The sequence below is a fragment of the Brevundimonas fontaquae genome (genome assembly GCF_017086445.1).
Taxonomy (GTDB): Bacteria; Pseudomonadota; Alphaproteobacteria; order Caulobacterales; family Caulobacteraceae; genus Brevundimonas; species Brevundimonas fontaquae.
Window position 1 is genome coordinate 843,507 of record NZ_CP070968.1, and the last position, 110,840, is coordinate 954,346.

Sequence of the window (110,840 nt, forward strand, 5' to 3'; positions counted from 1 at the left end):
TCGCCGGGCTGAACCTGCCCATGCTGATCAAACTGGCCAGCGTGCGGGGGCGCGAGACGCTGGAATCCTGCGTGGCCCATGCGCAGGACGCCGGTCGCAAATACATCTCCGTCGCGTCCTGGGTGCTCGCAGGCGAAAAATGACCGTCACCGCGACCCTGAACATCTGCAATACGCGCGGCCTGCACGCCCGCGCGTCGGCCAAGTTCGTCAAACTGGCCTCCAGCTTCGAAAGCGAGATCCACGTCACCCGCGACGGCGTGACGGTGGACGCCCGCTCGATCATGGGCCTGCTGATGCTGGGCGCCGGCATCGGCTGCAGCATCGACGTCTCCGCCGAAGGTCCTGACGCCGAAGAGGCGATGGAGGCCCTGACCGACCTGGTCGCGCGCAAGTTCGACGAGGATCAATAGGCGGCGATCATCATCCTCGGATTTGATCCGATGGCGGAGGCTTCAGCGGTGTGGCACCCGACTCAAATGAGGCGATTGACCAACTCAGTGACGGATTATCATGGCCGACCGAAGCCGCACGGTTTCGACGCGCTCGTCACCAGTTAGGGTCACGATCCAAGACCTGGCGCCGGGTCCCGAGGTGTCGAACTCGACCTCGGCGGCGTTCCAGTTCTTCGGCGCGTCCGTCTGCACGAAGAGCCTCGGCCCCGGCGGCGTCGAAGCGTTACGCGGCGGCAACGGACGGCTTGGCTGAACTCGCAACAGCTTATCCAAGGGCAGCTCCGCCAAGGCCCGCCTTGGATCGTTGCAGGCCGTGGCCGACTCCTGCGGATCACACTCTAGGGCGAACGGCAGATCAGCTGTCCCAGCCGCCAGCCGCATCGTCTCTGTCAGCCGGTCGAGCGCCGCCAACTGGTTGTCCACCTGGCCCTGAGACGCGCCAATATAGCCGGTCAACTCGGCGCACCGCGCCTCTGTCGCCGGCTCGGGATAGGACGGTCCATACTGCACTCCCGAGCCCAGGTCGCTTACTGTCAACACGGTTTCAGGATTGTCCGGATTTCCGGGCGCGGTTGGATTGCCGGCCGAGACCAAATGAACCCGCCGCGCGCAGATTCCGTCTCGCTCAGGCAGAGACTTTTCCCAGAATAGCGCCTGGTACATCTGCCCGGGCGCCCAGTAGCGGCGCACCCAGCCGCCGGTGATCTGCTCCGACGTCTCAGGCGGCAACATCTTCGGAGCCAGCACCATAGGATCGGCTTGTTTGACCTCCGCCAGCTGCAGTGTTCGCTCGGGTCGTTGCACGGCGAGGGCCATCGCAAAAAGGAGTTCCATCATGGCGCACACCGTCGTGAGTTTCCGTCAGTATAGCTTCAATCGGTCGACTGACCACTGACGCCTTTGCCGGGGATGATGACGACAAGCTGCACACCCGAGCTCGACTTCCGGCCTCAAATCGAAGCTGCAAGGCGATGCCGGCCTGCACGAACCGCGCTCGCGGATGCAAGGAGACGGCGTCTAAAGCCCCAGCGCCCGGCGGATGTCGCGCCAGTCGACGTATTTGAAGTTCTGCGTGCCCACGTCGTTGACGTCGTCCTGGATGACGACGAGGCCGTCGGGGAAGGGGCCGGCCTGACCGCTGGCGGCCGCCAGGCCGTCGGTGCCGGTGACGCCGTCGACCGCGCCGTCCACGATCTTGAACCGGCCCTTGTACTGCGGCGCCGGGCCGTCGATGCGCCAGACGGGGAAGGTGGAGTCGCCCTGGCTGGAGGCGATCAGATAGCGGCCCGAGGCGTCGGCGATCGTGGTCAGGCCCTCGGCGTCGACGACCAGGATGTCCTTGGCGATGGGCTGGATCAGGGTGCGGGCCGCGCCGGACGCCGGGTTCAGGCCATAGCGCCACAGGCCGACGTTCTCCTCGTTGATATAGAGGGCGTCGGTGGCTTCGTCGGCGGCGCAGCCTTCGGAGATGGTTCCGATCTCGGCGGTGCGGACCAGACTCGCCGTGGGCTGGCCGGCGGCGTCCACGCCTAGGACGAACTGGCGAAGCTCGCCCTCGTGCCCGACCAGGATGGCGTGAACTTCGGCTCCGCGCCGCGCAAAGCAGAAGCCGTACGGTTCGACCACGTCGGTGGCGACCGCGCCCCAATAGCGCACGCCGTTCTGGCCGGTCCCGGCCGGGTCGAAGGTGTAGAGGGAGATCCCGGTCTTGCCCGGCGTGCGGTCGCTGGCGCCCAGCACCACCTGCGGACGGCCGCCGACTGAGAGGCCCTCGACCACATCGACGTTGTTCAGCAGCCCCTCGGGCAGGAACTGCAGGATCTGGCCGTCGAAGCCGTAGATGTAGAGGCCAGACTTCTTGTCCGTGCCGGCGACGAAGCCCGGGGTTTGTCGACCCATGATCGTGACCGGCGAAGCGCTGGCCCAGACGGCGGGGTCGTCGGCGGCGTCCTGACCCGCCGTGCCGACCGACGGGGTTTCCAGCACAGCCTGGACCGGGGCGCCGGGACCGACGAGGCCCGCGCCCTCGCCCTGATAATCGACCTCGTGCGTGGCGCAGGCGGCGAGCACGCCCAGGGCGGCGCAGGCGCTCAGCGAGCGGGCGAGGGAAGGGCGCATGTCGGTCTCCGGACGATCTGGACGCGTCCCTGTGGCCAAGCCGCGTGCGGGTCAACGGCGCGGGCGTGACGGTTCGGCGTCGGTTCGATGACTGATGGTCCGTCAAGGGATCAAGCGTCGCCGTTCCGTCGGAAAACCGCGAACGGGGCGTCGTGGAATCGTCGCTTTCGCGTCGCCGCCCAGGGTTAAGCGGCCCCTCCATCGGCTGAAGCGAAACGTCGCTCGCCGAAGGGGACCTGACATGAAAATGAACCTGCTGATGGGCGCCGCGATCGCGCCGATGATCCTGGCGCCGCTGGCCATGCCCGCCCATGCCGATGTCGACGCCGTGGCCTCGGCCTCAACTGCGGTCGCCGGCGACGTGATTTACGGCCGGGTGACCAACGCCGCCGGCGCGCCCCTGCCGGGCGCCGAGGTTCTGGTGCGCGGCACAAGCCAGCGGGCCGTGACCAACACCCAGGGCGAGTTCACCCTGCTGACCGCCAGCGGCGCCATGGTGCTGGAGGTCAACTATCTGGGCCTGCCCTCTGCCAGCCAGACGGTCGTGACCACGCCGGGCGAAGACGCCAATGTCGCCATCGTCCTGGGCGCCCAATCTGCAACGGACGTCGCCGATGTCATCGTGACCGGCGTCATCACCGACGGCGTCGCCCGCTCGCTGAACCAGCAGAAGAACGCCGACGGCACGGTCAACGTCCTGTCGGCCGACGCCATCGGCCGCTACCCCGACCCCAATGTGGCGGAATCGCTGCAACGCGTTCAGGGCATCGCCATCCAGCGCGATCAGGGCGAAGGCCGCTACATCAATGTGCGCGGCGCGCCGGCCGCCTTCACCGCCGTGTCGGTGGACGGGGTACAGGTTCCTGCGGTCGATCCCGGCACCCGTGCCGTCGATCTGGACACTCTGCCCAGCGACATCGTCGCGAACATCGAAGTCTCCAAGACGCTGCTGCCTAGCCAGGAAGCCGATTCCATCGCCGGCGCCGTCAACATCAAGACCCGTTCGCCGTTCGACCGTCGTCGCTTGGCCATCAGCGGCTATGCCGGCGGGAGCTATAACGACTATGGCGGCGAGGACGTTCGCGCCGGCGCCACCGCGTCCAACGTCTTCGCAAACGAGACCTTCGGCGCCCTGCTGTCCGTCAGCTATTCCGAAACCAACCGCCGGCCCGACAACGTCGAGAACGCCTGGGTCAAGGAAGAGCAGAACGGCGCCGATGTCTTCGTGCTCGAAGAGACTTTGTTCAAGGATTACGAGACCAAGCGCACCCGTCAGGCCCTGACCGGCGCTCTGGAATGGCGGCCTTCCGATGACGTCCGAGCCTATCTGCGGGGGTCGTTCGCCCAGTTCGAGGACGACGAATACCGAAACACTCTGGGGCTGATCTATTCGGACGGCACGCTGCAGCCGGGCGCGACGAATACGACGGCGACCTACACCGGTGCGCGCATCACCCGCCAGCTGCGCCACCGCACACAGAAGAACGACATCACCACCCTCGTCGCGGGCGGCGAGAAGACGTTTGCAAACGGCGCGGTCTGGGACGCCAGCCTGTCATGGGCCGACAGCGAGCAATCCTATCCGAACCGCAACGAGCTGCTGTACCGCTCCGGCGGCACGACGCTGAGCTACAACACCGGCGACCACTATATGCCGACCTATTCGGTGTTCAGCGATCCGGCGGGCTTCTACCGCGACCCGTCGCGGTTCAGCTTCCGCGAGAACGCCTTCCGCGAGAATACGACCAAGCAGGAAGACGTCGCTTTCAAAGCCAACTTCGAGCTGCCCAGCCAGCTCGGCGGCCGTGACGTGACCTGGAAGTTCGGCGCCAAGTTCAACACCCGCGAGATCAACGCCGACGAGCAGCGCTATCGTAACCGCGCCGCCGCCGCGAGTCCTGGCACGCTGGCTTCGATGCTGAGCGACCGTCCGTCGCGCAACTATGACTACGACCTCGGCTTCAAGTTCGACGCTGGAAAGGCCGACGACTATTTCGCGCGTGTGCGCGCCGCCTCGCCCATCCGGCTGCCGGATTCGATCGCGGCCGATTACAGCGCCCAGGAAGACATTCTGGCGGGCTATGCTCAGGCGCGCTTCGACATCGGCGCGACGAACGTCATCGTCGGCCTTCGTGTCGAGAACACCAAGTTCGACGGTGAAGCGGCGGCTCTGATCGACAACGACGGCAGCGCTCCATACCAGATGGCCAAGGTCAGCCGGGACGACACCGAGTTCTTCCCGAACCTGACGGTGCGCCACGCCTTTTCGGACAATCTGATCGGCCGTTTCGCCCTGACGCGGTCGATCTCGCGTCCGGAGTTCAGCGAGATCGTGCCGCGTCGCATCGAGGAAACCGATGGGTCCGACATCTCTTACGAGATCGGCAACCCGGATCTGCAGCCGGCCCTGTCGAACAATATCGACCTTGGCCTGGAATATTACTTCGCCTCGCTGGGCGTGGTGTCGGCGAACGCCTTCTACAAGGACCTGACTGACTATCGCTACACCCTGAAATACAGCGAGCCGGTGACCATCGACGGCACGGTGTACGACGCCGACTTCGAAACTCCGATCAATGCGCCCGAAGGCCATCTGGCGGGCCTGGAGCTGAACCTGCAACGGAAGTTTGATTTCCTGCCGGGCCTGCTGTCGGGCTTCGGCGTCTTCGCCAACTACACCTGGACCGACGCCGAGATCAAAACGGCCCAGTCCTATGGCGGTCGCGACACCTTTTCCCTGCCGGGTCAGTCAGACACGAACTACAACGCCGCCCTCTTCTACGAAATGGCCGGGTTCAGCGCGCGCCTGTCCTACACCAAGCGTGGGGACTATCTGGAAGAGATCAACGCCGACGACGCCGATCTGGACCTCTATGTCGAGGGCCGCGAACAATTGGACTTCACCGCCAGCTACGACTTCGGCAATGGGGTGGAGGTGTTCGGCGAAGCCAAGAACCTGACCGACAGCGCGGGCGTGCGCTACTACGGCGTCAAGGAGCGGACCTACGAATACGAGAAGTTCGGCTACAACGTCTTCCTGGGCGTGCGCTTCAAACTCTGAGCGCGGCGGTCAGACATGATCGAAGGGGCCGGGCGGCGACGTCCGGCCCTTTTTTCGTGGTTTCCGCCTCTCCAATTGGTCGAAACGCGGCCCCATATGGGCTCCAGCGGTTGACCCGTGCGGGGTCGGCGCTAGTGTCCGCGCGCCTTTCCCCGCGCGCCAGAAGACCAGAGGATACCATGGCCGAAGCCACCGCCGCCTACGACGTCGTCATCATCGGCGGAGGCCCTGGCGGCTATAACGCCGCGATCCGGGCGGGCCAGCTGGGCCTGAAGGTCGCCTGCGTGGAGATGCGTTCGACGCTGGGCGGCACCTGCCTGAACGTCGGCTGCATGCCGTCCAAGGCCCTGCTGCACGCCTCGGAACTGTGGAACGCCGCCAACACCGAGTTCGCCAAGATCGGCATCGAGGTCCAGCCCAAGCTGCACCTGGACCAGATGCACAAGGCCAAGGACGACAGCGTCACCGCCCTGACCAAGGGGATCGAGTTCCTGTTCAAGAAGAACAAGGCCGACTGGATCAAGGGCAAGGGCAAGATCGTTGGCAGGGGCAAGGTCGAGGTGACCGCCGCCGACGGCTCGGTCCAGACGCTGGACGCCAAGAACATCGTCATCGCCACCGGCTCGGAGCCGACCCCTCTGCCCGGCGTCGCTTTCGAGGATGGCAAGGTCATCGATTCCACCGGCGCCCTGTCTCTGCCGGCCGTGCCCAAGAAGCTGATCGTGGTCGGCGCCGGGATTATCGGCCTGGAGTTGGGTTCGGTCTGGCGTCGTTTGGGCGCCGAGGTCACGGTGGTCGAGTTCCTGGACCGGATCACGCCCGGCATGGACACCGAGGTCGCCACCGCCTTCCAGCGCACCCTGACCAAACAGGGCATGAGCTTCAAACTGGGCGCCAAGGTCACCGGCGCCAAGTCGGGCAAGGACGGGGTGGAATTGACCGTCGAGCCGTCGGCCGGCGGCGCCGCCGAGACGATCAAGGGCGACGTGGTGCTGGTCGCCATCGGTCGTCGTCCGTACACGGATGGTCTGGGCCTGGAAAGCGTGGGCGTGACGCCGGACAAGCGCGGCTTCATCGACCATGATCACTTCAAGGTCGCGGACGGCGTCTGGGTGATCGGCGACGTGACCCACGGTCCGATGCTGGCCCACAAGGCGGAAGAAGACGCGGTCGCCGTGATCGACACCATCGCCGGCAAATACGGCCACGTCGACTACGCCCTGGTCCCCAGCGTCGTCTACACCTTCCCTGAAGTGGCCTGGGTCGGTCAGACCGAAGACCAACTGAAGGCCGCCGGTGTTCAGTACAAGAAGGGCAAATTCCCCTTCACCGCCAACAGCCGCGCCAAGATCAATCACGAGACCGACGGCTTCGTGAAGGTTCTGGCCGACGCGGCGACTGACAAGGTGCTGGGCGTGCACATCATGGGCCCGCAGGCCGGCGAGATGATCCACGAGGCGGCCATCACCATGAGCTTCGGCGGCGCGTCGGAAGACATCGCCCGCACCTGCCACGCCCACCCGACCCGTTCGGAAGCCGTCCGCCAGGCGGCCATGGATGTCGAAGGCTGGATGATGCAGGCCTGATCCAGCGCCCGCGCCGAAAGGCGCCGGCTTTCAGGAAAAGAGAAAGGCCCGGTCGCGTCACAGCGGCCGGGCCTCTTGTCGTTCGGCGGTAAGGCGTCAGGCGGCCCAGGCGGTCTCGCGGCCGTGGGCTTCTCTGTGGTGGGATTGGCGGCCCTCGATGCGGAAGCGCGACACCAGTTCGGCCAGGGTCTCGGCCTCGTGGCTGAGGGCCTGGTTGGCGGCCGTGGTCTGTTCGACCATGGCGGCGTTCTGCTGGGTCGTCTGGTCCATCTGGTTCACGGCGACATTGACCTCGGCGAGACCCACGGCCTGTTCGCGCGCCGATGCGGCGATCTCGCCGGCCAGAAGGTTGATCTCCGCCACCTGGCCGATCAGGGCGGTCAGGGCGCCGCCGGTCTGGGCCACCAGGCGGGCCCCGTCGCCGACGCTGGCGCTGGAGGCGGCGATCAGGGCCTTGATCTCGCGCGCGGCCTCTGCCGAACGCTGGGCCAGGGCGCGAACCTCGGAGGCGACGACGGCGAAGCCGCGACCCGCCTCGCCCGCGCGGGCGGCTTCCACCCCGGCGTTCAGGGCCAGAAGGTTGGTCTGGAAGGCGATCTCGTCGATCACGCCGATGATCTCGCCGATCCGGCCCGACGTGCTTTCGATCTGGGCCATGGCGGCGGTTGTGTCGGCGATGATCCGCTCGCGGTCCGCGGCGCCGTCACGGGCCTTGGCGGTGATGCCGGCGGCGGACTGGGCGCCCTCGGCCGTCTTTTTCACCGTGACGGTGATCTGGTCCAGCGCGGCGGCGGTCTCTTCCAGGGCGGCGGCCTGCTGTTCGGTGCGGCGCGACAGGTCGTTGGTCGCGGTGGTGACCTCTGTCGTGCCGGAACGCATGGCGCCGACCAGTTCGATGATCTCGCCCATCGTGGCCGTCAGGGTGTCGGCAGCGGCGTTGTAGTCGTCCTTCAGCTTCCTGCTGCGCTCGGCGAAGGGCGCGGTGATGCGGTAGGTCAGGTCGCCGTTGGCCAGGGCCGCCAAGCCGTCGCCGAGGGCCTGGACCACAACGGCGTCTTCGGCGGCGAGCCGTTCACGGTCGGCCTCGCTGGAGATGCGAGTGGCGCGCGCGGTCTCGCGCATGGTTTCGGCCTCGGTCTCGATTTCCTTCTGGCGCACGGCGGCGTCTCGGAAGGCGATGACGGCGCGCGAGATCTGGCCGATGTCGTCGCCGCGCGAAATCCAGGGGGCGTCGAAGTCGGTGCGGCCCTGACGCAGGGCCTCCATCCGGTCGCACAGCCCCTTCAACGGCGAGAACATACGGCGCGACACATACAGGCAGGCGCCGACCGTCAGCAGGGCCACGACCAGGCCGCAGACGAACAGGGCGAGCATCATCTGGTTCACCGAGGCCATGAAGTCGGCCTTGGGGATGCCGACGTAGAGCACGCCGATGGTCTGGCCGGCGGCGGTCTTGATCGGGTCGTAGGCGACGAAATAGGGCTTGCCCAGGATGTCCGCCTGGCCGCGATAGGGTTTGCCGTTCTTCAGCACGGCGTCGAAGACCGGACCGGGCTTGAGCTTGGTGCCGACCGCGCGCGAACCGTCGTCCTTGACCACGTTCGTCGTCACACGCAGGTCGCCCATGAAGACGGTCGCCGTGCCGCCGACCAGCGTCTTGATCCGATCGACCGGGGCGGTGAAGTCGTTCATCGGCGTCGAGCCGACATAGAGCTTGCCGTCGCGGGTCGAGAAGCCGTCGCCATAGTCGGCCAGCACGTCCCAGGCGACCCGCATATTGGTCTCCTGACGCTCGGCCGCGCGGGCCTCGGCGTCCCGGGTCAGAAGGCCGGCGGCGACCGCCATCAGGGTTAAGGTCAGGGCGCCGAGCGCGGCGATGACCATCAGGGCTGTCTTGGCAGACAGGGATAGAGCGCTGATCTTCATGGTCTCGTTCGGTTAGAGCGGACGGGAGGGCGAGCCTCCAAACTGGTCGAACGAGGTTAAGATTTTCAATCTGTAAGGGTTTTTGCGTACTCGGCCTAGGTCAGCCCCTTGAGCTTATACAGGATTTCCAGCGCCTCGCGCGGGCTGAGGGCGTCCGGATCGACGTCCCGCATGGCGGTTTCCAGCGGCGAGGGGCCGCGTATCGGTTCCGGCTCGGCGACGGCGAACAGGGGCAGGTCGTCCAGGCGGGCGGCGGCGGCCTTTTCGCCTTCCAGCCGGTTCAGCACCGAGCGGGCGCGGGCGACGACGGAGGCGGGGACGCCGGCCAGTTTCGCGACCTGGACGCCGTAGGAGCGATCGGCCGCGCCGGGCGCCGCCTCGTGCAGGAAGACCAGCTCGCCGTTCCACTCGCGCGCGACCATGGACAGGTTGCAGACGTGGTCCAGCCGCGTCTCCAGCTGGGCCAGCTCGTGATAGTGGGTGGCGAACAAGGTGCGGGCGCGATTGGTCTCGTGCAGGGCCTCGGCCGTGGCCCAGGCGATGGCCAGACCGTCATAGGTGGCGGTGCCGCGCCCGATCTCGTCCAGAACGACGAAGCTCTTCGGCGTGGCCTGGGTCAGGATGGCGGCGGTCTCGACCATCTCCATCATAAAGGTGGAGCGGCCGCGGGCCAGGTCGTCGCCGGCGCCGACGCGGCTGAACAGCCGATCGACCACGCCCAGCCGCATCGACCGCGCGGGCACGAAGGCGCCGGCCTGGGCCAGGATCACCAGCAGGGCGTTCTGGCGCAGGAAGGTCGATTTACCGGCCATGTTCGGGCCGGTGACGATGGCCAGGCGCGGTCCGTCCTGACCCGAGCCGTCCAGTCGGGCGTTGTTGGGGGTGTAGGGATCGCCGCCCGCCTTGACCGCCGCCTCCACGACGGGATGGCGGCCGGCCTCGACGCAGAAGGTCAGGGTGTCGTCCACGATCGGCCGGGTCGCGCCGACTTCCTGGGCCCATTCGGCGAGGGCGGCGTGGGCGTCGAGTTCGGCCAAGGCTTCGGCGACGGCCTGCAGCGGCTGGGCCAGGCGGGCGGCATCGCGACGCCAGCCCTCGAAGGTTTCGCCCTCGATGGCCAGGGCGCGGTGACCGGCCTGGCTGATCTTGGCGTCCAGCACCGACAGTTCGACGGTGGTGAACCGGACTTGGGCAGCCAGGGTCTGGCGGTGGATGAAGGGGCTGTCGGGCCCGGCGCGGAGCAAGGCTTCGGCGGCCTTGGCGCTGGTTTCGAGGAAATAGCCCAGCACGGCGTTGTGCTTGATCTTGAACGGCACGCCGGACTCGGCGACGGCGCGGGCCTCCAGATCGGCGACGACGCGGCGGCTGTCGTCGCGCAGGGTGCGGGCGGCGTCCAGTTCGGGGCGATAATCGGGCCGCACATAGCCGCCGTCGCGGGCCAGATGGGACGGCTCGTCCACCAGACCGTCGATCAGATCGGCCTTCAGCCGCGAAACGTCGGGCGACAGGGTTAGGCGGTCCAGCGCCGAGGCGATGCGGCGCGGCTGGCCGGTCAGAGGATCGACCTGGCCCACGAACAGGCCGGCGACGCCCTCGGCGATCGACAGGCCGGTGCGCACGGCGGCCAGGTCGCGCGGGCCGCCGCGACCCAGCGCCAATCGCCCGACGGCGCGGGCGATGTCGGAGGAGGCCTTCAGCGCGTCGCGCAGGTCGCGGCGCAGGTCGCGGCGCTCCAGCAGCCATTCGACAGCGTCGAGTTGCTCATTGATGGCCAAGGGATCGCGCAGGGGCCGGGCGATGCGTTCGGCCAGGGCCCGGGCGCCGCCCGAGGTGACGGTGCGGTCGATGCAGGCGAGCAAGCTGCCCTCGCGCTCGCCGCGCTGGGTGCGATCGATCTCAAGGCTGGCGCGGGTCGCAGGGTCGATGGCCAGAAAGCCGCTTTCGCCCAGCCGGCGCGGCGGGGCCAGGGCGGGGACCTTGCCGGCCTGGGTCGTCTCCAGATAGGCGGCGATCAGGCCGAGCGCGGAGACCTCAGCCTCCTCGAAGGCGCCGAAACCGTCCAGCGCCGAAACGCCGTAAAGGCGTTCGACCCGCACGCGTGCGGCCTGGGGTTCGGCGATGGCCGAGGCCAGCGCCTGGACCACGCCGCCCGATCCGTCCAGGGCGTCGCGGGTGGTCTCGTCCGAATACATCCGGTCCGTGACCAGGACTTCGGACGGGCGGAAGGCGGCCAGGGCCGCGCCCAGATCCTCGATGGCGCAGGCGACGCTGTCGACCGCGCCCGACGACAGTTCCACCACGGCGACGGCGGCTCGACCTTTACGCACCGCGACCGCCGCCAGGCGGTTGGCGCCGCGCGCGTCCAGCAGGCTGTCCTCGGTCAGGGTGCCGGGGGTGACGACCCGGACCACGCCGCGATGCACCACGGCCTTGCCGCCGCGCTTCTTGGCCTCGGCGGGGTCTTCCAGCTGTTCGCAGATGGCGACCTTGTGGCCGATGCGGATCAGCCGGGCGAGGTAGCCCTCCATCGCATGGACCGGCACGCCGGCCATCGGAATGTCCTCGCCCTGATGCTTGCCCCGCTTGGTCAGGGTGATGCCGAGCGCCGCCGCCGCGACCTCGGCGTCCTTGAAGAACAGCTCGTAGAAGTCGCCCATACGGAAGAACAGGATGGCGTCCGGCTGGCCCGCCTTGGCCGTCAGATATTGCGCCATGAACGGCGTCGCCCCTTCCAGCGAGGCGGCGATTTCCGGGGGATGAGAGATGGGCGCGTTCATGTGGCCACAGGGTGACGGATCGCGCCCGGCGGCTCAAGGCCGTTGACCGGCTCTTGCACAGGCTTGTCGGCCCTGCGATAGGCCGCGTCAGGCGGTTAAGGGAACACGGTGTGACGCCGTGGCTGTGCCCGCAACTGTAGGCGGCGAGAGCGTCGTCCGTCCGGGGTTTCGATCCCGGCGCCACTGGGAAACTGGGAAGGCGAGGACGGCGGTTTACGACCCGCAAGCCAGGAGACCTGGCCGCCGACGTCGCTCGCTCCTGTCCGGGACCAGACAGCAGCGCGGTTTCTCCGTGGAAGCGACCCGACCTTGCGCCGTCCAGACCCTCAAGCGGTCTGGCGGGTCGGTTCGCTCATGACGGTCTCTCGCGCGCATTCGCGGGACCGAACACGGGGGTATCGCTCAATGAAGCGTTCCATTCTTCTTTCGACGGCGGCGATTGCGGCCGCCTTCGCCGCGCCTGCCTTTGCCGAGGACGCGACCCAGCTGGACGAGGTGATCGTCACCGCCACCCGCATCCCGGCCATCGTCGCCGACACGCCCGGCGCCCGCGTCATCGACGGCAAGACCATCGCGCAGCGCGGCGCGATCTTCGCCGCCGACATCCTGGCCGATGTGCCGGGTCTGTCGGTGACGCGTTCGGGCGCGTTCGGCGGCGTCGCCCAGGTGCGGATGCGCGGCGCGACGCCCGGCAAGACCCTGGTCCTGGTCGACGGCGCGCCGGTCAACGATGCGGCCGAGCCGAACGGAGCCTATGACTTCTCCAGCTTCGAACTGGCCGATATTGCGCGCATCGAAGTGCTCAGCGGCCCGCAGTCGTCGCTGTGGGGATCCGACGCCATCGGCGGGGTGATTTCGTTCACGACGCAAGAGATCGACGGCCTGCGCGCCGAGGCCGAGGCCGGCAGCTTCGACACCGTGCGGGGGCGGGTGTCGGCGGGTGTCGCCAACGAGACCTACGCCTTCAGCGCCTATGCCTCGCGCTTCGACACCGACGGGATTTCGGCGGCGGACGAGGCGGACGGCAACACCGAAGCCGACGGCTTCCGCAGCACGACGCTCGGCGCCAAGGGGCGATATGTCCTGTCCTATGCGGTCAAGGTCGATGGATCGGTGCGCTGGAACAAGTCCAAGGCCGATATCGACGGCTTCCCGGCGCCGAGCTTTACTCTGGCCGACACCGCCGATACCCAGGAAAGCGAGCAATGGTCGGGCTTCGGCCGCGTGACGGCCAAGGCGTTGGGCCTGACGCATCAGTTCAGCGTCTCGGCGTCGGATTTGGATCGCAGCTCGGTCAGCGGCGGCTTCGGCTCGACCTTCACCGGCGACCGTCAGGCTTATCGCTGGCAGGCGAACGGCCAGGCGCAGGACATCGACTATGCGTTCGGCGTCGAGCGGAACGAGGCCTCGGCGGCCCTGTCGTCGGGCCTGTCGCGCGACCTGTCGATCACTTCGGTGTTCGGCGTGGCCCAATACGATGTCGGAGCGCTGAACCTGACGGGCGGACTGCGTTACGACAACACCGACGATTTCGGCTCCAAGACGACGGGGCGGGTGTCGGCGGCCTATGACCTGGCCGGCGGCTTCATACTGTCGGGCGCCTACGGCACGGGCTTCAAGTCGCCGACGGTCAGCCAAGCGGTCTGCGACTTCTGCTTTGCGCCGCGGCCCTATCCCGAGCTGAAGCCGGAAACGGCCGACAGCGTCGAGATCGCCCTGGGCTGGGCCTCGGCCGACGGTCGGTTCGACGGGCGGGCGACCCTTTATCGCCTGAACGTCGAGGACCAGATCACCTATTCGGCCGGTCGCTACATCAACGTCGCCAAGACGCGTTCGGACGGGTTCGAGCTGGAAGGCCGCGCCCTGCTGGGCGGCGGGTTCGACCTGACGCTGGCCTATGCCTGGACCGACGCGACGGACCGCACGACGGGCGCGCGCCTGCTGCGCGTGCCGGAACACGCCGGTTCAGCGACCCTGGGCTGGACGGGCGATCGTCTGTCCGGCGCGCTGACAGTGCGGGCGGAAGGCGATCAGGACGACTCGGGCGGCTTCTCGACCGTGGCGCGCGACGGTTTCGTCACCGCCAATCTGAACGCGGCCTATGAACTGACCGACCAGGTCACCCTGACGGCGCGGATCGAGAACCTGGGCGACGAACACTATCAGCAGGTGTTCGGATACGGCGAGCCGGGACGGTCCGGCTATGTCGGGATCAGGCTGCGCTACTGATCCGGGCGCGGGCGTCGGCGGTGAAGGCCGCCGGCGCCTCGAGCGCCAGAGCCGCCCACTCCAGATTGGGACAGGGAGCGTGGGCGGCGGCCAGGATGGCGCGCAGTTCGGCGGCGGAGGCGACGCTGGCCACCACCTTGTCGACGCCGGGCAGGGCCAGGGCGTAACCCAAAGCCGCCTGCATCGGATCGCAACGCTGCTCGGCAAGACGCCGACGCGTGCGCGACAGGGCCTGGGCATGACTGGCCAGTTCGGCCGGAAGATCGTCGCCGCCCGCAAACAGCAGGCCGCCGGCGAAGACCGAAGACAGATGAACCGAGGCGCCCGTGTCGGCGATGGCTTCCAGAACGCCGTCCTGGGCCGCGCGCTGATCTAGCAGGCTGCACGGCACCTGGACCACGTCGGCTTCCAGACGGCGCGCCAGAAGCGCGGGGCCGTCCTCGATCGTGGCGCAGAAACCGATGCGGCGGAACAAGCCGCGATCCTTGAGGCTGCGGGCGCGATCCCACAGGGCGCGGCCTTCGGCGCCGGCCAGATCGGCGGCGTTGGAAATCAGCAGAACATCGCCGCGCGGCAGGCCCATCCGTTCCAGCGAGCGACGAGCGCGGGCCTCGACCCGGTCCAGACCTTCGCTGAGCGGCACGGTGCGGACCGTGACCTGGAAAGGCGAGGGGAAGGGCCAGGCCTGACCCAGCAGGCGTTCGCCGTCGCCCTCGGGCCGGGTGGCGATCAGCTTGACCCCGGCGTCGGCCCCGGTTTGCAGCAGAAAACGCATGGCGTCTTCGCGGGCGCCGGAGGGCGCGCTCATGAAGGCGCCGGGCGCGCGCTCGGGCTCGGTCACCACGGCGAGGGCCAGGCGATGGATGGGCGACGACGCCGAAGGTGTGGCGGGGGAATACGACACGCCCGACACTATGATCGCCAATGCTTAAGGGACGCTGAGCGAGACCTTAAGCGAACCCTACTTATCCACCGCTGATATGCGCACTGAGGCGAAAATCAGGCGTCGGCGTCAGGCTGCACGTCCGGGTGGGCCGAGGCGAAGGCGGGGTGGGCCAGGGCGGTCTGTTCGACCGCCAGCAGACGCGGCCAAGGCGACAGGTCCATGTTGAAGCGCCGTGCCGAATACATCTGCGGAATCAAATAACAATCGACCAGGGTCGGGGCGTCGCCGAAGCTCCAGCCGGCGCCGTGGCGGGCGACCAAAGCCTCCAGCGCGTCGAAGCCCGGCGCGATCCACCGGGCCGCCCAGGCGTCCACGGCGGCCTGATCGGCGTTGAATTCAGACCGGATGGCTTTCAGCACGCGCAGATTGTTGAGCGGATGAATGTCGCAGCCGATCAGCGCGGCCATGGCGCGCACGGTCGCCCGGTCGTTTGCCTCCTTCGGCAGCAGGGCCGGTTCGAGGCGGGTTTCCTCCAGCCATTCCAGAATGGCCGGGCTCTGGGTCAGTACAAGGTCGCCATCCTGGAGGGCGGGGACCATGCCCTGAGGGTTCAGCGCCACATAGTCGGGCGTCTTCTGTTCGCCCTTGCGCAGGTCGTGCGCGGCGTTGTCGTAGCTGATCCCCTTGAGATTTAAGGCGATGCGAACGCGGTAGCTGGCCCCCGAGCGCCAATAGCCGTGCAGGATCATGATTTGATCTCGAACGAGAGCGTCTCCAGACCGTCGATGGTGACGACGATACGGTCGCCCGGCTTGACCGGGCCGACGCCGGACGGGGTGCCTGTGAAGATCAGATCCCCGGGTTGCAGCGACCACAGGGCGGCGGCGGCCGCGACGATCCGGTCGGGGTTCAGTATCATGTCGTTCAGGACGCTGTCCTGTTTGGTTTCGCCATTGACGCTCAGACGGATGGCGCCGTCGGACGAAGGCAGGTCGCCCAGGGTGATGGGACCGCAGGGCGCGGATTGATCGAACCCCTTGGCGGCGTCCCAGGGGCGGCCGGCGGTCTTGGCCTCGGCCTGAAGATCGCGGCGGGTCAGGTCACAGCCGACGGCCCAGCCGACGATGGCGACCCCGCCGTCCTTGCCCGGCCCGATCGCGGCGACCAGTTCGGCCTCGTAGTGCAGGTTTGCGGTCGCCGAAGGATAGGACGGGTTTGCGCCGTCCGAAACGATGGCGTCGCCCGGCTTGGTGAAGAAGAAGGGCGTCTGCTTGTCGGGGTCCGACCCCATTTCGCGCGCATGGGCGGCGTAGTTCTGGCCCACGCAAAGGATGCGGCGAACGGGGAACCGCTGGTCCGATCCGACGATCGGCAAGGACGGGGCGGGGCGGGGCGCGAACAGCCATTGGGTCATGGCGACCGTTCTAGTGTGGCGAAAAGCCTGTGGCGAGAGGCGCACGCCCGGCCCACCTAAAGGAACCTCGTTGCGCATGTGGCGTTGCAACACGGGGTTCTCTATTCTACCGCCAAGCTTTCAACGGAGCGCGCACCATGGCCACCACCAAGGCTCGAGAAGATATCAAGGCCGACCTGAAGACCCTCAAGGAGGATCTGAAGACCGGCGCCCGCGAAGAGACCCAACGCCTGCGCGACAAGGCCGCCGAGGCGGAAGCCAAGCTGCGCGCCAAGAGCGATGAGGTCCGCGAGCAGGCCCGCAGCTATTACGACGAGGCCCGCGTGAAGGGTCGCGAATATTACGACGACGCGGCCGAACGCTTCGACGAGGCGCAACGCTATGTCGTCGAGCGCGTGCAGGAGCGTCCGCTGCAATCGACCGCCGTGGCGCTCGGCGTCGGCGTCATCCTCGGCATGCTGCTGGCCGGCCGCCGTCGCTGATGTTCAAGGGCATCGTCAAAAAACTGGTGGCGACGGCTGTCGTCGCCGCCAGTGCGTTCCTGGCCGTCGTCTTCCTGGGCGTGGCCATCTTCTATGCGCTCAGCCTGACGCTGACGCCGCTCGGCGCGGCGGCCGTGACCTTTGGTCTGTTCGCCCTGGTCGCCCTGATCGTGGCGCTGGTCTTCCTGAAGGGCGACAAGCATGACGACGCCGAAGAGGAAGATGAGCCTGAGGGCCTGCTGGGCAAGGTGATTCACATCGTTCGCGAGCGTCCGATCGTCGGCGCGGTGGGCGGTCTGGGCGCCGCCTTCCTGCTGCTGCGCAATCCGGCTCTGGCGGCGATCGTCGCCAGCATGGTCGCGGATCGCAAGATGGATCAGGGCGGCTATTCGCGTCGTCGTCGTCGATAGGCGGGGAACGGTCCGCTCAGCTTGACGTTGATGAAGCACACCGACGAACGGCTCTCGGGTCGCCGACGGCAACATCAACTCAGGAGAGCTAAACCCATGATGCGCTGGGCAATTATCTTCCTCGTCGTCGCCCTTGTCGCGGCCGTTCTTGGCTTCGGCGGCATTGCGAACTTCTCGTTCGAGATCGCCAAGTTCGTCGCCGTCGTCGCGATCATCCTGTTCGTCATCGCCCTGGTGGCCGGCGGACTGCGTGGACGGGGTTCGCCGCGACTATAGGCTTGCGGCCATAATATCGAGAGAGGGGCGGGGCTCAGGTTCCGCCCCTTTTTGTGTCTGATCGTGCATCAAAAAAGAACTTTACATCACAAAGTTTGTGGGTGATGCTGGCTCATCGGTTCGAGGAGGAGAGCATCATGACCCGCGAGACCCAAGCCATTCAGGACGACATCGCCTATATGCGCAGCCTGGCCCACGAAGGCCGCCATGCGCCGCTGTTGGCCGGCCCGATCCTGGTGACGGCCGGCATCGTGTTCGGAACCACCAGTCTGATCCAATGGGCCATCCAGTCCGGGCTCGTGCGGCTCAATCCCTGGTCCCAGCTGTGGGTTTGGATCGTCGCCGCGGTGGTGTTCGCCGTCGCCCTGACTTTCCTGATCGGCCGCATCAAGTCCAAGCCCGGCGTCAACTCGGCCGGCAACAAGGCGGTCAGCGCGGCGTGGGAGGGCGTGGGTTACGGCATCTTTGTGACCTGGTTGGCGCTGGTGGCCCTGTCGCTGAAGACCGGACAATGGTCTTGGATGGCAGTCATGCCGACCGTGGTCCTGGTCGCCTATGGTTCAGCCTGGATGATCGGGGCGGCGATGACGCGGACGCGCTGGATGTCCTACACGGCCTTGGCTGCCTACGTCGGCGCCGTAGCCGTCGCCTGGTTCATGGGCAGCGCGACGATCTATGCGCTGCTCGCCGTGATCCTGATGGCCGTGGCGCTGGTCCCGGGCATCGTCCTGATGCGTCAGGAACCGTCGGAGGTGGTCTGAGCATGGCCGACGACTTCGACATCAGCCGGATCGACGACGTCATTCACGGGCGCATCCGGCTGGGGATCATGGCCTTTCTGTCCGGGGCCGGATCGGCCGACTTCACCACCCTGAAGACCCGGTTGCAGACCACGGACGGCAATCTTTCGGTCCATCTGCGCAAGCTGGAAGAGGCGGGGTTTGTCGCCGTCTCCAAGCGTTTCAACGGTCGCAAGCCGCTGACGGAGGCCAGTCTGACCGATCAGGGACGCGACGCCTTCGTCGCCTATCTGGATGCGATGGCTGGCCTGCTGCCAGAGCGGTGAACATAGGCGAAAGCATGAAGGATGCTCTCGCTTTCATCCTGGAGCCTGATTCACGGCCTCGACGAAATCGCGAAGCGATTTCATCTCAACCGATCAGGCTCTAAAAGCGCGGTCATGACCGACCGCCTTCATGCCTTTGAGGCCATCGACAACTTTCGGGACTACGGCGACTACGCCACGGCGGCCGGGCGGCGCGTGAAGCCCGGCCGTCTGTTGCGTTCGGCCCACCACGCTCGCGCCAGCGAGGCGGATCTTGAGCGGCTGAAGGCGCTGGACATCGGGGCTGTCGTCGATCTGCGCCGACCCAGCGAGCGCCGCGACCAGCCGTCGCGTCGGCCTGAAGGCTTCAGCGGGCAGATCATCGAAGGCGGCGTGGACGACGGCGCGGAGGCGCCGCACATCACCTTTCTGAAAACCGCCGACCTGACGCCGGACTCCGGGCGGCGCTTCATGACCCAGACCTATCGCAGCCTGCCGTTCGACGCCTCGCACCAAGACGTGTTCGGCCGCTATTTCCAGGCGCTGGCGGATCAGGCCGAAACTTCTCGAAATCGGGCGGTGGTTATCCATTGCGCGGCGGGCAAGGATCGGACGGGTTTTCTCGCCGCCCTGACCCACCACCTGCTGGGCGTGTCGCGCGACGACATGGTCGAGGACTATCTGCTGACCAACACCGCCGTCGATCTGGCGGGCCGGGCGCCCGGCATCGCCAAACAGCTGCACAAGATGACGGGTCGGGTGGCCTCGGACGACGCGATCGTGGCCTTCCTGGGGGTCGAGGCCGCCTATCTGAACGCCGCTTTCGCGGAGGTCGAGGCGCGGCACGGATCGGTGGACGCCTATCTGAAGGAGGCGCTGGGCGTCGATGCGGCGCGGCGTGATCGGATCGTGGAGCGGCTGACCGCGTGAGCGAGGTATTCAGCCACACCGTCACGCGCGACGCGCCCTGGGTCGATCCGGTCGCGGTGGCGGCGGGTCTGGGCGGCGGCGACGGCGCGCTGGCCCTGCTGTCGGACGGCGGGCCGGGCGGTCGCTGGTCCCACGTCGCCCAGGCGCCTGACGTTGTGCAGGTCGGCCCGGTGGATGACGCCGCGCCGTTCGAGGTGCTGCGTGATCCGGTGTTCGCCGCCGGGGTCGTCGGTCTGGCCGCCTATGACGCGGGCGCACGGCCGGCCACCGGACGGCGCGGCACGGTCTGGCCCGACCTGATGCTGGCGCGCTATCCCGCCATGCTGAGCTTCGATCATCAACTGCGCTCAGTGTGCGCCACGGGGAGAGGCGCGACGTCTGAGCAGGCGATGGCGGCGGCCGAGCGGGCTCTGACCTGGCTGGCGACGGCCGCGCCGGTTGTGATCCCCTCCGCGCCGGCCGATTGGTTCGAGGCCGAGGCGCCGGCGAGCACCTATCGCGCCGCCGTGGCGGATGTGGTGGAGCGAATCGGGGCGGGAGAACTGTTCCAGGCCAATATCGCCCGGGCCTGGTCCGGCGAGCTGAAGCCTGGCCGCGATCCGTTCGAGATCTTCCTGCGGCTGCAAAAGGAGCGGGCGTCGCCGTTCGGGGCCTATTGGCGGATCGGGGATCGGGCGCTGGTATCGAACTCCCCCGAACTATTCCTCGCCTTCGATCCCGCCAGCCGGCGCATCGAGGCCCGTCCGATCAAGGGCACCCGACCGCGTGCTGACGAGCCGCAAGAGGATGCGGCCATGGCGGACGCGCTGAGCGGCAGCGCCAAGGATCGCGCCGAGAACCTGATGATCGTGGACCTGATGCGTAATGACCTGGCCCGCGTGTCGCAGCCCGGATCGGTCAAGGTCGAGGCGCTTTTCGAAGTCGAACATCATCCGACCGTGCATCATCTGGTCTCCACCGTCACCTCGACGGCGCGGCCCGGCGTCGGCCCGGCCGATCTCCTGGAGGCGACCTTTCCGCCGGGATCGATCACCGGCGCGCCGAAACATCAGGCCATGAAGGTGATCGCGGTGCACGAGGCGCCGCGCGGTCCTTGGTGCGGGTCGCTGTTCCTGATCGGCGACGATGGCGCCCTGACGGCATCCGTCCTTATCCGCACGGCCGGTTTCGAGCTGACACACGACGTCTGGCGTTATCGCACCCTGGCCGGCGCCGGCATCGTCGCGGACAGCGATCCGGCCGCCGAGGAGGCGGAGACAGAGGCGAAGATTTCGGCGCTGCGGCAGGCGCTGGTTGGGTTGTCAGCCTAGCAGTCGGAACAGACGATCAAATCGGTCGTGCGGGGACGAAGATAAGCCATGCGCTTGAAGCGCGTGGCGGCGGGCGCGATCTGATCGAAGGGCGAGTCGAAGTCGTAGTTGGCCTCGGCGATGATGACCGACTCCCCTTGGGCCAACATGTCGTCGGGCACCTTGGCTTCCGCCACCGTGAGCTTGCTTGCGATGCCTTTCCCGATGCTCCAGTCCACCCGATAGGTGGTGGCGTTGACGCGGGTGACGCTGCTGACCCTCTGCGTCAGGGTGGTGGTGGCGAAGGGGGCCATGATGACGTCGCCAATCGCGAAAACGTCCTCGATCTGGCTCTTGACGAACTTGTCGTTCTGAGAGGTCAGGTCAGCGACCATGGCCGCAACGTGATCGGTGCGCTTCAAGGCCATATAGGCCTGACAGTATTCGACCATGGCGAAATACATCACGATCAGGACCGGAGCCAGGAAGGCGAATTCGATGGCGGCGACGCCACGCGTATCGCGCGCCAGCCGCTTCCAGACGTGACGTTCGAGGGGCTTAGGACGCATTCCAGGGCTCGTTCTGGAAGGCCGTCGCCGTGGTCAGCAGCACCTTTCCGACGCCGACGCGCGACACGGCCTGGCTGACGAAGGGCGTCGCCAGGGGGTGCACGTACCAGACGCGCACCAGGATGATGTTTCCGGGCTTGCCGCCGTCATAGATGGTCTTGGTGTCGTCGATCGCGCCGTTTGCGACTGGGTCGGTCGTGTCCGGTCGCGAGAAGGCCGGGATCACCCGCACATCGACGGTCGCGCGGCTGGTGCAGTCGTTCTTGAACAGGATCATGCGATTGCACAGTTCCGTCTTGAACGCCGCCTTGTCGAAACGCCTTGCGTCCGCCTGACCCGTGCGGATGAGGCGGCCGCTTTCCATGGTCGCCGTCTCCAGAACGGAATCCAGGATGAAGACGACCCCCAGCTCCAAGATCGAGAAAATCATCAGGAAGAAGGGAATGGCGACCATGGCGAACTCCACGGCCGCCGCGCCTTCGCGCCTTCGCTTGGAGCGCGCGGTCCGTGACTTCGACGATCTCCAGAAAGCCATCACCCGTGATCAGGGCGCGGTGGGCGCGGCGGCCGCCGATGAGGACGAGGATCGGACGCTGGGGGTGCAGGAAACACCACAAGCCATTTCGGTCGCCTGGGCGCCGCGCCAGACCCGAACCGAGCCGGTCGAGCCGCCGGTCACCACCACTTCGCGCTGAAACAGGGTACGGCCTACGCCGTCAACCGCGACCACTTCGGTCACGCCATAGCCCTTGCCGACGATGAACATGGTGTTGGCGTCAACCAGCGAGACGTCGGCGATCTGAGGATTGCCGACGATGATGGAAGCGGCGGCCCCCCGAAGTTGAACGCGCGCCGAGCGGTCGATCTCGACATTCAGCGCGCCGTCCTGAGCGCTGGCGACGACGGGGGCTACGATCAGGGCGGCGGCGATCATGAAGGACGGGATGCGAGACATCGGCGGCTCTTGATAGTGGCGCGTGCAAACGCGGACGCGCGCATGATGTCGCCGTGATCCTCAACAAAGACTGAAGCGCCGGAATGGAAATTTTCTTTGGTAAATCGAGCCGTAACCAAACCTCGTAGCTCTGATTTAACGGGGGTCTGGCAGTTTGATCCTGCGTTTGGGGGTCAAGCGGGCTACCGGCTCCCCCCGCCAAGTTGCTCGCTAGACCATTTGAAAAAGGACCTACCCATGACCAAATTCATTTCGCGCTTCGCCAAAGACGAATCGGGCGCCACCGCCATCGAATACGGCCTGATCGCTGCTCTGATCGCCGTCGCCCTGATCACCGTGCTCGGCACCATGAGCGGCCAGCTGAAGGCCACCTTCACCAAGGTCGAAAACTCGCTGAAGGACGCGAACGCCTAAGACGCGCGGGAGGTACTTCAATCTGTCGGAGGGCCGGGACGCAAGTCCCGGCCCTTTTCGCATGGCGGCAACCCAACCTTAAGTCCTGGCGGACAAGATGTCGGTCATGGACATTCTGCTGCTCATTCTGCTTGGCGTGTTTCCCGCCCTGGTGATCGTCGGGGGGCTGCACGACCTGATCACCATGAAGATCCCGAACTGGATCTCTCTGGCCTTGGTCGGGGCCTTCTTCCCCATCGCCTTTCTGGTCGGGGCGGCGCCAATGGATGTCGCCATCCACTGTGGGGTCGGCTTCGCGGCCTTGCTGGTCGGGATGGGCATGTTCGCCGCCGGCTGGATCGGCGGAGGCGACGCCAAGCTGCTGGCGGCCAGCTGTCTTTGGATGGGCGTCAGCGGGCTGGCGCCGTTCCTGATCTGGACGGGTCTGGCCGGCGGCGCCTTCTGTCTGCTGCTGATGACCGCGCGTCAGTATTTTCCAATGGTCGCCCCGTCGGTGTCTCAAGGGTGGGTCATCAATCTGATGCAGCCCAAGGGGGATATCCCCTACGGCGTCGCCATCGCCATCGGCGCCCTGCTGGCGCTGCCAGAGAGCGGGTTGCTGCTGACCTTCGCGTCGGGTCGCTGAAGCCTGAATTGATCGGCATTCTGGGCGCTTAGGAAGCGTTAACCCGCAGGGCCCATGATCGTTAACGGTAGGCGTCGGGGGATGAATCCGAAACAGAGCGCCCGCTGGAGACATCCTGGATGAAGCCCGCCCGCATCGTCGTCATCTGCATCGCCGCCGTCTCGGCCATTGGCCTGGCCCTGGTGGTCCGCGCCATGGGATCGTCGTCGAACGAGCCGGCCGCACCCGCCGCCGCCGCGCCGGTCGAAGTCCGGCCCATGGCGAAGGTGCTGGTCGCCGCCAAGGATCTGGAACCCGGCAAGCGTCTGGTTGAGGCTGACCTGGCCTGGAAAGACTGGCCGGTGGACGAGGTCAATCCGATCTTCATTACCGACGGCACGACGCCGGTCCCGGCAAAGCCTGTCGCGGAAAATGCGACCGAGAAGGCGACTGATGCCGTCGCCCGTGTCGCCAAGGCGGCGACGGAACTGGCCACCACCGGCGCCAAGTCCGACTATATCGGCTCGGTAGTCCGCGAACCCATTCTCGCCGGTGAGCCGATCGTGTCGCGCAAGATCGTGCGCGCCGGCGACAGCGGCTATCTCGCCGCCTATCTGGAGCCGGGCATGCGGGCCATGGCCATCGCCGTGACGGTCGAATCCGCCGCCGGCGGGTTCATCCTGCCGGGTGACCGGGTCGATGTGGTCCTGACCGCCGAAACCAGCCGCAACGGCGCCGTCGAGGGCGCGACCCGGTCCAAGTTCGCCTCGGGCGTCGTGCTGCAAAACATCAAGGTCCTGGCCATCGACCAGGCGACCCGCGTCGGCGACGACGCCCAGGCCGTGGTCGGCGCGACTGCGACGCTTGAAGTCCGACCGCAGGATTCCGTCTTGCTGGCCCAGGCCAAGTCCGAGGGCGAGTTATCCCTGTCCCTGCGCTCCTATGCTGATACCGCAGGGCCGTCCGGCGCCACGCGCCGCCCCGTTGCGGCCGTGTCCCAACCCAAGGCCGTGCGCATCTATCGCGGCGGCGCGCCCGAAGTGGTGGCCGTGCCATGAGAGCTGAACCGATGCGTCGACCCATGATGCGCAAGGCGGCCGTCGCCGCCGCCTGCGCCCTGCTCGCCACCCTGACCGCCGCGCCCGTCGGCGTCGCCCAGACGAGAGCCGCCGTTTCCACGGGCGCGGCGCAGCGCCTGATCAACCTTCCGCGCGGAACTTCCTTCGCCGTCGACCTGCCCGCCGATGCGCGCGACGTCATCGTCTCCAATCCGCAGGTGGCCGAGGCCATGCTGCATTCGCCGCGCCGCATCACCGTCATCGGCATCGCGCCCGGCGAAACCGACGCCGTGTTTCTGGACGGAGCCGGTCGCACGATCCTGAGCCTTCGGGTGCGGGTGGATGCAGGCACCAGCGCGCTTCAAGATACGCTCGACCGCATGATCCCCGGCGGCGGCGTCAGGGCCGAGGCCGTCAACGACAGCATCATCCTGAGCGGGGTGGCCGAGAACCCAGCCCAATCGACCCAGGCCAGCCGCATCGCCGCGGCCTTCGTCTCGGCGCCGGACAAGGTTCTGAACCTGATCACCGTGCCGGGCTCGGACCAAGTGACCCTGAAGGTCCGCGTGGTCGAGGTGCAGCGCAACGTCATCAAACAGCTAGGCTTCGATACCTCGGCGGTCGTCGGGCGGTTGGGCGACGCCCAATGGATGCTGGGCAATGCCGCGACCTGGGGCGTCAACAGCGCCCTGCTGGGCGGGATCAGCGCAGGGACAGGCATCGACACGACGAAGAACTACCAGATGGAGCGGCCGTGCGTGGGGCCGGGCTGGCAGCCCGGCGCATTGTGCCCGTTTACGGTCAACGGGCCCCAGGACTCCCCGAACTGGGACACCGCGCAGCCCGGCACCGGCCCTGGGTCGGATGGGCTGAACAAGGGCGAGGCCATGTTGAAGGCCTTCGAGCGCGTTGGCCTGCTGAGAACCCTGGCCGAGCCGAACCTGACCTCTGTCAACGGCGAGGCGGCCAGCTTCCTGGCGGGAGGCGAATTCCCCGTTCCGGCCAGCCGCGACGCGATGGGGCAGATCACCGTTCAGTATAAGCCCTATGGCGTGGGCCTGGCCTTCCGTCCGGCCGTGCTGTCGGGCGGCCGCATCAGCCTGCAGGTCAAGGTCGAGGTGTCCGAACTGACGTCGCAGGGCGGCCTGACGATCGGTGCGGGCACGGCTTCGTCCATCACCCTGCCGGGTCTGACGGTTCGCCGCAGCGAGAACACCATCGAAATCCCCTCGGGAGGATCAATGATGATCGCAGGCCTGCTGCAGCAAAACAGCCGCCAGGCGATCGACTCCCTGCCCGGCGTGACCAATCTGCCGGTGCTGGGCCAGCTGTTCCGCTCACGCGACTATCTGATGGGCGAGACCGAGCTGGTCGTCATCGTCGAACCCTATATCGTCAGCCCGACCTCGCCGTCGCGGATGCAGACGCCGGCCGACGGCCTGCGGATCGCCGAGGACAGCCAGACCATCCTCTTTGGCCAGTTGAACCAGGTCTACGGGTTGCCGAACGCGCCCCCGGCCGGTTCGGTCGGCTATGTGATCGAGTGAGCGCATCATGACTCGCACCCTGATTGCCACACTTCTGACGTCCACGGCCCTAGCGCTGGGCGCCTGCGTCGGCGGCCCCGCCAGCCTGGGCGGCGAGCCGCCGCTGACGCCGACCTCGCGTTACCAGCTTCAGGTCGAACCCGATCTGGACCGGATCGCCCTGGCCGTGCATGACACCGGCCTGTCGCCTGCGCAGAACGGGGCGTTGCAGGCGCTGGTCGGGCGCTATCGCTACGTAGACGCCGTGCCGATGGTCATCGAGGCCCCGGCCGGAGACGACCCCGTCGCGCTGAAAACCGCCTATGACGTCAAATCGGCCCTGGCGGCCTACGGTGTCGCGCCTGAGCGCATCACCTTGGTCAGCTATGCTGCGCCTGACCCGCGCGCGCCGGTCGTGGTCGGCTATCAGACGATCCGCGCCGCCGTGCCGCGATGTGGAACGACCTGGGGCAATTTGAGCCGTACCGGCGACAACCAGTCGGCCTCCAACTTCGGCTGCGCGGTCACCGCCAATCTCGCCGCCCAGATCGAGGACCCGCGCGACATTCAAAGGCCGCGCACGATGACGCCCGCCGACGCCGGGCGCCGCACCGTGGTGCTCGATCTCTATCGCGGCGGCAAGCCGACATCGGCCGAAGCCGAAACGCTGATCCGGGAAACCGCTGTGTCGCGTGCGGTGAACTGACCCATGAGCACCGCCCCCGCCCCTCGCGACTTCGATACCTTCGACGACGCGTTCGATGTCGACATGGAGTTCGCTGCGCCGATCGATGAGATGGCCGCCGCGCGCTCGCCGCTTCAGTTCACCGCACCGCCAGCGGAGCCGTCGCCGGCCGCCGCCTCGACGCCGCTGGCGCCGGTTCCGGCCGCGCCCGCCTATGCCGGCGAAGCCGCGGGCTTCAATCCGGTCGGCGACGTGGTGGCCCAGGCGCAGGCCAGCCTGGTGGAGACGGGTCTGGCCTTCACCGGCCTAGTCCCGGCCAGCAACATCGGCGAAGTGTCGGTGCCGCGCATCGCCATCCATGTCTTCGCCGAACGCCAGGACACCCTGGCCTCGGCCGAGCGCGCGGCCCAGGATCGTCGCCTGTCGCGCGCCACGACCCAGATCCGCATCGGCGGCGTCGCTGCGGCCGTCGAGACCTATCAGCATGAGCCGACGCCGCCGCTGATCATTGTCGAGTGCCTGAAAGACCCCCAGACCCTGCTGTGGGAGGTCGACCAGCTGGCCGAGGTCTGCGACGCCGGCACCAAGGTCATCGTGGTGGGGGCGACCAACGACATCATCCTGTTCCGCGAACTGATGCGGCGCGGGGTCAGCGAATATCTGGTCGCGCCCTTGCAGCCGCTGCAGCTGATCGCAGCCATCGGGGGGCTGTTCAACGATCCGGCTCAGCCCTTCGTCGGACGCACCATCGCCTTTGTCGGCGCGCGCGGCGGGGCGGGGGCCTCCGCCGTGGCGCACAACACCGCCTATGCGATTTCCGAGCGGATCGGCGCCAATACGGTGATCGTCGACTACGACCTGCCGTTCGGCACGGCGGGGCTGGACTTCAATCAGGACCCGCTGAGCGGCGTCGCCGACGCCCTGGGCCAGCCCGAGCGGCTGGATTCGACGCTGCTGGACCGGATGATGGTTCGCTGCACCGACAAGCTGAGCCTGTTTGCGGCGCCCGCCAGCCTGGACACGGACTGGGACATCTCGACCGAGGCGTTCGAGGAGGTCACCAACCAGATCCGCGCCACGGCGCCCTTCGTCGTGCTGGACCTTCCGCATCTGTGGTCGCCGTGGATGCGCCGCACCCTGATAAGCGCCGACGAGGTGGTGGTCGTGGCGACGCCGGATCTGGCGTCCCTGCGCAACGCCAAGAATATGATCGATCTGATCCGTCAGGGCCGCCCCAATGACGCGCCGCCGCGCCTGGTGCTGAATCAGGTCGGGGTGCCGGGTCGCCCCGAGATCCCGGCCAAGGATTTCGGCGCGGCGCTCGGCGTGCATCCCAGCCTGATCATTCCATTCGACGCCAAGACCTTTGGCGCAGCCGCCAACAACGGCCAGATGATTCTGGACGCCGGCGCGAAGACCAAGTCGGCCGAAGCCTTCCAGACCCTGGCCCAGATCGTGTCGCGCCGCGAACTGCCGATGTTGGCGGGACCCAAGGCCAAGCCGGGCAAGGCCGGCAAGGCGGAGAAGGCCAAGCCCGCCGATGGGGCGTCGAAATCCCTGTTCGCCAATATGTTCAGGAAGCGCTGACGGATGTTCGGCAAACGCACAGGTCAGCCCGGCGCCGCGCCCGCGCCTTTGCGTCCGGCCCCGAACCCGCCGCCCGCCGCCGGCGAATTTGTGTCGGCGTTCAGCATGGAGGCGGCGGCGCCTGCGATGGCGAAGGCGGCCAAGGCGCCGGCCTATGCCTATGCCGACGAAGACATGGAACTGGCGGCTGACGCCTTCGACCGCGCGTCTGCGCCGGCTCAGCCCGCGCCGGTGGATCGGCTGGACGCCCTGGCCTCGCGACCCAAGCCCGCGCCGGAGGCTCCGCGCCCGACCGGCAACGTCGCCGGAGCCGGACCCAAGGCCACGGCGGGCCTTGAGCAGCTGAAGAAGGCCCAGGCGGTCGCCGAGATCGTCCGCGAACAGAGCGACTACTATCACGCCACGAAGACGACCATCTTCAACGCGCTGATGAACACCATCGACTTGGCCCAGCTGGCGCATCTGGACCAGAAGGCCGCGTCGGAGGAGATACGCGACATCGTCGCCGAACTGGTGGCGATCAAGAACGTCTCCATGTCGGTCGCCGAGCAGGAGCATCTGGTTCAGGACATCGTCAACGACGTCCTGGGCTATGGGCCGCTGGAGCCGCTGCTGAGCCGCGACGACATCGCCGACATCATGGTCAATGGCGCAGGCCGCGTCTTCATCGAGGTCGCGGGAAAGGTCCAGCTGACCAATGTCCGTTTCCGCGACAACACCCAGCTGATGAACATCTGCCAGCGGATCGTGAGCCAGGTCGGCCGCCGCGTGGATGAGTCGAGCCCCATCTGCGACGCCCGTCTGCCGGACGGCTCGCGCGTCAACGTCATCGCTCCGCCGCTGGCCATCGACGGCCCGACGCTGACGATCCGGAAGTTCAAGAAAGACAAGCTGACGATGAAGAATCTGGTGGAGTACGCCTCCATCAGTCCCGAGGGCGCGCGCGTCCTGGGCGTCATCGGCGCCTCGCGATGCAATCTGGTCATCTCGGGCGGCACCGGCTCGGGCAAGACGACCCTGCTGAACACCCTTACGGCCTTCATCGACCCGACCGAGCGGGTCATCACCTGCGAGGACGCCGCCGAACTGCAGCTGCAGCAGCCGCACGTGGTCCGTCTGGAAACCCGCCCGCCGAATCTGGAAGGGCAGGGCACGATCACGATGCGGGATCTGGTCAAGAACTGCCTGCGGATGCGTCCCGAGCGGATCATCGTCGGCGAGGTGCGCGGACCCGAGGCGTTCGACCTGTTGCAGGCCATGAACACCGGCCACGACGGCTCTATGGGCACGCTGCACGCCAACTCCCCGCGTGAAGCCATCAGCCGTATGGAGTCCATGATCACCATGGGCGGCTACGGCCTGCCGTCCAAGACGATCCGCGAGATGATCGTCGGCTCGGTCGACGTCATCATCCAGGCCGCCCGCCTGCGCGACGGTTCGCGCCGCATCACCCACATCACCGAGGTCGTAGGCCTGGAAGGCGATGTGATCGTGACGCAGGACCTGTTCGTCTACGACATCACCGGCGAGGACGAGAACGGCAAGATCATCGGCCGTCACCGCTCTACCGGGATCGCCCGTCCCCGCTTCTGGGACCGCGCCCGCTATTACGGGCTGGAGCGCGAGCTGGCCGACGCCCTGGACGCGGCGGAGTAGGGCGCGATGCTGCCGATTCTCGCCGCCGTTCTGGCCTTCATCACCATCGGCGGCCTCGGCTGGGTCTTTGTCGGCGGCGACGACTCCTCGGCCCAGGCCGTCAAGCGCGCCCAAAGTCTGGGCGAGGGCAAGAAGAACCCTGCGCTCGCCCGCAAGGCCGCCGCCGCCAATACGCCGGAGGCGCGGCGCAAACAGATCCTGCTCCAGCTTCAGGACGCCGACCGGCGCGAGCGCAAGGCGCGCACCACCCTGTCGTCGCGCCTGAAACAGGCGGGCCTGAGCCTGAGCGTGCGCACCTTCTACATCATCTCGGCCGTGGTCGGGGTTGTGACCGGGCTGGGCGCCCTTGTGTTCGGCCTGCCGATCCTGGTCGTGCTGGGGATCGCGCTGATCTTCGGTCTGGGGCTGCCGCGCTGGGTCGTGGGCTTCCTCGGCAAGTCGCGGATGAAGAAGTTCTCGCTGGAGTTCCCGAACGCCGTCGACGTCATCGTGCGCGGCATCAAGTCGGGCCTGCCGGTCCACGAATGTTTCAAGATCATCGCTCGCGAAAGCCCGGCGCCGCTGGGGCCGGAGTTCCAGAGGCTGGTCGAGGGTCTAGGGGTGGGTCTGACCCTGGAGCAGGCGCTGGAGAAGATGTACGGCCGGATGCCGACGTCCGAACTGCGCTTCTTCACCATCGTCATCGCCATCCAGCAAAAGACCGGCGGCAACCTGGCCGAGGCGCTGGGCAACCTGTCGACGGTGCTGCGCGCCCGGCGGATGATGGGCGAGAAGATCAAGGCTCTGTCGTCCGAAGCCCTGGCCTCGGCCGGCATCATCGCCTCCCTGCCGCCTGCGGTCATGACGATGGTCATGTTCACGACCCCGTCCTACATGATGCCGCTGTTCACCGACTTCCGCGGCAACTTCCTGCTGTTGATCGCGGTCTGCCTGATGGCGACCGGCATCTTCGTCATGAAGCGCATGATCTCGTTCAAGTTCTGAGGCCGGTACCATGGAAGGTTTTATCCGCTTCGTCACCGACCCGCAGAACCTGCTCAGCATCGGCGTGGGCGTGTTGGTCTTCGCGACCATCATGACCCTGCTGTCGTCGATGACCGGCGGGGTGAAGCTGGACAAGCGGATGAAGGCCGTCGCCGAACGCCGCGACGATCTGAAACGCCGCTCGCGCGCCAGCATGGCCGCAGGGCAAGGGGCGCTGCGTCACACCGACGACGGCTTCAAGAAGCGGATCGTGGATCGGCTGAACCTGACCAAGCTGCTGGAAGACCCCAAGGTCGCGGGCCAGATGGTGCAGGCCGGCTATCGCGGGCCGCGTCCCCTGACGACCTTCTACTTCTTCCGCTTCGCCTCGCCCTTCATCTTCATGATCGTGGCGGCCTTCTATCTGTTCGTCCTCAAGGTTGTGGACTGGCCCACGATGAACAAGGTGACCGCGACCATGGCGGCGGCGGTCGCGGGCTTCTATGCGCCGAACCTGTATCTGAAGAACCGGATCGACAAGCGCCGCACCTCCATCATGCAGGCCTTTCCTGACGCGTTGGACCTTCTGCTGATCTGTGTCGAAGCGGGCATGTCCATCGAGGCGGCGATCACCAAGGTGAGCCAGGAAATGGGCCCGTCGTCGATCGATCTGGCCGAAGAACTGTCGCTGCTGTCGGCGGAGCTCAGCTATCTGCCCGACCGTCGCGTGGCCTATGAGAATCTGGGCAAACGCACCAACCATCCGGGCGTGAAGTCCGTGGCCACCGCCATGACCCAGGCCGAAACCTACGGCACGCCGCTGGCGACCGCTCTGCGCGTGATGGCCAAGGAAAATCGCGATTTGCGGATGTCCGCCGCAGAGAAGAAGGCGGCGGCCCTGCCTGCCAAACTGACCGTGCCGATGATCCTGTTCTTCCTGCCGGTGCTGTTCATCGTCATCCTGGGTCCGGCGATCCTGAACGTCATCGACATGATGAAGGAGGGGCGTTAGGCGCGCTCAGCCATCGCCTTCAGACCCTCGGCGGCCTTTTCGAACGCGGCCTTGATCGCCGGGCGGTGCTTGTCGTGGAACAGCTCGCCGCGAATGCCCGAAAAGCGGATGCCGATGGCGACGATGCAGTTGCCGGGGGCCAGCTCCTCGATCTGGATGTAGCGCAGGCTCTGGAACAGGAAGCCGCGTCGTTCGGCCCAGACCAGACGCGCGCGCGGCTGCCATTCGACCACTTGCGCGGCCGCCTGACGTTCGGCCATGTCGGGCCACGCCTCGGTCATGCTCAGCCGACCGCCATAGGCGATGGCGCCCTCGACGTCCTTGTCGATCGGGTTCCAGGCGCCCCAGCCGGACAGGTCCGCGACCAGATCCCAGATGCGGTCCGAGGTCGCCTGAACGCCGATGCGTTTTTCGATGCGAGTGTCATCCATGGTTTCGCTCTGACACGGCTGGCCGCCGGAAGAAAGGCGCCGAGGCTCAGGCGGCCCCGTCGATCCGCTTCAATCGTCGTCCGTCGTCCAGCCCTAGCCGCGTCTTGACCTCCAACAGGTCGGCGCCGGCCGGAATGATCAGCAGCTTCTTGGGCTGGGCCGTGTTGACGGCGACCACGGCGCCCTTTGGACAGATGTCGAAACAGTCGGCGCCGACGACCGTCAGCTCGCCTTTGCGACCCTGTTTGCCCTTCTTCAGGTGCAGATATTTTCGCAGCGCCTTTTTCAGCGTCAGATCGCCACCGGGGCCGAAGCCGCCGTCCAGCTTTTTGGAACATTTGCGACAGACCAGAACGACGTCGCGCCATTCGGTCTTTGCACTCTTGAAGGCCTTCTCACCCATGCGGACAGAAATCGCCGTTCGCGATGGCTTGCACAAGCGGGTGCGGCGCCGTCACCTGTCGTCGGGCTGAAAATTTCACGGGACCTTCACATGCGCCGATTGTTCGCCGCCTCCACAATGGCGCTGCTGCTCGCCGCCGGCGCCGCTCAGGCTCAGGTCGATATGGCCAGCGTGGACGCCGCCGTACAGCGCGTCATGCCCGAGGTCGTCGTGTGGCGGCGCGACTTCCACCAGCATCCCGAGCTGGGCTTCGCCGAGACCCGCTCGGCCGGCGTGATCGCCCACCATCTGCGATCGCTGGGGCTGGAGGTCCGCACCGGGGTCGGCAAGACGGGGGTGATCGGCGTGCTGCGCGGCGCACGGCCGGGTCGGACGGTCGCCCTGCGCGCCGACATGGACGCCCTGCCGGTGCAGGAGGCGACGAGCCTGCCTTTCGCCTCGAGCGCGACCGGGACCTATATGGGCAATACGGTGCCGGTGGCCCACGCCTGCGGCCACGACATGCATATGGCCATGCTGATGGGCGCGGCCGAGGTGCTGGCCGGGATGAAGGACCGGATCGCCGGCACCGTGGTCTTCGTCTTCCAGCCGGCCGAGGAGGGCGCGCCGCCGGGAGAGCCCAAGGGCGGCGCGGCCCTGATGATCGCCGAAGGGGCGCTGAACGATCCCAAGCCCGAGGCCATCTTCGGCCTGCACGTCGTGCCGGGCCGTCCGGGCAGCGTCTTCTATCGGCCCAAGGGCTTCATGGCCGCCTCCGACCGCGTGGATATCCGCCTGAAGGGCAAGCAGACGCACGGCGCCTGGCCCTGGCGCGGGGTCGATGTGATCGCGGTGGCGGGCCAGGTGGTCGAGACGGTCAACACCCTGACCGCGCGCACGGTCGATCCGACCACGACCCCGACCGTCTTCACCATCGCCACGATCAACGCCGGCGTCCGCTATAATATCATCCCCGACAGCGCGACGCTGTCGGGTACGCTGCGCACCTTCGATACGGCCCAGCGCGACGCCCTGGTCGCCCGCGCCGAGACCGCCATCGACCATGTCGCCGAGGCCTACGGCGCCACCGCCGAGTTCGGCGTCAAACAGAACGCCGCCCTGGTGTTCAACGACCCCGGCCTGTCCGCCTGGCTGGCCCCGGTTTTGACCGAGGCGGCGGGCGAGGGGAACGTCAATCCCGCCACGCCCCCGACCACGGTGGCCGAGGACTTCAGCTATTTCCAGCAGGTCATCCCCGGCGTCTTCTACCATCTGGGCGCCAGCCCCGACGACGTCGATCCCGCAACCTCGGCCCCCAACCATTCGCCGGAGTTCTCACCGAACGAGAAGGTTCTGCCGCTAGGGGTGAAGACGCACGTCGTGACGGCGCTGCGGTTTTTGGAGCGGAGTTAGTCTGCATCACCCTGCCTCGCAGAGAGCGCATGTCTCGCTTTTTTAGTGGCTGTTGCGAGGGTTCTTGAGCTACGCTCTAGATTGAGATGCCTCGCCTCAGCCTAACCCTTGGATAGATGCCTGTCCTTGGCCACGCCTTTGAATGACCCGTTCATCGATCGACCCAAGATGGATGCGGCGACGGTCTTCGATGACTTCGAGGCTCTAGGATCCGACAGCACCTTCGAAGCGACCGAGGCCGCCTGGCGGGTAGGCGTCTTACTGACCCCTAAGGTCGACCGCAGGTTCGACGCCACGGCCACGGACTTCGATTGCTGCCTCAGCCAATCGATTTGCGATGGCGTCAATGGATTCGAGACGACAAAGGTTTTGCCCTTCGACGTCGGTGAGGCAGTCGAGACCGTGACCGAACCACGTGTTCCAGAACTGTTCGAGGGCGTCGCCATGTCTTTCCCTTAGCACATCCAGAGTGTCGGGTTGGAGCGCAATTTGAGCCGCATCGCGACTTTGAGTGAGTGTGGTCATGCCGATAACTCGACCGCCGTGGACCTCAGTATACCCCTTCAGGTTGGCCAGCGTGCCGCCCAACCCGACATGGTCGTCAATAAGAAGATAGTCCGCGTTTTCTCTGACGTTGCCTTCGAAAGCGGCCGGGGTCACCATCCGGTTGAACGCTCTCGCCCTCGTGTGGCCGACGGTGTTATTTTGCACGATCTCGCCGGAACTGACCGGCTGTCCTAGATCAGCGCCAAGCACCTGCGCCATTGCGTCGGGGATGGCGTTGAAGCCTGTCGTCTCCAAGGCAGTGATCGGCAAGAGGATGACTGCACGGTTGCCGATGAGCTGACGAAGCTCATCTGTCACGACAGCCGAAAGCAGATCCTCCACCAAGGTGAAGGCGGCTTCCTCGTTGCCGGCCTTGGCAGCTTCGTAGGCGGGGTGGCGATCTCTAAGGGCCGTGTCCGAGTGAACGGCTACCCTTGGAAAATTGACCGGCCAAGGGGTCCTGGGGGCGAAGTTGTTGGCGGCGGGCCGTTTCATATCTCGACCACAACACCAGATCGACGAGCAGAAATCCACCGTCGCGAAACGCACGTGCGCACGTTTGAAGCGTCATCGACCTGAACGTTTTCAAGCCTCAGTCGCCACGATCCGCCTGCCTCAATTTTCATCAAATGTGGGCCTCAAAGCCGCTCAAACACCGTCTTGATCACCCGGCGATAGACGGCCGTCAGGGTCTCCAGCTCCGCCGTAGGCACCCGTTCGTCGATCTGGTGCATGGTCTGGCCGACCAGGCCCAGTTCCAAGACTGGGCACAGGGCGCGGATGAAGCGGGCGTCGGAGGTGCCGCCGGTGGTGGAGGCCTCGGGGCGGCGGCCCGCCACGGCCTCGACCGCGTCCTGAACCGCCTCCACGAAGGCGCCCGGCTCAGTCAGGAAGGCCTCGCCCGAGCACAGGTGCTCCAGGGTGATCTGAAGCCCGGTCTCGGCCTGCATGGCGCCGGCCTCGCGGTTCAGCCAGTCGATCAGGGCGTCGCCGGTATGGCTGGGGTTGAAGCGGATGTTCAGCCGCGCCGTCGCCTGGGCCGGGATGATGTTGGTCGCCGGATTGCCGATGTCGATGGTGGTGATTTCGAGGTTCGACGGGGGGAAATTCTCGTATCCCTCGTCCAACACATGGTCATTCAGGCGGGCCATCAGGCGTGCGATCACCGGGGCCGGGTTGGCGGCGCGCTCGGGATAGGCGACGTGGCCCTGTTTGCCGTGGACGGTGATCCAGGTGTTCAGCGAGCCGCGCCGCCCGACCTTGATCATGTCGCCCAGCTGTTGCGACGACGAGGGTTCGCCGACGACGCAGGCGTCGATGACCTCGCCCTCGGCGGCCAGGGCCTCGACCACGCGCTTGGTGCCGTGCAGGGCCGGGCCTTCCTCGTCGCCGGTGATCAGGAAGGATAGGGAGCCGGCGGGTTCGCCGTCCGCCAGCACCTGGGACACGGCGGCGACCCAGGCGGCGATCCCGCCCTTCATGTCCACCGCGCCGCGACCGTACAGGACGCCGTCCCTGACCTCGGCGTTGAAGGGTTGCGACGACCACTGATCCGACGGGCCGGTCGGGACCACGTCCGTATGGCCGGCGAAACAGAGGTTGGGCGAGGCGGTCCCGCGCCGCGCATACAGGTTCTCGATCCGCGCATGGACGCCCTCGCCCCCCGGTCCCTCGAAGGCCAGGCGTCGGCAGGTGAAGCCCAGCGCCGTCAGGTGCCGCTCCAGCACATCCATCGCCCCTTCGTCGGCGGGCGTGACGGAGGGAATGCGGATCAGGTCGCGAGTCAGTTCGACAGGATCGATAACGGGAGTTGATGCGCGGCTCATGTGGCTATGCTTTAGGGAAATCGTGCGGAGGCGAGAAGGCCCATGCCCAAGATCGACATCGACAGCGCGCCGACAAGCTTCGGCACCACCTATCCCGAAGAGTTCGCGGAGCCGTGCAAGCCGCGCCGCCGCTGGAAGCTGGGTGATGCGGCGGGGCTGAGCCAGTTCGGCGTCAACCTGCTGCGGCTGCCCGACGGCGCCTGGTCCAGCCAGCGCCACTGGCACGCCGAAGAGGACGAGTTCGTCATGGTGGTCGAGGGGGAGGTGGTGCTGATCGAGGACGATGGCGAGACGGTTCTGCGCGCCGGCGACTGCGCCGGGTTCAAGGCGGGCGTGCCGGACGGCCATAAGCTGGAGAACCGATCCGGCCGCGAGGCGGTTCTGCTGGAAGTCGGCACGCGCAGCCCGACGATCACCCCCGCCGACTATCCCGACATCGACATGGTGCTGCACGCCGGCGTCGACGGCTATTTCCACCGCGACGGCTCGCCCTATCCGAAATACCCAAGACGAACGTGACCAACAGCGATCAGGCCATTTGAGCCTGACGGTGCAGTTCCTTGGCCTCGGCCAGATTGATACGGGCTTTCATGCCCATTTTTTCGAGAAGAAACAGAAGATTTCCGCCGTCGATGAGAGTGAGAGGCTTGTCCTGGGCGAACTTCCTCGCATCTGGTCCGAACTGGGACGTAGTCACTAGGATGCCCTTAGTCGCGCCTTCGTGCTGAACCGTTCCATAGAGATCTCGCACCGCGCTGACATCGACGACATTGGTGTACCGTTTGGCCTGGACGATGATCTTGCCGCCCCGGATCGGATCGGGATCAAAGATGACAGCGTCCACGCCGCCGTCCCGGCTGGCCTGGGTGACGCGCACTTCGCCGTTTGCAGATGAGAATTCCGCCTCGAAGACCTGCCTGACTAGATGCTCGAAGTCCTCCCAGTGCATGGCGGCGAGGTTGGTCTCGGTTCCAATGTCCGAGAGCACGTCTTGAGATTCGATGAAGCGTCGGTCGGCGGCGCGAGGACGCTCTAACGGAGCGACGGGAGCCAAACCGATGAGTTTGGAGGCTGCGACGCCCTTCAGCGCACGGAAGCAATCCTTCGGATCGACGCGAGCAAGGTCGATTTTCTCGAAGTCGGGGCGGTTCACTCCGGCGCTGAGAATACAGGATCGTTGGTCCGAGCCGGTCGCGCTGTCGACATAAGAGACCCAGCCATTGAAGGTGACCCGAACGACATGACAATGCACGTCGGCTTCGAAAACCTCGTGCAAAGTGCGTAGCGCCATCTGGTAGAGCAGACCGTCGTAGAGACGGGCCTTCTCGGCGGCCGAGACGAATTTTTCGTCGAACTCGTTCCGGCTCTGGACGTAACGGACCTCCTTGAGGGTAGGAATGGCGTCCGGCGTCGGCAGTTCGAAGTCGATGACGAGGCTTTTCGTCTCGCTGTTGTAGTCCAGTTCGTAATCGACGTTGATGAAGTCGGGATACTTTGACCGTCCGAGAACGAGATCGACCATTTCGGTGACGGCGGCTTCGTCTCCGCCCTCAACCGCTGCGGCCAGAGCATCGATGATCGCATGCTTTTCGGCCTGGTCGGCAAAGAAGGCAGCTTTCCTAGCCTCCCATTTCGTCAGATTAAGCCCGTGAAGTTCACTCGCTTTCGCGAAATCCTTGTCGATCTCAACGATTTGGTCGTTCCAGCGGCGGATAAGACTTTGCACCTCAGTTTCCCAATCGGTTTGGGCTTTTTCGAAGCGTGCGGAGGCGTCGCTTAGGGCTTTGCGTTTCCGCGAGGGCGACAACCAGCAAAGGATGTCGAGCTTTGGCTTAAAGGCATCAGCGGCGCGGTTCGGCCTCGCCGGATTTTCGGGCTTCTCGGGGTTCGGCTTTCGCACCGGAACACGGGGCGCCGCCTCGGAGAATTTGGACCTGTCTTTCAACAAATCCCAGTTCACACGATCATCGACGGAAAGCGTGTGAGCCAGAATTTTGCCCAGCGCCAAAAGGTCAGCTTCTGCCGACGATGTCCGAATGATTGCCTCGTTCTTCATCCGCTCTTTTTGAGCAATGGCGTTGTAGCGACTTTGCTGACGATCAAGAGCGTCCGATTTCCGTCGCCACTCCTCGTCCCATTGAAGCCTTAGAGCGGCAGCTTTTTGTTCTACGACATAGGGGTCGGCGCCGCGTATGTGCCGATATTTATGCAGGCCGGGATGACTGACTTCAATTTCGTAGTAATGCCTGTAACGCGACACGCCTGCAGCTCCCCTGACGTCAGCCGATCCCCATCCGCGCGATCTTTTAACAATCACAGGTCTATCGCGCGTCTAGCGCCCTAGTTCAATATGACCACAGAATCCATCGATACCGGCCCCGCCGCCCCGCCCTCACCGCCAGAAGGCCCGTCCAGCCCGTGGGGCATTCGCGACTTCCGCCTGTTGTGGTTCGGCCGTGTGGTGGCGGTGCTGGCGATCCAGATTCAGTCGTCGGCCCTGTTGTGGCAGGTCTATGAGATCGCTCGGCGCGATCATCCGATCGAGGAGGCCAGCCTGTATCTGGGGCTGGTGGGGCTGTGTCAGTTCCTGCCGCTGCTGGCCTTCACCCTGCCCGCCGGGGCGATGGCGGATCGGCGCGACAGAAAGCGCACGGTGTGGATCTCGATCTTGGTCGAGGCGGCGTGTGCGGGGTCGTTTCTGGCCATGGCCTTGCATGGAAATCCGCCGTTGTGGGGTCTGTTGGCGGTCGCGGCCCTGTTCGGCGCGGCGCGGGCGTTTCTGGCGCCGGCCAGCCAGGCGTTTCTGCCGATGGTGGTGGGGCGCAAGGCCCTGCCGCCGGCCATCGCGGCCCAGTCCATCGCGTTTCAGACCGGGGCCATCGCCGGCCCGGCCCTGGGCGGGGTGATCGTGGGGGTGAACGTGCCCTTGGCCTATGCCGTGTCGCTGGGCATGTTCCTGCTGGCTGTCGCGGCCTTCATCCTGATCCGCACCAGCGGGAGACCTGCGCCCCAGGCTAATCCACTGTCGCCGGTCGAATCGGTGAAAGAGGGGCTGGCCTATGTGTGGAAGACCAAGATCGTGCTGGGCGCCATTTCGCTGGATCTGGTGGTGGTGCTGCTGGCGGGCGTGGCCCTGCTGACGCCCATCTTCGCGCGCGACATCCTGCATGTCGGGCCGCAAGGGTTCGGCCTGTTGCGGGCGTCATTCGGCGTGGGGGCCATGGTCATGGCTATCTATCTGAGCCGCTATCCGATCCGTCAGAACGGCGGGCGCTGGATGTTCGCGGCGGTGGCGGTGTTCGGCCTGTGCACCATCACCTTCGGCCTGTCGCGCATCGTCTGGCTGTCGGGCCTGGCGCTGTTCATCGGCGGGGCGGCGGACATGATCAGCGTCAATGTGCGCCAGACCCTGATCCAGCTGGCCACGCCCGATCATATGCGTGGCCGGGTGTCGTCGGTGTCCATGCTGTTCATCGGCGCCTCGAACGAACTGGGCGAGGCCTATTCCGGCGTCATGGTCCGGCTGCTGGGCGCGGTCGGCGCGGCCGTGTTCGGCGGGTTCGGCGCCCTGGCCGCGACCGGGGCCTGGGCGACGATGTTCCCGGGGCTGAGGAAGGCAGATCGGCTGACGTGACGATCGCGTCTCCTCCCCACAAAGTGGGGAGGGGGACCGCGCAGCGGTGGAGGGGCTCTTGAAGTCCCGCAGGCTCTAGCGATGCGGTGAAAAGCCCCTCCGTCTCTCCGCTGCGCTACGAGCCACCTCCCCATCATATGGGGAGGAGACGGTCAGGACTGCCTCACCACGCCTTGAAGTGCTTCGACAGCTTCAGGCCCTGGTTCTGATAGTGGCTGCCGCTTTCGCCATACAGGCGGCTGGGGCGTTCGGTCAGGGGTTCATAGACCAGTCGGGCGACGATCTGGCCGTGTTCCAGCAGGAACGGCGTGTCGTGGGTGCGGACTTCCAACACGCCTTTCGAGCCCGCGCCATGCGCCTCGTCGGTGCCGAAGCCGGGGTCGAAGAAGCCGGCGTAGTGGACGCGGAATTCGCCGACCGACGGATCGATGGGCGTCATTTCGGCGGCCTGATCGACCGGGATTTCGACGTCGTCGGACGAGGCCAGGATGTAGAACTCGCCCGGATCCAGCAGCAGTTCGCCGCGCCGCAGCGTCAGCGGCTCCCAGAAGTCGCGCGGATCGTGGCCGTCGATGTGGTCCAGATCGACCACGCCCGCATGGCGACGCCCGCGGAAGCCGACGATGTCGCCGCCCTGCAGATCGACGCCGACCGAGCGGGTCTCCAGCTTGGGCGGATCGCCGGCCTTGAGCCGCAGCTGGTTCAGGCGCGTGCCGGGACGGACCAGGATGGAGAAGGTCTGGGGCGCGACCTCCATATAGAGGGGGCCGTCATAACCTTCGGCGACGTCATCGAAGCTGGCGCCCTGATCGGTCAGCAGACGCACGAAGACATCGACGCGGCCGGTCGAGCTTTTCGGATTGGCGCGGGCGATAAGGCCCTGGGGCAGCTTCAGCCGCTCCTGAAGGCGCACGATATAGACGCAGCCCTTTTCCAGCACGACGCCGGCCTCGGTGATCTCGATGGCGTGCATGGCCACGTCGGCGATGCGGTCCTCGACCTTGCGTCGGCCGGGCAGGAAGGAGGCGCGCACGCGCCAGGCCTGATCCGACAGCCGCAGATCCAGGCTGGCCGGCTGGACCTGGTCGTGGTCGAAGGGCGTGTCGGACGTGACGGCGCCGGCGGCGATCAGCGTCTCGATGGACTGGGCGGGCAGGATGCCGGGACGGGGCGCTTGGAAGGAGCTCATGGCGTCTGTCTCACACGGTTTTCACGACTTGTCTCCAAGTCGCGCTTGCAGCCCGCGCGCGGCGGGGCGAGCATATAGCCCATGCACGATGGTCCTGCCTATACCGCCGAGACGAACGGCATCCTGATCCGGGTGCGGCCCAGCTATCTGGCGGGCCAGTCCGATCCCGACGAAGGGCGCTGGGTCTGGGCCTATCAGATCGAGATCGTGAACCTGTCCGGGTCGACGGTGCAGCTGATGGCGCGTCGCTGGACGATCACCGACGGCCACGGCCATGTCGAAGAGGTGCGCGGCCCCGGCGTCGTCGGCGAACAGCCAGTGATCGAGCCGGGCGGCAGCTACGCCTACGCCTCGGGCTGTCCGTTGGGCACCGACAGCGGCTCGATGGTGGGCGCCTATTATATGACGGATGCGGACGGGCGGAGTTTCGAGGCGCAGATTCCGGCCTTTTCGCTGGATACGCCGGATGCGCGGCGGGTGCTGAACTGATCGAAGGGCGGATGGGGCTGCGTCAACCCGGATGAACCGCAGCCCCGCCCCTGAAGTCTCGCCGGCCGCTTGCGCGAACCGGCGAGGGGGAGGTCGGCTCCATAAGGAGCATCTTTTTGGCGCTACGTTCGCGACGCGGTCGCTCGCGACTTGAGCGCAGTCGTGCGCCCTCCGCGAAGCGCCGCGCTCATGTCGCGCGAAGCGCGGTAGCGCCCTTAGATATAACGACGCAGGCTGCGGGCCAGGTCGGAGCCGCTTTCCTTGGAGCCGCGACGGACTTGCGGCTGGTAGGCGACGCGGGCGTGTTCGACGCAATAGACGCCTTCCGACGAGCGGCGGCCGCAGAAGCTGAACTCGCGCGACGACGGGTCGCCGATCGGCCATTTGCACATGTGGGCGCCCAGGGTCATCACGGTCGCCGTGCCCGGCAGGTCCGGGATCGGGGCGGGGACGGGGGCTGCGGGTTCGACCGGCTTGGGCTGAACGGCTTCCAGACGGCGCGGGGCCGAAGGTTGCTGCGCCGGAGCGGCCGGCGCCGGGCGCGGACGCGCGGTGCGGAAGGTCGCGGCGACGGTGCGCGCCGGTTGCGATGGGGCGGCCCGGCCCGACAGGCCCAGACGGTGCACCTTGCCGATCACGGCGTTGCGGGTGACCCCGCCGCCCAGTTGTTTGGCGATCTGGCTCGCGGACTGGCCCTCAAGCCAGAGCTTCTTTAGCGCGCCTACGCGGTCGTCGGTCCAGCCTGCGGTCATGCCACCCTCCAGCGAGTTTGGATTCAATATCTAGGTCCAGGCTCCCCCTCCGGGGTCTTGACCTACAACTAATCGTAAACCAGCCGTTAAGAGACGCAAGATGTGCGAATCATCCTGTCCACAGAAACCAGATATTGAATCATCGTTAAGGTTAGCGAGAGAGTGGCGAGTGGCGAGTGGTGACGCCTGACGCCGCATCCTGACCGCGTCTTTCTCGTCACTCGCCACTAACCACGCGTCACTCCCTTGCGCAGCAAGGACGCAAAGCGCATCTGGCGGGCCATGACCGATACGCCCGATCTGATCTCCACCCGGCCTGCCGGCCTGCCGCAGCCGCGTCGCTATCCGGGGATCAACTGGATCGGGGTGCAGACCCTGTATCTGCGCGAGGTGCGGCGCTTCTGGAAGGTGGGCGCCCAGACGGTGGCGGCGCCGGTGGTCACGACGCTGCTCTATATGCTGGTGTTCGTGGTGGCGCTTCAGAATGCGCGGCCGCCGCTGCACGGCACGCCATTCGCCTTGTTCGTCGCGCCCGGCCTGATCATGATGGCCATGTTGAACAATGCCTTCGCCAACGCCTCGTCCAGCCTGATCCAGGCCAAGATCATGGGTACGGCGACCGACTTCCTGACCCCGCCGCTCAGCCCGCTTGAGCTGACGCTGGGCTTTACGCTGGGCGCCGCGACGCGTGGGCTGGCGGTCGGTCTGGTGACGGCGATCTGCGTGCTGCCGTTCGCGCCGCTGGGGATCGCCAACATCGTCGCCATCGTCTGGTTCGCTTTGGCCGCCTGTTTCATCATGGGCATGACCGGCGTGTTGGCGGGGCTGTGGAGCGAGAAGTTCGACCACCTGTCGGCGGTCCAAAACTTCATCGTCATGCCGATGACCTTCCTGTCGGGGACCTTCTATCTGGTCGAGAACCTGCCCGAGCCGTTCCGGGCGCTGAGCCGCTACAACCCCTTCTTCTATCTGATCGACGGCTTCCGCTACGGCTTCATCGGCCATGCCGAGAGCAATCTGACGGTCGGCGTCATAGGGTCGGCCGTACTGATGGCCGTCATGGGCGTGGTCTGCTGGCTGGTGTTCCGCTCGGGCTGGCGTCTTAAGAGCTAGATCGCTACCTGTTGCGGATCGCTCCCCCGAGAGGTCCGCTTCATGCTGTTTCGTTCGCTCGTCGCCGCCACCGCCCTGTTCGCCGCTCTTCCCGCCTTCGCTCAGGAAGCGACGCCCCAGGCCGGCGACCGCCCCGACATCGCCGCCGGCGCCGCCCAGTTCATCAAGCCAACCAACGCCGAGCGGACCCAGGTTCTGGTCGGCTTCCTGACGACGCTGGGCTTCACGCCCGAAATCCAGACCTTCGAAGGCGGCAACCAGGCCACAGGCCCGATGGAAGGCGCCAATGTCGTCGTCACAGTGGGCGAGGGCGCCAAGGACATCGTCCTGACCGCCCACTATGACGCGGTGAAGCTGCGCGACGGGACGCTATCGCAGGGCATCGTCGACAACGTCGGCTCGGTCATGGCGATGATGGAGGCGGCCAAGACGCTGGACATGGCGCTCGAAGGCCAGCCGGTCGCCCACCGCTTCGTCTTCGTCTTCACCGACCAGGAAGAGCTGGGCCTTCTGGGCGCGAAGGCCTTCCTGGCGAAACACGGCAAGGACCGGATCGCCGCCGTCATCAACGCCGATGTCGCCGCCTATGGTCAGACGGTCATGTATGGCGAGAACAATGGCCCGCAATCAGCCTTCGTGCTGGAGACGCTGCGCGGCCTGTGCGCCGAACGCGGCTTCGACTGCATGCCCTATCCGACCTATCCGCCCAGCGACGACCGCGCCTTCTCGGCCGCCGGCGTGCCGGTGGTGTCGATGGGCACTCAGGATGCGGTCGGCGCCCACCAGATGTGGCTGGCCTTCAACGGCGGCAAGGACAACGGCCTGAAGGAGGGCTTTGTCCCGCCCGTCTTCCAGCGCATCCACTCGACCGAAGATAAGCTGTCGTATCTGAAGGGCGTCGACGTCGCGCGTTTCGGCCTGTTCATCGCCGATCTCGGCCTGGCCCTGGACAAGAAGCTGGTCGAAATCCAGGCCAAGGACGCAGCGGTCGCCGCCGAAACGGCGCCGGCGGCGCCCAGCGCAGACTGATGATTGTCGTCGAGGCGGTCAGGCCTACAGCGCGTGAATTACGTCCGATCGCATCGGGTTGGGGCGCCATACATTGGCTTAACACGCTGCCGTTTTACGTAGGAGTTCTGGGGTTTCTGATCTTCGGTTTGGTCGCAATGGGCCCGGACGGCGATGCTTATTCGCCTTGGCTGCTATTCGTCTTCTTCGCTGGCACAGTCGCCGCTTGGTGGGCGTCCTGTCAGTTGATGATCTGGGGGAACGCAAGGGCGCGCAAAATGGCCCCAGCGAGCGGCGCGGACTGGCGTTGGACGATTTCCGAAGATGGCCTGACGTTCGAAAGCCCATTTCAAAGCGGATGGATGGACTGGAAGGCGATCAAGTCTGTCCAGGAAGAGAAAGATCGTTTTCTCTTTTTGGTTCTCCCTAACCAGAACTCCGTCCTGCCAAAGCGCTCACTAACCGAGGACCAAGCTTCAGCGCTACGAACCCTCGTCGATGATCTTGACCGCAGGGGCGTCCTTGGCGCCGGTGTTGACTAAGACCCTCGCGCGTCCGACAACGCCTGACCGTATTGATCCGGCTCCGTCGCGCTCGCGCCGGGGCCGTCTCGCTTTTGGAGGTCTTGGTCCCGTGTCCACTGAACATCTGATGGGTGTCTACAATCGCGCGCCGCTGGAAGTGGAACGCGGCCGAGGCGCGCGTCTGTGGGCGACCGACGGGACCGAATATCTCGACTGCGTCGCCGGCATCTCGACCAACGGCCTCGGCCACGCCCACCCCGAACTGGTCCAGGCGGTCAAGGACCAGGCCGAGAAGCTGTGGCACGTCTCCAATATCTTCCGCATTCCGGGTCAGGAAGCGCTGGCCGACGCCCTGTGCGAATCCAGCTTCGCCGACGTGGTGTTCTTCACCAACTCGGGCACCGAAGCCGTCGAATGCGCGCTGAAGACGGCGCGCAAATACCACTCGGCCAATGGCGCGCCTGAGCGGATCGACATCTACGGCTTCGACGGCTCGTTCCACGGTCGGACCTATGGCGCGATCAACGCCGCCGCCAACCCCAGCTATACCGAGGGCTTCGGCCCGCCGATGCAGGGCTTCCACCAGCTGAAGTGGGGCGACCATGAGGCGATCAAGGCCGCCATCGCCAACCCCACGACCGCCGCCATCATCGTCGAGCCCGTGCAGGGCGAGGGCGGCTGCCGCGCCATGCCCGAACAGTGCCTGCGGGGCCTGCGCGAACTGTGCGACGATCACGGCGTCCTGATCATCTTCGACGAGGTCCAGTGCGGCATGGGCCGGACCGGCAAGCTGTGGGCCCACGAATGGGCGGGCATGGCGCCGGACATCATGGCGGTGGCCAAGGCCCTGGGCGGGGGCTTCCCCATCGGCGCCTGCCTGGCCTCGGCAAAGGCGGCCAAAGGGATGACGGTCGGCGTTCACGGCTCGACCTTCGGCGGCAACCCACTGGCCATGGCCGTGGGCCAGAAGGCGCTGAGCCTGATCAACAGCCCCGAGACGCTGAACAACGTCAACGAGGTCGCCGGCTATCTGAAGCAGCAGTTCGCGGGCCTTCAGGAACGCTTCCCCGACGTGATCGCCGACGTGCGCGGCAAGGGCCTTCTGATCGGCATCAAGATGGTGCCGAACAATCGCGAGTTCATGGCCCTGGCGCGCGACACGCAGCAGCTGCTGATCGCCGGCGGCGGCGACAACTGCGTGCGCCTGCTGCCGCCGCTGAACCTGACGCTGGACGAGGCCCGCGAAGCCGTGGCCCGTTTCGAAGCGGCCTGCGAGGTCGCCCGCGAAAAGCTGGCGGCCTGATGGTCCGGCACTTCCTCGACATCCACCGGCTGGACGCGGCGGATCTGCGCGCCATCCTGGACGACGCCCATGCCCGCAAGGCCGCCCGCAAGGGCTGGCCCCAGGGGCGCGCCGACGCCGATGCGCCGGGCAAGGACCGCGTTCTGGCGATGATCTTCGAGAAGAACTCGACGCGCACCCGTTTCAGCTTCGACGCGGCGATCCGCCAGTTGGGCGGCTCGTCCATCATCGCCACGGCCTCGGACATGCAGTTGGGCCGCGGCGAGCCGGTGGAGGACACCGCGCGCGTCCTGTCGCGCATGGTCGATGCCGTGATGATCCGCGCCAACGACCATGAGGATGTCGAGCGTTTCGCGCGCGTCTCGACCGTGCCCGTGGTCAACGGCCTGACCGACCGGTCGCACCCGTGCCAGATCCTGGCCGATCTGCAGACGATCGAAGAGCATTGCGGACCGATCGCCGGCAAGACGATCGCCTGGATCGGCGACGGCAACAACGTCTGCCACAGCTTCATGCACGCGGCGCCCAAGTTCGGCTTCCATCTGAACGTCGCCTGCCCGGCGGAATACCACCCGGACCTTCGCGACCTGGCCAAGGGCGGCGACGCCGTCACCCTGACCAGCGATCCGCGCGAGGCGGTCAAGGGCGCCGACGTCGTCGTCACCGACACCTGGGTCTCCATGGGGGATCAGGACTATGAGGCGCGCCTGGCGGCGTTCGAACATTACGGCGTCGATGAAGCCCTGATGGATCTCGCCGATCCCGAAGCGGTCTTCCTGCATTGCCTTCCCGCCCACCGTGGCGAGGAAGTCACCGACGCCGTCATCGACGGGCCGCGCTCTCTGGTGTGGGACGAGGCCGAAAACCGCATCCACGCCCAGAAGGCCGTTCTGGCATGGTGCTTCGCCGGCTGACTACGCTCAGTTCTCGCCGCTGATCGGCGGCGAGGCTGTCGACGGTCCCAGCGCCAGCAGGCCGTCGTAGGCGCCGTCCTCTACTGGCGTCAGGATGACGCCTCTCACCTGGTCGTCATCGCTGGCGATCGAAGAATTGACGCCGCAGGCATCCCGCCCGCAATTCCAAGCAAAGCCGCCTTGCTGGGCGACCCGCAGGCTCAATGTTTCTCTCGTGGGCAAATGGCCGGTCGCGGGAATGCCTATGTCCGGATATCTGGCGAGAGGCGTCTTGCGGCCGTGGATATTGCCCGCGAGTCCGATCACGCGAGCATCGGGTCTGTTCTGACGCGCTTCGCTGAGAAGCTGGCCCATATTCAGCTCATACCACGCCTGATCGAGTTCTTGCCCTCGGGTCATGCTGGGCTGGAAAAGGTGGAGCGAGATGTCGCGTCCCGACGCCTTGAGCATTCGCGCTTTTTGCAAAAGAGCCAGAAGAGCCTTGCTGGTGCGTCCATCCTGACGCGCGCGGTTCAGAAGAGAACTGCCGCTCAACGTGGCGAATGCGCTCGCCTCGTCCGGCTGTGAAAGGAACGCATCGAGAGTGGGTTGGAGCGTATCTTCAAGTTCCAGTGCGACAACCACGGGCCCTTGCTCCGCAGCAGCGCAGGCGATTTCGCCGACGGCGCGCGGCGCCTCTTCCGTACCGTGCAACTCGCCGATCATGATGACCCGTTCGGGCCTTTCCAAGAGCGCGGTCGTCCCATCCGGCGGCGAACAGGCCATGATGGCCGCACTCAGCAGTCCCAGCATTCTCACATCCCCCTGAAGCTATCGAGTTGCGAAAGACGCAACCTTGAGGGCGAAATTGTGGTGCGCTGGGACTGCCGACTTGCGTCAGTCTTCTTACAGCTTCACGTCCGACACGCCGCCGACATCCGGGACGCTTTTCGTCAGGTTGGCCTTGAGGACTTCGTAGCCGAAGCCCAGAGCGCCCTTGTCGGAGACCCACACGCGGCCGTCGTCGGCGTCGAAGCGGACCAGGGTCAGGTGGGCGTCGTCCTTGCCGTCCGGATACCAGGCGGCGACGACGGGGTTCCAGTATTTGTCGATGCGGCTGCGGTCCTGATCGATGGCCAGGCGGCCGTGGATGCAGGCCTGAACCTTGCCGTCCTTGGCCTGGTAGCAGAACATGCCGTTCTGGCCGCCGCCGGCGACGTCGCGGGCGAAATCAGTGTCGTCGCGGGTGAAGAACCAGATGGTCCCCGTCTCGTCCTCGCCGAAACCGGTCATGGGTTGGTGGTGATAGCCGGGGCGATCAATGCCCAGCATGCCGGTGTTGGACTCCTTCAGGCTCTTCCAGAATTCCTTCTCGGCCTCGGCGGGGGTCAGTTTGTCGGACACGCGGTCTCTCCTTGAGTGGTTCGCAAGGTTCAACCGACCGGCCGTAATCGGGTTCCCGTCTCTAGGCGCCGGGTATCCAGGGCGCACGCTCGGCGCCGAACAGGGTCGCCAGGTGGATCAGCAGCAGCATGGCGATCGCCGCCGCGCCGACCATCAGGAACCGCCACGGCATCAGGCGCGGTCCCTTGAACGGATCCGGCGGCCGGGCGCCGCGCCATCCGCAAAAGACCATGAGGGCGAGGGCGACGCCCAGCAGGACGAAGGTGGTGGTCAGGCTCATGCGCCGCTGGTGGCGAAACCCGCGCCGCTTGGCAAGCGAACCCTTGCCGGGAGGTTAATCTTCATGCCGCGTTAACCGAGATGATTCACAAATCCGGCGATCTGAGGCGATGTCCACAGGCTGGAATATCGCGGCTAGATATTGCGGTTAACCATCAGTTTACACCCTCGATATTGACGGTATAGCCTTCGTCGCATGGGCCGGGAGACGAATCAGTGAGCGCTGCAGCGCCGTGGAGCGTTAAGGGAATCGATCCCAAAGCACGCGAGGTCGCCAAGGATCTGGCGCGCCGGTCCGGCATGACGCTGGGCGAATGGCTCAACTCCATGATCATGGAAGACGAGGAGGAGGGTTACGCCACCCTGCCGCGTCGCTCTCAGGCCGCTGAATACGAACGCCGCAACCGCAGCCGCCGTCTGGACGACGCCTATGAGGTCGAAGACAGCCAGCAGCGAATCGGCGCCTCCATCGATGTGATCGCCGCGCGGCTGGAAGCCGCCGAACGCCGCTCGACCGTCGCCATTCAGGGCGTGGACCAGGCCGTCGCGGGGCTGATGCGCCGGCTGGACGGTCAGGAGGCCGAGGCCCAGGGCGCCGCCCGCCGCATCGACGACATCGCCGAGGAGCTGCGCGAAGGGCATCGCCGCCTGCGCGCCTTCGAACGCGACACCGGCCCGTCGACCCAGGAAGCCTTCGGCAAGATCGAGACCTCGCTGGGCGCGCTGACCGGGCGCCTGTACGACATCGAGGAACGCCAGCGTCTGGGCGTCAGCGATCTGCGCGAGCGGATGGAGGCGGTCGAGAAGGCCGCCGGCCCCGGCGTCGGCACGGAAATGCTGGCCCAGGTCAGCGCGCGTCTGGACGAGGCCCAGAACCGCACGACCGAAGCCCTGAAGACGCTGGAACGCTCGTTCGCCGCGCTGGACCAGCGGATGCGGACGGCCGAAAGCCGCGTCGAGCCGGAAGGCGCGCGCGACCTGGCCCGTTTCGAGAAACTGGCTGAAAGCCTGTCGCGTCAGATCGACAACAATCGCGCCGAGATGATGCAGCGCTTGGACGCCGCCGAAACGGGCGCGCGCATCGACCGCATCGAACGCGCCGTCCAGGCCGTCGGCGATCAGCTGAAGGCGTCCGAAGAGAAGGGCGCCATCGGCCTCGAGGCCATGGGCCGCGAGGTCCTGCGCATCGCCCGCAACCTGAATGCGCGGGTCAAGAAGGTCGAGATGGACAACGACGGTCGCACCGACGCCGTCGCCCGCGCCGCCGCCGACGTCGTCGGCCAGACCATCGAAACCGAGGTCGCCCGCCGCGCCGCGCGTCTGGACCAGGAGTTCGCCCGCCACGTCGACCGCGTCGACCAACGCCTGACCGCCAGCGACGATCGCCACGCCATCGCGCTGGAGAAGCTTGGCGGCGAGATCACCCGCATCTCGGACCAACTCAGCGATCGCATCGCCCAATCCGAGCGCCGCTCGCAGCAGGCGCTGGAAGACATCGGCCGGCGCTTGTCGGAAAGCTCGGACAAGATCGAGCAGCGCTACGATCGCGCCTCCGGCGAACTGGCCGAGCGGATGCGTCTGAGCGAGGAACGCACCGCCCGTCTGCTGGCCGAGGCGCGCGAAAGCATCGACGCCCGCGCGCCCACGCCCGTGCGCGACAAGCCGCTGGACAATGAGTCCGCGTGGACCCCGGCGCGCCAGATTTTGGAACGCGCCGCCTCAGCGACGATACAGGCGCCGATCCAGTCTGCATCCATCGAAGGCGACTGGCGCGCCGCAGCCTTCCCCGATGAGACCTTCACCGACCAGGACGCCTGGTCCAGCGATCCGGTGACGCCCGAAGTCGCGACCGCTACACCCTTCCCGTCGGCGCCTGTCGTCCAGACCGAGGCCGAGCCCGTCGAGGCCCTGGCCGACGACTTGCCGATGCGTCAGGTCGATCCCGATGGCGTCGAACCCATCATCCAGCCGTTCAGCGGTTTCGGCGGCGCCGACGTCGAGGATGCGCTGGAAGCGACGTCGCCGGGTTTCTCGACCGCACCGGCCGAAAAGCGTGACGCCGCCGTCCTGGACGCGGACGACGACGATTTCGGCGGCGAAACCGAGTTCGTGGATCCGCGCCGGCTGCGCTCCAGCATGGAAGCGGCCGCCGCCGCCGGCCGCGCCGCTTCGACCCGCAGCACCATCGATGCCGCTCGTGCCGCGATCACCGCGCCGGCCGAGCCGGAACCCGCGCCCCGGTCGGGCTTCGGCCTGAAGCGCGGCGGCAAGTCCAAGCTGCAGGAACGGCTGGACCGGCAGGCGTCCAAGGACGGATCGACGGTCAAAAAGACCTTTCTGGCTTCGGTCACGGCGGTCGCCCTGACCGGGGGCGTCTATGGCTATCTGTCTCTGACCGACGGCGGTGCACCGGACTTCGAGATGCCCAGCTTCGGCGGCGGTTCGACGACCAACGGTGCCGTGCCTCTGGCGGCGTCGGCGGTGACGCCGACCGGCCCGAAAGCGACCTTCGACATCGGCGGCCCCGGCGCGGCGGATTATGAGGCGGCGATCGGCAAGCTGGAGGCCGGCGACAACTCGGGCCTGGACGGCATGAAGCGCGCGGCCAACCTGGGTTACGCCCCCGCCCAGACCTATCTGGGTCAGCTGTATCTGGACGGCGCCAATGGCGTGCCCGCCGACCCGGCTCAAAGCCGTCAGTGGGGCCGTCGCGCGGCCGAGGGCGGCGATCCGCGCGGGATGCATCTGTATGGGATGCAGCTCTATGAAGGCGACGGCGGCGCGACCAATCAGGCCGAGGCCCTGACCTGGCTGCTGAACGCGGCCGAGCGCGGCCTGCCGGACAGCCAGTACAATGTCGCGCGCATCTATGAGACCGGCGCCGACGGCGTGGCCAAGAATCCGACCGAAGCGCTGAAATGGTACATGATCGCCGCGCGCGGCGGGGATGCGGAGGCCCAGGCCGCCGTGACGCGCCTGCGTCCGACGGCCAGCGCCACGGCCCAGCGCGCGGCCCGCACCGCCGCCGACGCCTTCGTGGCCCAGTCGCAGGGTCAGTCGCAGGCCCAAGACCAGGCGACAGGCTAGATTCCCAGGCGCCGGGCGGCTATCGGTCGCCCGGTCGTCCCCGACCTCGCCCGCCTGACGGCGATTCTTGTGTCCGCTCCAGCCGAAGGCGCGTCCTTTGGACATCTATCTGCCGATCGCCGAGGTTTCGGTGAACTGGCCGACCCTGGTGATCCTGGGGGCGGTGGTCGGATTCGTGTCCGGCCTGTTCGGCATCGGCGGCGGCTTCCTGATGGCGCCGATCCTGGTTTTCCTGGGCATCCCACCGACCGTCGCCGTCGCCAGCCAGGCCAGCCACGTGGTTGCCTCCTCGACGTCGGGCGTCATCCGCTATGCGGGCGCGGGTTCGGTCGATTTCAAGATGGGATCGGTGATGGCGGCCGGGGGCGCGGCCGGCGCCCTGGCGGGGGTCGAGCTGTTTCGCTACTTGCGCCTGCTGGGCCAGGCCGACCTGGTCGTGGCTCTGTCCTATCTCGTCTTCCTTGGCGCCATCGGCATTCTGATGCTGAACGAGAGCCTGACCGAGATCCTGCGCCGTCGCCGGGGCCTGCCCGCGCCGCACAAGCAGCGTCGGCGGCCGATGTGGCTGTATGGTCTGCCTCTGAAGATGAAGTTCCCGAAGTCGGGTCTGTATATCAGCGCCTTGCCGCCGTTCGGCCTGGGCGTCTTCGCAGGCGTCCTGTCGGCCATCATGGGGGTGGGCGGCGGCTTCATCCTGGTGCCGGCCATGCTCTATATCCTGCGCATGCGGGCGGGCGCAGTGGTGGGCACCAGCCTGTTCCAGATCATCATCACCACCGCCATCACCACCATTCTTCAGGCCGGTCGTAACCAGACGGTCGACATCGTCCTGTCCACCATCCTGCTGCTGGGCGGCGTGGTTGGCGCCCAGATCGGCGCCCGCTTCGCCGGGCGGTTCCGCGCCGAGGAACTGCGGGCGGCGCTGGGCCTGATCGTTCTGCTGGTCGGGATCCAGATGGGACTGGACCTGTTTGTGCGGCCCAACGACATCTTCATGATCGCGCCGGGGATCGCCGACTGATGCAGGCGCTTCCTCCCCCTCCGCCCGCTATTGCGGCCCCGCCGCTCGATCGGTCCGAAGCGACGACGGGCGACCTGCGCGTCGCCGCCGCCCTGACCGACGCCCAGGTCCGGGTCGACAGCAGTTTCCGGGGCGCGTCCATCGTCCTCTACGGCGCGGTGTTCAATCCGACGCCCGAACCGGCCGACGTGGTGGTGGTGGTGCGGGGGCCGGACGCGCCGATCCGCCTGGTCAAGAAGACGCGCACGTCCGGTGTCTGGCTGAACAGCCGGCCCGTGCTGTTCGAAGGCGCGCCCGGCTTCTACATGACCGCCTCGACGCGTCCGCTCAGCGACATCGCCGACTTCGGTCAGCTGCGCCGGCTCGGCGTCGGCGTCGATCACCTGCGCATCGACGCGCCCGAGGAAAGCCGCACCGTCACCCGCTACGGCGTGCGCGATGTGGTGGTCAGCCGTCTGGGCGACGACTATCTGGACTGGCGCCGCGCGGTGATCCGGCTGAAGGAGGCCGCCGCCCTCTATGATACCGATTCCGAGGGGGTCGAGTTCGTGGATCGGGGTCTGTTCCGCGCCGAGGTCAAACTGCCGACCGTGGCGCCCACCGGAAAATACTACGCCGAGGTCTGGCTGTTTCAGGACGGCGAGCCGCAGTCGGTGTCGAACCTGACCCTGACGGTCGAGAAGGTCGGGCTGGAGCGCGACATCTATGAGCTCGCGCACCGTCGGCCGTGGCTGTACGGCGTGCTGTGCGTCGTGCTGGCCGCCCTGACCGGCTATGGCGCCTCGCGCATCTTCAGCCGGCGGAGCTGAAACCCAGTTCGGCGCGCAGGGCCTCGGCCGTCAATCCGCCGGCCCTCAGCTCGGCCAGGGTGATCGAGCGATCGCGCTTGGCGTAGCGCCGCCCGTCCGGCCCCGCCAGCAAGGGGTGATGGCGATAGGTCGGCGCCGGCCAGCCCATCAGGGTCTGGATCAGCCGCTGCACATGCGTGGCCTGAAACAGGTCGTGGCCCCGGATCACATGGGTGATCCCCTGCAAGGCGTCGTCATGCGTCACGGCCAGATGATAGGCGACGCCCGTATCCTTGCGCGCCAGGACGACATCGCCCGCCGCCTGGGGATCGCCGGTGACGACACCGGTTTCGCCGTTCGGACCCTCGCCTTGCTCGACGAAACTCAGGCCGTTCCAGGCCGGCTCGCCCAGAGTTTCCCGCGCCCTGTCCAGCGACAGCCGCCAGGCGAAAGCAGCACCCGAGGCCAGAAGGTGCGCCTCCTCGTCCGCTGAATGCGGACCGGGCCTCGCCGCCTCCATCGCCCCGTGCGGCGCGTCGCCGATGGCGTTCAGGATGTCCTTGCGCGTGCGGAAACACCGGTAAAGCAGGCCGCGCGCCCGCAGATTCTCGATCGCGGAGGCGTAGTCACCCAGATGATCGGACTGGCGCCGGACCGGCGTTTCCCAGTCCAGACCCAGCCAGGCCAGGTCCTGTAGAATGTCGACCTCATACTCCGGCCGGCATCGCGTCGGATCGATATCCTCGATACGCAGCACGAACCGCCCGCCCGCCGCCTTCGCCGCCGTCCAGGCGGTCAGGGCCGAAAAGGCATGGCCCTTGTGCAGGCGGCCGGTAGGCGAGGGGGCGAAGCGGGTCGTGAACATCACGACGCTCCTTAGCGGTTTGCGGCCCTCAACGGCGCCCCCGCTCTTTCCGACAAGCGCGACGGGCCGTAAGCATGGCGCATGCCGTTCGCACCCACGCCCGATGACATCGCCGCCGCGCGCCAGGCGCTGGTCGCCGCCGATCCGGCGCTCGTTCGCGTGGACGCCCAGACGCCGCCGCTGGAATGGCGGTTGAGAGTGGGCGGGTTCGAAGGCTTGTTCCGCATGATCGTGGAGCAGCAGGTGTCGGTGGCCTCGGCCGCTTCAGTCTGGGCGCGGCTGCGCGACGGCATGGGCGGCATCACGCCCGAGCTGTTGCTGGCGCACGATCTGGATCAACTGCGCGGCATGGGCCTGTCGCGACAGAAGGCGACATATGGTCAGGGGATCGCGCGGGCGCAGATCGCGGGCGAGATCGATCTGGAGCATCTGGCCAACCTGGATGACGAGGCGGCGATCGCCTCCCTGACGGCGCTGAAGGGCGTGGGCCTGTGGACGGCCGAGGCCTATCTGATGATGTGCGAGGGGCGGCTGGATGTCTTTCCCGGCGGCGACGTGGCCCTGCAGGAGGCGATCCGCTGGGCGGACGGCGCAGAGGTGCGGCCCGATCAGAAGGGCGCCTATGCCCGCGCCGAGATCTGGCGGCCCTATCGTGCGGTCGCCACCCACCTGCTGTGGGCCTGGTACACGGGCGTGAAGCGCGGCGAGATCGCGCTGGATGCGCCGGCATGACCCCACTCGATCCCGCTTTGACCGAACCGTTGCGCAATCCGCAGACCGTGCTGACCGCGCTGGATTTCGCCGGCGTGGCGGTTTTCGCCGCCACCGGCGCCCTGGCCGCCGCGCGCGAGAAGCACGATGTCGTCACCTTCGCCTTCTTCGGCGCCATCACCGGCGTGGGCGGCGGCACGCTGCGCGACCTGCTGCTGGGCCTGCCCGTTTTTTGGGTGCAGGACTGGCGCTATCTGGCGGTCTGCCTGTTCGCTTCGACGGCCCTGTGGCTGGTGGGGCAGCGCGACTGGCGGTTCCGCGCCCTGCTGTGGTTGGATGCGGTGGGGCTTGCGGCCTATGGCGTCATGGGGGCGGCCAAGGCCGAGGCGGCCGCCGCGCCGGCCCTGATCTGCATCGTCATGGGTACGCTGACGGCCTGTTTCGGCGGGGTGGTGCGCGACACCCTGGCGGGTCAGCCGTCGATCCTGCTGCGGCGAGAGATCAACGTCACGGCCGCGATCCTGGCGGCGACGGTCTATATGGTGCTGCGGGCGCCGGGCGTCGGCGTCTGGCCCGCCGCCATCGTCGCGGCGCTGTCGGGCTTCCTGCTGCGCGCGGCCGCCCTGCGCTGGGGCTGGACCCTGCCGGGGTTCCCGACCCACGCGCGCCGGGTCTGAGGCAGGACGTCACGAAAACGCTGCACACTGGTCATGGCGATGAGCGGGAATCAGGGGTAGGCTGATGTCACAAGACTAGGGAAGGAGACGTGTCCTCACCTCTGTCGCCTCAAAATCCCCCCGTCCGCGCGGGAGGGCCTGATGCAGGTTCTCCATCGACCGCCCTCCGGTTTTCCCGCGTTGGTGCTGAACGCCGACTTCCGGCCGCTGTCGTACTATCCGCTGTCGCTGTGGCCGTGGGAGGAGGCGGTCAAGGCGGTCTATCAGGACCGCGTGGACGTGGTGTCCCTGTATGACAAGGTCGTCCGCTCCCCGTCGATGGAGATGCAGCTTCCCAGCGTGATTGCGCTGCGCAGCTATGTGGATCAGGACCGCAGCCCCGCCTTCACCCGCTTCAACGTCTTTCTGCGCGACGGCTTCGCCTGTCAGTACTGCGGTCATTCGGCTGAATTGACCTTCGACCACGTCATCCCGCGCTCACAGGGCGGACGCACGACCTGGGACAATATCGTCGCGGCCTGCAGCCCCTGCAATCTGGCCAAGGGCGGGCGAACGCCGCGCCAGGCCATGATGCCGATCCGCCGCGAACCCTATCGCCCCAACGCCTGGCAGCTTCAGGACGCCGGCCGACGCTTCCCGCCGCACTATCTGCACCAGAGCTGGCTGGACTACCTTTATTGGGACATTGAGCTGGAACCCTAGAGCGAAATCGGTTGAGTTGGACCCAGTCCGACTCGGCTCAGATTTCGCTCCTGCGTGAATCTGGAGCCTGATTCACGGCACCGGCGGAATCGCGAAGCGATTCCTCCTCAGCCGATCAGGCTCTAGGGGCGCAGGACGGCGACGCCCGGGCGGCTGGTTTCGACGCGGCGACGGCGCAGGCGGCGATCCAGACGGTCGATCTCGGTCAGGGTCATATCGGGGTAGCGGCGGAAGGCTTGGCGCAACTGTTCGATCCGGCCGGGCGCCCAGGCGGCGGCGACGCCGGCCGCGCCCGCCAGGAAATCGATGACGGAGACGCTGCGGCCGGTCAGGGCCTGAAGCAGTTCCGCCCCGAAGGCGGTGGCGATGACATACAGGGCCAGGTCGTCGCGGCGCTGGTTCGGCGCGATCAGGAACAGGCCGCTTGCCACGCCATAGAAGGCGATGACGTGGGCGGCCTTGTCGTTCAGGCCGAAGACTTGCTCCAGGCCCTGAAATGGGCCCAGCATCAGGACCGCCATGCCCAAGGCCGCCAGAGCGAAGCCGAGACGGGCGGCCATGACGATGCGGCGGGGGGTAAGCATGAGGCGGGTGTCCGTGACCTTGATCCGCCGTCATCCTGCATCGCCCTCCGCCAAGATGCGGTGAAGCGACGTGCTGAACGCTTTACGAACAGGCTATCGCAGGATCGCCCAATCCAGGGCGTGAACCCGGTCGCGTCCCAGGGCGGCGGCCAGCGGCGGGGCCGCAAACAGGTCGGCGATGGCGGGGTCGAGCACGTTCAGCCCGCCGGTGAAGGCGCCGAAGGCCGGCAGGACGATGCGCGATCCGTCCGTGACGAAGCAAGGGCGACGCACGCCGCGCCCATAGGCGGCGACCTTGGCGGCGGGGTGAAGGTGGCCCGCGACCTCGCCACGCCGGTCGTCGTCGGCGGTCAGCGCCTCCGGCTCGTGGGTCAGACGCAGCGCGCCCAAGGCCATATCGCCGACGATCCGGCCGGGCAGGCGGGACGCCGTGTCCGCATCGAGAGCGAGCGCCTCGCTGTCGTGATTGCCCTCCAGCCACAGCCAGTCGCGCCCCGCCGCCAGCCGATCCAGACGCGCCCGGTCGTCGGCCGCCATACGGGGAATGGCCTTGGTGTCATGGAAGCTGTCGCCCAGCAGCACGACCATGGCCGGGTTCAGTTCGACGATCTCGGCTTCCAGCCTGTCCAGCGTGGCGCGGCTGTCATAGGGCGGCAGAAGTTGGCCGCGCACGGCGAAGGCCGAGCCCTTTTCCAAATGTAGGTCCGCGACGATCAGGGCGCTGTGGGCCGGAACCCACATCGCTCCGGAACAGCGCAGCACACAGGCCTCGCCCGCGATCCGCACGCTCAGCGAACCGCAAATCTTGCGGGCCGGGGACAGGGTCTGGCGAAGGGCGGCGTTCATGCGGCGGCCCCCGACTGGCTGGGCGGCTCGGCGTCGTCCATGACTTCGGCGATCAACAGGTCGGCGCTTTCGTCCAGAATCATTTCGGCGGCGTCTCCGCTGACCCGCTCGCGTCCGATCTGGACCAGAACGGGCACGCAGAAGGGCGAGGCGCGGTTCAGGGGTTGGTGGCGGATGCGTCCCTCGATGCGCGTCAGCATCTGGCCCAGGCGCGCGACGTCCAGCAGGCCGGAAGCGGCGTCGGCGCGGGCGGTCTTGAGCAGCAGATGGTCAGGTTGGTGGCGGCGCAGCACGTCGTAGATCAGGTCGGTGGAGAAGGTCACCTGCCGGCCGGTCTTTTCGGCGCCGGGCTGGCGGCGTTCGATCAAACCCGAGATCAGGGCGCAATTGCGGAAGGATCGCTTCATCATGAAGCTTTCCTCCAGCCAGGCTTCCAGATCGTCGCCCAGCATGTCCGGCTGGAACAGGGCGTCCAGATCGATCGTGTCCATCGGCTTGATCGACCATATCGCCAGCGAATAGTCGGTCACAACGAACCCCAGCGGCCCGACGCCCATCCGGTCCAGCCGCCGGGTCAGCAGCATGCACAGGGTGGTGTGGGCCAGATTCCCCTCGAACGGATAGGCCACCAGGAAATGCCGGCTCCCGCGCGGAAAGGTTTCGACCAGCATGGATTCGGCGTCGGGAATGACCGAGCGGGTTTCCTGCAACTCTAGCCATTCCTGCACGTCGGGCGGCAGGACGCGCCAGTGGTCGCGGTCGTGGATCATGGTGCGCACCCGGTCGGCCAGCGACGTGGATAGCGGGAACTTCGACCCGCCCCACGACGGAATCTTGGGGTCGCTGTCATTGGCGTGGGTGACCAGGGCGTCGGTCCCGGTGATGCCCTGAAACGCCCAGGTCTGGCCGGCGAACTGGAAGGTGTCGCCGGGCGTCAGCTGTTCGAAATACCACTCCTCGGCCTCGCCCACCTTGCGGCCGCCGATCAGCTGGCGCGAGGCGCCGCCGCGACGGCTGGCGACGCGGACATTCAGCGTTCCGGCCGAGACGATGGCGCCGACGTTCATGCGGTGCCGCTGGTCGATATGCTGGTTGCGGACCTTCCAGCGGCCGTCTTGCGTGCGCACGATGCGCGCGAACCGGTCGTAGGTGCGAAGCGCATAGCCGCCGGTGGCGACGAAATCGACCACCTCCTCGAATTGCTCCCAGGTCAGGGCGCGATAGGGGCCGCAGCCGGTGATCTCGTCATACAGGACCTGCATGTCGAACGGCTCGGAACAGGCGACCCCCATGACGTGCTGGGCCAGGGTGTCCAGCGTGCCGATATGGACCGGCTCCCAGTCGAAGGCGTTGTCGGCGACGGCCTCGCGCGCCGCCTGACACTCCAGCATCTCGAACCGGCTGGCGGGCACCAGAAGGGCGCGCGACGGCTCGTCCAGCCGGTGATTGGCGCGGCCGATCCTCTGGACCAGGCGGCTGGAGCCCTTGGGCGCCGCCATCTGGATGACCAGATCCACGTCGCCCCAGTCGATGCCCAGATCCAGCGTCGAGGTGCAGACCACGGCCCTGAGGTCGCCGCGCGCCATGGCCGCCTCGATCTTGCGCCGCTGCTCGGCCGCCAGCGAGCCATGGTGCAGGCCGATGGGCAGGTTCTCGTCGTTGATGGCCCACAGCTGTTGGAACACAAACTCCGACTGCCAGCGGGTGTTGACGAAGATCAGCGCCAGGGTCGAACGCTGGATGGCGGCGTAGACCTCCGGAATGGCATGCTGGCCCGTGTGGCCCGCCCACGGCACCTTGCCCTCGGAGATCAGCACGTCGATGACCGCCGGCGCGCCGGGGTCGCCGCGGACGAGGGTCACCGCGTCAAGAGCCCCTCCACCGCCTTCGGCGGTCCCCCTCCCCATGGCATGGGGAGGAGACAGGTCGGCCAGCGTCTCCTCCCCGCTTTGCGGGGAGGGGCTCTTCACCTCCGCATCGCCCGGCGCCAACCACCCCCGGATCAGATCGGGATCCTCGATGGTCGCGCTCAGCCCCACCCGGCGCATGTCGGGTGCAAAACTTTGCAATCGTCCCAGACCCAGAGACAGCAGGTCCCCGCGCTTGCCGCTCCAGATCGCGTGAACCTCGTCCAGCACCACGCATTTCAGATCGGCGAAATAGGACCGGGCGCCTTCCCAGGCGCAGAACAGGGCCAACTGCTCAGGCGTGGTCAGCAGGATGTCGGGCGGGAAGTCGCGCTGTCGCTGGCGTTTGGACTGTTTGGTGTCGCCGGTGCGCGTCTCGACGTGGATATTCAGCCCGATCTCGCGGATCGGGGTCATCAGATTGCGTTCGACGTCCGTCGTCAGCGCCTTCAGCGGCGACAGATAAAGCGTATGCACCCCCGACCCCGGCCCGGTCGCCGGCTTCGGTCCGCGCTCGGCCAGGTCGATCAGGCTGGGTAGAAACCCGGCCAGCGTCTTGCCCCCGCCGGTGGGCGCGACCAGCAGGGCGTGGCTGCCGGCCTCCCCCGCCGCGACCATCTCCAGCTGATGCCGCCGGGGCGACCAGCCGCGCGACGCGAACCAGTCGCCGAACAGGGGTGGAAGGCTCGTCACTATGAACGAGCGCCTACGCAGGCTTCATTGTTCCATGATGCTCCCCAATCCAAACAGGCGTCCGCAGCTGGCAAAGGGTCAATGTTGCACCGAGTCGTCCCACCTAAGAGAGGCAGGAGGCCTGCGGCGACCGCCATCAGACCCCATAGGCCTCTCGCTGTCAGTAGTTTTATCCTTACAGCCATGCCCCACAAATAGCGCCGCACAGCGTCATTTGCTATATGTTCCTGTTTTGTTTCTCTTTGGTGTGAGGGCTTGGGTGAATGCCGACTTCCTCGGTAAGGTGGACGCATGAAACCCATTTCCAAGATGCTAGCGCGGCGAACGCGTGCTTGGCGCGAAGCAGCATTGCGCATCGTCAGACGGACGCCTGTGCGAGAACGTGGCGCGCGCCCATACTTTTATCTCGGCCCCGATCTTGCCCTGACACAGCTCGAGAGTGGGCAAGCTCTCTATGTTGATCCTCAGGATGATGAGATCAGTGCCCGGATCATCCTGCGTGGGTACTGGGAATATTGGACTACCCAGGCGGTCTTGTCCCTGCTGAAGCCGGGGGATCGGGTTCTCGAGGTGGGCGCCAACCTTGGCTACTATACTGTCCTGATGGCCCAGCGCGTTGGGCCGGCTGGTCATGTCACGGCTCTGGAAGCCAATCCGCGTCTGGCGGCGCTCGCCGGCCGGTCGTTGAAGCTCAACGATTTGAAACAGGCCATCGTTCTGAACCGGGCAGCGCTGGATCAACCAGGCGAAGTGTCGTTCGTGACGTCCCGCAAGAACTCAGGCAGCGGGCATGTCGAGGTCTTGCCGGTGGCCCCCTTTGAGGATGCTGCGGTAATCCAGGTAGAGGCGGTTCGGCTGGACGATTTGGGCTGGGATGCGGTCGACTTCATTCGCGTGGACGCCGAAGGCTGTGAGCCGCAGGTACTGAGAGGCGCGACCGGCATTCTGGAACGCAATCCCGATATCGTGGTCATTATGGAATGGAGTGTGATCCAGATGGAGTCGAGAACCTCCGTGCCGGGCTTCATCGCGTGGCTGCAGGATATGGGCTTTCGCTTCTGGATCGTCGGCAAGGACGCGCGGCTGATCCCGGTGGCGACAGAGGCCCTGGCGGGGTTGGCGCACACGGACATCGTGGCGTCTCGCCGCGCCCTGACGCAAAGATGAAGTCCGATCGGATGTTCCCGTTCCGTTTCAGCCCCAGGCTCGCTATCTATCGGACGTGTCCGACGAATCCGTCATTTCCGAAACCCGCCTGACCGGCGCCCAGCCGTGGGTGGACTTGCCGCCGGCGCTCGCCACGCCGCCGGGCGCGGGGGCGGTGTGCGACGAGGCGGGGGCGAGGAAGATCGGGCGGGGGGCGGCCGAGGTGTTCTTCAGCACCGGGCCGGTGATGGTGGCGCATGCGTCGCTGACGGCGCGCCGGCTGGGGCTGACGCCACCGCCGCGATCGGCTGATCTGATGGATGTGCTGGAGCTTTACGCCTTCGTCCGGCCGGCGCGCTTCTGTGCGCCGTCGCCGACGGGGTTGGCGCTTTCTATGGGGTCGGCCGAGCCGAAGTCGGCGGAGGAACAGGCGGCGGCCCTGCGTGAGGCGGCGGGGCTGCTGCTGCGCGAACTGGCCGATCCGGCCTATCCGGAGCGCGAGGCGGCCTATGTCCTGGCGCTGACGATGCAGCGGGCGGGCTGGGCCTGGGGCGAGCGGGTGGTTCAGGCGCTGGAGGCCGGCGGCGTACGGGCGCGCCAGCATCGCGGGTCGGGGATGGATGTCTGGTCGCGGCTGACCGAATGGGAAGACGAGGCGCCGCGCGGCGAGGCGGGATCGACGCCGGTCGACAGCGAGAGCGCGCGCATCCGGCTGGAGAAGCTGCTTCAGGCCTCGGGCCTGGACGAGACGCGGCCGACCCAATCGGACTATGCCGCCGAAGCCGCCTTCGCCTTTTCGCCAAGGAATGAAGAGGGTCGGCCCCGCATGCTGCTGGCCGAGGCGGGGACCGGCACGGGCAAAACCCTGGGCTATCTGGCGCCCGCCTCCCTATGGGCCGAGCGGAACCAGGGAGCGGCCTGGATCTCGACCTATACCCGCGCGCTGCAACGCCAGATCGACCGTGAAAGCCATTCGCTGTGGCCCGATCCGGCCGAGCGCAAGAAGAAGGCGGTGATCCGCAAGGGGCGCGAGAACTATCTGTGCGTCCTTAATCTGCAGGACATGGTGCAGGCGGCTCAGCTGGGGAATGGCGACCTGATCGGCCTGGCGCTGGCCGGGCGTTGGGCGCTGCATACGCGCGACGGCGACATGACGGGCGGGGACTTTCCTGGCTGGCTGCCCGGCCTGTTCGCCATGCCGGCGGCCCATGCGGCGGGAGCGGCCAATCTGGTGGATCGGCGCGGCGAGTGCGTCCATGCCGCCTGTCCCCACTACCGCACCTGTTTTGTCGAAAAGACGATCCGCGCCAGCCGACGTGCGGATCTGGTCATCGCCAACCACGCCCTCGTTTTGACCCAGGCGGCGTTCGATGGCGCACGCTCCGCGCGGGGCCAGAAGTCGGACGGTGAGACGGCTGCGCTGAAGCGGATCGTCTTCGACGAGGGGCACCACCTGTTCGACGCCGCCGACAGCGCCTTTTCCGCCTGCTTGTCGGGCCAGGAGGCGGCCGAGCTGCGCCGCTGGATCCGGGGGCCGGAGGGGCGGGGGCGTCGCGGTCGCGGGTTGGAGCAGCGACTGGGCGACATGGTCAACGACAATGAGGCGGCGATGAAGGCGCTGCAGGACGCCATCCGCGCCTCAGCCGCCCTGCCGGGCGAAGGCGTGTCGGGCCGCGTCGCGCCAGCCTCGGGCGAGGTCAACCCCATCGGCCCGATCGAAGCCTTTCTGGCCGCCGCCCTGGACCAGCTGCGCGCCCGCACAGCGGAGACCAATACGTACGGCGGTCCCGAGTTCGGCATGGAGTGCGCGCTGAAGCCGGTGACCGATCCGGTCGCCGAGACGGCGCGTGCGGCGGCCCAGGCCCTGGCCGCCATCGAGGCGCCGTTGCTGGCCCTGTCGAGACATCTGGAAGACATTCTCGACGACGAGGCGGCCGAGCTGGACGGGTCGCAGCGGTCGCGCATCGAAGGGGCGCTGCGCGGGCTGGATCGGCGCGCGCGCATGACCTTGCCGGGATGGCGGTCGATGCTGGCGGCGCTGGAGGATGGGGGCGATCAGCCCGATCCTGATTTCGTCGATTGGCTGTCGGCCGAGACCGCGTTCGGCCGCATCCACGACGTGGCGCTGCGCCGCCACTGGATCGACCCGACGGTTCCGCTGGAGGCCGCCGTGATCGTGCCGTCGCACGGGGTGCTGGTGACCTCCGCCACCCTGTCCGATCCCTTGCAGGAAGACCCGTTTGACCTGGCGCGGATGCGGACCGGCTCGGCGCGTCTGATCGAACCGCCTCGCACCCTGAAGGTCGAAAGCCCGTTCGACTATGCGGCCAATAGCCGGGTCATCGTCGTCAACGATCTGGTCAAGGACGATCCGCGCCAAACGGCGGCGGCGATGCGCGAACTGTTCCTGGCGGCGGGCGGCGGGGGCTTAGGCCTGTTCACCGCCATTCGCCGGCTGAAGGCGGTCTATGAGCGGTTGGGGCCGGATCTGGCGAAGTCGGGCGTGCCGCTCTACGCCCAGCACGTCGATCCGCTGGAGGTCGGGGCGCTGGTGGACATGTTCCGGGTCGAGGAGAATTCCTGCCTTCTGGGCACTGACGCCGTGCGCGACGGGGTGGACGTGCCGGGACGTTCGCTGCGGGTGCTCGCTTTCGACCGTGTGCCGTGGCCGCGCCCGGACTTGCTGCACAAGGCGCGGCGCGAACGGCTGGGCGGCAAGGGTTATGACGATGCGCTGGCCCGCGCCCGCATCGCCCAGGCCTTCGGCCGGCTGATCCGGCGCGGCGACGACAAGGGGGTGTTTCTGATGCTGGACGCCGCAACCCCCACCCGCCTGTTCGCCAGCCTGCCGCCCGGGACCGAGGCCCAGCGCATGGGCCTGGCCGATGCGGTCGAACTGACCCGCAGTTTCCTGAACCCCGAGACGACGTAGGATGTCCAAGACCACGCCCGCCACCGTCGCCCTGACCAAGGCCGGCGTCGCCTTCGCTCTGTTTCCCTACGACTATGATCCCGATGCGCCGCGCGTGGGATTGCAGGCCGCCGAGGCGCTGGGCGTGGCGCCTGAGCAGGTGTTCAAGACGCTGATGGTCCTGGTCGACGGCGCTCCGGCTTGCGTCATCGTGCCGTCCGACTGCGAGGTCAGCATGAAGAAGCTGGCGGCGGTGCTGGGGGCTAAGTCGGCCCAGATGATGAAGCCGGCCGACGCCGAACGTCTGACCGGCTACAAGGTCGGCGGGGTCAGCCCGTTCGGCCAGCGAAAGGCCGTGCCCACTGCGATGGACGAAACCGCCATCCTGTTCGATCAGGTCCTGATCAACGGCGGTCAGCGGGGGCTGCTGCTGGGCCTGGCGCCGGAGGATGCGCGTCGCGCGGCGCAGGCGGTGCTGGCCGACCTGACCGCCTAGAAGCGCCAGGTGCGGCGCGCTATAGGTCCGGCATGACCGACGCCTCGACGACCAAGCGACACAGCCGCAAGGGCCTGTATGCGCCCTTCATCCTGGTGCTGATCGCGCTGGCGGCCTGGACCGGATGGTGGATATTCCTGACGCGCCAGATCGATACGCGGCTGGAGGCCCAGGTCCAGACCCTGCGTCAGGACGGCTGGGACATCCGCTTCGCCGACAAATCCATCAACGGCTGGCCGTTTCGCACCCATGTGGCCTTGACGAACCTGATCGTTCAGGCGCCGTCGGGCCATGCGATCAAGGCGATCGAACTGACCGCAGAGGCCAACGCCTATCAGCCGACCAAATGGGTGGTGGTGGCCCCGCAAGGCCTGATGCTGACCCGCGCCGGAAAGGGTGAGGTCGCGGTCAAGGGCGACGCCATCCGCATGAGCGCCAGCGGCATCGATCAGCGCTGGCCCAATCTGGCGCTGGAGATGGTCAAGCCGGTCTTCACGGCCCAGACCGGCGCCGAACCCTTCCCCATCGCCCGCGCGGCGCGGATCGAATTCTACGCCCGGCCGCATCTGGAGGGCTCGACCGCGCCGACCGACGACGTCGATGTCATGTTTCGTCTGGTGGACGGGCAGGGGCGGGCGGACGGCCCCGTCGAAGGCTTCGCCCAGGACGGCCGCCTGACGACCCAGCTGGAGGCCGAGATCGGCCAGGCCAGCCTGCTTAAGACCGGCGGCGACGCGGCGGGCGTCTTCTCCGCCTGGACCAGGGCGGGCGGCACGTTCCGCAATGTGCGCGGCGATCTGCAGGCCGGCGACAGCCGCGCGACCCTTTCCAGCGACGTGTTGCGAGCCGATGCGAACGGGCGTCTGACCGGCCAGGTCCAGCTTCAGGCGCAAAAGCCTTTGCCCGCCCTCGCTGGTTTGATGGCGACGCGTCAGGGGCCGGTCAACCGGATCGGCGCGGCCGGGGCCGCCGCAGCGGCGGGCGCGGCCGAGGCGACCGGACAGGAGCAGCTGCCGCTGACGCTGGTTTTCCGCGACGGCCGAACCTGGCTCGGTCCCTTCCCGCTGGCCCCGGCGCCGAAGCTGTTCTGATGGCCCTGCTGGACGAACCCGAAGCCGACAACGCCTTGCTGGCGCTGGATCGCGCCCTGGTCGAGGCGGTGCGGGCGCGGGTCGCGGCCGGTCCGCGCGATCGGCCCGACGCCTCGGCCATCGCCCTGCGTCAACTGCTGTACGGCGCCTCGGCGGATGAGGCTGCGGCGGTCAAGGCGGTGTGGGGCCGGATCGAGGTGGCGACTGGACCCGCGCTGGTCGTGTGCGGCGGCGTGGCCCAGGCCCTGGCGACGGACCGCTACGGCCTTCGGTCGCGGCCCCTGTCCGCCGACGAGGCGTTGAAGGCGGCCGAGGCGGGCTCTCGCGCCGTGATCGACCTGTCGCCCGACCGGCCGTGGTGGGGCCGCCTGCTGGCGCGACCCGAACTGAAGATCGTCGCCGCCCTGCCGGACGACCGGCGCGGACGGCCCCAGGCCTTCGTGGTGTCCAAGGAGATGTCCGGCCCCACGGGCGACGACCGTAGCTTCTGGGTCACCGACAGCGGCTGGTCCGAGACCAAGATCGTGGACGCCCTGGGCGACGCGGGACTGGTCGCCGATCCGCTGGCGGCGGCGGGCGGGTTGAAGCTGTTCATGCTGACGGGCTATGTGCAGGTCGACGACGGGCGGCTGAAGGGCGCGCCCGGCCGAATGAGCGGCGTGATCGGCGCCGCCCCCATCTTCTGAGATCAAGGCTTTCCATGACCGACGCGACCCCAGGCCCCGTGACGCAGGGCCCTGCCCCCAAGCCCGGCATCCTCGACATCGCCCCCTATGTCGGCGGCAAGTCGTCCATCGCCGGCGTCGCCGAGCCGATGAAGCTGTCCTCCAACGAGAACATGCTGGGCGCGGGCGAAAAGGCGCGTGCGGCCTATGAGGCGGCGATCAAGAACATCCACATCTATCCCGACGGCCGGGCGACCAAGCTGCGGAATGCGGTGTCGGAACTGCATGGGCTGCAGCCCGAGCGACTGATCTTCGGCAATGGCTCGGACGAGGTCTTCGCCCTGTTGAACCAGACCTATCTGACGGCGGGCGACAACATCGTGTGCGGCCAGTACGGTTTCCTCGCCTACCGCATTAGCGCCTTGGGCTGCGAAGCCCAGGTCAAGCTGGCGCCCGAGCCGAACTTCAAGGCCGAGGTCGATGCGCTCCTGGCCCAGGTCGATGACCGCACCAAGATCGTCTATGTCTCCAATCCGTCGAACCCGACCGGCAGCTACAATACGGGCGAGGAAATCCGCCGCCTTCACGCCGCCTTGCCGGCCCATGTCATCTTGGTCGTGGACGAGGCCTATGCGGAATATGTGACCGAGGCCGACTGGGAGACCGCCTTCCCGCTGGCCAAGGACGCCGAGAACATCGTCGTCACCCGCACCTTCTCCAAGATCCACGGCCTGGGCGGTTTGCGCATCGGTTTCGGCTATGCGCCGCTGAAGGTCGCCGAGGCCATCGACCGCATTCGCCTGCCCTTCAACGTCTCGGTGCCGGGGCTTGAGGCCGCAACGGCGGCCCTGTCGGACGAAGCGCACCAGACGGCGTCGCGCGATCTGATCTCGAACTGGAAGCCGCGCCTGACCCAGGCCCTGCGCGGCTTTGGGCTGAACGTCCTGCCCAGCGCCGGCAACTTCGTGCTGGTGTTGTTCGACGGCGCCGAGCGCGCCGCCGCCGCCAACGACTATCTGAACAGCAAGGGCATCATCGTCCGCCCGGTCGGCGGCTATGGCCTGCCCCAAGCCCTGCGCATCACCATCGGCACCGAAGACCAGAACCGCGCCGTCATCGACGCGCTGAGCGAGTTCGCGGCCACCTGATCAAAGGAAAAAAGCGGCGGCCGCATCCGCAGCCGCCGCCTTGCGATCAGCCGCCGAAGCGACGGGCGATGAAGACGCCGGTGCGGACGGCGTCGTCGCTTTGCGACAGGGGGCTATCGGCCACGTCGCCCAAGCGGCGTTCGTAGTTGAGCAAGGCCCCGGCGCCCCATTTGTCGCCGACCGGGACCAGCAGGACCAGACTGGCGCCCGCACCCTGAAGCCCGCCGCCGGGGGAATAGGCGCTGATGCCGTTGGCGGCCGCCTCGGCGCTGCTGACGCCATAGTAGGCGTCGGCCAATTTGGAATCGCCGCCACGCACATAGGCCGAGGCGTTCAGCAGGCCGACGGACGTCACGCGCTGATGGCCGATCGAGGCGTAGTATTCCGTGCCCTCGCTGACGTCGGACACGTCGCGGCTGATCCGACCGCCGACCACCACATTGCCGGGCAGACGCTTGTAGGCGTAGGCGGCCAGGTCGGCGCCGAAGCCCGGACGATCCAGCGTCAGGCCCTCGATATCATCGGCCGAGAAGCGCGGCCGCAGTTGCAGGCCGGCGCGGAAGTCGTCGGTCTTGATTGCGTTCCAGCCCAGGCCGTCGATCGGGTTCAGATAGACCAGGTCGCAATAGTTGGCCGAAACCCACGGGGCGACCGTCGTCTTGGAGCCCGTGTCGCCGTTGGAGTCGTTGCGATAAAGGACGCCCGCGCCGAGATCGACGGTCCAGTTCTGGGGGGCGGGCCTGATCTGCTCATACGGTTGCGACTGGGCCAAGGCGGAGCCGGCGACGGCGGCGAAGGCGACGGAGAGCAGAAGGGAACGAAGCATCGGACGATTTCCATTGAACGCGCCCGAGCGGGGAGGTCAGGCCGGTTCAGAATGCGCAAGCTGGGCCTTTGGCTCCAGCAGCGCCAACGACGCCGTCTCTATGCGACTTTCCAGCAACGCCATCATGGCGCCGCGCTTCAGCTGGGCTGGAATCGGCTCAAGGAATTCGAAAACGACCGTGCCGGGATAGCGGCGGAAGCCGTGGGCCGGCCAGTGGACGCCGGAGTTGGTGGCGACGGGCCAGCAGGGGCCTTCCAGATCGCGATAGATGGCGGCGACGCCGGGCTTGTAGTCGCCCGGCACACCCGGATCGTTGCGCGTGCCCTCGGGGAAGATGACGATCTGGCGGCCTTCGGACAGGCGGTCGCGCGCCTGTCGCGTCATGTCCTTCAGCGCCTTGGCGTGGCCCGCGCGATCCACGGCGATCATCTTGGACTTCCAGGCGAACCAGCCGAAGAAGGGCAGGGGCATCAGCTCCTTCTTCATCACGAAACAGGCGTCGGGCAGGACGGCCAGCAGGGCCACGATGTCCAACATCCCCTGGTGTTTGGACGCGATCAGGGCGGCGCCCGACGGGGCGTGTTCCAGGCCGCGCACCTCGACCTTGACCCCCGCGATCCAGCGCAGGCCGAACAGGACGATCTTCGCCCACAGCTTGCACACGCCCTGCACATAGCGGTGCGGCGCCAGCAGGACCGGCGACAGGCCGATGGCGATGATCGGCATCGACAGATAGAGCCAGGCGGTGAAGATCAGGGAACGCAGTGTGTTCACTTAGAACGCGGCCTTTTCGTCAGGGGCGGTTTCGCTCTCGGCCGGTACGGCGGCGGGCCGGTCGCGGGTGATGCGGCGCACGCCCTCACGGCCCAGGACGGCGAGGTATTTCATATATTCCAGCGTCATCCGACGCGCGGTCACCGCCGCCCGCCACCAGCGCGCATTGTCCAGCGACGGGGTGGAGATGGCGTAGGGCGTCAGTTTCACGCCCGGCAGCTGGCCCCGGATTTCGACCAGCGAACGCGGCATATGATAGTCGGAGGTCACGACGATCAGGCTGCGATAGCCCTTGGCGCGGCTCCAGGCGGCGATCTCCTGGGCGTTGCCGACGGTGTCCTCGGCTTCGAAGCCCAGGTCGACGCAGCAGTTGAACAGGCGGCTGGAGCCGGGCGTCAGCTCGCGCAGCTCCTGACGGCGCACCTCGCGATTGACGCCGGAGATCAGCACCCGCTCGCCCTTGCCCTGTTCCAACAGGCGGATGGCGGTGTTGACCCGTTCGGACGACGGACCGGTCAGGGCCACGATGGCGTCGGCGCGGGCGGGGTCGTCGGCCGGCGTCAGTTCGCGCACCCGGTGGGCGAAGGCGAACAGGCCGACCAGCCAGATCAGACCGGCGATGAAGATGACGCTCAACAGTCTCATGCGCCCCATCCCTCTGTCGGCCGTCCTGAAGCCAGCATTCGCATGGCGGCGAATCTCGCCGCGAGAACCGCAACCGTAGCCGCGAGCAGCGGGCAAGGCGAGAGCAACGCCAGGTCGCTCCAGCTGATGGGCAGGGCCGCCGTCAGGCCGCCCGATCCGCCGATGAACCGCAGGAGGATCAGAAGGACCGCCGCCAGCCCGGCGCCGATCGCGCCCGCGCCAGCCGCCATCAGACCGAACCGTCGCTGGAACAGCCAGGCGATGGCGCCGTCTGTCGCGCCGTTCAGGCTAAGAGTTTCGATCACGCCACGACCGGCCGCCAGGCCCGCGCGGGTCGCATAGGCGATGGCGGCGGCCGCAGCGAAGGCGACGGCCAGGAAGGCGGCGCCGGCCAGGACCGTGATCATGCCGGCGGACCGCTCGACCTCACCGCGCCACAGGCTGTGATCGTCCACCGTGGCGTCCAGCCCGGCCTCGGCCAGGGCGCGGCTCAGGGTGACGGCGCTGGCCGGCGCCTCGGGGTTCAGCCGCACCGTCACCAGATGGGGCAGGGGCAGATCGGGCAGAACCGCGTCGCCCAGCCAGGGGCGCAGCAGATCCTCGGCCGCCTTGCGGCTCAGGGCAGCGGCCTCCTCCACCCCATCCACGCCGGACAGGGTCTCGGCCGCGCGGGCGGCGGCGGTGTCGCCGGTTTCGCCGACGCGGGGACGGACCTGCACGGTGGCCTCGGCGCCCAGCTGTCGGGCCCAGCCGTGCGCGGCGCGGTCGGCGGCCGAGGCGGCGACGGCGGCGAGACAGGCCAAAAAGCATAGGACCGCGATGACGGTCATCAGCCACGGCTCGCCGGCCGCGGCGGGCGGCAGCAGGCCGGGCCGGCGGCTGGAGAGACTAAAATCGGACAGACGGATCATGCGGCGACCCGCGAGGGTTCGCTGAGCCGTCCGGCCTCCAGCCTCAAGACGCGCGCGCCCGACCGCTGGGCCAGGGCCTCGTCATGGCTGGCGATCAGGACGGTGGCCCCAAGCTTGTTCAGCGACTGGAACAGCCGCAGCAGCTTGTCGGCCATCACGGCGTCCACGCTGCCGGTCGGTTCGTCGGCCACGATCAGGCCGGGGCGGGTGATGACGGCGCGGGCGATGGCCAGCCGCTGCTTCTCACCGCCGGACAGGGCGGGGGGACGGGCCTCCATCCGGCGACCCAGGCCGACCCATTTCAGCATCTCGCGCACGTCGTCGGCGTATTCGGCCTCGGATCCGCCCGCGAGACGTAATGGCAGGGCGACATTGTCGAAAGCCGACAGATGATCCAGCAGGCGGAAATCTTGAAACACCACGCCCATCCGCCGCCGAAAGGCCGGGATGTCGCGACGATCGATGCGCGTGACATCCGATCCGAACAGGCGGAGGGTTCCCGTTCGGGGTTGGTCCGCCAGCGTCAGCAGACGCAGCAGCGAAGACTTTCCGGCCCCGGACGGCCCGGTAAGAAAGTGGAAAGAGCCGCGCGGCAAAATGAGGTTAACGTCCCGCAGCACGTCGGGCGCGCCGACATAGCCGAAGCCGACGCCGGACAGGCGAACGGTCTCGGTCATAGCGGCGGGTTCGGCAGGCGAGGACGGCATGGTATGTGTTTCAGGAACAGGGCGCGGCGTCGCGCCTTACGGGAGGGGGCGACAGCCTCGCAGTCAGCCACATGATACTGACCTGCCCCGCCTGCGCCACCAGCTATTTCATTCGTGACGAAGCCGTAGGCCCCGAAGGCCGCAAGGTGCGCTGCCAATCGTGCGGCGAAGTCTGGCGCGCCACGCCCGACGAGCCGCTGGAACTGACCTTGGCGCCCGACCCGGCGGTCGCCGCCGCCGCCACGCCTGCAACCCCGCCCGAACCCGATCCCGCACCGACCGCCGCCAGCCTGGCCGAAACGCCGGCGCCGGAGTTGCCCCGGGCGTTCCGCGCTCGCGCCGATCGCCAGAAGAAGCTGCGCCGCGCCGCCACCCAGGGCGTGATCTGGGCGGGTCTGGCCAGCGTCTTCATCGGCCTGATCGTTTCGGCCTTCCTGTTCCGTGTCGAGATCGTTCAGGCCTTCCCCCGAGCCGCTTCGGCCTACAAATTCTTCGGCGCGCCGGTCAATCCGGTCGGGTTGGACTTCGAAGCCCTCACGGCCAAGGCTGCGCCGAACCATCCCGGCATGGTCGTGGTGTCCGGCGCCATCCGCAATGTGCGCGACGTAGAGATCGTCTCGCCGCCGATTCGCGTGGCGCTGCTGGACGCCGCCGGCGCCGAGGTCGGGTTCAAGATCGTAAAGATCGACGCGGCGCCGGTCCTGCCGGGCAAGGTCCAGGGCTTCGCCGCCCTGATCCCCGATCCGGGCGGCCACGGGGCCGGGATCGGCGTCGACTTCGCGCCGGCCAGCCCGGCGCCTGCCAAACCCCCAGCTGAACACGGCGGACATGATGCGAAGGCCGCGCCCGCGCACGCAGCGCAGCCCGCCGCCGAAACCTCGCAGGGGCTGCGCTCGGCGACGGCGCCCGGCGCCGAGGCGCCGAACACGGCCGCGCCGATCGACGCGCGGCCGGTCGGGGCTGTGGACAAGGGGCATGGTGAGGCGGTATCGGCCTCGCATCATGGCTGATCCCTCCCCGACGCCGACCGTTCTTCTGTCCGAGGCCGAGGTGGCGCGCATCGTCGCCGACCTGGCCCAGCGCATCGCGCCCGTCATCGACGACGACACGGTCGCCGCCGTGCTGCTGACCGGCGGCCTGTGGTTCGCGGCCGACCTGACCCGCGCCCTGTCGCGCGTTGGCCGCAACGTCCGTTTCGACGCCCTGTGGCTGGCGTCTTACGGCGACGACAAGACCAGCCGCGGCAAGATCGACGTCTATGCGCCGTTCCAGCGTCCGATCGCCGGACGAAAGGTGCTGATCCTGGACGACGTCTTCGACACCGGCCTGTCGCTGGCGGAAGCCGTGCGCATCGCCCGGGAGGCGGGAGCGTCCGAAGTGTTGACCTGCGTCTTCGCCAGGAAGCCGTGGCCCAAGCCCCGCGCGCCCGAGCCGGACTTCGTCGGCTGGGAGGCGCCGAACCGCTTCCTGGTCGGCTATGGCCTCGACAATGCGGGCGGTCTGCGGGGCTTGCCCGACATCTGCGCGTTGGACTGACATCGGGTTCGCGACAGCGGGGATAATCCGTCCGGGGCTGAATTTCCGCCCGGTTCGGCGTTGACTCTCCGACGCCCTTCCGTATATGTCGCCGCTCTTCGCCGCCGGGGCCCTCTCCGGGGGCGTATCTTTTTTTGCGTTTGCGCTGAGGCTTCAACATGTACGCGGTGATCAAGACCGGCGGCAAGCAGTACCGGGTCCAACCGGGCGACACCATCGTCGTCGAAAAGCTCGACGGCGACGCCGGCGCTGAGCTGAAGTTCGACAGCGTCCTGATGCTGGGCGGCGACAAGGGCGTGACCCTGGGCGCCCCCCTGATCGACGGCGCCTTCGTCGGCGCGACCCTGGTCGAGACCCGCAAGGGTGAGAAGATCAAGATCTTCAAGAAGACCCGTCGCCAAGGCTATCGCCGCACGAACGGCCATCGCCAGATGGAATCGGTCCTGCGCATCACCGGCATCGAAGGCGCCGGCGAGACCGCCAAGTGGGACGGCAAGGTCGATCTGACCACCAAGGCCGAGATCAACCTGCGCGCTCGCAACCTGGCCGCTCGTGACGCCACCTCCTCGCTGGGTTCGACCGAGACGGTCGTGACCGACGTGGACGGCGCCGAGGTCAAGGGCGTCGTGGTCGAGAGCTCGGCTCCCGCCAAGAAGGCCCCGGCCAAGAAGAAGGCTGCGCCCAAGGCTGAAGCCGCCGGCGACGAAGCCTAAGACATTCACCGGCGCTCACCGCGCCAGACCAGTTAAGAGAGACGTCCTCAAGTAGGCCGAAAGGCCGATAGGACCCTCAAGAAAGTACGGAGCGGCAAGATGGCTCACAAGAAATCCGGTGGTTCGTCGCGTAACGGTCGCGACTCCGAGTCGAAGCGCCTTGGCGTGAAGAAGTATGGCGGCGAGCGCGTGCTGGCCGGCAACATCATCGTGCGCCAACGCGGCACCACCTTCCACGCCGGTGAGAACATGGGCATGGGCCGCGACCACACCCTGTTCGCCCTGAAGAACGGCGCTGTGAAGTTCACCACCAAACGTGGCGGCCGTTGTTACGTGTCGATCCTCGCGGCCAATGACGACGCCGCTCAGGCGATGGCCGCCGAGTAACGCAGTCTGGACCTTCCCGGATCGCGTTGCTCCTGCCAGCAGCCGATCCGGACCAGGGATGATAATCCGCGGGGAGTCTGGATCACCAGGCTCCCCGTTTGCGTTTCCCCGCCTCGAAGACCGTCCGAGCCCTTCAAGGAGATGGTCGACAATCCGAGGCAACGCCCATGTGCGTCATCGAAACCTCTCCCGTCGTCGAGACCCGGCGCCTGATCCTGCGCGCGCCCGCGCCCCAGGATGCGCCGCGCATCGCCGCCCTGGCCAATGATCTGGACATCGCGCGCATGACCAAGCGGATGCCGCATCCGTTCCAGATGCGCGACGCCGACGACTTCGTGCTGCAGGTCGCTTCACAGGACCCCAGGCGGGCCAATACCTTCGTCATCGACCATGAGGACGTGGGGCCCATCGGCGTCATCGGCCTGTTCGAGGGCGAGGACCGGGTGCCGGAAACCGGCTACTGGATCGGGCGCGAATACTGGGGTCGGGGCTTCGCCACCGAGGCGCTGGACGCCGCCCTGGTCTGGGCCAGCCGCAAGTGGAAGCGCCGGGCGCTGGTCGCTGGCCATTTCGCCGACAATCCGGCCTCTGGCCGCGTGCTGGAAAAGGCGGGCTTCCTCTACACCGGCGAGACGCGCCGGGCGTGGAGCCGGGCGCGTCGGGCCGAGGCCGATACGCGCATGATGGTGTGGCTGGCCTGACGGCCAGCCCGCAATGTCAGCCGCCCGCTAGGGCGGGGCCATAGACGGCGGCGAGGGCGACGGCGCCCACCACCAGCATGGCGACCGCGCCGGCGATGAAGGTGGCGATGGTCTTGGACCGGCGACGCCGCATGCCGCCCGCCTTGTATTGGCGGATGATGACCGACGGCCCTCGCGTGAAGGCCTCGGATCCTATGATATTGTGTTGGGACAAGAAAAAAGCTCCCCGAACTCTCGCACAGAAGCAGCGATCAGTCCGGGGCGCTCGTGGTCAGAAGATGGCGATCCGCGTTACCGGGGTCGCATCTTCGTGAGAACGGGTCTGTGGGTCACAGGGTAACGGAGACGACCCGGCCGCCGCGCGTCTGCACCGACTGCATCAGCACCAGGGGCGCATCGCCCGAAGTGACCGGCACGATCAGGAACCAGCCGCCGTCGGGCAGGCCGTCGAAGCGGAAGCGGCTGTTCTCGCAGCGCGTGTCGCGGACATAAGTGCGATAGTCGGCGTTGGCGTCGGCGACGGTGCGGGCGCGGACGACAGCGGCGGGCACGGCCGCGCGCTGGGTCGAGCCGTACAGGGTGCGAAAGCGCGCGCGGGTGTAGGGGGTGTCCGGCGTCAGGCCGACATTGCCGACGCAATCGAAGGCCTTGCCGTCGCGAGCGAAGGCGATCTGGCCCTGAATGCTGTTGCGGCCCGGCATCTGGGACCAGCCGAAGTCGCGCTCGTTGAAGGCGGCCGGGGCGGCGTAGGGCAGACCGCCGCCGGTCGTGGGCGCACAGGCCGAAAGGGCGGCGGCGCCGAGCGCCAGGGCGAGGCCGGTCGCGGCGAGGGGACGGTTCGACATAGGGCTTCCTCCGGTGTTCGTTGCGGTCGCGCGGACGACCGAGGCCCACTATCGCACGACAGGCCGGGCGACTTCCACGCTCAAGATTCCCCCTCTGGACCCGGACCCGACAACGCGCGAAACAGGCCCGACAACGCGCCCAGTCGTCGAGGCGCGACAGCTCGGAAACGCCTCGCATGACCGTCACCTTCGCCGATATCCAAGCCGCGCGCACCCGGATCGCCGGCGCGGTCGACCGCACTCCGACCCGTTATTCCAGAAAGCTGTCGCAACTGACGGGGGCCGAGGTCTGGGTCAAGTTCGACAATCTGCAATTCACCGGCAGCTTCAAGGAACGCGGCGCCCTGAACCGGCTGCTGATGCTGAGTCCCGAGGAGAGGAAGCGCGGCGTGGTGGCCGCCAGCGCCGGCAACCACGCCCAGGCCCTGGCCTATCACGGCGGACGGTTGGGCGTGCCGGTGACCATCGTGATGCCCGAGGGCACGCCCTTCGCCAAGATCAACGGCACCCGCTCGCACGGGGCGACCGTGGTGATCGAGGGGCTGGACTTCACCGGTTCGACCGAAGCGGCCAAGCGGCTGGAGGCCGAAAAGGGCTACGTCTTCGTCTCGGCCTTTGACGACGAAGGCATCGTGGCGGGCCAGGGCGTCTGCGCGATAGAGCTTCTGGAGGATGCGCCCGAGGTCGAAGCCCTGATCATCCCCATCGGCGGCGGCGGGCTGATTGCGGGCTGCGCCATCGCGGCCAAGGCGATGAAGCCGGACATCAAGGTCTTCGGCGTGGAGGCCGCCCGCTATCCGTCCTTCACCGCCAAACGGGCGGGTAAGCCGCCGGTCTGCACCGGCCAGACCATCGCCGAGGGCATCGCGATCAAGGCCGTGGGCGACATTCCCTTCGCTCTGGCCGACCCGCTGGTGGACGAAGTCTTCGTCTGCGAGGAAGCCGACTTCGAACGGGCCGTCGCCACCTATGTCACCTATGAGAAGACGGTGTCCGAGGGCGCCGGCGCCGGCGGTCTGGCGGCGCTTCTGGCCTATCCCGACCGGTTCAAGGGGATGAAGGTCGGGCTGGAGCTTTGCGGCGGAAACATCGATGCGCGCATGCTGGCGGTCGTCTTGAACCGCGAGATGGTCCGTGAGCGGAGACTGATCGTCTATCGCATCCTGGGCGACGACCGGCCGGGCATGTTGTCGGCCATGGCGGCGGTGATCGGCGGCCTGGGCGGCAACATCATCGACGTGGTCCACAACCGTCTGGCGCTGGATGTGCCGGCCAAGGGCGCCGAGTTCGACATCATGGTCGAAACGCGCGATAGCGCCCACGCTGACGAGATCGGCGAGGCCTTGAAGGAACGCGGCTATGAACTTCGGATGGGGTAAGGCGGCGATCGTCGCGGCCTTCTTGCTGTCGGGCTGCGGCCAGGCCGAGCCGATCGATCCGAACGCGGGCAAGGCCGAGGCGGCCGCCTTCATGGCCAAGAACGCCAAGGAAGAGGGCGTCCAAACCCTGCCCAGCGGCCTGCAATACAAGGTGGTGCAGGCGGGACCGGCCGACGGCGTCAGCCCGGACCGCAACGACCTGGTCAAGGTCGATTACGAGGGCAAGCTGGTCGACAACAGCGTGTTCGACAGCTCCTTCGCACGCGGCGCGCCGGCGGTTTTCACGCCCGAGGAAGTGGTCAAGGGCTGGACCGAGGCGCTGCAGAAGATGCGCGTCGGCGACGAATGGCTGCTCTATGTGCCGCCCGAGCTGGGCTATGGCGAGCGGAGTAGCCCCAAGATCCCGGCGAACTCGGTGCTGATCTTCCGCCTGAAACTGCTCGACGTGGCCAAGGTGCCCGGCGGCGGATCGGGCGTCGGCACGGCGATGGGGTGAGGACCACTGTCTCCTCCCCACGTCCTGGGGAGGTGGCGCGGCGCCGCTTGGCGACGTGACGGAGGGGTTCTGGGATGCATCGCAGGCGCCTGTGGGACGTCAAGATCCCCTCCACCCCTTCGGGGTCCCCCTCCCCATTCCATGGGGAGGAGACTAAAAGTGCACTGCGAATTTTTTGAGTGCAGTTTCGTGCAGATTTTTGCGAGCGGTTTGCAGTTCTCCGGTGGTTGTCAAAGACGAGACGGGTAGTATAGCCCAGTGCGCGAGGATGGCAGGGTAGCGGTCGCTGGTTGTCTCTAGGTCTTTGAAATCGCTGTCGTTCGTCGCGGCGATTACGCGGGTTGAGCCGTTTCGGACCGCAGCCATTCGGCCAGGACCTGAGCGTCGGTCTCACTCGCGCCATCGGCCAGGGCCGCGAACGCGTCGGGCGGCGTCAGCCGCGACAGCGCCCAGACGGCGGCGCCGCGCACCAGGGGCGAGGGGTCGGCCAGCAGGGCCTTCGTCGGGGCGATCAGGGTCGCGTCGGCCGAGTTGCCGACGGCGTAGAGGACGTTCCTGAGGAAGCGATCGCGGCCGATCCGCTTGACCGGGCTCTTGGTGAACAGGGCGCGGAAGGCGGCGTCGTCGAGCGCCAGCAGGTCGTGCAGGCGCGGGCTTTCAAAAGCCTCACGCGGCAAAAGCCTGATCTCGCGGGCTTCCTGCGCGAACTTGTTCCACGGACAGACCGCCAGACAGTCGTCGCAGCCATAGATGCGCGATCCGGTCAGGGTGCGGAACTCGACCGGCCAGGGACCGGCGAACTCGATGGTCAGGTAGGACAGGCAGCGCCGAGCGTCGAGCTGGAACGGGGCGGGGAAGGCCTTGGTCGGGCAGGCGTCGAGACAGGCGGTGCAGCGGCCGCAGTGTTCGGTCTCGGCCGCGTCGGGCTCGATCTCGGCGGCGGTCAGGATGGTCCCCAGGAACAGCCAGTTGCCATGGGTGCGGCTGAGCAGATTGGTGTGCTTGCCCTGCCAGCCCAGGCCGGCGCGCTGGGCCAGGGGCTTTTCCATCAGGGGGGCGGTGTCGACGAAGACCTTGATGTCGGCGCCGTTGCGGGCCGCGATCTGGCCCGCCAGCTGTTTCAGCCGGCCCTTGATGACCTCATGATAGTCGTCGCCGCGCGCATAGACCGAGATGTAGCCGGCCGAGCGGTCGGCCAGCTGATCGAGCGGGTTCTGGTCGGGGCCGTAGTTCATGCCCAGGACGATGGCGGTCCTGGCCTCGTCCCACATGGCGGTGGGGTGCTGGCGGCGATCCAGCGTCGTTTCCATCCATTCCATGTCGCCATGCCGGCCCTCGTCCACGAAACGCCGCAGCCGCTCGCCCGCCGGCCAGGCGTCAGCCGCCGAGGCGAACCGGCAGACATCGAAGCCCAGCTCGGCCGCGCGCCGGCGGATAAAGGTTTTCAGGCGGTCGGACACGGGGCGGGGGATAGCATGGTGTGCAGTTGGGATGCAGGGCAGGCGGACCAGATCTGGCCCTTGGCGGATCGGCATGCGTCGATGTTGTCTTTGACGCTTCCGTTAGGGCGACGCATCAGGCACTGATCGACGAGTATTCGCTGTACCTGAATCGGTACACGTCGCCGCCGCTTAATCAGGAAACGGCGGGTTGCCGTCCTGGCCGGATCACGATCCGGCGTTCCGAATAGAGTTTCACGTCCCATCCATAGGGCCTCGATCCCCGGTCGAAATTCGAAGGGGGAAAGCTGAAGCTTGCCATGCATCCCAGTTCCCCGCATTTGGAGAGAAGTCGAAGGGATAGGACGTCCAATGATTTGAATAAGGCAGCGCAGTCGGCGGCGAGATCACCGCAATCGACCGAGACCGCTTCATTATTCCGTGCGGCCATGAAAGCGCTGACGGCTTCCCTGAAATCAAAACGATCAGACCGAAAGCCTGTCACGTTATTGCCGTGGTGGTGGCATGAGCCAGCCTCCGCGATCTGAAAAATGGCGTCTTCGTCGCGAGTCGTCAAAACGAAGCCCGTCGGATCATCATCTTTCGGATCGATATCCCATGCCGGCCAGAAGGTCAGCTTATGAACGGGTTGCATACAGACCCATTCGGAAGCGGCGCTGGAGCGTTCATACAAAAATAGGTATTTTGGCCCGCTCGGGCTGAACTGTTCCCAGTCATGGCCGACGACCTTTCCTGAATATTCGGGCAGAAGATTTCGCACCAATTCGGTGGTGGAGGCAGTGCGGAGGTGCTCGGCTGTCCAGTTGGTCTGGCTCAGTCGAGATCTAGCTTTCGTGTCAGGCACGGCCTGAGATAAGGCAGGCGTTGCGAACGCAGCCACGGCGAAGACGGTTAGCCAGAGTCGCATTTTGGAGCGCTGCGTATTCACAGGCATAAGGTTAGTCATTGGGGCTCTGATTGGCTATCCAGCTTGCCACTCCAGTGGGGTTGGAGATCCCTTAGAAATCCAGATCCGCGTACCAGGCCGAGGGCGGCACGCCGACGAAGCGGTCGGCGAGCAGGGGGCGGAAGCAGGGGCGGGATTTCAGCTTGGAGTACCAGGTCTTCAGACCGGGCCAGGTCTTCCACTGGATCTCGCCGAAATAGTCCAGCACCGACAGGTGGGCGGCGGCGATCAGGTCAGCCTGCGACAGGCGGCGGCCGGCCAGCCAGTCGCGGGCGGCGACCAGGTCCTCCAGCATGGCGAGATGGGATTTCAGGGCGTCGCGCCCGTCGCGCAGGGCGCGGGCTTCGGGCGGACCCAGCTTGAGCAGCGGTTTTTCCATCCGCTCGTGCAGCAGGACGGCGTCGACCTCGTCCATGAAGCGGCGCTCGAACCAGCCGGTCAGTCGGCGCGTCTCGGCCCGTTCGGCGAGGTCGGCGGGCAGCAGCAGCGGCCCCTTCTGCTGATCCTCGATCCAGCCCAGGATGGCGGGCAGTTCGCACAGCACCAGCGGACGGCCGCGATCCATCGTCTGGATCACCGGCGGCAGGCCGGACGGATTGAAGTCATTGACCGGGCAATCGTCCTCCCATGGACGAACCGGCGTGTCGGTCCATTCGATCCGCGCCTCTCCCAGCGCCAGTCGCGCGGCGCGCGAGGCGGGCTGGAAGGCGAAGTGGAAAAGAACGCAAGGGTCGGCCATCTAAGGGTGATGCGCCCCGACCCGTTAAATCGGCGTTTACCGCATCAGGACCACGGCCCCTTGGGCGCGGGGCCGGTCGGGGCGGGGCCGGTCGGGGCGGGGGCGGCTTGCGGCTCGGCGGGTGCAGCGGCGGGGATCGCGGGCTGCGGACGGGCGTGGCCGCGCGGGTCGGCGTGGATCAGGATGTCGGCGGCGGGATACTGGGCCAGCACCCGGTTCTCGGCGGCGACGACGATGGCGTGTGCGGCGTCAAGGGTCTGGTGCGCGTCCAGGTCGACATGCATCTGGACCATCATCACCTGACCGGACATGCGGGTGCGCAGCTGGTGCACGCCGAAGACCTGGGGGTCGGCCAGGACGGCCTTGGTGATGGCGGCGCGGTCGGCCTCGGGCACGGCGCGGTCCAGCAGGTGATCGGCGGCGGCCTTCAACATGCCGGTCGCGCCCCAGAACAGCCAGACGGCGACGACGATGCCCGCGGCCGCATCCAGTCCCGGCGCGCCGAGGAAGGCGCCCGAAATCACCCCGATCAGCACAACGACGTTGGCGGCCAGGTCGGCGGCGTAATGGGCGCGGTCGCCGGCGACGGCGACGGAGCCGGTCTTCTTCAGCGTCTGGGTCTGCATCCACACCAGCCAGGCGGTGATGGCGATGGCCGCGACCATGACGCCCGTGGCCCAGACGCCGGAGGTCACGGGACGGGGGTCGAAGATGCGCTGCACCCCCTCCCAGGCGATGAAGATGGCCGAGGCGAAAACCAGCCCGGCCTGGACCAATGCGGACAGGGCCTCGCCCTTGCCATGGCCATAGCGATGGTCCTCGTCAGCCGGCGCGGCGGCCCAGCGCACGGCGAAGAAGGTGGTCAGGGACGCCGCCAGATCCAGAACCGAATCCGCCAGGGTCGCCAGGATGGAGACCGATCCTGAGGCGCCCAGCGCAAAGGCCTTCATCGCGATCAGCACCACCGCGACCCCGACCGACAGGCGGGTGATGCGGCGCGTGGCCAGATGGGCGTCGTCGAGCGAGGCGGGGGCGGGGGCGGGCGTCGTCATTGTCGGCTTCTTCTCGCGCAATCGTGGCTGAAAGCCAACCGCTGGCCCAAACGGGTCGTTCCGTCAGAAACGATCATGCTCTAGGGGGAAGGCATCCGGGCGCGGCGCGTTCCGGGCGCATTGGTTTTCGAGGGTCTCATGTCGGACTGGCTTGCCGCCATCATTCTGGGTCTGGTCGAGGGGCTGACCGAGTTCATTCCGGTCTCGTCCACCGGCCATATGCTGCTGCTGGGCCATTTCATGGGCTTTCAGAGCGCGGGCAAGACGTTCGAGATCGTGATCCAGCTGGGCGCATTGCTGGCCATCGTCAGCGTCTATTTCAAAAAGCTGTGGACCCTGGCGACGCGCTGGCCCTTCGACGCCGAGGCGCGGCGGTTCCTGATTGGCCTGCTGGTCGCCTTCGCGCCGGCCGTCGTGATCGGTTTCCTGGCCTATGACTTCATCAAGACGGTGCTGTTCGAGACGCCGCAGGTGGTGTGCATCGCCCTGATCGTCGGCGGGGTGATCCTGCTGCTGCTGGACCGGATGGACAAGAAGCCCCGTTGGCTGGACGCCGAGGCCTACCCGATGCGGATCTATTTCCTGATCGGCCTGTTCCAGTGCCTGGCCATGATCCCCGGCGTGTCGCGGTCCGGCGCCACCATCGCCGGCGGACTGCTGCTGAAGACCGACAAGCGGTCGGCGGCCGAGTTCAGCTTCTTTCTGGCCCTGCCCACCATGGGGGCGGCGGTGGCCTATGACCTGCTGAAGAACCACAAGACGCTGGATTTCAGCGACGTCGGCCTGATCGTCGTGGGTTTCGTCGTGGCCTTCATCTCGGCCCTGGCGGTGGTGCGGTTCCTGCTGGATTTCGTGTCCAGGCGCGGCTTCGGCGTCTTCGCCTGGTGGCGGATCGTGGTCGGGGTCGTGGGTCTGGCGCTGTTGCAGGCGGGGTTCTGAGACCATGACCACGCTTCTGTACGGCCGCCCGCCGGTCGTTTTCGATCCGCCCGGCGACGCAATCCAGACCTCGCCCCTGATCCCCGACTCGGCCGCGCTGGAGGCGCAGGACCCGGGCTCGGCCGACAGCGTCATGATCTACGCCCCGCCCGGCGTGCTGGAGCGGCGCTATGTGCTGGCCCTGGCGCTGAGGGCGCTGAAGGTCGGGGGACGGCTGGATGTCATGGCGCCCAAGGACAAGGGCGGATCGCGCTTGGGCAAGGAGCTCAAAGGGTTTGGGCTCGAGGTCGCCGAGACCGCCAAGGCGCACCATCGTCGCTGCATCGTCATTCGACCCGACACGGTCGAGGGGCTGGACGAGGGCATCGCCGCGGGCGGGCCGCAGATCGTGCCGGGGCTGGAAGCCTGGTCACAGCCCGGCATATTCGCTTGGGACCGGATCGATCCGGGCTCGGCGCTGCTGGCCGAACATCTGCCGGCGATGAAGGGCGAGGGGGTCGACCTGGGCTGCGGCTATGGCTCGCTGTCGATCGTGGTGCTGCGCTCGCCCGCCGTGACCAAGCTGAAGATGGTCGATCTGGACCGCCGCGCCATCCAGGCCGCACGACGCAATATCGAGGACGACCGCGCCAAGGTTTGGTGGTCGGATGCTCGCACCCTGGAGGCCAAGGGCGACAAGGATTTCGTAGTCAGCAATCCGCCCTTCCACGACGGCGGGGCCGAAGACCGGCGGCTGGGTCAGGCGTTCATCCGCAAGGCGGCCGAGCTGTTGAAGAAGGGCGGCGTCGCCTGGGTCGTGGCCAACCGGCACCTTCCCTATGAGGCCGAGTTGAACGCGGCGTTCAAGCGGGTGCGGTTGGTCGCCGAGGCGGGCGGCTACAAGCTGTTCGAGGCGGTGAAGTGACCGCGCTCAAGCAGTCCGAAGGGCGGTAGCGCATGAAGAAAACCCCGACGTCGAGGGTCGATCGCCTGCTGGGCTCGATGGGCTATGGATCACGCGCCGAGATGGCGCGGATGGCCAAGGCGGGCGGCATCGTGTTGGACGGGGCGGACGTGACGGACGTGTCCAAACGCATTGCGGTGACGCCCAATCTGCCGAGCCGGATGGAGATCGACGGCGAGCCGCTGGATCCGGTGCAGGGGCTGGTGATCCTGCTGAACAAGCCGCTGGGCATGACCTGCTCACACAAGGAAGAGGGGGCGCTGGTCTATGACATCCTGCCGGGAAGGTGGCGGGCGCGCGATCCCGCCATCTCGACCATTGGACGGCTGGACAAGCAGACGACGGGCCTGCTTCTGCTGACCGACGACGGCGACCTCCTGCACCGGGTGATCAGTCCCAAACGCCATGTGGCCAAGGTTTACCGGGCGGGTCTGGCGCGGCCTCTGAAGGGCACGGAAGGCGCGCTGTTCGCCTCGGGCGAGCTGATCCTGGAGGGCGAGGACAAGCCGTTGGCGCCGGCGGTGCTGGAGGTGGTGTCGCCGACCGAGGCCCTGCTGACGGTGACGGAAGGCCGCTATCACCAGGTGCGCCGGATGTTCGCCGCCGCCGGCAACCACGTCGAAACCCTTCATCGCGAACGGCTGGGCCGGCTGGTCCTGCCCGCCGATATGGCGCCCGGTCAGTGGCGCCTCGCGACGGCGGACGAGGTCGCGTCGATTTTCGCCTGATTGGACACAGAGTGATCAGATGGCTATCTTGATGGCCATGTCCAGCTACTCCGTCGCCGAAGCCAAGAATAACCTACCAAAGCTGCTGGATCGCATGCTGGCTGGCGAGGCCGTGACCATCACGCGGCGCGGCGTGCCGATCGCGCGGCTGGAGCCTGCGCAGGAGGTCGTTCCAACATCGGGACCCATTGACGTCGAATGGTTCAAACGCGTTCGCGTGAAGCCGACCGTACCGATGGATTCCGTCACACTCGTGCGGATGATGCGGGACGAAGAGATTTGACGGTCTATCTGGACACCAGCGTGCTGGTGTCGCTGTTGCACGAAGATAATCACACCGTCCGTGTCCTGGATTGGGCAGGAAGTGTTGATGCACTTGTCTTGAGCGCTTGGACCGCGACCGAGTTCACATCGGCCTTATCCGTGCAGTCGCGGATGAAACGACTGATCGATCGCGATCGACGCAGGCTTGAACTCGATCTCGACCATTGGTTATCGACACGCGTCGTTCTGGACGTTCTTAACGCCGATATCGTCGCTGCGCGTCGATTGGTGAGAAACGACGTTCGGTTGCGCGCGCCCGACAGTGTCCATCTAGCCCTTGCCATGCGGCATGGCTGTATTCTCGCGACGCTTGATGGAGATATGGCCGCGGTCGCGCGCGACATCGGCTTGTCGGAGATCGTGCCATGACGACCAAGATCAAGATCTGCGGCCTGACCACGCCGGACACGCTGGACGTCGCTCTGGAGGGCGGGGCGGACTTCGTGGGGGCGGTGGTGTTTCCCAAAAGCCCGCGCCATCTGGAGCCCGAAGCCGCCGCCGCCCTGTTCGAGCGGGCGCGGGGGCGGGCAAAGATCGTGGCGGTGACGGTCGATCCCGACGACGCCCTGCTGCAACAGATCGCCCGGACGCTGAGGCCCGACTTCATCCAGTTGCATGGGTCTGAGACGCCGGGACGGGCTGAGCGCGTGCGGGCGCTGACGGGGGCGGGTGTGATCAAGGCCCTGCCGATCCGGCAGGCGGACGACTTCGCCGCCGCCGACGCCTGGAGTGATGAGGCCGATCATCTGATGTTCGACGCCAAGCCGCCGGAGGGATCGGCTCTGCCCGGCGGGGTGGGACACAGCTTCGACTGGACCCTGCTGGCCGGCCGCGCCTTTCGCCATCCGTGGTTCTTGGCAGGGGGGCTGAACCCGGACAATGTGGCCGAGGCGCTGAGGATTACGGGCACACCCATGGTGGATGTGTCCTCTGGCGTGGAAAGCACACCGGGTGTTAAGGACGCAGGCCGGATCGCCGCCTTCATCCAAAACGCGCGCCGGTCGTAATTGCGACGCCTCCCCGCGTGAAAGTCGAACCCGTGAACGCCCAGACCCCCATCGTGGCCCCCATCCAAGCCGCCGATTCCACAAAGCCGCTGTCGAACGCCTACGCCTGGCCGGACGCGCAGGGTCGCTTCGGTCCTTATGGCGGTCAGTTCGTGGCCGAGACCCTGATGCCGCTGATCCATGAGCTGGATGCGGCCTACAAGGCGGCCAAGGCGGACCCGAGCTTCCAGGCTGAGCTGGACAGCTACCTGGAGCATTACGTCGGTCGCGAGAGCCCGCTGTATTTCGCCGAGCGCCTGACCGAACATTTCGGCGGCGCCAACATCTGGCTGAAGCGCGAAGACCTGAACCACACGGGCGCACACAAGATCAACAACTGCATGGGCCAGATCCTGCTGGCCCGCCGCATGGGCAAGACGCGCATCATCGCCGAGACCGGCGCGGGTCAGCACGGCGTCGCCTCGGCGACCGTGTCGGCGCGGTTCGGCCTGCCCTGCACGGTCTATATGGGCGCGGTGGATGTGGAGCGGCAGCAGCCGAACGTGTTCCGCATGCGTCTGTTGGGCTCGGAAGTCTTCTCGGTCACGGCGGGCGCCGCGACCCTTAAGGACGCGATGAACGAGGCGATGCGCGACTGGGTGACCAACGTCTCGGACACCTATTACATCATCGGCACGGCGGCGGGTCCGCACCCTTATCCGGCCATGGTGCGCGATTTCCAGTCGGTGATCGGCAAGGAGATCAAGAGCCAGTCGATGGCCCGGATGGGCAAGCTGCCCGAAGCGGTAGTCGCCTGCATCGGCGGCGGCTCCAACGCCATCGGCGCCTTCCACCCCTTCATCGAGGACGAGGGCGTGCGGCTGATCGGCGTCGAGGCGGCCGGCCATGGGCTGGATACGCCGGATCACGCAGCCTCGCTGAAGGGCGGGCGGTCGGGCGTGCTGCACGGCAACCGGACGTACCTGCTGCAGGACGAAGACGGCAACATCGTCGAGGGGCACTCGATCTCGGCGGGTCTGGATTATCCGGGTATCGGCCCGGAACACGCCTGGCTGCACGACATCGGCCGGGCCGAATACCGCTCGGCGACGGACAATGAGGCGCTGGAAGCCTTCCAGCTGTGCTCGAAGCTGGAAGGCATCATTCCGGCGCTGGAGCCCGCCCACGCCCTGGCGCGGACGGGCGAAGTGGCGCGCGAAGTCGGCAAGGGCGGCGACGTCGTCCTGCTGATGTCGGGGCGCGGCGACAAGGACATCTTCCAGGTCGCCAAACATCTGGGAGTGAAGCTGTGATCCGTAGTCTGTTGGCGGCGACCGCCGTGATGAGTTTGTCCGCTGCGGCCGTGCAGGCCCAGACGCCGGCCCCCGCTGCACCGCAGGGCGGTCCGGCCGACGTCGGCCTGCTGCCCGGCGCGGAGCTGTCGCCCGATTGCGGTGGGCTGAACAATCTGACGGGGCGGGCCTATTGCGTGACCGCGCAGCTGGGCCAGATCGGCGCTCTGGCCGACGCCTATATCGCCGATCTGGAAACCAAGAACTGGCTGGCCGCCGGCGGCGACGACAACCGCGTGGTCTTCATCAAGCGCCGTGAAGCGGGCGGCTGCGACGGCATGCAGATGGTCGCCTTCTACGACACCACCAAGACCGCCGTCGCCGAACTGCCCGGCTATCTGGGCTTCGCCACCATTCCGGGCGACGTGTGCGCGGCTGCCGCAGCCGCGACACCGCCGGCCGCCGCCGGAACGCCGCAGCAATGATCCTGGCGTCTCTCGCCGCTGCTGCCTTGTTCGCGTCAAAGGCGGATTGGCGCGATGATTTTGTCCTGCCAGAGATTGAGGACGCCGTTGTCGGGACCGAGTGCCCTCCTTCGGAGGAAGGCGGCGACCGCTATTTTTGCCTGACGTATCCACGAGAAAAAGCGAGAGCAGTGCGGGAGCAATTTACATCTGCGTTGCAGCAGCAAGGCTTTATGGTCGGCCCCGCGCCCGAGGTTAGCTTTGGTTTTCTGCGGCTCAAGGGTGCCGATCCGAACCATCCTGAGTCCTGTGAGAGCGGGCTGGTTTCGATCTTTGCTGTCGAAGGCGAACCGGATCCCGCAAAGACGGCTGTCATGGTGATCGCCTTGGCTAAAGATACCTGCGAAGAATCTGCGACCGAGGGCAACGACCAATGACCACCGCCCGTATCGACGCGCGTTTCAAGGCGCTGAAGGCCGAGGGCCGTGCGGCCTTCATTCCTTACGTCATGGGCGGCGATCCGTCGCGCGAAGAGGCGCTGGCGATCCTGAACGGCCTGCCGGCTGCGGGCGCGGACATCATCGAACTGGGCTTTCCGTTCAGCGATCCGATGGCCGAGGGGCCGCCGATCCAGCGGGCGGCGATCCGGGGCATGGCGGCGGGCTTCGGCCTGCGCTCGACCATGGATCTGGCCAAGGAATTCCGTAAGGGCGACGACGCCACGCCCATCGTGCTGATGGGGTATTTGAACCCGATCGAGAGCCTGGGCTATGACGCCTTCGCCGCCTATGCCGCCGACTGCGGCATCGACGGACTGATCGTGGTGGACTGTCCGCCGGAAGAGGCCGGGCCGCTGATCGAGGCGCTGGACAAGGTTTCGATCTCGCTGATCCGCCTGGCGACGCCGACCTCGGATGACGACCGGCTGAAGATCGTTGTCCAAGGCACGTCGGGCTTCGTCTATTATGTCGCCGTCGCGGGCGTGACGGGCGTCAAGGAAGCGAACGCGGATGTGGTGGCGCCGGCCGTAGAGCGGGTGCGCAAGGCCTCGGGCCTGCCAGTCGCGGTCGGCTTCGGGGTCAAGACGCCGGAACGGGCCGCCGAGATCGCGCGTGTCGCCGATGCGGTGGTCGTGGGCTCGGCCCTGGTGGACGAGGTGGCGGCGGCGCTGGAGGCGAACGAACCCGTCGCGGCGCGCGTTCTGGCCCGGGTGAAGGCGCTGGGCGATGCGGTTCGATCCGTCGCCGCTAGTGCTTCCGTGGCGGAAACCGTCTAAGAGCGCGCGGATGAACGACAAGACCAAGCCTCAGGAAAAGCGCGGCGGCTGGCTGAGCCGCTTTGCGCCCGGCGTCCGCAAGATCGTGTCGCGCCGCGACACCCCGGACAATCTCTGGGTCAAGGATCCCGACAGCGGCGAGATGCTGTATCGCTCGGACCTGGAGGCCGCCCTCTGGGTGACGCCGTCGGGCCGGCATATGCGCATCGATGCGCCGACGCGCCTGAAGGCCACCTTCGACGGCGGCGTCTTCCAGTCCATCGATACGCCGGACGTGCCGGAAGATCCGCTGAAATTCTCGGACGGCAAATCCTACAAGGATCGCCTGAACGCCGCGCGCAAGGCCGCGGGCCGCAAGGACACCATGGCCATCGGCTATGGTTCGGTCGGCGGTCAAAACGCGGTCGTGATCGTTCAGGACTTCACCTTCATGGGCGGGTCGCTGGGCATGGCGGCGGGCGAGGCCTTCATCAAGGCGGCGCGCGAGGCGGTGAGCCGCAAGGTTCCGCTGGTCTGTTTCACCGCCGCCGGCGGCGCGCGGATGCAGGAGGGCGCCCTGTCGCTGATGCAGATGGCGCGCACCACCCTGGCCATCGAAGAGCTGAAGGACGCCAGACTGCCTTACGCCGTGGTCCTGACGGATCCGACGACGGGCGGGGTGACGGCCTCCTACGCCATGCTGGGCGATGTGCATCTGGCCGAGCCGGGCGCCCTGATCGGTTTCGCCGGGCCGCGCGTGATCGAGGCGACCATCCGCGAAAAGCTGCCGCCCGGCTTCCAGCGCGCTGAATATCTGCAGGAAAAGGGCATGGTGGACCGGGTCGTGACCCGCGCCGACCTGCCGCGCACCCTGGGTCAGATACTGTCCATGCTGATGGGCGGAACCCGCGCCGCCGCCTGAGACCGCCTGAAGGGCCAGTCGATCGCGGTCGAGGCCCACAGGCACCACCACACGATGACCGGCTGAAACAGCAGGCGCGGGCCGTGATAGGCCCAGCCCAGACCTGCGCCTGACGTCATAAAGTTCACGGCATGCTGGATGTTGGCCGGATAGACGCAGATGGCGTAGGCGGCCAGCGCCCAGCCCGTCGCGACCCGCAGGCGCGAGATCATCAGACCCGCCGCGCCCAGCAGTTCGGCGATCCCCGTCAGGCCCACGACCAGCGCCGGCTGCGGAACCCACGCCGGCGTGATCCGCAAGAAGGGGCCGGGGATCATCAGATGCAGCAGCCCTGCGCCCAAGAAGACGGCCGCAAGGACGAGGCGCGCCGCCGTTCTGATCTGCGGCCTGGAAGTCATGTCGCGGTTCTCGAAATCAGGGGGTAAAGGAGGCGGATGGATCCCGTCTCCGAACGATTACGCGCGCGCCACCCCCAGCGGATCGACCTTTCGCTGGAAAGAATGCGCGTGCTGTGCGCGGCCTTGGGCGATCCGCAGCACAAGCTTCCGCCGGTGATCCATGTGGCGGGCACCAACGGCAAGGGGTCGACCGTCGCCCTGATCCGCGCCATCGCCGAGGCGGCGGGGCTGAAGGTGCACGCCTACACCTCGCCCCATCTGGTGCGGTTCAACGAGCGGATCCGACTGGCTGGAACGCTGATCGAGGACGATCATCTGAACGCGATCCTGGACCGGATCGAGGCGGCCATGGCCGAGACGAACAGCAAGGCCACGGTATTCGAAAGCACCACCGCCGCCGCCTTCCTGGCCATGTCCGAGACGCCCGCCGACCTGGCCATCATCGAGGTGGGTCTGGGCGGGGTGCTGGACGCGACCAATGTGATCGAGCGGCCGCTGCTCAGCGTCATCGCGCCGGTCGATTACGACCATGCGGAGTTCCTGGGCACGGATCTGGCCGCCATCGCCTCGGAAAAGGCGGGCGTGCTGAAGGCCGGAGCGCCGGCCGTGATCGCGCGCCAGAAGGAAGAGGCGATGGCGGCCATCGAACGTCGCGCCGCCGACGTCCATGCGCGGCTGAACGTGCTGGGGGTCGACTTCGACGCCTGGGCCGAGCGGGGCGGCCTGGCGTTCCAGACGGCCGAACTGTTCATGGACCTGCCGGCGCCGGCGCTGGCAGGCGCGCACCAGATCGACAATGCGGCCCTGGCCGTGGCGGCGGCGGTCGAACTGGACCTGCCCGAGGCCGCGATCGCCGAGGGGTTGAAGCGAGTGCGCTGGCCCGCGCGTCTGCAACGGATTTCGGCGGGGCCATACGGCGCTGCGGCCAAGGCGGCGGAGGCGGAGCTGTGGCTGGACGGGGGGCACAATCCCCATGCGGCGCGGGCGCTGGCGGCGTTTCTGGCCGAGCGTCAGGCGCGGGCGCCGCGTCCCCTGGCCCTGATCTGCGGCATGTTGAACAACAAGGATGCGGGCGGTTTCTTCGCCGCGCTGAAGGACAGCCAGGCCACCGTCTTCACCGTCGGCTTCGACGGGGCGGCGGCCGAGCCAACGGCCCTCGCGGCCGTGGCGCGCGGGCACGGGCTGGCGGCGACCCCGGCGGGATCGGTTTCTGAGGCGCTGGATTTGGCGCTGCGCCTGGGCGCGGGCCGGGTCGCCATCTGCGGATCGCTGTATCTGGCCGGCGAGGTCCTGGGCGCCAGCGAGGAGACCTGGCCGGTCTAGCGCGTCATCCAGGGCTTGGACTTGCCGGCGGCGATGCGGGCGGCCTGTTCGCGCTGGAAGCGACCGCCGCGCGGCGGCTTGGCGCGCGCATCCAGCCTGGCGTTCTTCAGGCGCAGGGCCTTCTGGACCGGGGTCTCGCCGGGGATGTCGTCAGCCGGGTTCGGGGTGTCTTCGTCGCTCATGGCGCCATCCTAGCATGAAAAACGCCCGCCGGTCGGACCGGCGGGCGCTTGATCTGACAGGGCCGAAAAGGCTCAGGCCTTGACGCCGGCCTCGGCCAGCCATTCGACGATCTTGCCCTTGGGCATGGCGCCGACCTTCATCGAAGCCATCTGGCCGTCCTTGAACAGCATAAGGGTCGGAATGCCCTTCACACCCAGCTTGGACGGGGTCATGGGGCTGTCGTCGATGTTGATCTTGGCCACGGTGACCTGACCGCCCAGTTCGTCGGCGATCTGTTCCAGAGCCGGGCCGATCTGTTTGCAGGGGCCGCACCATTCGGCCCAGAAGTCGACCAGGACAGGGGTCGAGGATTTCAGGACGTCGGCGTCAAAGCTTTCGTCGGTGACTTTTACAGTCGCCATGAATGGCTCCTTGGGCGCTATCGCTCGGCGCGCGGCGCCTCGCTGCATGAGCGCGTGTTGGTGTTGGCCGGATGTGTCCGGGTTCGATGGCAGATGTGGGAGCGAATCGCGGGCAATTCAACTGCCCGCGAGCGCCGCCGCCAGCAGGGTTTCGGGAATGGGCATCAGCTTGGGCCCATCGGTCCAGACCAGGGCGGCCTCGACAGGGCGATCGGGATAGAGCCGTTTCAGCACGGCGACATAGACGGCGGCCTGCAGCACATAGGCGGGATCGACCGCCTCGACGGCGTCTGGCGCGGGGCGGTTGGTCTTGTAATCGACGACCAGAACGCGTTCGGGCGTGACCACCAGCCGATCGATGCGGCCGTTGATGGCGACGCCGGGCGGCAGGTCGGGCGCTGATCCCGTCAGGGCCACCTCGGCGCGGGAGCCGGGACCGAAGACGGGGGCGAAGCGGGCGTCGTCCAGCACAGAGAAGGCGGCGGCGATCATCTCGGCGCGCTGGGCCTCGTCCAGATCGGTCTCGCGGGCCAGCAGGCGACGGGCGGCGTCGGGGCGGTCGGCGGGCGCGATCTCGGGCAAGCGTTCCAGCAGCCGGTGGATCAGGTCGCCGCGCCGGAACCGGCCCAGCGACACAACCCCCGTCTCTGTCCTGGCCAGGGGCGAGGGGGCGGGAATGCGGATCGCGCCGCCCTCCATCCGCGACGGCGAGGCGAAGCGGGCGGCGGCGTCTGCCGGGGGCGGCAAGGCGGCCCAAGCGGGCAGGACGGCGGCGGACCGGACCTCATCGGCGGCGACCGGGCGACGCTCGGGATCGACGCCATAGCGACGCACGCCGTTGTCGACCTCGCGCACCTGATCGCCCAGGCGGTCGAAGGTTTCTGAGAGGATCGACCACCAGCTGCCGGCCTCGGCTCCCCGGCTGGAGGCGCGGCCCATGACGATGACGCGGTCCCGCGCGCGGGTCAGGGCGACATAGAGCAGGCGCAGCGTCTCGTCGTCGGTGCGGGCCTGGCGCGCGGCGCGGGCGTCGGCCGAGGCCGGGCAGTCGTCCTTCGCCGAGCCGGGCGCCATTAGCCAGGCTTCGCCTTCGCCCTCCGGCGTGACCGCGGGCATCAGGGACGGACCTTGCGCCTTCGCCTTCATGGTGGTGTCGGGCAGGATGACAATGGGCGCCTCCAGACCCTTGGCGCCGTGGACGGTCATCACGCGGACCTCGCCGCGCGCGCCTTCCAGTTCGCGCTTCACCTCGACGTCGGCGGCCTCCAGTTGGGCCAGGCAGGTTTCAAGATCGACTGCGCCGCGATTTTCGGCGGCCAGCACCTGGTTCAGGGTCTCGTCGATGGCTTCTTCCGCCTCGCGCCCCAGCCGGGCCAGGATGCGGGCGCGGCCGGACTGTCCCGTGTCGTCCACCCGGTTCAGGGCCTGGGAGAAGAAGGCGAAGGGATCGCCGCCGCGCGCGCCGATGGCGGCCTGCAGCGTGTCGCGCGCGCGGGCCCATTCGGGGCGTTCGTGCGCCCGGTCGCGCAGGTCACGCCACAGTTGGCCGGCCTTGCGGTTCTCGCGCCCGGCCAGCGCATAGAGGCCGTCCTCGTCCACATCGCACAGCGGGCTGCGCAGCACCTCGGCTAGGGACAGGTCGTCGTCGGGGAAGAGGGCGAAACGCGCCAGCGAGATCAGGTCGTCGAAGACGATATGGCTGGACAGTTTCAGCCGGTCCGCGCCGGCGACGGGCACGCCTTCGGTCTTCAACGCGCGAATGATCTCTTCAAAGGTCGCGTCGCGACGTCGGACCAGGACGATGTAGTCGCCGTAGCCGGTGGGGCGCAGGTCGCGGGTGCTGCGATCGAAGACGGCGACGCCGCTTTCGACCTGGCGGCGGATCTCGCGGGCCAGGTCGCGGGCCAGGCGCTTGCGGGCGCTGCCGGCGCTTTCCTGATCGACGGGATCGTCCCAGGCGTCGGTTTCGGGCGCGGGCTCGTCCAGGAACAGGGGCCACAGGTCGATGGCGCCGTGCTGGCCGATGCGGGCGGGCAGGTGTCGGGCGATGTCGCCCTGGGGGCCGGTCAGGGCGCGGGTGCGGTCGGGATCGGCGAAGACGGCGTCGACAAAAGCCAGCACCTCTTCGGTCGAGCGATAGGAGGTGTTCAGTTCCGGTCCGGCGAAGGGCTCGCCGGCGCCCTCGGCCAGGGCCAGGAAGGCGCCGCGTTCCTGACGCAGCCGTTCGGGCCGGGCGCCCTGGAAGGAGTAGATCGACTGTTTCTCGTCGCCGACGGCGAAGACGGTGCGGCCGGATTTTTCGCCGGAATAGAACTCGCCGGTCAGGGCGCGGACGATGGCCCATTGTTCGGGGGCGGTGTCCTGGGCCTCGTCGATCAGGACGTGATCGACCCCCCCATCCAGCTTGTACAGCACCCAGGCGGCGGCCCCGCTCTCTGTCAGCAGGGCGGCGGCGCGCGCGACCAGATCGGGGAAGTCGAGCGCCCCGCGCTGGGCCTTGGCCGCTTCGTAAAAGGCGGCGTGGGCTCGGGCCAGGGTCAGGACCTTGACCGTATCGTCGGCGACCTTGGCCTTGCGCAGAGCCTCTCGCGTGGCGAGGAATTTGGTCTGAAGGTCCAGCAGCCAGCCGACCGCGCCCTGCGGCGCCGACTTGGTGCCCATGCTCTTTCGCGGTTCGCCCGCCTGGGTGCAGAAGACTCCGGCCAGGGCCGCGAATCCGGCGTAGGGCGGGGCGGCGACGCTCATGGCGTCGGCGATCTTCTTGTCATTGGCCGAGCCGGTTTCCATGGCTTCGGCGATGCGGTTCCATTGGCCGGGATCGATGAAGGCGACGAAATCATGCTCCAGATCCTCCGGGCTGCGATCGCGTTCGGCGCCGGTCAGGGACCAGGGATCGGGCGCGGTCCCGGCTTCGGCCCGGTCGATATAGTCCAGCAGATCGGCGCGTTTGGCCTCGATCATCGACAGCAGGGCCTGGAACCGCTGCCAGTCCAGCTCGACGGCGAAATGGCTGTAGGCCTGGCCGATGGGGCCGTCCGGATCGGCGACGGCGGCGCGGGCCAGATCTTCGCGCGCGGCATGGCTGAGGGCGGTCGCGGCCTGGTCTTCCAGCACGGTGAAGCGGGGCGAGACCCCGGCCTCCAGCGGGAACCGCCGCAGGAGTTTTTCGCAGAAGGCATGGATGGTCTGGATCTTCAGGCCGCCCGGCGTCTCCAGCGCGCGGGCGAACAGCTTGCGCGCGCGGGAAAGCGCGGCGTGATCCATCGCCTGCGGGTCGCCGTCGTCCAGCCGGGCCAGTTCGCGCGACAGGGCGGCGTCGTCCAGCACGGCCCAGCCGCCCAACTGATCGAACAGCCGGGCCTGCATCTCGGCGGCGGCGGCCTTGGTGTAGGTGACGCACAGGATGGCGCCGGGATCGACCTGGTCCAGCAGCAGCCGCGCCACCCGGTTGACCAGGGTGGTGGTCTTGCCCGAACCGGCGTTGGCGGTGACGAAGACGGTCAGGCGCGGATCGGCGGCCAAGATCTGAGGGGGGACGATCTGGGGGGCGATGCTCATTCTTCGTCCCCGTCGCCGATCACCGACCATTCCCAGACGCGGGCCAGATGGTCGTAGTTGCCGCCCTGGTTGCCCATGAACTGAGGCGCGGCCCAGGAAACGTAAGGCGTATTCTCGTCGTCGAACCGCGCGACGCGGCGCTTCAGCCCGTCCAGCGCCGCCTGGGCCAGGTCGGCGGCCTCGAGGCCCGAAGCGCGGGTGACGACTTCGCCCGCCGTCTTTCGCCCGACCACGCGGACATAGGTCAGTTCGTCGGGCGTGACCGGGCCGTTGGTGTCCTTGAACCCGCCGTCGGCCAGGATGGCGGCGGTCAGGGTGAGCTGCGGCGCGAAGCCGGACTTGACCTGTTTGGCGGACGGCGCCGCCCCTGTCTTGAAGTCCATGACCGCCGCCCCGTCGGACGCCAGCTCGATCCGGTCGGCGAAGGCCTTGACGGTGAAGGGGCCGGCCGGGGCGTCGAAGGTCATCGTCCCCTGCTGTTCCACCAGGATATCGACGCCGCGCGCCCGACGCCGGCGCTCGAATTCGGTCAGCCAGCGGGCGCAGTTGCGGGCCAGCGGCGCCTCGCGGGCCATGGCCGCATCCTCGAACCCGCGCGCGCCCAGTTCGCGCAGCAGATGGTCGTGCAGGATGGCCTCGCAGTCGTCGGGCAGGTCGTCCGGCCAGTCCAGCGTCAGCCGCTCGATGGCGGCGTGGACGGCGTTGCCCCGAGCCAGCGCTTCGGCAGACGCGCCGGGCCGCTCCATCGCCTCCAGCCCCAGCACCCACAGGGCGTAGATGGCGTAGGGATCGCGCACCCAGCGTTCGATGCGGGTGACGTACAGGCTGCGCGGACGGCGATGCACCGGCGGGCGCGGTTCTGGGCGTTTGGCGAACTGCGGCGGGCCGGGCGGGGGGGCGTCCAGGGCGCGGGCCCAGTCGATGACGGCGGCCGGGCGGGCGATGGCGACGGGCGTTTCGACAGCGTTCGCCCCGCGCGTCAGCATCTCCAGCCGCCACAGCCAGCGCGAGCGGACGGCGGGCTGACCGCCGCGCCGCTCCCTGTGGATCAGGATGACCTCGTCGCCGCAGGCGGCCTGGACGAAATCCTGCGCGGTCTGGCCCAGGCGACGTTCGGGCGGCGGCAGATCGAGCGCCTTTCTCATCGGACGCGACAGGAAGGGGTCGGTGGGCGCGGCCTGGGGCCAGACGCCTTCCTCCAGCCCGGCCAGGATCATCCGGTCCGCCCTGACCAGACGCGCCTCGATGGCGCCGAGAATCCGCAGCGACGGATGGGTCGCCCCGCCGGTCCGCACGACGTTTTCCTTGACCAGGGACGTGACCAGTTCGGCCAGTTCCGTGCGGCGGATGCGGCCGAGCGACGCCCCGCCCTCGATCAGGCCGGACAACAGGGCGGCTGCGGCCTCGCCGTCAGGACCGGCCCAGGCGTTCTGGCCGGCTAAGGTTTCGATCAGCCGGGTCAGGGCCGAGGCGGCGAGGTTCAGATCTGCGTTGGGGGTGAAGGCGGGCGTCGCGGCCTCGATGGCGGCCTGAAGCTGATCGACCAGGCGGGTCGCGGCCGACAGCCGGGCCTGCTTCCATTCCGGCGGCGCCTTGCCGCGCCGGTCGGGCTGGACCGCCTCCAGCAGGCGGCGATGAATGGCGGCGAAGTTGCGCGGGCGGGGACCGCGCAGGGCGTGTTCCTCCAGCGCGGCGACGGCTGCCGCTTGAGAGGCCTCGCCCAGGTCGAACCGGGCCAGCGGATGTTTGACGACGGCGAGCAGCAGATGGGGCTGGACCGGATCGGCGATCCAGCGGGCGCACAGATCGATCAGGGCCCCGGCAGGCAGGCGCGACAGGGGGGCGCCGGCGGACGAATCGGGTACGATGCCCCAGCGCTCCAGCCGGGCGGCGACGCGGCGGCCCAGGGCCTGATCCGGCGTGACCAGGGCGCAGGTCTTGCCCGGCGTTTCCAAGGTCTCGCGCATCATCAGGGCGATGGCGGCGGCGGCCTCTTCCTCGGCGCGCACGCTCAGCAGCGACAGGCCCTGCAGCCCTTCGGCGATGGGGTCGCGCGCTTCCTTGCGGGCAGCGGCGGCCGAGCGGATGTCGCGGATGGCGCGGCGCCAGTCGTCGGTGGCCTCGGCGGGGCGCAGGGCCTCGTTGACCAGCCGCTGGCGCGCCAGTCCGCGCGCCTCGACGGCCGCGGGAACGGCGGGACGGAACCAGGCGCGGCCGCTCTCGCGCGCGATCTCGCAGCGGTCCAGCAGCCGCTTCATCGCACTTTGCGGATGCTGTTCGTCCAACCGGTCCCAGACGCCCGCGTCCAGATCCAGGTCGAGGCCGGGCAGGACGACGCAGCCCAGCGGCGCCCTCGCCACGGCCTTCAGCACGTCGCCGGCGGCGGGGACGGTGCCGGTCGAGCCGGCGGCGATGACGGGCTGGCGCGGCGGTTCGCGGTCCCACAGCTCGGCGAGGCGGCGCAGCAGGGTCGCGCGACGCCAGGCCGGATCGACCAGACCCAGTTCGGCCAGACGCTTGGGCCAGGCCTCGACCGCCAGACCCAGAAACTCGGCCGATCGTTCCCAGTGTTCGGCCATTTCGCCGTCGACCAATGTGGCGATCCGCTCGGGGTTCTGAATCTCTTCCAGTTGGCAGGAATCGAGGAAGCCGCCCAGCGCATCGGCCAGATCCAGCGCGCGCATCGGGCTCAGGGTCCCATCGAACTGTTCGACGATCATCCGCGCCATCTCGAACCGGCGCGTCAGGGCGGGGATGGCGGGCGGCAGGTCCAGACCCAGGGCGCCGGGCGTAAACGGCGGCTCGTCCTCCTCCAGATCGCCTAGCGGCCGCACCTGAGGCAGCAGGATGGGACGACCCTGCGACAGCTTGGACAGGGCGCCGGTGAAGGCGCGCGCCGCCCGGCGGTTGGGCAACAGGATGGTCGCGTCCGACAGGGTCTCGGGAGGCAGATCGCCCAGCCAGGCCAGCACCCCGGCGGCCAGGTCCTCAAGGAACGGCCGGTGCGCGGGGATGGCGTACCAGCGCGGCGTGTCGCCCAGGAAGGGATCGAAGACGCTCACGCCTCTCCCGCCAGTTTCGCCTCGGCCTCATCGCGCGCCTGCGGGTCGCCGACGTGCATCCAGTCGCCGTCCAGGACGCACCCGAACAGACGTCCCTCAGAGGCGGACTTGCGCCACAGGGGGCTGAGGGAGAAGGGGCCGTCGGGGCCGTGATCGGCGTATCCGGGGCGGGTGATGTGGACGCCCATATAGGCGAACGGCGCGGAAGGGGCGTCGCCACGGAAGGTCAGCGTCCCGTCGTCGGCCATGAAGAAATCGCCGTCGCCCTCAAAGCCGATGGAGCCTTCGCGGCGGGCCAGCAGCAGGGCGGCGTCCATCGTCTCGGGATTCCACAGTCGGATCAGATCAGTGAGGGCGTCGCCTCGGTCGATCCAGACACTGTCGATATTGGCGACGAAGACGGGATCGTCGCCCAGCAGGGGATGGGCCTTCTTCAGCCCGCCGCCGGTCTCCAGCAGTTCGGCGCGTTCGTCGGAAATCACGATCTGCGGGCCGCGTCCGCGCGCCGCCAGATGCGCTTCCAGCCGGTCGGCGAACCAGTGGATATTCACTACCGCCTTTTCGACGCCGGCCTCCGCCAGACGGTCCAGCACATGGTCGATCAAGGCGCGGCCTTGGACCTCGACCAGGGCCTTGGGCCGGTCGTCGGTCAGGGGGCGCATCCGGGTGCCCAGGCCGGCGGCGAGGACCATTGCGGTCTTCCGAGCGGTCATGCGCGCACCTCGGCAGGAACGTGGCGGTCGAACCAGCGGGCGACGGGCGCCAGGGCCGGCTGTTCCAGATTGGCGTTCAGATGCCGCCACATGCGCGGCAGGAACTGGCGGTATCGCGGTTTGCCGTCGCGCGCGATCAGGCGGGCGAAGATGCCGATGATGCGCGCCTCGTTCAGGGCGGCGAGGCCGGCGTAGTCGGCCATGAAGGCGGCGCGGTCCACGTCCGGACGCAGGGCGAAATAGCGGTCCAGCGCCTCGGCCTCCAGCGCCGGGGAGACGTCGCGGCGGGCGTCCTGCAGCAGGGAGTGCAGGTCCCACGACGGGTGGGCGCGCACCGCGTCCTGGAAATCGATCATGCCGACGCGGGCGGCGCCGTCGCGCTGGGGCAGCCAGATCAGGTTTTCCGCATGATAATCGCGGTGGGCCATGACCGACGCCCCGGCCGCGCCGGAGGCGACGATCGGCGCCCAGGCCGCGCGCCAGTCGGCGACGGCGGCGGCGTCGAAGCGGACCCGATCGTCGAGCTTCGGCAACCATTCGACGAACAGATCCGCCCCGCCCTGCAGCGCCGTCTCGTCATAGGTCAGCAGCGGCCAGTCGCCGCCGGGCCCGTGCAGGGTGTCGGGCGGAGCGCCGGCCTCGTGCAGAACGGCCAGGGCCTCGATGGCGGCCAGATAAAGCGGCGTTTCGTCGGCACCGTCTTCGATCACGCGGGCGAACAGGTCGTCGCCGAAATCCTCAAGCACGGCCAGGCCGTTGGTGGCGTCCAGCGACGGGATCTCGGGGGCGGACAGGCCCAGAGCCTTCAGATGGGCGGCGACGGCGGCGAAGGCCTCGATCCGGCCGGCGGACAGGCGGGCCACGGCGTTCCAGCCGGCGGCGTGACGCTGCTCGGGCGTCCAGCGCGGATCGCACGGCTGGCTTTCGGCGGCGGGCGCCTGATCCATCAGCATCAGGGTCGGACCGGTCGTCGGCGTCAGCCGCTCATACCGCCGCGTCGAGGCGTCGCCGGGCAGGGGGGCGCGCACGGCGTCGGCCAGGCCGGCGGCCTTCAGGAAGTCGAGACGGAGGGTTTCGCGGTCAGACATGCAGATCCTTCAGCCCCGTTTCCCATCGGCCTACGCCGGAAACGGTCGCAAGTCGGCCGTCGCCCTGTTCGGAGATTTCGATGATCAGCTGATCCGGCCCCAGGAACCGGCCGGGATCGTCGCCGAGCCGCTCGGGCCATTCGATCACGGCGCACCCCTCGTCCAGCGCCTCGTCCAGGCCGATCTCGAACGCCTCTTCCGGTCGGGTCAGGCGATAGAGGTCGAAATGGGCGACAGGCGGGTTGGACTCGTAGAACTGGACCAGGGTGAAGGTCGGGCTGGGCACGTCCTCGTCCGGCGTGGTCAGGGCGCGGATCAGGCCGCGCGCCAGGGTCGACTTGCCCATGCCCAGCGGGCCGTAGAGCAGCAGACTGTCGCCTGCCGCCAGCAGGGGGGCGATGGCCTGGCCCAGGGCGGTGGTGGCCTCGGCGTCGGGCAGGGCGATCTTCATGGAAACACCGCATCGAGATCGGCGGCTAGGGTGCGCTCGGTGAAGGTCTTCAGCGCCTCGGTGGCCTTGGCGGCGTCCACGTCCAGCCGGTCCGCGGGAATGGGCAGACCGACATCGACGCCGAACGGCTTGCCTTCCTTGTTAAGCAACTCGTGGAATAGGGTCACGTCGCGCAGCTCCTGCGAGACCTTGTCGAACAGGTGAAACAGCCGGCTGTAGGGGCCGGTGACGTTCATGGGGATCACTGGCGCATCGTATTTGCGCGCCATCGAGGCGGCGGTCGGGGCCCATTCGGGATCGGTCAGGACGCCGTTCTTCTCGCGCGCCAGACGACCGGCAGGGAACATGACGACGCAGCGTTCGGCCTCGAACGCCTCCCTGGCGGCGTTCAGCGTGGCGCGGGTCTTTTCGCGGGTGCGTTTGTCGTGGACCCATTCGACGGGGATGATGGTCTCGTCCAATCGCGGCGAGACACGGATGGCGTCGGCGTTGGCGAAGAAGATCATGTCGCTGCGCCGCTGTTTGAGCGCGTCGAATACGGCGACCCCGTCGGCGATGCCGGTGGGGTGGTTGCAGACGACGACGCAGCGGCCGCTCGCCGGCAGACGGTCCAGGTTCGTCGTCGTCACCTTCAGCCTCAGCAGGTCCGAGACGTAATCGAAGGTCTCGGTCCCCGACAGGTCGCGGATGGCGTCGGCCATTCGCACCGCCGCCCCATAGCCCAGCACGCCGTAGAGCGCCGGCCGCACGACCGGCCACAGCGGCGAGGCGGTCAGGCGTGGCGCGCGTTCGGCGATCAGCACATCGACGATGTGGGGCTGACGGCGGGCGGGAAGGGTGACGGCGGTCATGGAAGATCGCTTGTCGCCGGTTCGGTCGGAGGGGGCAAGATGGAGTGAAGCGACGGGCGTTGCTGATGTCGCTTCGCAGCAACTTCCGCCCGGCGAACGGTGGTGCTACGCCTCGCGGCCAGAAAGCTTCGCGAGGAAGATCTTGATGCGTCACCGTTCCCTTCTGTCCGCCGCCTGCGCGGCTGTTGCGCTGATGAGCGCCGCGCCTGCCCTGGCCCAGGTGCCGCCCGCGCCGGTTCCGGCCGCGCCCGCGACGCCGGACGCCTTCACCTACAAGGATATGATCTCGGCCAACCGGCTGGGCGATCCGCAGGTGTCGCCGGACGGCCGCTACGTCGTCTATTCGGTCACGACCACGGACGTGGAGGCCAACCGCCGCACGGGCAGTCTGTGGATGCTGGACCTGAACGCACCGGACACGGCGCCGCGCCGCCTGGCCATCTCTGATCAGGGCGCCAACACCGCGCGCTGGGGCGGGGACGGCAATCTGTATTTCCTGTCGAGCAAGTCGGGCGCGAGCCAGGTCTGGCGCGTGGCCTCGCCCACGTCGGCGCCGGTTCAGGTGACGAACCTGCCGACCGACGTAAACGCCTATCGGATCAGCCCGTCGGGCGACAAGGTGGCGGTGTCGCTGGCCGTCTATCCCGATGCGGCCGATCTGAACGCCTCGGTCCAACAGGGCAAGGCCATCGCCGAGCAGAAAACGACGGGCCAGGTCTATGACCGCATGTTCGTGCGTCACTGGGATGCCTGGAACGACCACACCCAGAACCACCTGTTCGTCCAGTCGATCGGCCGCGACGGCAAGGCCACGGGCACGCCGACCTGGATCACCAAGGGGTTTGACGGCGACACGCCCTCCAAGCCCTTCGGCGACGAGAGCGAGTTCGTCTTCACGCCGGCGGGCGACGCCGTGGTCTTCTCCGCGCGTCTCGCCGGTCAGACCGAGCCGTGGAGCACCAACTTCGACCTGTGGAAGACCAACGGCCTGTCGGGCGACGGCACCTTCACCAATCTGACCGACGGCAACGACGCTTGGGACACCGGCCCGGTCTTCTCGCCGGACGGACGGACCCTGGCCTATCGCGCCATGGCGCGGGCGGGCTTTGAGGCCGACCGCTACCAGATCGTGCTGCTGGACGTCGAAACGGGCCAGAAGCGCGAGATCGCCTCGAACTGGGATCGCTCGGCCGACACGCTGCAATGGTCGCGCGACGGCCAGACGCTGTACACGACGGCGGGCGATGTCGGTTCGACCAAGCTGTTTTCGGTGGATACGCGCAACGGCGTGGTCACGCCGATCACGGGCGCGGGCCACGTCTCGGCCTTCCAGCAGACGCCGTCGGGCTTCGTCTTCGCCCAGGACAGCCTGCGCGAGCCGGGCGACCTGTATTTCAAGACCTATCTGGGGCGCGAAATGCCGCGCCGCCTGACGCAGTCCAACCCCGCCTTCGCCGCCAAGCAATTCGGCGAGTATGAGCAGTTCAGCTTCCCCGGTTGGAACAACGAGACGGTCCACGGCTATGTCATCAAGCCGGCCGGCTATGTCGAGGGTCGCAAATATCCGGTCGCCTTCCTGATCCACGGCGGGCCGCAGGGCTCGTTCGGCGACGGCTGGTCCTATCGCTGGAACCCCGAGACCTATGCGGGCGCCGGCTATGCGGTGGTGATGATCGATTTCCACGGCTCGACCGGCTACGGCCAGGCCTTCACCGATGCGATCAGTCAGCACTGGGGCGACCGCCCGCTGGAAGACCTGCAGAAGGGCTGGGCGGCAGCTCAAGCGAAATACAGCTTCCTGGACGGCGACAACGCCTGTGCGCTGGGCGCCTCCTACGGCGGCTATATGATCAACTGGATCGCCGGCAACTGGTCCAATGAATTCAAATGCCTGGTCAACCACGACGGCGTCTTCGACACCTTCGGCATGGGCTATTCGACCGAGGAGCTGTGGTTCACCGAGTGGGAATACGGCGGCACGCCGTGGGACAAGCCGGAGGGCTATCAGAAGTTCAACCCGGCCAACCATGTCGATAACTGGAAGACGCCGATGCTGGTGGTTCAGGGCGACCGCGACTTCCGCATCCCGACCGCCCAGGGCCTGTCGACCTTCACCGCCCTGCAACGGCGCGGCATCGACAGCCGTCTGATCGTCTTCCCCAACGAAAACCACTGGGTGCTGAAGCCGGCCAACAGCCTGCAATGGCACAATGAGGTGTTCGGCTGGCTGAACAAATATCTGACGCCGACGCAGTAAGAGGCGTCCGTCCAGACGACAAAAAGGGGCGCGGTCCGACGACCGCGCCCCTTCTTCATGCCCTTTTGTTCGGGATCAGAGCGCCGCGCGCTGCATCGGTGCGCCGGCCAGGCGGTCATATTGATGCGCCGTCATGCAGCGCGGCGCGGCCCAGCGCTGGCCCGACTGATAGGCGGCGACGGCTTGCTGCGCGGTGACGAAGGTCGGCGTCGCGCCGTGGTCGCGTTGATAGGCCGTGCGCGACGCCGCATCGGCGCCGCACACCCTGACGGATTGCAGCACGGCCGCGCGCTCGGCCGGTCGCGGACTTTGCGCCAGCGCCGGCGTCGTTGCGGCCGCCAGGGCGGCGGCGATCAGGGCGGGGGTCAGAAAACGGGTCATCGGCAATCCTCCACGGCCTGAATTAAGATCAGGACTCTGACGAATTATGCGCCGATCTTCGCGATTGTAAAGATTATGCGACAACTTCACGTCAAATCGACGACGGTTGACGCTGCGGCGCCAAACCGGGTCTGGCGCGTTTCCTCTGACTGACGGAGACGAGCGCTTGTCGAACCTACGGAATTGGCGGACTTTTCAGACCAACCTTCAAGAGCGGGCGTGGGCGCCGGCGGGTGCGCGCCTGCTGACGTGGCGCGACTGGGTGCGCGACAACGATCCCGTCTATGCGGCGGCTCGACGACCGGGCACGGCGGAAAAATGGGCGGCGGGCGTGGTGCTGGTCGTCGTGGCAGCCGTCGTTCTTTTCCTGGCCCTGTTCGACTGGAACATGCTGCGCGGGCCCATCGGCCGCTGGGCCTCGGTCAAATACGATCGCCAAATCGCCCTGACCGGGGATCTGGACGTCAATCTGTTCAGCTGGACCCCGTCCGCCGTGGTGCGCGGGCTGAAGATCGGCGGGCCAGACTGGGCGTCGGATCGGGACACGGCCGCCGTCGATGAAATTCGCGCTTCGGTGCGACTGAGAAAACTGCTCGCCGGTCAGGTGGAGATGCCCCTGCTCAGCTTCACCCGACCCCGCGTCGTCCTGATCTCGACCAAGGACGGTCGCAAGAGCTGGGTGCTGAATCCCGACAAGCCGGATACTGGCGAGGGGCTGAAGTTGCCGGTGATCCAGCAACTGGTCATCAAGGACGGCCAGCTGTCCTTCGATGAACAGCGGCGCGGTTTGACCTTGGAGGCGGCGGTCAATGCGCGCGAGGCCGCAGGGGGCGCAGCGGGTTTCCTGCTGGAAGGCCGCGGCGCCGTGAACGGATCGCCGCTGACGCTGAAGGTCGAGGGCGGCCCCTTCGTCAACATTCGTCGCAACCGACCCTATCGCTTCGAGGCCGCCGTCAATGGGGCAGGGTCATCGCTGATCGCCAAGGGCGAAATCACGCGGCCGTTCGATCTGGGGCGGTTCGATGCGACCCTGACCATGCAGGGGCGCGATCTGTCGGATCTGTATCTGTTGACGGGCGTAACCCTGCCCAATACGCCGCCTTATCGGCTGTCGGGGGCGCTGAACCGCAATGAGCGGGTCTGGACCTTCAAGGATTTCGATGGACGCGTCGGCGCCTCCGATCTGTCGGGCCAGGTGCGGGTCGACGCCGCCCAGCGGCTGCGCGTCGATGCCGACCTGACCTCGCGTCGTCTGGACATCGACGACCTGGCCGCCGTTTTGGGCGCGCGAACCCGGACCAATGCGGCGGGCACCGACACCGAGGCGCCGGTGGTGGTCGGCGGCAAGCTGCTGCCGGACGCCAAGCTGCAGACCGAACGGCTGCAGACCATGGATGGGACCCTGTCCTACCGCGCTGGGTCGGTGAAGGCGAACGCCTTCGACGTGCGTCAGGTGAACCTGGGCGCCGACCTGAAGGACGGCATTCTGAAGCTGGATCCGATCAGCTTCGACTTCAACAGGGGCGCGCTGAACGGGACGGCGCGGATCAATGCGACGAAGGCGACGCCCTACAGCAGCGTCGATCTGCGGCTGGCGGGCTATCCGCTGGAATCCATCATTCCTGCGCGCAATGGATCGGTCCCGCTCAGCGGTCGGGCGCTCGGCCGGGCCAAGCTGGAGGGGCCGGGGGCCTCGATCCACGACTTCGCCGCCGCGTCGAAAGGCTCCCTTAGCCTGGTGGTGCCGAACGGCAAGATGCGGGCGGCCTTCGCCGAACTGCTGGGCATCAACGCCAGCGCGGGCCTGTTGAAGCTGCTGAGCGGAGACCAGTCCGAAAGCCAGATCCGCTGCGCCGTCGCCGATTTCAACGTCAGTGGCGGCACGGCGACCGCCCGCACCTTCGTCATCGACACCGATGTGGTGCTGGCCCAAGGCAAGGGCAGCATCAACCTGGGCGCCGAGACGCTGAACCTGAGGATCGACGGCGAATCCAAGAAGCCGCGTCTGCTGCGTCTGTGGGCGCCGATCACCGTCTCCGGCCCGCTGACCGCGCCCAAGGTCGGGGTCGATGTCGGTTCGGTCGTGTCGCAAGGCGGTCTGGCGGGCCTGTTGGGCGCGGTGGTGGCGCCGGTGACGGCCCTGTTCGCCTTCGTTGATCCGGGCCTGGCCGAGGACGCCGACTGCGGCCGGCTGATCGCCAACGCCCGCTGATCGTTGATGACGACGACCGATCCGGCGATCCGAGCGTATTGTGGGTGATGGAGCCTTTTGCATGACACGCCGTGGACTGTTCGCGCCTGCCCTTGGGCTTCTCGCCGCCGCCTGCTCGCCTCTGAGCCTGCTGAACACCCTGGGACCGAGGGACGGCGGCGTGCGACGCGTCGCGCGCGACGTCCCCTATGGCGACGATCCGCGCCAGCAGATGGATCTCTACGCGCCGACGGCGCCCGGTTCCTATCCGACGCTGGTCTTCTTCTATGGCGGCGGCTGGGATTCGGGCTCGCGCAGCCAGTATGGCTGGGCGGCGCAAGCCTTGGCGGCGCGGGGGTTCGTGGTCGCCCTGCCGGACTACCGCATCGTGCCCCAGGTCGTCTTCCCGGCCTTCATCGAGGACGCGGCGGCCGCCACGGCCAAGGCGGCCGAGGTGGTCGGTCAATATGGCGGAGATCCGGCGCGGCTTGGCGTGCTGGGCCATTCGGCGGGCGCGCATCTGGCGATGATGATTGCCCTGGACCGACGCTATATGGCCGCCGTCGGCCGTCCCGACCTGATCAAGGCGGCGGCGGGACTGGCGGGCCCCTACGACTTCCTGCCGTTTGACGTCGCGGCGTCGCAGAACGCCTTCGGCCGTGCGCCGGACCCGACCCTGACCCAGCCCGTGACCTTCGTCCGCGCCGACGCCCCGCCGATCTGGCTGGGCCACGGCACGGCCGACACGGTGGTCCACGACGAGGACACGGTCATTCTGGACGAGCGGATGCGCGCAGTGGGCGGGCGCTCGCAAGCCAAGCTCTATCCCGGCCTGGACCACGCCGACCTGATCGCGACCTTCTCGCCTCTGTTCCGCAAGAAGGCGACGGTGCTGGCTGATGTGACGGGGTTCTTCCACCGGCAGCTGGGCTGAACCGACGAAGAATGGTGCGGGCGGCCGGGGTCGAACCGGCACTCCTTTCGGAACTGGATTTTGAGTCCAGCGCGTCTACCAATTCCACCACGCCCGCAGAGGAAGGACCGCCTCATGCCACAGAGGCGAAGGCCGCGTCCAGCCCGAAGCGTTAGGCCGCGACTTCCACGTGGCTGTCCGTGCCGCCGGACCGGATGCGGCGGGCGCGGATGTACATTTCGACGCGCTGCATGACGATCAGGCCCATGGCGAAGACCAGGAAGGCGTCGGTGACGGCCAGGGCGTTCAGATGCCAGGCGGCGGCATGGCTTTCGATCAGGTCGCGCAGCAGAGACCGGCCGGCGAACAGCACGACCAGCAGAATCAGACCCAGCGGCGAGGCCTGGGCCATCAGGGAACCGTCCGGCTCTTTTTCGATGGTGACGGTCTTGCCGCGATACCAGCCGGCGACGCCGCCCAAGATCCCGCCGATGGCCAGCACCGCCCAGGCGTCGGGGCCGAACGGAGCATGGGCCATGTTCGGGGTCTGGGCTGTGCCCCACAGGCCCAGGCCGATCAACGGCAGGACAATGGCCGGCATGACCCACAGCAGCTGCGGCTTCAGCACGCGCTTCCTGCGGTTCTTCAGCAGCACCACCACCAGCATGATCGGGATCATGAGCAGCGGGATCAGTTTTTCAGGCGGCACGTCGTCTCTCCCCAAAGACAGGATGCGGCCTCCCCCGAGGCCGCTGTCAGCACCCTAGCGGCGTCAATCCGCGCTGGATAGCGGCGCGACCGTCTGTTCGATGGCGCCGAAGATCGAATGATGACGCGCGTCCAGCATTTCGATCCGCACCGTGTCGCCGTGTTTCAGGAAGGGCGTCTCGGCCGCGCCGCGCAGGATCGTCTCGACCGTGCGGACCTCGGCGATGCAGGAGTAGCCCAGGCCGCCTTCCGAGACCGGCTTGCCGGGGCCGCCGTCGGCGTCCTTGTTCGACACCGTGCCTGAACCGATGATGGTTCCGGCGCCCAGCGACCGGGTCTTGGCCAGATGGGCGATCAGGGTTCCGAAGTCGAAGGTCATGTCGACGCCGGCGTCGGCCTTGCCGAAGTCCTGGCCATTCAGCTGAACGTTCAGCGCGCCGTGCAGCTTGCCGTCCTTGAAGCGATCGCCCAGCGCCTCGGGCGTGACCAGAACGGGCGACAGGGCGCTGGCGGGCTTGGACTGGACGAAGCCGAACCCCTTGGCCAGTTCGGCCGGGATCAGGTTGCGCAGGCTCACGTCGTTGACCAGGCCGACCAGGCGAATGGCGTCGAGCGCCTGTTCGCGCGTCGCGCCCTGAGGCACGTCGCCGACGACGACCACGATCTCGGCCTCCAGGTCGCAGCCCCAGGCCTCGTCGGCCAGCGGGATCGGATCGCGCGGCGACAGGAAGCCGTCGGAGCCGCCCTGATACATCAGCGGGTCGGTCCAGAAGCTCTCGGGCATTTCGGCGCCGCGCGCCTTACGAACCAGTTCGACGTGGTTCACATAGGCCGAGCCGTCCGCCCACTGATAGGCGCGGGGCAGGGGCGAGGCGGCGTCGCGTTCGTGGAAGCGGCCGCGCGGCACGGCCTCATGCTCCAGGCTTTCGGCCAAGGCCTCGAGGCGGGGGCCGCAGCGGTCCCAGTCATCCAGCGCCGCCTGCAGCGTCGGGGCGATCAGGAAGGCGTCGGTGAACCAGTTTAGGTCCTGAGAGACGACAACGAGGCGGCCGTCGCGGCCGTGCTTGAGCGAGGCGAGTTTCATGACCAAGGCCTAGACCGGATTTGCGATGTTGGGAACGGCGGAATCAGTCGGCGGCCGTCAGCAGGGCGCGGGCCTCGGCGCCGGTGCGGGCGGCGCGGTCGCGGACCTCGACCTCGACGATGACGCCGCCCTCAGGCTCGACGGCCCACAGGTAGCGACGCTCGACCTCGACCGTGCGGCCGGACGGTGCGAAGCCTTCGTAACTGTCGCCCCAAGGGGTGATCTTCCTGACCTCGACGAAGGGCATGGCGCAGGCGGCGTCCAACTCCTCGTTGGCCATCACGGTCAGTTCGTCATCGGATGCAGGCATGGGTCTCGGGCTGGGAAAAAAGAGAGTCTAATTCGTCTAATTGGTCTGAACGGGCGCTCAGGGTTCGTCGGCGTAGATGGCGACGCGGGCGGGGTCGGTCGAGGAGGCCGCGCCGCGATACATGCCCGAGGTGGACATGGCGAAGGCAGGGCGGCCATCCAGGCCCATGACGATGACGCCGCCCTTGCCGCCCAGACGATCGGCGTCAGCGATCTCCGCCTGACCGGCGGCCTGCGTCGCCGCGCCTCCCGCAATCCGCGCGCAGATGTCGCGGGCGACGGTGGCGCGGATGAAATATTCGCCGTCGCCGGTGGCGGACACCGCGCAGCCGTCGGTGTTTGAGGCGTAGGTTCCGGCGCCGATGATCGGCACGTCCCCGACCCGGCCCCAGCGTTTGGCGGTCATGCCGCCGGTCGAGGTGGCGGCGGCGAGACGACCCTGGCTGTCCAGCGCCACGGCGCCGACCGTGCCGAACTTCTTCTCGTTCAGGGGCGGGGCGACTTCGGCCTGAGCGCCCGGTAGAGGCGCGCCGGCGGGGCGTTCGGGGATCGGTTGTCCGGCC

Annotated in this window: 113 protein-coding genes, 1 tRNA gene and 1 riboswitch (2 of these 115 cut by a window edge); of the genes, 64 read left to right on the forward strand and 50 right to left on the reverse strand. The window is 67.5% G+C overall.

Translation table 11 applies throughout. The features are described 5' to 3' along the window. Both JX001_RS04045 and JX001_RS04050 read left to right on the forward strand, forming a co-directional pair. Positions 1–143 carry the 3' portion of a PTS sugar transporter subunit IIA gene (locus tag JX001_RS04045; RefSeq protein ID WP_017506133.1) on the forward strand. 262 nt of this gene lie to the left of the window's left edge, so 143 of the gene's 405 nt are visible here — the last part of the coding sequence; its start codon lies beyond the left edge, outside the window; the stop codon is at positions 141–143. Next, the gene (locus JX001_RS04050) at positions 140–412 is read left to right on the forward strand and encodes an HPr family phosphocarrier protein (RefSeq protein WP_017506134.1); all 273 of its coding nucleotides are present in this window, start codon (positions 140–142) and stop codon (positions 410–412) included. Before JX001_RS04045 ends, JX001_RS04050 begins: the two co-directional genes overlap by 4 nt. A gap of 84 nt (positions 413–496) precedes the next feature. Here the strand turns inward: JX001_RS04050 and JX001_RS04055 are convergent, their stop codons facing one another. Both JX001_RS04055 and JX001_RS04060 read right to left on the reverse strand, forming a co-directional pair. Further along, positions 497–1,291, reverse strand: coding sequence for a hypothetical protein (locus JX001_RS04055; protein WP_205682396.1), 795 nt, complete (start codon positions 1,289–1,291; stop codon positions 497–499). Positions 1,292–1,471: 180 nt separating this feature from the next. After that, entirely contained in the window at positions 1,472–2,572 is a 1,101-nt protein-coding gene (locus tag JX001_RS04060; protein WP_205682397.1) for a phytase, read from the reverse strand. Between the two features lie 241 nt (positions 2,573–2,813). Here JX001_RS04060 and JX001_RS04065 point away from each other — a divergent pair, with 241 nt between their 5' ends. Together JX001_RS04065 and lpdA are read left to right on the forward strand one after the other, a co-directional pair. Continuing rightward, on the forward strand, positions 2,814–5,633 hold the full coding sequence (locus tag JX001_RS04065; protein WP_205682398.1) for a TonB-dependent receptor: 2,820 nt from the start codon (positions 2,814–2,816) through the stop codon (positions 5,631–5,633). Between the two features lie 179 nt (positions 5,634–5,812). Further along, complete coding sequence (lpdA, locus tag JX001_RS04070; protein WP_205682399.1) at positions 5,813–7,219, forward strand: dihydrolipoyl dehydrogenase; 1,407 nt, start codon at positions 5,813–5,815, stop codon at positions 7,217–7,219. Between the two features lie 96 nt (positions 7,220–7,315). On the opposite strand, the gene JX001_RS04075 is transcribed toward lpdA, so the two are convergent. Both JX001_RS04075 and mutS read right to left on the reverse strand, forming a co-directional pair. Continuing rightward, positions 7,316–9,145, reverse strand: a complete 1,830-nt coding sequence (locus JX001_RS04075; RefSeq protein ID WP_205682400.1) for a methyl-accepting chemotaxis protein — start codon at positions 9,143–9,145, stop codon at positions 7,316–7,318. Between the two features lie 95 nt (positions 9,146–9,240). Beyond that, positions 9,241–11,922: a DNA mismatch repair protein MutS gene (mutS, locus tag JX001_RS04080; RefSeq protein WP_205682401.1), complete on the reverse strand. Its 2,682-nt coding sequence runs from the start codon at positions 11,920–11,922 to the stop codon at positions 9,241–9,243. Between the two features lie 50 nt (positions 11,923–11,972). Continuing rightward, a riboswitch (cobalamin riboswitch) is annotated at positions 11,973–12,181 on the forward strand. A 146-nt stretch (positions 12,182–12,327) separates the two neighbouring features. Here mutS and JX001_RS04085 point away from each other — a divergent pair. Beyond that, the gene (locus tag JX001_RS04085; RefSeq protein WP_205682402.1) at positions 12,328–14,151 is read left to right on the forward strand and encodes a TonB-dependent receptor plug domain-containing protein; all 1,824 of its coding nucleotides are present in this window, start codon (positions 12,328–12,330) and stop codon (positions 14,149–14,151) included. On the opposite strand, the gene JX001_RS04090 is transcribed toward JX001_RS04085, so the two are convergent. From JX001_RS04090 to JX001_RS04100, 3 genes are all read right to left on the reverse strand, one after another. Beyond that, the gene (locus JX001_RS04090; RefSeq protein ID WP_205682403.1) at positions 14,135–15,055 is read right to left on the reverse strand and encodes an aldo/keto reductase; all 921 of its coding nucleotides are present in this window, start codon (positions 15,053–15,055) and stop codon (positions 14,135–14,137) included. The two genes, JX001_RS04085 and JX001_RS04090, sit on opposite strands and share 17 nt — an antisense overlap. Before the next feature lie 95 nt (positions 15,056–15,150). After that, positions 15,151–15,786, reverse strand: coding sequence for a maleylacetoacetate isomerase (gene maiA, locus JX001_RS04095; protein WP_205682404.1), 636 nt, complete (start codon positions 15,784–15,786; stop codon positions 15,151–15,153). Continuing rightward, entirely contained in the window at positions 15,783–16,451 is a 669-nt protein-coding gene (locus tag JX001_RS04100; RefSeq protein WP_205682405.1) for a fumarylacetoacetate hydrolase family protein, read from the reverse strand. The genes maiA and JX001_RS04100 overlap by 4 nt, the downstream gene beginning before the upstream one ends. Positions 16,452–16,588: 137 nt before the next feature. On the opposite strand from JX001_RS04100, the gene JX001_RS04105 reads away from it, so the two are divergent. The 7 genes from JX001_RS04105 to JX001_RS04135 all read left to right on the forward strand — a co-directional run bounded on the left by JX001_RS04105 (position 16,589) and on the right by JX001_RS04135 (position 20,904). Continuing rightward, positions 16,589–16,933 (forward strand): ElaB/YgaM/YqjD family protein, encoded by a 345-nt coding sequence (locus tag JX001_RS04105; RefSeq protein WP_017506144.1) that lies wholly within the window; start codon positions 16,589–16,591, stop codon positions 16,931–16,933. Further along, the gene (locus tag JX001_RS04110) at positions 16,933–17,343 is read left to right on the forward strand and encodes a hypothetical protein (protein ID WP_091750734.1); all 411 of its coding nucleotides are present in this window, start codon (positions 16,933–16,935) and stop codon (positions 17,341–17,343) included. Before JX001_RS04105 ends, JX001_RS04110 begins: the two co-directional genes overlap by 1 nt. A gap of 30 nt (positions 17,344–17,373) precedes the next feature. After that, entirely contained in the window at positions 17,374–17,619 is a 246-nt protein-coding gene (locus JX001_RS04115) for a DUF1328 domain-containing protein (RefSeq protein ID WP_434082627.1), read from the forward strand. Positions 17,620–17,756: 137 nt separating this feature from the next. Next, positions 17,757–18,380, forward strand: a complete 624-nt coding sequence (locus JX001_RS04120) for a hypothetical protein (protein WP_241004748.1) — start codon at positions 17,757–17,759, stop codon at positions 18,378–18,380. Between the two features lie 2 nt (positions 18,381–18,382). Next, positions 18,383–18,685 (forward strand): winged helix-turn-helix domain-containing protein, encoded by a 303-nt coding sequence (locus JX001_RS04125; RefSeq protein ID WP_017506148.1) that lies wholly within the window; start codon positions 18,383–18,385, stop codon positions 18,683–18,685. Positions 18,686–18,799: 114 nt separating this feature from the next. Beyond that, positions 18,800–19,594: a tyrosine-protein phosphatase gene (locus tag JX001_RS04130; RefSeq protein ID WP_205682406.1), complete on the forward strand. Its 795-nt coding sequence runs from the start codon at positions 18,800–18,802 to the stop codon at positions 19,592–19,594. After that, a complete protein-coding gene (locus JX001_RS04135; RefSeq protein WP_205682407.1) occupies positions 19,591–20,904 on the forward strand; it encodes an anthranilate synthase component I family protein in 1,314 nt (437 codons plus the stop codon). The genes JX001_RS04130 and JX001_RS04135 overlap by 4 nt, the downstream gene beginning before the upstream one ends. Here JX001_RS04135 and JX001_RS04140 read toward each other — a convergent pair. The 3 genes from JX001_RS04140 to JX001_RS04150 all read right to left on the reverse strand — a co-directional run bounded on the left by JX001_RS04140 (position 20,901) and on the right by JX001_RS04150 (position 22,407). Further along, entirely contained in the window at positions 20,901–21,452 is a 552-nt protein-coding gene (locus JX001_RS04140) for a TadE/TadG family type IV pilus assembly protein (protein ID WP_205682408.1), read from the reverse strand. The two genes, JX001_RS04135 and JX001_RS04140, sit on opposite strands and share 4 nt — an antisense overlap. Beyond that, a complete protein-coding gene (locus JX001_RS04145) occupies positions 21,442–21,906 on the reverse strand; it encodes a TadE/TadG family type IV pilus assembly protein (RefSeq protein WP_241004749.1) in 465 nt (154 codons plus the stop codon). Before JX001_RS04145 ends, JX001_RS04140 begins: the two co-directional genes overlap by 11 nt. Before the next feature lie 90 nt (positions 21,907–21,996). Then, positions 21,997–22,407 (reverse strand): pilus assembly protein N-terminal domain-containing protein, encoded by a 411-nt coding sequence (locus JX001_RS04150; protein ID WP_205682409.1) that lies wholly within the window; start codon positions 22,405–22,407, stop codon positions 21,997–21,999. A gap of 237 nt (positions 22,408–22,644) precedes the next feature. Here JX001_RS04150 and JX001_RS04155 point away from each other — a divergent pair, with 237 nt between their 5' ends. The 9 genes from JX001_RS04155 (at position 22,645) to JX001_RS04195 (ending at position 31,912) form a co-directional block, all read left to right on the forward strand. Next, positions 22,645–22,821 carry a Flp family type IVb pilin gene (locus tag JX001_RS04155; RefSeq protein ID WP_205682410.1) on the forward strand — a complete coding sequence of 59 codons (177 nt, stop codon included), beginning with the start codon at positions 22,645–22,647 and terminating at the stop codon, positions 22,819–22,821. A 106-nt stretch (positions 22,822–22,927) separates the two neighbouring features. After that, complete coding sequence (locus JX001_RS04160; RefSeq protein WP_205682411.1) at positions 22,928–23,446, forward strand: A24 family peptidase; 519 nt, start codon at positions 22,928–22,930, stop codon at positions 23,444–23,446. A gap of 119 nt (positions 23,447–23,565) precedes the next feature. After that, entirely contained in the window at positions 23,566–24,483 is a 918-nt protein-coding gene (cpaB, locus tag JX001_RS04165) for a Flp pilus assembly protein CpaB (RefSeq protein WP_205682412.1), read from the forward strand. Between the two features lie 11 nt (positions 24,484–24,494). Next, positions 24,495–26,030 (forward strand): type II and III secretion system protein family protein, encoded by a 1,536-nt coding sequence (locus JX001_RS04170; protein WP_205682413.1) that lies wholly within the window; start codon positions 24,495–24,497, stop codon positions 26,028–26,030. A gap of 7 nt (positions 26,031–26,037) precedes the next feature. Beyond that, positions 26,038–26,715, forward strand: coding sequence for a CpaD family pilus assembly protein (locus JX001_RS04175; protein ID WP_205682414.1), 678 nt, complete (start codon positions 26,038–26,040; stop codon positions 26,713–26,715). Positions 26,716–26,718: 3 nt separating this feature from the next. Then, a complete protein-coding gene (locus JX001_RS04180) occupies positions 26,719–28,281 on the forward strand; it encodes a CpaE/TadZ family protein (RefSeq protein ID WP_205682415.1) in 1,563 nt (520 codons plus the stop codon). Between the two features lie 126 nt (positions 28,282–28,407). Further along, positions 28,408–29,937, forward strand: coding sequence for a TadA family conjugal transfer-associated ATPase (locus JX001_RS04185; RefSeq protein ID WP_434082636.1), 1,530 nt, complete (start codon positions 28,408–28,410; stop codon positions 29,935–29,937). Positions 29,938–29,943: 6 nt separating this feature from the next. Next, positions 29,944–30,921, forward strand: a complete 978-nt coding sequence (locus JX001_RS04190; protein WP_205682417.1) for a type II secretion system F family protein — start codon at positions 29,944–29,946, stop codon at positions 30,919–30,921. A gap of 10 nt (positions 30,922–30,931) precedes the next feature. After that, entirely contained in the window at positions 30,932–31,912 is a 981-nt protein-coding gene (locus JX001_RS04195) for a type II secretion system F family protein (RefSeq protein WP_205682418.1), read from the forward strand. Here JX001_RS04195 and JX001_RS04200 read toward each other — a convergent pair. After that, positions 31,909–32,343 (reverse strand): SRPBCC domain-containing protein, encoded by a 435-nt coding sequence (locus JX001_RS04200; RefSeq protein ID WP_205682419.1) that lies wholly within the window; start codon positions 32,341–32,343, stop codon positions 31,909–31,911. The genes JX001_RS04195 and JX001_RS04200 overlap by 4 nt on opposite strands. A 46-nt stretch (positions 32,344–32,389) precedes the next feature. Next, complete coding sequence (locus JX001_RS04205) at positions 32,390–32,746, reverse strand: hypothetical protein (protein ID WP_205682420.1); 357 nt, start codon at positions 32,744–32,746, stop codon at positions 32,390–32,392. 90 nt (positions 32,747–32,836) lie between these two features. On the opposite strand from JX001_RS04205, the gene JX001_RS04210 reads away from it, so the two are divergent. Continuing rightward, entirely contained in the window at positions 32,837–34,138 is a 1,302-nt protein-coding gene (locus JX001_RS04210; protein ID WP_205682421.1) for an amidohydrolase, read from the forward strand. Between the two features lie 258 nt (positions 34,139–34,396). On the opposite strand, the gene JX001_RS04215 is transcribed toward JX001_RS04210, so the two are convergent. Both JX001_RS04215 and dapE read right to left on the reverse strand, forming a co-directional pair. Next, complete coding sequence (locus JX001_RS04215) at positions 34,397–35,233, reverse strand: hypothetical protein (protein WP_205682422.1); 837 nt, start codon at positions 35,231–35,233, stop codon at positions 34,397–34,399. A gap of 89 nt (positions 35,234–35,322) precedes the next feature. Further along, complete coding sequence (dapE, locus tag JX001_RS04220; protein ID WP_205682423.1) at positions 35,323–36,510, reverse strand: succinyl-diaminopimelate desuccinylase; 1,188 nt, start codon at positions 36,508–36,510, stop codon at positions 35,323–35,325. 42 nt (positions 36,511–36,552) lie between these two features. Between dapE and JX001_RS04225 the strand changes: the two genes are divergently transcribed. Then, entirely contained in the window at positions 36,553–37,029 is a 477-nt protein-coding gene (locus JX001_RS04225; RefSeq protein WP_205682424.1) for a cupin domain-containing protein, read from the forward strand. A gap of 10 nt (positions 37,030–37,039) precedes the next feature. Here JX001_RS04225 and JX001_RS04230 read toward each other — a convergent pair whose 3' ends face one another. Continuing rightward, positions 37,040–38,770, reverse strand: a complete 1,731-nt coding sequence (locus JX001_RS04230; protein ID WP_205682425.1) for a restriction endonuclease — start codon at positions 38,768–38,770, stop codon at positions 37,040–37,042. Between the two features lie 90 nt (positions 38,771–38,860). Between JX001_RS04230 and JX001_RS04235 the strand changes: the two genes are divergently transcribed. After that, entirely contained in the window at positions 38,861–40,144 is a 1,284-nt protein-coding gene (locus JX001_RS04235) for an MFS transporter (protein ID WP_205682426.1), read from the forward strand. A 163-nt stretch (positions 40,145–40,307) separates the two neighbouring features. Here the strand turns inward: JX001_RS04235 and JX001_RS04240 are convergent, their stop codons facing one another. Next, positions 40,308–41,333 (reverse strand): 2'-deoxycytidine 5'-triphosphate deaminase, encoded by a 1,026-nt coding sequence (locus JX001_RS04240; RefSeq protein ID WP_184280077.1) that lies wholly within the window; start codon positions 41,331–41,333, stop codon positions 40,308–40,310. A gap of 81 nt (positions 41,334–41,414) precedes the next feature. Here JX001_RS04240 and apaG point away from each other — a divergent pair, with 81 nt between their 5' ends. Then, positions 41,415–41,822, forward strand: a complete 408-nt coding sequence (gene apaG / locus JX001_RS04245) for a Co2+/Mg2+ efflux protein ApaG (RefSeq protein WP_205682427.1) — start codon at positions 41,415–41,417, stop codon at positions 41,820–41,822. 215 nt (positions 41,823–42,037) lie between these two features. Here the strand turns inward: apaG and gcrA are convergent, their stop codons facing one another. Continuing rightward, on the reverse strand, positions 42,038–42,574 hold the full coding sequence (gene gcrA / locus JX001_RS04250; RefSeq protein WP_017506617.1) for a cell cycle sigma 70 cofactor GcrA: 537 nt from the start codon (positions 42,572–42,574) through the stop codon (positions 42,038–42,040). Positions 42,575–42,856: 282 nt separating this feature from the next. Between gcrA and JX001_RS04255 the strand changes: the two genes are divergently transcribed. The 5 genes from JX001_RS04255 to argF all read left to right on the forward strand — a co-directional run bounded on the left by JX001_RS04255 (position 42,857) and on the right by argF (position 47,436). Then, positions 42,857–43,687 carry an ABC transporter permease gene (locus JX001_RS04255; RefSeq protein WP_205682428.1) on the forward strand — a complete coding sequence of 277 codons (831 nt, stop codon included), beginning with the start codon at positions 42,857–42,859 and terminating at the stop codon, positions 43,685–43,687. A 42-nt stretch (positions 43,688–43,729) separates the two neighbouring features. Further along, positions 43,730–44,716 (forward strand): M28 family metallopeptidase, encoded by a 987-nt coding sequence (locus JX001_RS04260; RefSeq protein WP_205682429.1) that lies wholly within the window; start codon positions 43,730–43,732, stop codon positions 44,714–44,716. Then, positions 44,716–45,237 (forward strand): YcxB family protein, encoded by a 522-nt coding sequence (locus JX001_RS04265; RefSeq protein WP_205682430.1) that lies wholly within the window; start codon positions 44,716–44,718, stop codon positions 45,235–45,237. The genes JX001_RS04260 and JX001_RS04265 overlap by 1 nt, the downstream gene beginning before the upstream one ends. Before the next feature lie 109 nt (positions 45,238–45,346). Continuing rightward, a complete protein-coding gene (locus tag JX001_RS04270) occupies positions 45,347–46,522 on the forward strand; it encodes an aspartate aminotransferase family protein (protein ID WP_205683069.1) in 1,176 nt (391 codons plus the stop codon). Continuing rightward, the gene (gene argF / locus JX001_RS04275; RefSeq protein WP_205682431.1) at positions 46,522–47,436 is read left to right on the forward strand and encodes an ornithine carbamoyltransferase; all 915 of its coding nucleotides are present in this window, start codon (positions 46,522–46,524) and stop codon (positions 47,434–47,436) included. Before JX001_RS04270 ends, argF begins: the two co-directional genes overlap by 1 nt. A gap of 6 nt (positions 47,437–47,442) precedes the next feature. On the opposite strand, the gene JX001_RS04280 is transcribed toward argF, so the two are convergent. The 3 genes from JX001_RS04280 to JX001_RS04290 all read right to left on the reverse strand — a co-directional run bounded on the left by JX001_RS04280 (position 47,443) and on the right by JX001_RS04290 (position 49,099). After that, a complete protein-coding gene (locus JX001_RS04280; protein WP_205682432.1) occupies positions 47,443–48,228 on the reverse strand; it encodes a hypothetical protein in 786 nt (261 codons plus the stop codon). Positions 48,229–48,321: 93 nt separating this feature from the next. After that, positions 48,322–48,819 (reverse strand): pyridoxamine 5'-phosphate oxidase family protein, encoded by a 498-nt coding sequence (locus tag JX001_RS04285; RefSeq protein WP_205682433.1) that lies wholly within the window; start codon positions 48,817–48,819, stop codon positions 48,322–48,324. A gap of 61 nt (positions 48,820–48,880) precedes the next feature. After that, entirely contained in the window at positions 48,881–49,099 is a 219-nt protein-coding gene (locus JX001_RS04290; RefSeq protein WP_205682434.1) for a hypothetical protein, read from the reverse strand. A 215-nt stretch (positions 49,100–49,314) separates the two neighbouring features. Here JX001_RS04290 and JX001_RS04295 point away from each other — a divergent pair, with 215 nt between their 5' ends. The 3 genes from JX001_RS04295 (at position 49,315) to JX001_RS04305 (ending at position 54,015) form a co-directional block, all read left to right on the forward strand. Continuing rightward, complete coding sequence (locus JX001_RS04295) at positions 49,315–52,185, forward strand: SEL1-like repeat protein (protein WP_241004750.1); 2,871 nt, start codon at positions 49,315–49,317, stop codon at positions 52,183–52,185. A 97-nt stretch (positions 52,186–52,282) separates the two neighbouring features. Next, positions 52,283–53,206, forward strand: coding sequence for a sulfite exporter TauE/SafE family protein (locus JX001_RS04300; protein ID WP_017506607.1), 924 nt, complete (start codon positions 52,283–52,285; stop codon positions 53,204–53,206). Further along, positions 53,206–54,015, forward strand: coding sequence for a TIGR02186 family protein (locus JX001_RS04305; protein ID WP_205682435.1), 810 nt, complete (start codon positions 53,206–53,208; stop codon positions 54,013–54,015). The genes JX001_RS04300 and JX001_RS04305 overlap by 1 nt, the downstream gene beginning before the upstream one ends. On the opposite strand, the gene gluQRS is transcribed toward JX001_RS04305, so the two are convergent. Beyond that, positions 53,999–54,862 (reverse strand): tRNA glutamyl-Q(34) synthetase GluQRS, encoded by an 864-nt coding sequence (gluQRS, locus tag JX001_RS04310; protein WP_205682436.1) that lies wholly within the window; start codon positions 54,860–54,862, stop codon positions 53,999–54,001. The genes JX001_RS04305 and gluQRS overlap by 17 nt on opposite strands. 78 nt (positions 54,863–54,940) lie before the next feature. Between gluQRS and JX001_RS04315 the strand changes: the two genes are divergently transcribed. The 3 genes from JX001_RS04315 to JX001_RS04325 all read left to right on the forward strand — a co-directional run bounded on the left by JX001_RS04315 (position 54,941) and on the right by JX001_RS04325 (position 56,949). Further along, positions 54,941–55,591 (forward strand): DNA-3-methyladenine glycosylase family protein, encoded by a 651-nt coding sequence (locus JX001_RS04315; RefSeq protein ID WP_205682437.1) that lies wholly within the window; start codon positions 54,941–54,943, stop codon positions 55,589–55,591. Beyond that, entirely contained in the window at positions 55,588–56,247 is a 660-nt protein-coding gene (locus JX001_RS04320) for a trimeric intracellular cation channel family protein (protein ID WP_205682438.1), read from the forward strand. The genes JX001_RS04315 and JX001_RS04320 overlap by 4 nt, the downstream gene beginning before the upstream one ends. A 141-nt stretch (positions 56,248–56,388) precedes the next feature. Next, positions 56,389–56,949, forward strand: a complete 561-nt coding sequence (locus JX001_RS04325; RefSeq protein ID WP_205682439.1) for an HNH endonuclease — start codon at positions 56,389–56,391, stop codon at positions 56,947–56,949. A 122-nt stretch (positions 56,950–57,071) separates the two neighbouring features. Here the strand turns inward: JX001_RS04325 and JX001_RS04330 are convergent, their stop codons facing one another. From JX001_RS04330 to JX001_RS04340, 3 genes are all read right to left on the reverse strand, one after another. Continuing rightward, entirely contained in the window at positions 57,072–57,533 is a 462-nt protein-coding gene (locus JX001_RS04330) for a hypothetical protein (RefSeq protein WP_241004751.1), read from the reverse strand. Positions 57,534–57,626: 93 nt separating this feature from the next. After that, positions 57,627–58,379 carry a ligase-associated DNA damage response endonuclease PdeM gene (gene pdeM, locus JX001_RS04335; RefSeq protein ID WP_205682440.1) on the reverse strand — a complete coding sequence of 251 codons (753 nt, stop codon included), beginning with the start codon at positions 58,377–58,379 and terminating at the stop codon, positions 57,627–57,629. Continuing rightward, positions 58,376–60,979, reverse strand: a complete 2,604-nt coding sequence (locus JX001_RS04340; RefSeq protein WP_205682441.1) for a ligase-associated DNA damage response DEXH box helicase — start codon at positions 60,977–60,979, stop codon at positions 58,376–58,378. Before JX001_RS04340 ends, pdeM begins: the two co-directional genes overlap by 4 nt. Positions 60,980–61,270: 291 nt before the next feature. On the opposite strand from JX001_RS04340, the gene JX001_RS04345 reads away from it, so the two are divergent. Genes JX001_RS04345 through hisC form a run of 6 tightly spaced genes read left to right on the forward strand, consistent with a single transcriptional unit; the run spans position 61,271 to position 68,436 of the window. Beyond that, positions 61,271–62,146, forward strand: a complete 876-nt coding sequence (locus JX001_RS04345) for an FkbM family methyltransferase (protein WP_205682442.1) — start codon at positions 61,271–61,273, stop codon at positions 62,144–62,146. Between the two features lie 55 nt (positions 62,147–62,201). Beyond that, positions 62,202–65,057 carry an ATP-dependent DNA helicase gene (locus JX001_RS04350; protein WP_205682443.1) on the forward strand — a complete coding sequence of 952 codons (2,856 nt, stop codon included), beginning with the start codon at positions 62,202–62,204 and terminating at the stop codon, positions 65,055–65,057. A gap of 1 nt (position 65,058) precedes the next feature. Continuing rightward, positions 65,059–65,532 carry a Cys-tRNA(Pro) deacylase gene (gene ybaK, locus JX001_RS04355; protein WP_205682444.1) on the forward strand — a complete coding sequence of 158 codons (474 nt, stop codon included), beginning with the start codon at positions 65,059–65,061 and terminating at the stop codon, positions 65,530–65,532. A 32-nt stretch (positions 65,533–65,564) separates the two neighbouring features. Continuing rightward, positions 65,565–66,623: a DUF2125 domain-containing protein gene (locus JX001_RS04360; protein ID WP_205682445.1), complete on the forward strand. Its 1,059-nt coding sequence runs from the start codon at positions 65,565–65,567 to the stop codon at positions 66,621–66,623. Then, a complete protein-coding gene (locus JX001_RS04365) occupies positions 66,623–67,309 on the forward strand; it encodes a hypothetical protein (protein ID WP_205682446.1) in 687 nt (228 codons plus the stop codon). The genes JX001_RS04360 and JX001_RS04365 overlap by 1 nt, the downstream gene beginning before the upstream one ends. A 14-nt stretch (positions 67,310–67,323) precedes the next feature. Beyond that, the gene (hisC, locus tag JX001_RS04370; protein WP_205682447.1) at positions 67,324–68,436 is read left to right on the forward strand and encodes a histidinol-phosphate transaminase; all 1,113 of its coding nucleotides are present in this window, start codon (positions 67,324–67,326) and stop codon (positions 68,434–68,436) included. A gap of 46 nt (positions 68,437–68,482) precedes the next feature. On the opposite strand, the gene JX001_RS04375 is transcribed toward hisC, so the two are convergent. Genes JX001_RS04375 through JX001_RS04395 form a run of 5 tightly spaced genes read right to left on the reverse strand, consistent with a single transcriptional unit; the run spans position 68,483 to position 72,269 of the window. Further along, positions 68,483–69,262, reverse strand: a complete 780-nt coding sequence (locus tag JX001_RS04375) for a MipA/OmpV family protein (RefSeq protein WP_205682448.1) — start codon at positions 69,260–69,262, stop codon at positions 68,483–68,485. Between the two features lie 36 nt (positions 69,263–69,298). Beyond that, positions 69,299–70,036, reverse strand: a complete 738-nt coding sequence (locus JX001_RS04380; RefSeq protein WP_017506412.1) for a lysophospholipid acyltransferase family protein — start codon at positions 70,034–70,036, stop codon at positions 69,299–69,301. After that, positions 70,037–70,681, reverse strand: a complete 645-nt coding sequence (locus tag JX001_RS04385; protein WP_205682449.1) for a YdcF family protein — start codon at positions 70,679–70,681, stop codon at positions 70,037–70,039. Next, the gene (locus tag JX001_RS04390) at positions 70,678–71,592 is read right to left on the reverse strand and encodes a cell division protein FtsX (RefSeq protein WP_205682450.1); all 915 of its coding nucleotides are present in this window, start codon (positions 71,590–71,592) and stop codon (positions 70,678–70,680) included. Before JX001_RS04390 ends, JX001_RS04385 begins: the two co-directional genes overlap by 4 nt. Continuing rightward, positions 71,589–72,269 carry a cell division ATP-binding protein FtsE gene (locus JX001_RS04395; protein ID WP_241004752.1) on the reverse strand — a complete coding sequence of 227 codons (681 nt, stop codon included), beginning with the start codon at positions 72,267–72,269 and terminating at the stop codon, positions 71,589–71,591. Before JX001_RS04395 ends, JX001_RS04390 begins: the two co-directional genes overlap by 4 nt. A 101-nt stretch (positions 72,270–72,370) precedes the next feature. Between JX001_RS04395 and JX001_RS04400 the strand changes: the two genes are divergently transcribed. The 5 genes from JX001_RS04400 to JX001_RS04420 all read left to right on the forward strand — a co-directional run bounded on the left by JX001_RS04400 (position 72,371) and on the right by JX001_RS04420 (position 75,636). Next, positions 72,371–73,309, forward strand: a complete 939-nt coding sequence (locus tag JX001_RS04400) for an MJ0042-type zinc finger domain-containing protein (RefSeq protein WP_205682452.1) — start codon at positions 72,371–72,373, stop codon at positions 73,307–73,309. Continuing rightward, complete coding sequence (locus tag JX001_RS04405; protein ID WP_205682453.1) at positions 73,302–73,835, forward strand: phosphoribosyltransferase; 534 nt, start codon at positions 73,302–73,304, stop codon at positions 73,833–73,835. Before JX001_RS04400 ends, JX001_RS04405 begins: the two co-directional genes overlap by 8 nt. Positions 73,836–73,993: 158 nt before the next feature. Beyond that, complete coding sequence (gene rplU, locus JX001_RS04410; protein WP_017506418.1) at positions 73,994–74,548, forward strand: 50S ribosomal protein L21; 555 nt, start codon at positions 73,994–73,996, stop codon at positions 74,546–74,548. A gap of 99 nt (positions 74,549–74,647) precedes the next feature. Further along, the gene (gene rpmA, locus JX001_RS04415) at positions 74,648–74,935 is read left to right on the forward strand and encodes a 50S ribosomal protein L27 (RefSeq protein ID WP_026108603.1); all 288 of its coding nucleotides are present in this window, start codon (positions 74,648–74,650) and stop codon (positions 74,933–74,935) included. 167 nt (positions 74,936–75,102) lie between these two features. Then, positions 75,103–75,636: a GNAT family N-acetyltransferase gene (locus JX001_RS04420; RefSeq protein ID WP_045810625.1), complete on the forward strand. Its 534-nt coding sequence runs from the start codon at positions 75,103–75,105 to the stop codon at positions 75,634–75,636. Positions 75,637–75,652: 16 nt separating this feature from the next. Here JX001_RS04420 and JX001_RS04425 read toward each other — a convergent pair whose 3' ends face one another. Both JX001_RS04425 and JX001_RS04430 read right to left on the reverse strand, forming a co-directional pair. Further along, positions 75,653–75,850 (reverse strand): hypothetical protein, encoded by a 198-nt coding sequence (locus tag JX001_RS04425; protein WP_205682454.1) that lies wholly within the window; start codon positions 75,848–75,850, stop codon positions 75,653–75,655. 115 nt (positions 75,851–75,965) lie between these two features. Then, positions 75,966–76,481 carry a hypothetical protein gene (locus JX001_RS04430; RefSeq protein WP_017506422.1) on the reverse strand — a complete coding sequence of 172 codons (516 nt, stop codon included), beginning with the start codon at positions 76,479–76,481 and terminating at the stop codon, positions 75,966–75,968. Between the two features lie 176 nt (positions 76,482–76,657). Here JX001_RS04430 and JX001_RS04435 point away from each other — a divergent pair, with 176 nt between their 5' ends. Both JX001_RS04435 and bamJ read left to right on the forward strand, forming a co-directional pair. Continuing rightward, positions 76,658–77,860 (forward strand): threonine ammonia-lyase, encoded by a 1,203-nt coding sequence (locus tag JX001_RS04435; protein ID WP_205682455.1) that lies wholly within the window; start codon positions 76,658–76,660, stop codon positions 77,858–77,860. Next, the gene (gene bamJ / locus JX001_RS04440; RefSeq protein ID WP_205682456.1) at positions 77,841–78,356 is read left to right on the forward strand and encodes a BamJ family beta-barrel-assembly machinery protein; all 516 of its coding nucleotides are present in this window, start codon (positions 77,841–77,843) and stop codon (positions 78,354–78,356) included. Before JX001_RS04435 ends, bamJ begins: the two co-directional genes overlap by 20 nt. Positions 78,357–78,688: 332 nt before the next feature. Here the strand turns inward: bamJ and queG are convergent, their stop codons facing one another. From queG to JX001_RS04460, 4 genes are all read right to left on the reverse strand, one after another. After that, positions 78,689–79,816 (reverse strand): tRNA epoxyqueuosine(34) reductase QueG, encoded by a 1,128-nt coding sequence (gene queG, locus JX001_RS04445; RefSeq protein WP_205682457.1) that lies wholly within the window; start codon positions 79,814–79,816, stop codon positions 78,689–78,691. 175 nt (positions 79,817–79,991) lie between these two features. After that, a complete protein-coding gene (locus JX001_RS04450; RefSeq protein ID WP_205682458.1) occupies positions 79,992–80,762 on the reverse strand; it encodes a hypothetical protein in 771 nt (256 codons plus the stop codon). A 52-nt stretch (positions 80,763–80,814) separates the two neighbouring features. Further along, positions 80,815–81,501 (reverse strand): FtsZ-binding protein FzlA, encoded by a 687-nt coding sequence (fzlA, locus tag JX001_RS04455; protein ID WP_205682459.1) that lies wholly within the window; start codon positions 81,499–81,501, stop codon positions 80,815–80,817. A gap of 44 nt (positions 81,502–81,545) precedes the next feature. Then, a complete protein-coding gene (locus JX001_RS04460; RefSeq protein WP_205682460.1) occupies positions 81,546–82,553 on the reverse strand; it encodes a cation diffusion facilitator family transporter in 1,008 nt (335 codons plus the stop codon). A gap of 138 nt (positions 82,554–82,691) precedes the next feature. Between JX001_RS04460 and JX001_RS04465 the strand changes: the two genes are divergently transcribed. From JX001_RS04465 to accD, 11 genes are all read left to right on the forward strand, one after another. Continuing rightward, positions 82,692–83,492 (forward strand): undecaprenyl-diphosphate phosphatase, encoded by an 801-nt coding sequence (locus tag JX001_RS04465; RefSeq protein WP_205682461.1) that lies wholly within the window; start codon positions 82,692–82,694, stop codon positions 83,490–83,492. A 4-nt stretch (positions 83,493–83,496) separates the two neighbouring features. Beyond that, on the forward strand, positions 83,497–84,396 hold the full coding sequence (locus tag JX001_RS04470; RefSeq protein WP_205682462.1) for a class I SAM-dependent methyltransferase: 900 nt from the start codon (positions 83,497–83,499) through the stop codon (positions 84,394–84,396). 32 nt (positions 84,397–84,428) lie between these two features. Then, positions 84,429–85,163, forward strand: a complete 735-nt coding sequence (locus JX001_RS04475; protein ID WP_205682463.1) for a pseudouridine synthase — start codon at positions 84,429–84,431, stop codon at positions 85,161–85,163. 19 nt (positions 85,164–85,182) lie between these two features. Beyond that, the gene (locus JX001_RS04480) at positions 85,183–85,446 is read left to right on the forward strand and encodes a type II toxin-antitoxin system Phd/YefM family antitoxin (protein ID WP_112863437.1); all 264 of its coding nucleotides are present in this window, start codon (positions 85,183–85,185) and stop codon (positions 85,444–85,446) included. Then, on the forward strand, positions 85,443–85,856 hold the full coding sequence (locus JX001_RS04485; protein WP_205682464.1) for a type II toxin-antitoxin system VapC family toxin: 414 nt from the start codon (positions 85,443–85,445) through the stop codon (positions 85,854–85,856). The genes JX001_RS04480 and JX001_RS04485 overlap by 4 nt, the downstream gene beginning before the upstream one ends. Further along, complete coding sequence (locus JX001_RS04490; RefSeq protein ID WP_205682465.1) at positions 85,853–86,494, forward strand: phosphoribosylanthranilate isomerase; 642 nt, start codon at positions 85,853–85,855, stop codon at positions 86,492–86,494. The genes JX001_RS04485 and JX001_RS04490 overlap by 4 nt, the downstream gene beginning before the upstream one ends. An 89-nt stretch (positions 86,495–86,583) precedes the next feature. Then, positions 86,584–87,786: a tryptophan synthase subunit beta gene (gene trpB, locus JX001_RS04495; protein ID WP_434082637.1), complete on the forward strand. Its 1,203-nt coding sequence runs from the start codon at positions 86,584–86,586 to the stop codon at positions 87,784–87,786. Next, positions 87,783–88,250, forward strand: a complete 468-nt coding sequence (locus JX001_RS04500) for a hypothetical protein (RefSeq protein WP_205682466.1) — start codon at positions 87,783–87,785, stop codon at positions 88,248–88,250. Before trpB ends, JX001_RS04500 begins: the two co-directional genes overlap by 4 nt. Then, positions 88,247–88,666: a hypothetical protein gene (locus JX001_RS04505; protein WP_205682467.1), complete on the forward strand. Its 420-nt coding sequence runs from the start codon at positions 88,247–88,249 to the stop codon at positions 88,664–88,666. Before JX001_RS04500 ends, JX001_RS04505 begins: the two co-directional genes overlap by 4 nt. Further along, positions 88,663–89,505, forward strand: a complete 843-nt coding sequence (gene trpA / locus JX001_RS04510) for a tryptophan synthase subunit alpha (protein WP_205682468.1) — start codon at positions 88,663–88,665, stop codon at positions 89,503–89,505. The genes JX001_RS04505 and trpA overlap by 4 nt, the downstream gene beginning before the upstream one ends. Positions 89,506–89,515: 10 nt before the next feature. Next, entirely contained in the window at positions 89,516–90,406 is an 891-nt protein-coding gene (gene accD, locus JX001_RS04515) for an acetyl-CoA carboxylase, carboxyltransferase subunit beta (RefSeq protein ID WP_205682469.1), read from the forward strand. Here the strand turns inward: accD and JX001_RS04520 are convergent. Beyond that, positions 90,361–90,804: a DoxX family protein gene (locus tag JX001_RS04520; RefSeq protein WP_205682470.1), complete on the reverse strand. Its 444-nt coding sequence runs from the start codon at positions 90,802–90,804 to the stop codon at positions 90,361–90,363. The genes accD and JX001_RS04520 overlap by 46 nt on opposite strands. A gap of 36 nt (positions 90,805–90,840) precedes the next feature. On the opposite strand from JX001_RS04520, the gene JX001_RS04525 reads away from it, so the two are divergent. Further along, on the forward strand, positions 90,841–92,127 hold the full coding sequence (locus tag JX001_RS04525) for a bifunctional folylpolyglutamate synthase/dihydrofolate synthase (protein WP_205682471.1): 1,287 nt from the start codon (positions 90,841–90,843) through the stop codon (positions 92,125–92,127). Here JX001_RS04525 and JX001_RS04530 read toward each other — a convergent pair. The 8 genes from JX001_RS04530 to JX001_RS04565 all read right to left on the reverse strand — a co-directional run bounded on the left by JX001_RS04530 (position 92,124) and on the right by JX001_RS04565 (position 102,434). Beyond that, the gene (locus tag JX001_RS04530) at positions 92,124–92,309 is read right to left on the reverse strand and encodes a hypothetical protein (protein ID WP_066552684.1); all 186 of its coding nucleotides are present in this window, start codon (positions 92,307–92,309) and stop codon (positions 92,124–92,126) included. The two genes, JX001_RS04525 and JX001_RS04530, sit on opposite strands and share 4 nt — an antisense overlap. A gap of 72 nt (positions 92,310–92,381) precedes the next feature. Then, positions 92,382–92,711 (reverse strand): thioredoxin, encoded by a 330-nt coding sequence (trxA, locus tag JX001_RS04535; RefSeq protein WP_017506226.1) that lies wholly within the window; start codon positions 92,709–92,711, stop codon positions 92,382–92,384. A gap of 117 nt (positions 92,712–92,828) precedes the next feature. Continuing rightward, positions 92,829–96,269, reverse strand: a complete 3,441-nt coding sequence (addA, locus tag JX001_RS04540) for a double-strand break repair helicase AddA (RefSeq protein WP_205682472.1) — start codon at positions 96,267–96,269, stop codon at positions 92,829–92,831. Then, positions 96,266–99,331: a double-strand break repair protein AddB gene (addB, locus tag JX001_RS04545; protein ID WP_205682473.1), complete on the reverse strand. Its 3,066-nt coding sequence runs from the start codon at positions 99,329–99,331 to the stop codon at positions 96,266–96,268. Before addB ends, addA begins: the two co-directional genes overlap by 4 nt. Beyond that, entirely contained in the window at positions 99,328–100,044 is a 717-nt protein-coding gene (gene murU / locus JX001_RS04550) for an N-acetylmuramate alpha-1-phosphate uridylyltransferase MurU (protein WP_241004753.1), read from the reverse strand. Before murU ends, addB begins: the two co-directional genes overlap by 4 nt. After that, positions 100,041–101,132 (reverse strand): N-acetylmuramate/N-acetylglucosamine kinase AmgK, encoded by a 1,092-nt coding sequence (amgK, locus tag JX001_RS04555; protein ID WP_205682474.1) that lies wholly within the window; start codon positions 101,130–101,132, stop codon positions 100,041–100,043. Before amgK ends, murU begins: the two co-directional genes overlap by 4 nt. Next, positions 101,125–101,583, reverse strand: coding sequence for a tRNA (adenosine(37)-N6)-threonylcarbamoyltransferase complex ATPase subunit type 1 TsaE (gene tsaE / locus JX001_RS04560; RefSeq protein ID WP_205682475.1), 459 nt, complete (start codon positions 101,581–101,583; stop codon positions 101,125–101,127). The genes amgK and tsaE overlap by 8 nt, the downstream gene beginning before the upstream one ends. After that, positions 101,580–102,434 carry a GNAT family N-acetyltransferase gene (locus JX001_RS04565; protein WP_205682476.1) on the reverse strand — a complete coding sequence of 285 codons (855 nt, stop codon included), beginning with the start codon at positions 102,432–102,434 and terminating at the stop codon, positions 101,580–101,582. The genes tsaE and JX001_RS04565 overlap by 4 nt, the downstream gene beginning before the upstream one ends. A gap of 145 nt (positions 102,435–102,579) precedes the next feature. Here JX001_RS04565 and JX001_RS04570 point away from each other — a divergent pair, with 145 nt between their 5' ends. After that, positions 102,580–104,691, forward strand: coding sequence for a S9 family peptidase (locus JX001_RS04570; protein ID WP_205682477.1), 2,112 nt, complete (start codon positions 102,580–102,582; stop codon positions 104,689–104,691). Between the two features lie 75 nt (positions 104,692–104,766). Here JX001_RS04570 and JX001_RS04575 read toward each other — a convergent pair whose 3' ends face one another. Further along, positions 104,767–105,072 carry a hypothetical protein gene (locus JX001_RS04575; RefSeq protein WP_205682478.1) on the reverse strand — a complete coding sequence of 102 codons (306 nt, stop codon included), beginning with the start codon at positions 105,070–105,072 and terminating at the stop codon, positions 104,767–104,769. Positions 105,073–105,334: 262 nt separating this feature from the next. Between JX001_RS04575 and JX001_RS04580 the strand changes: the two genes are divergently transcribed. Next, on the forward strand, positions 105,335–107,284 hold the full coding sequence (locus JX001_RS04580; protein WP_241004754.1) for an AsmA family protein: 1,950 nt from the start codon (positions 105,335–105,337) through the stop codon (positions 107,282–107,284). Between the two features lie 61 nt (positions 107,285–107,345). Further along, a complete protein-coding gene (locus JX001_RS04585; protein WP_205682480.1) occupies positions 107,346–108,197 on the forward strand; it encodes an alpha/beta hydrolase in 852 nt (283 codons plus the stop codon). Between the two features lie 12 nt (positions 108,198–108,209). On the opposite strand, the gene JX001_RS04590 is transcribed toward JX001_RS04585, so the two are convergent. The 5 genes from JX001_RS04590 to JX001_RS04610 form a co-directional block, all read right to left on the reverse strand. Further along, positions 108,210–108,294, reverse strand: a tRNA-Leu gene (locus tag JX001_RS04590). A 54-nt stretch (positions 108,295–108,348) separates the two neighbouring features. Then, on the reverse strand, positions 108,349–108,885 hold the full coding sequence (locus tag JX001_RS04595) for a CcdC protein domain-containing protein (RefSeq protein WP_241004755.1): 537 nt from the start codon (positions 108,883–108,885) through the stop codon (positions 108,349–108,351). A 63-nt stretch (positions 108,886–108,948) separates the two neighbouring features. Next, complete coding sequence (locus JX001_RS04600) at positions 108,949–109,968, reverse strand: fumarylacetoacetate hydrolase family protein (protein ID WP_205682481.1); 1,020 nt, start codon at positions 109,966–109,968, stop codon at positions 108,949–108,951. Positions 109,969–110,011: 43 nt separating this feature from the next. Beyond that, a complete protein-coding gene (locus tag JX001_RS04605) occupies positions 110,012–110,278 on the reverse strand; it encodes a hypothetical protein (protein WP_017506239.1) in 267 nt (88 codons plus the stop codon). Between the two features lie 57 nt (positions 110,279–110,335). Beyond that, positions 110,336–110,840, reverse strand: the 3' portion of a protein-coding gene (locus tag JX001_RS04610; protein WP_205682482.1) for an isoaspartyl peptidase/L-asparaginase family protein. The gene runs 551 nt beyond the window's last position; the window shows 505 of its 1,056 coding nt (coding positions 552–1,056); its start codon lies beyond the right edge, outside the window; its stop codon occupies positions 110,336–110,338.

What these genes read in the sequence shown, in the direction of transcription:
- JX001_RS04405 (WP_205682453.1), top strand. Translation starts at nt 73,302, where the DNA reads ATGGCTGATCCCTCCCCGACGCCGACCGTTCTTCTGTCCGAGGCCGAG.
- JX001_RS04420 (WP_045810625.1), top strand. Translation starts at nt 75,103, where the DNA reads ATGTGCGTCATCGAAACCTCTCCCGTCGTCGAGACCCGGCGCCTGATC.
- JX001_RS04375 (WP_205682448.1), bottom strand. Translation starts at nt 69,262, where the DNA reads ATGCTTCGTTCCCTTCTGCTCTCCGTCGCCTTCGCCGCCGTCGCCGGC.
- JX001_RS04200 (WP_205682419.1), bottom strand. Translation starts at nt 32,343, where the DNA reads ATGGATGACACTCGCATCGAAAAACGCATCGGCGTTCAGGCGACCTCG.
- JX001_RS04110 (WP_091750734.1), top strand. Translation starts at nt 16,933, where the DNA reads ATGTTCAAGGGCATCGTCAAAAAACTGGTGGCGACGGCTGTCGTCGCC.
- JX001_RS04180 (WP_205682415.1), top strand. Translation starts at nt 26,719, where the DNA reads ATGAGCACCGCCCCCGCCCCTCGCGACTTCGATACCTTCGACGACGCG.
- JX001_RS04060 (WP_205682397.1), bottom strand. Translation starts at nt 2,572, where the DNA reads ATGCGCCCTTCCCTCGCCCGCTCGCTGAGCGCCTGCGCCGCCCTGGGC.
- JX001_RS04125 (WP_017506148.1), top strand. Translation starts at nt 18,383, where the DNA reads ATGGCCGACGACTTCGACATCAGCCGGATCGACGACGTCATTCACGGG.
- JX001_RS04460 (WP_205682460.1), bottom strand. Translation starts at nt 82,553, where the DNA reads ATGACGACGCCCGCCCCCGCCCCCGCCTCGCTCGACGACGCCCATCTG.
- JX001_RS04155 (WP_205682410.1), top strand. Translation starts at nt 22,645, where the DNA reads ATGACCAAATTCATTTCGCGCTTCGCCAAAGACGAATCGGGCGCCACC.
- dapE (WP_205682423.1), bottom strand. Translation starts at nt 36,510, where the DNA reads ATGAGCCGCGCATCAACTCCCGTTATCGATCCTGTCGAACTGACTCGC.
- JX001_RS04240 (WP_184280077.1), bottom strand. Translation starts at nt 41,333, where the DNA reads ATGAGCTCCTTCCAAGCGCCCCGTCCCGGCATCCTGCCCGCCCAGTCC.
- JX001_RS04575 (WP_205682478.1), bottom strand. Translation starts at nt 105,072, where the DNA reads ATGACCCGTTTTCTGACCCCCGCCCTGATCGCCGCCGCCCTGGCGGCC.
- JX001_RS04570 (WP_205682477.1), top strand. Translation starts at nt 102,580, where the DNA reads ATGCGTCACCGTTCCCTTCTGTCCGCCGCCTGCGCGGCTGTTGCGCTG.
- JX001_RS04145 (WP_241004749.1), bottom strand. Translation starts at nt 21,906, where the DNA reads ATGGTCGCCATTCCCTTCTTCCTGATGATTTTCTCGATCTTGGAGCTG.
- JX001_RS04160 (WP_205682411.1), top strand. Translation starts at nt 22,928, where the DNA reads ATGGACATTCTGCTGCTCATTCTGCTTGGCGTGTTTCCCGCCCTGGTG.
- fzlA (WP_205682459.1), bottom strand. Translation starts at nt 81,501, where the DNA reads ATGGCCGACCCTTGCGTTCTTTTCCACTTCGCCTTCCAGCCCGCCTCG.
- JX001_RS04175 (WP_205682414.1), top strand. Translation starts at nt 26,038, where the DNA reads ATGACTCGCACCCTGATTGCCACACTTCTGACGTCCACGGCCCTAGCG.
- apaG (WP_205682427.1), top strand. Translation starts at nt 41,415, where the DNA reads ATGCACGATGGTCCTGCCTATACCGCCGAGACGAACGGCATCCTGATC.
- JX001_RS04130 (WP_205682406.1), top strand. Translation starts at nt 18,800, where the DNA reads ATGACCGACCGCCTTCATGCCTTTGAGGCCATCGACAACTTTCGGGAC.
- JX001_RS04255 (WP_205682428.1), top strand. Translation starts at nt 42,857, where the DNA reads ATGACCGATACGCCCGATCTGATCTCCACCCGGCCTGCCGGCCTGCCG.
- JX001_RS04055 (WP_205682396.1), bottom strand. Translation starts at nt 1,291, where the DNA reads ATGATGGAACTCCTTTTTGCGATGGCCCTCGCCGTGCAACGACCCGAG.
- JX001_RS04190 (WP_205682417.1), top strand. Translation starts at nt 29,944, where the DNA reads ATGCTGCCGATTCTCGCCGCCGTTCTGGCCTTCATCACCATCGGCGGC.
- JX001_RS04330 (WP_241004751.1), bottom strand. Translation starts at nt 57,533, where the DNA reads ATGCTTACCCCCCGCCGCATCGTCATGGCCGCCCGTCTCGGCTTCGCT.
- JX001_RS04235 (WP_205682426.1), top strand. Translation starts at nt 38,861, where the DNA reads ATGACCACAGAATCCATCGATACCGGCCCCGCCGCCCCGCCCTCACCG.
- JX001_RS04530 (WP_066552684.1), bottom strand. Translation starts at nt 92,309, where the DNA reads ATGAGCGACGAAGACACCCCGAACCCGGCTGACGACATCCCCGGCGAG.
- JX001_RS04085 (WP_205682402.1), top strand. Translation starts at nt 12,328, where the DNA reads ATGAAGCGTTCCATTCTTCTTTCGACGGCGGCGATTGCGGCCGCCTTC.
- JX001_RS04270 (WP_205683069.1), top strand. Translation starts at nt 45,347, where the DNA reads ATGGGTGTCTACAATCGCGCGCCGCTGGAAGTGGAACGCGGCCGAGGC.
- trxA (WP_017506226.1), bottom strand. Translation starts at nt 92,711, where the DNA reads ATGGCGACTGTAAAAGTCACCGACGAAAGCTTTGACGCCGACGTCCTG.
- ybaK (WP_205682444.1), top strand. Translation starts at nt 65,059, where the DNA reads ATGTCCAAGACCACGCCCGCCACCGTCGCCCTGACCAAGGCCGGCGTC.
- JX001_RS04065 (WP_205682398.1), top strand. Translation starts at nt 2,814, where the DNA reads ATGAAAATGAACCTGCTGATGGGCGCCGCGATCGCGCCGATGATCCTG.
- amgK (WP_205682474.1), bottom strand. Translation starts at nt 101,132, where the DNA reads ATGTCTGACCGCGAAACCCTCCGTCTCGACTTCCTGAAGGCCGCCGGC.
- JX001_RS04120 (WP_241004748.1), top strand. Translation starts at nt 17,757, where the DNA reads ATGACCCGCGAGACCCAAGCCATTCAGGACGACATCGCCTATATGCGC.
- JX001_RS04140 (WP_205682408.1), bottom strand. Translation starts at nt 21,452, where the DNA reads ATGCGTCCTAAGCCCCTCGAACGTCACGTCTGGAAGCGGCTGGCGCGC.
- argF (WP_205682431.1), top strand. Translation starts at nt 46,522, where the DNA reads ATGGTCCGGCACTTCCTCGACATCCACCGGCTGGACGCGGCGGATCTG.
- JX001_RS04205 (WP_205682420.1), bottom strand. Translation starts at nt 32,746, where the DNA reads ATGGGTGAGAAGGCCTTCAAGAGTGCAAAGACCGAATGGCGCGACGTC.
- JX001_RS04435 (WP_205682455.1), top strand. Translation starts at nt 76,658, where the DNA reads ATGACCGTCACCTTCGCCGATATCCAAGCCGCGCGCACCCGGATCGCC.
- JX001_RS04430 (WP_017506422.1), bottom strand. Translation starts at nt 76,481, where the DNA reads ATGTCGAACCGTCCCCTCGCCGCGACCGGCCTCGCCCTGGCGCTCGGC.
- JX001_RS04320 (WP_205682438.1), top strand. Translation starts at nt 55,588, where the DNA reads ATGACCCCACTCGATCCCGCTTTGACCGAACCGTTGCGCAATCCGCAG.
- JX001_RS04565 (WP_205682476.1), bottom strand. Translation starts at nt 102,434, where the DNA reads ATGACCGCCGTCACCCTTCCCGCCCGCCGTCAGCCCCACATCGTCGAT.
- JX001_RS04260 (WP_205682429.1), top strand. Translation starts at nt 43,730, where the DNA reads ATGCTGTTTCGTTCGCTCGTCGCCGCCACCGCCCTGTTCGCCGCTCTT.
- JX001_RS04605 (WP_017506239.1), bottom strand. Translation starts at nt 110,278, where the DNA reads ATGCCTGCATCCGATGACGAACTGACCGTGATGGCCAACGAGGAGTTG.
- JX001_RS04290 (WP_205682434.1), bottom strand. Translation starts at nt 49,099, where the DNA reads ATGAGCCTGACCACCACCTTCGTCCTGCTGGGCGTCGCCCTCGCCCTC.
- JX001_RS04115 (WP_434082627.1), top strand. Translation starts at nt 17,374, where the DNA reads ATGAAGCACACCGACGAACGGCTCTCGGGTCGCCGACGGCAACATCAA.
- murU (WP_241004753.1), bottom strand. Translation starts at nt 100,044, where the DNA reads ATGACCGCTCGGAAGACCGCAATGGTCCTCGCCGCCGGCCTGGGCACC.
- JX001_RS04465 (WP_205682461.1), top strand. Translation starts at nt 82,692, where the DNA reads ATGTCGGACTGGCTTGCCGCCATCATTCTGGGTCTGGTCGAGGGGCTG.
- lpdA (WP_205682399.1), top strand. Translation starts at nt 5,813, where the DNA reads ATGGCCGAAGCCACCGCCGCCTACGACGTCGTCATCATCGGCGGAGGC.
- accD (WP_205682469.1), top strand. Translation starts at nt 89,516, where the DNA reads ATGAACGACAAGACCAAGCCTCAGGAAAAGCGCGGCGGCTGGCTGAGC.
- JX001_RS04360 (WP_205682445.1), top strand. Translation starts at nt 65,565, where the DNA reads ATGACCGACGCCTCGACGACCAAGCGACACAGCCGCAAGGGCCTGTAT.
- JX001_RS04315 (WP_205682437.1), top strand. Translation starts at nt 54,941, where the DNA reads ATGCCGTTCGCACCCACGCCCGATGACATCGCCGCCGCGCGCCAGGCG.
- JX001_RS04480 (WP_112863437.1), top strand. Translation starts at nt 85,183, where the DNA reads ATGGCTATCTTGATGGCCATGTCCAGCTACTCCGTCGCCGAAGCCAAG.
- maiA (WP_205682404.1), bottom strand. Translation starts at nt 15,786, where the DNA reads ATGATCCTGCACGGCTATTGGCGCTCGGGGGCCAGCTACCGCGTTCGC.
- JX001_RS04490 (WP_205682465.1), top strand. Translation starts at nt 85,853, where the DNA reads ATGACGACCAAGATCAAGATCTGCGGCCTGACCACGCCGGACACGCTG.
- JX001_RS04170 (WP_205682413.1), top strand. Translation starts at nt 24,495, where the DNA reads ATGCGTCGACCCATGATGCGCAAGGCGGCCGTCGCCGCCGCCTGCGCC.
- pdeM (WP_205682440.1), bottom strand. Translation starts at nt 58,379, where the DNA reads ATGAACGCCGCCCTTCGCCAGACCCTGTCCCCGGCCCGCAAGATTTGC.
- trpA (WP_205682468.1), top strand. Translation starts at nt 88,663, where the DNA reads ATGACCACCGCCCGTATCGACGCGCGTTTCAAGGCGCTGAAGGCCGAG.
- hisC (WP_205682447.1), top strand. Translation starts at nt 67,324, where the DNA reads ATGACCGACGCGACCCCAGGCCCCGTGACGCAGGGCCCTGCCCCCAAG.
- JX001_RS04525 (WP_205682471.1), top strand. Translation starts at nt 90,841, where the DNA reads ATGGATCCCGTCTCCGAACGATTACGCGCGCGCCACCCCCAGCGGATC.
- JX001_RS04195 (WP_205682418.1), top strand. Translation starts at nt 30,932, where the DNA reads ATGGAAGGTTTTATCCGCTTCGTCACCGACCCGCAGAACCTGCTCAGC.
- JX001_RS04395 (WP_241004752.1), bottom strand. Translation starts at nt 72,269, where the DNA reads ATGACCGAGACCGTTCGCCTGTCCGGCGTCGGCTTCGGCTATGTCGGC.
- JX001_RS04585 (WP_205682480.1), top strand. Translation starts at nt 107,346, where the DNA reads ATGACACGCCGTGGACTGTTCGCGCCTGCCCTTGGGCTTCTCGCCGCC.
- addA (WP_205682472.1), bottom strand. Translation starts at nt 96,269, where the DNA reads ATGAGCATCGCCCCCCAGATCGTCCCCCCTCAGATCTTGGCCGCCGAT.
- JX001_RS04105 (WP_017506144.1), top strand. Translation starts at nt 16,589, where the DNA reads ATGGCCACCACCAAGGCTCGAGAAGATATCAAGGCCGACCTGAAGACC.
- JX001_RS04210 (WP_205682421.1), top strand. Translation starts at nt 32,837, where the DNA reads ATGCGCCGATTGTTCGCCGCCTCCACAATGGCGCTGCTGCTCGCCGCC.
- JX001_RS04520 (WP_205682470.1), bottom strand. Translation starts at nt 90,804, where the DNA reads ATGACTTCCAGGCCGCAGATCAGAACGGCGGCGCGCCTCGTCCTTGCG.
- JX001_RS04075 (WP_205682400.1), bottom strand. Translation starts at nt 9,145, where the DNA reads ATGAAGATCAGCGCTCTATCCCTGTCTGCCAAGACAGCCCTGATGGTC.
- JX001_RS04450 (WP_205682458.1), bottom strand. Translation starts at nt 80,762, where the DNA reads ATGACTAACCTTATGCCTGTGAATACGCAGCGCTCCAAAATGCGACTC.
- mutS (WP_205682401.1), bottom strand. Translation starts at nt 11,922, where the DNA reads ATGAACGCGCCCATCTCTCATCCCCCGGAAATCGCCGCCTCGCTGGAA.
- JX001_RS04600 (WP_205682481.1), bottom strand. Translation starts at nt 109,968, where the DNA reads ATGAAACTCGCCTCGCTCAAGCACGGCCGCGACGGCCGCCTCGTTGTC.
- JX001_RS04385 (WP_205682449.1), bottom strand. Translation starts at nt 70,681, where the DNA reads ATGAGACTGTTGAGCGTCATCTTCATCGCCGGTCTGATCTGGCTGGTC.
- JX001_RS04265 (WP_205682430.1), top strand. Translation starts at nt 44,716, where the DNA reads ATGATTGTCGTCGAGGCGGTCAGGCCTACAGCGCGTGAATTACGTCCG.
- JX001_RS04365 (WP_205682446.1), top strand. Translation starts at nt 66,623, where the DNA reads ATGGCCCTGCTGGACGAACCCGAAGCCGACAACGCCTTGCTGGCGCTG.
- tsaE (WP_205682475.1), bottom strand. Translation starts at nt 101,583, where the DNA reads ATGAAGATCGCCCTGCCCGACGCCGAGGCCACCACCGCCCTGGGCCAG.
- rplU (WP_017506418.1), top strand. Translation starts at nt 73,994, where the DNA reads ATGTACGCGGTGATCAAGACCGGCGGCAAGCAGTACCGGGTCCAACCG.
- JX001_RS04305 (WP_205682435.1), top strand. Translation starts at nt 53,206, where the DNA reads ATGCAGGCGCTTCCTCCCCCTCCGCCCGCTATTGCGGCCCCGCCGCTC.
- gcrA (WP_017506617.1), bottom strand. Translation starts at nt 42,574, where the DNA reads ATGACCGCAGGCTGGACCGACGACCGCGTAGGCGCGCTAAAGAAGCTC.
- JX001_RS04390 (WP_205682450.1), bottom strand. Translation starts at nt 71,592, where the DNA reads ATGATCCGTCTGTCCGATTTTAGTCTCTCCAGCCGCCGGCCCGGCCTG.
- bamJ (WP_205682456.1), top strand. Translation starts at nt 77,841, where the DNA reads ATGAACTTCGGATGGGGTAAGGCGGCGATCGTCGCGGCCTTCTTGCTG.
- JX001_RS04280 (WP_205682432.1), bottom strand. Translation starts at nt 48,228, where the DNA reads ATGCTGGGACTGCTGAGTGCGGCCATCATGGCCTGTTCGCCGCCGGAT.
- JX001_RS04400 (WP_205682452.1), top strand. Translation starts at nt 72,371, where the DNA reads ATGATACTGACCTGCCCCGCCTGCGCCACCAGCTATTTCATTCGTGAC.
- JX001_RS04345 (WP_205682442.1), top strand. Translation starts at nt 61,271, where the DNA reads ATGAAACCCATTTCCAAGATGCTAGCGCGGCGAACGCGTGCTTGGCGC.
- JX001_RS04185 (WP_434082636.1), top strand. Translation starts at nt 28,408, where the DNA reads ATGGCGAAGGCGGCCAAGGCGCCGGCCTATGCCTATGCCGACGAAGAC.
- JX001_RS04150 (WP_205682409.1), bottom strand. Translation starts at nt 22,407, where the DNA reads ATGTCTCGCATCCCGTCCTTCATGATCGCCGCCGCCCTGATCGTAGCC.
- JX001_RS04505 (WP_205682467.1), top strand. Translation starts at nt 88,247, where the DNA reads ATGATCCTGGCGTCTCTCGCCGCTGCTGCCTTGTTCGCGTCAAAGGCG.
- JX001_RS04325 (WP_205682439.1), top strand. Translation starts at nt 56,389, where the DNA reads ATGCAGGTTCTCCATCGACCGCCCTCCGGTTTTCCCGCGTTGGTGCTG.
- JX001_RS04225 (WP_205682424.1), top strand. Translation starts at nt 36,553, where the DNA reads ATGCCCAAGATCGACATCGACAGCGCGCCGACAAGCTTCGGCACCACC.
- JX001_RS04100 (WP_205682405.1), bottom strand. Translation starts at nt 16,451, where the DNA reads ATGACCCAATGGCTGTTCGCGCCCCGCCCCGCCCCGTCCTTGCCGATC.
- JX001_RS04475 (WP_205682463.1), top strand. Translation starts at nt 84,429, where the DNA reads ATGAAGAAAACCCCGACGTCGAGGGTCGATCGCCTGCTGGGCTCGATG.
- cpaB (WP_205682412.1), top strand. Translation starts at nt 23,566, where the DNA reads ATGAAGCCCGCCCGCATCGTCGTCATCTGCATCGCCGCCGTCTCGGCC.
- JX001_RS04050 (WP_017506134.1), top strand. Translation starts at nt 140, where the DNA reads ATGACCGTCACCGCGACCCTGAACATCTGCAATACGCGCGGCCTGCAC.
- rpmA (WP_026108603.1), top strand. Translation starts at nt 74,648, where the DNA reads ATGGCTCACAAGAAATCCGGTGGTTCGTCGCGTAACGGTCGCGACTCC.
- JX001_RS04470 (WP_205682462.1), top strand. Translation starts at nt 83,497, where the DNA reads ATGACCACGCTTCTGTACGGCCGCCCGCCGGTCGTTTTCGATCCGCCC.